82 protein-coding genes and 4 tRNA genes (1 of these 86 running past the window's edge) are annotated in these 82,540 nt (G+C 54.2%); 61 read left to right on the top strand and 25 right to left on the bottom strand.

Annotation, left to right across the window (positions count from 1 at the left end):
• The 3 genes from tcyL to sdiA form a co-directional block, all read left to right on the top strand.
• Positions 1–185: the end of a cystine ABC transporter permease gene (tcyL, locus tag GY169_RS09020; RefSeq protein WP_064544553.1), read on the top strand. Its footprint begins 484 nt before the window's first position; only the last 185 of its 669 coding nucleotides appear in the window; the start codon falls outside the window, past its left edge; the stop codon is at positions 183–185.
• Positions 182–934 (top strand): L-cystine ABC transporter ATP-binding protein TcyN, encoded by a 753-nt coding sequence (gene tcyN, locus GY169_RS09025; protein WP_167575538.1) that lies wholly within the window; start codon positions 182–184, stop codon positions 932–934. Before tcyL ends, tcyN begins: the two co-directional genes overlap by 4 nt.
• A 321-nt stretch (positions 935–1,255) precedes the next feature.
• On the top strand, positions 1,256–1,978 hold the full coding sequence (gene sdiA, locus GY169_RS09030; protein ID WP_167575539.1) for a transcriptional regulator SdiA: 723 nt from the start codon (positions 1,256–1,258) through the stop codon (positions 1,976–1,978).
• 70 nt (positions 1,979–2,048) lie between these two features.
• On the opposite strand, the gene GY169_RS09035 is transcribed toward sdiA, so the two are convergent.
• Entirely contained in the window at positions 2,049–2,273 is a 225-nt protein-coding gene (locus tag GY169_RS09035) for a DUF2594 family protein (protein WP_064544561.1), read from the bottom strand.
• 456 nt (positions 2,274–2,729) lie between these two features.
• Here GY169_RS09035 and uvrY point away from each other — a divergent pair, with 456 nt between their 5' ends.
• From uvrY to arsC, 9 genes are all read left to right on the top strand, one after another.
• Positions 2,730–3,386 carry a UvrY/SirA/GacA family response regulator transcription factor gene (uvrY, locus tag GY169_RS09040; protein ID WP_064544562.1) on the top strand — a complete coding sequence of 219 codons (657 nt, stop codon included), beginning with the start codon at positions 2,730–2,732 and terminating at the stop codon, positions 3,384–3,386.
• Positions 3,383–5,215, top strand: coding sequence for an excinuclease ABC subunit UvrC (uvrC, locus tag GY169_RS09045; RefSeq protein WP_163449001.1), 1,833 nt, complete (start codon positions 3,383–3,385; stop codon positions 5,213–5,215). The genes uvrY and uvrC overlap by 4 nt, the downstream gene beginning before the upstream one ends.
• A gap of 55 nt (positions 5,216–5,270) precedes the next feature.
• Entirely contained in the window at positions 5,271–5,819 is a 549-nt protein-coding gene (gene pgsA / locus GY169_RS09050; RefSeq protein WP_064544567.1) for a CDP-diacylglycerol--glycerol-3-phosphate 3-phosphatidyltransferase, read from the top strand.
• Between the two features lie 151 nt (positions 5,820–5,970).
• Positions 5,971–6,046: transfer RNA gene (locus GY169_RS09055), tRNA-Gly, on the top strand.
• Positions 6,047–6,086: 40 nt separating this feature from the next.
• Positions 6,087–6,160, top strand: a tRNA-Cys gene (locus GY169_RS09060).
• 11 nt (positions 6,161–6,171) lie between these two features.
• Positions 6,172–6,258 (top strand) — tRNA-Leu (locus tag GY169_RS09065).
• A gap of 391 nt (positions 6,259–6,649) precedes the next feature.
• Positions 6,650–6,970: a transcriptional regulator gene (locus GY169_RS09070; protein ID WP_167575540.1), complete on the top strand. Its 321-nt coding sequence runs from the start codon at positions 6,650–6,652 to the stop codon at positions 6,968–6,970.
• A gap of 43 nt (positions 6,971–7,013) precedes the next feature.
• Entirely contained in the window at positions 7,014–8,306 is a 1,293-nt protein-coding gene (locus tag GY169_RS09075; protein WP_167575541.1) for an arsenic transporter, read from the top strand.
• Positions 8,307–8,316: 10 nt separating this feature from the next.
• Positions 8,317–8,742: a glutaredoxin-dependent arsenate reductase gene (arsC, locus tag GY169_RS09080; protein ID WP_167575542.1), complete on the top strand. Its 426-nt coding sequence runs from the start codon at positions 8,317–8,319 to the stop codon at positions 8,740–8,742.
• A gap of 118 nt (positions 8,743–8,860) precedes the next feature.
• On the opposite strand, the gene GY169_RS09085 is transcribed toward arsC, so the two are convergent.
• A complete protein-coding gene (locus tag GY169_RS09085) occupies positions 8,861–9,817 on the bottom strand; it encodes a sensor domain-containing diguanylate cyclase (protein ID WP_163448988.1) in 957 nt (318 codons plus the stop codon).
• A 536-nt stretch (positions 9,818–10,353) separates the two neighbouring features.
• Between GY169_RS09085 and GY169_RS09090 the strand changes: the two genes are divergently transcribed.
• The 6 genes from GY169_RS09090 to GY169_RS09115 all read left to right on the top strand — a co-directional run bounded on the left by GY169_RS09090 (position 10,354) and on the right by GY169_RS09115 (position 16,107).
• Entirely contained in the window at positions 10,354–11,472 is a 1,119-nt protein-coding gene (locus GY169_RS09090) for a branched-chain amino acid ABC transporter substrate-binding protein (RefSeq protein ID WP_064544573.1), read from the top strand.
• Between the two features lie 79 nt (positions 11,473–11,551).
• Positions 11,552–12,466, top strand: coding sequence for an ABC transporter permease subunit (locus tag GY169_RS09095; protein WP_065357839.1), 915 nt, complete (start codon positions 11,552–11,554; stop codon positions 12,464–12,466).
• Positions 12,467–12,475: 9 nt separating this feature from the next.
• On the top strand, positions 12,476–13,765 hold the full coding sequence (gene livM, locus GY169_RS09100) for a high-affinity branched-chain amino acid ABC transporter permease LivM (RefSeq protein WP_167575543.1): 1,290 nt from the start codon (positions 12,476–12,478) through the stop codon (positions 13,763–13,765).
• The gene (locus tag GY169_RS09105) at positions 13,762–14,640 is read left to right on the top strand and encodes an ABC transporter ATP-binding protein (RefSeq protein ID WP_163448986.1); all 879 of its coding nucleotides are present in this window, start codon (positions 13,762–13,764) and stop codon (positions 14,638–14,640) included. Before livM ends, GY169_RS09105 begins: the two co-directional genes overlap by 4 nt.
• On the top strand, positions 14,637–15,353 hold the full coding sequence (locus GY169_RS09110) for an ABC transporter ATP-binding protein (RefSeq protein WP_163448985.1): 717 nt from the start codon (positions 14,637–14,639) through the stop codon (positions 15,351–15,353). The genes GY169_RS09105 and GY169_RS09110 overlap by 4 nt, the downstream gene beginning before the upstream one ends.
• 85 nt (positions 15,354–15,438) lie before the next feature.
• Positions 15,439–16,107: a YecA family protein gene (locus GY169_RS09115; RefSeq protein ID WP_167575544.1), complete on the top strand. Its 669-nt coding sequence runs from the start codon at positions 15,439–15,441 to the stop codon at positions 16,105–16,107.
• A gap of 38 nt (positions 16,108–16,145) precedes the next feature.
• Here GY169_RS09115 and tyrP read toward each other — a convergent pair whose 3' ends face one another.
• Entirely contained in the window at positions 16,146–17,357 is a 1,212-nt protein-coding gene (gene tyrP / locus GY169_RS09120; RefSeq protein ID WP_167575545.1) for a tyrosine transporter TyrP, read from the bottom strand.
• Between the two features lie 196 nt (positions 17,358–17,553).
• Between tyrP and GY169_RS09125 the strand changes: the two genes are divergently transcribed.
• A complete protein-coding gene (locus GY169_RS09125) occupies positions 17,554–17,793 on the top strand; it encodes a YecH family metal-binding protein (protein ID WP_167575546.1) in 240 nt (79 codons plus the stop codon).
• Between the two features lie 34 nt (positions 17,794–17,827).
• Here GY169_RS09125 and ftnA read toward each other — a convergent pair whose 3' ends face one another.
• The 3 genes from ftnA to GY169_RS09140 all read right to left on the bottom strand — a co-directional run bounded on the left by ftnA (position 17,828) and on the right by GY169_RS09140 (position 21,123).
• Positions 17,828–18,325: a non-heme ferritin gene (gene ftnA, locus GY169_RS09130; RefSeq protein ID WP_163448981.1), complete on the bottom strand. Its 498-nt coding sequence runs from the start codon at positions 18,323–18,325 to the stop codon at positions 17,828–17,830.
• A 190-nt stretch (positions 18,326–18,515) separates the two neighbouring features.
• On the bottom strand, positions 18,516–18,851 hold the full coding sequence (yecR, locus tag GY169_RS09135; protein WP_163448980.1) for a YecR family lipoprotein: 336 nt from the start codon (positions 18,849–18,851) through the stop codon (positions 18,516–18,518).
• Between the two features lie 85 nt (positions 18,852–18,936).
• Positions 18,937–21,123 carry an HD domain-containing phosphohydrolase gene (locus tag GY169_RS09140; RefSeq protein WP_167575547.1) on the bottom strand — a complete coding sequence of 729 codons (2,187 nt, stop codon included), beginning with the start codon at positions 21,121–21,123 and terminating at the stop codon, positions 18,937–18,939.
• A 288-nt stretch (positions 21,124–21,411) separates the two neighbouring features.
• On the opposite strand from GY169_RS09140, the gene GY169_RS09145 reads away from it, so the two are divergent.
• Positions 21,412–22,050 carry an RpiB/LacA/LacB family sugar-phosphate isomerase gene (locus tag GY169_RS09145; protein ID WP_065357827.1) on the top strand — a complete coding sequence of 213 codons (639 nt, stop codon included), beginning with the start codon at positions 21,412–21,414 and terminating at the stop codon, positions 22,048–22,050.
• Between the two features lie 63 nt (positions 22,051–22,113).
• Here the strand turns inward: GY169_RS09145 and GY169_RS09150 are convergent, their stop codons facing one another.
• The gene (locus GY169_RS09150) at positions 22,114–23,538 is read right to left on the bottom strand and encodes an MFS transporter (protein ID WP_167575548.1); all 1,425 of its coding nucleotides are present in this window, start codon (positions 23,536–23,538) and stop codon (positions 22,114–22,116) included.
• A 210-nt stretch (positions 23,539–23,748) separates the two neighbouring features.
• Between GY169_RS09150 and azuC the strand changes: the two genes are divergently transcribed.
• Positions 23,749–23,838 (top strand): stress response protein AzuC, encoded by a 90-nt coding sequence (gene azuC, locus GY169_RS09155; protein WP_015963980.1) that lies wholly within the window; start codon positions 23,749–23,751, stop codon positions 23,836–23,838.
• A gap of 81 nt (positions 23,839–23,919) precedes the next feature.
• Positions 23,920–24,171: a DUF2766 family protein gene (locus tag GY169_RS09160; protein ID WP_064544613.1), complete on the top strand. Its 252-nt coding sequence runs from the start codon at positions 23,920–23,922 to the stop codon at positions 24,169–24,171.
• 70 nt (positions 24,172–24,241) lie between these two features.
• Here the strand turns inward: GY169_RS09160 and GY169_RS09165 are convergent, their stop codons facing one another.
• Positions 24,242–24,745: a non-heme ferritin-like protein gene (locus GY169_RS09165; protein ID WP_064544615.1), complete on the bottom strand. Its 504-nt coding sequence runs from the start codon at positions 24,743–24,745 to the stop codon at positions 24,242–24,244.
• A 632-nt stretch (positions 24,746–25,377) separates the two neighbouring features.
• Here GY169_RS09165 and GY169_RS09170 point away from each other — a divergent pair.
• From GY169_RS09170 to araH, 4 genes are all read left to right on the top strand, one after another.
• The gene (locus GY169_RS09170; protein WP_167575549.1) at positions 25,378–25,935 is read left to right on the top strand and encodes a DJ-1/PfpI family protein; all 558 of its coding nucleotides are present in this window, start codon (positions 25,378–25,380) and stop codon (positions 25,933–25,935) included.
• A 303-nt stretch (positions 25,936–26,238) separates the two neighbouring features.
• Positions 26,239–27,219 (top strand): arabinose ABC transporter substrate-binding protein, encoded by a 981-nt coding sequence (locus GY169_RS09175; protein ID WP_163448976.1) that lies wholly within the window; start codon positions 26,239–26,241, stop codon positions 27,217–27,219.
• A gap of 62 nt (positions 27,220–27,281) precedes the next feature.
• A complete protein-coding gene (gene araG / locus GY169_RS09180; protein WP_167575550.1) occupies positions 27,282–28,796 on the top strand; it encodes an L-arabinose ABC transporter ATP-binding protein AraG in 1,515 nt (504 codons plus the stop codon).
• Between the two features lie 14 nt (positions 28,797–28,810).
• On the top strand, positions 28,811–29,791 hold the full coding sequence (araH, locus tag GY169_RS09185) for an L-arabinose ABC transporter permease AraH (RefSeq protein ID WP_163448974.1): 981 nt from the start codon (positions 28,811–28,813) through the stop codon (positions 29,789–29,791).
• An 82-nt stretch (positions 29,792–29,873) separates the two neighbouring features.
• On the opposite strand, the gene uspC is transcribed toward araH, so the two are convergent.
• Complete coding sequence (gene uspC / locus GY169_RS09190; RefSeq protein ID WP_163448973.1) at positions 29,874–30,293, bottom strand: universal stress protein UspC; 420 nt, start codon at positions 30,291–30,293, stop codon at positions 29,874–29,876.
• 791 nt (positions 30,294–31,084) lie between these two features.
• Between uspC and flhD the strand changes: the two genes are divergently transcribed.
• From flhD to cheW, 6 genes are all read left to right on the top strand, one after another.
• Positions 31,085–31,435 (top strand): flagellar transcriptional regulator FlhD, encoded by a 351-nt coding sequence (gene flhD, locus GY169_RS09195; RefSeq protein ID WP_163448972.1) that lies wholly within the window; start codon positions 31,085–31,087, stop codon positions 31,433–31,435.
• A complete protein-coding gene (flhC, locus tag GY169_RS09200; RefSeq protein WP_191091026.1) occupies positions 31,432–32,016 on the top strand; it encodes a flagellar transcriptional regulator FlhC in 585 nt (194 codons plus the stop codon). The genes flhD and flhC overlap by 4 nt, the downstream gene beginning before the upstream one ends.
• 123 nt (positions 32,017–32,139) lie before the next feature.
• A complete protein-coding gene (gene motA / locus GY169_RS09205; protein ID WP_064544632.1) occupies positions 32,140–33,033 on the top strand; it encodes a flagellar motor stator protein MotA in 894 nt (297 codons plus the stop codon).
• A complete protein-coding gene (gene motB / locus GY169_RS09210; protein ID WP_163448970.1) occupies positions 33,030–33,956 on the top strand; it encodes a flagellar motor protein MotB in 927 nt (308 codons plus the stop codon). The genes motA and motB overlap by 4 nt, the downstream gene beginning before the upstream one ends.
• A gap of 4 nt (positions 33,957–33,960) precedes the next feature.
• Entirely contained in the window at positions 33,961–35,991 is a 2,031-nt protein-coding gene (gene cheA, locus GY169_RS09215; protein ID WP_167575552.1) for a chemotaxis protein CheA, read from the top strand.
• A gap of 23 nt (positions 35,992–36,014) precedes the next feature.
• Positions 36,015–36,518: a chemotaxis protein CheW gene (cheW, locus tag GY169_RS09220; RefSeq protein ID WP_064544638.1), complete on the top strand. Its 504-nt coding sequence runs from the start codon at positions 36,015–36,017 to the stop codon at positions 36,516–36,518.
• Positions 36,519–36,558: 40 nt separating this feature from the next.
• Here cheW and GY169_RS09225 read toward each other — a convergent pair whose 3' ends face one another.
• A complete protein-coding gene (locus GY169_RS09225; protein ID WP_167575553.1) occupies positions 36,559–36,738 on the bottom strand; it encodes a hypothetical protein in 180 nt (59 codons plus the stop codon).
• A 451-nt stretch (positions 36,739–37,189) separates the two neighbouring features.
• Between GY169_RS09225 and GY169_RS09230 the strand changes: the two genes are divergently transcribed.
• Positions 37,190–38,476: a porin gene (locus GY169_RS09230; RefSeq protein ID WP_163449520.1), complete on the top strand. Its 1,287-nt coding sequence runs from the start codon at positions 37,190–37,192 to the stop codon at positions 38,474–38,476.
• A 185-nt stretch (positions 38,477–38,661) separates the two neighbouring features.
• On the opposite strand, the gene GY169_RS09235 is transcribed toward GY169_RS09230, so the two are convergent.
• Entirely contained in the window at positions 38,662–39,924 is a 1,263-nt protein-coding gene (locus GY169_RS09235) for a dicarboxylate/amino acid:cation symporter (protein ID WP_163449519.1), read from the bottom strand.
• Between the two features lie 274 nt (positions 39,925–40,198).
• Between GY169_RS09235 and tar the strand changes: the two genes are divergently transcribed.
• The 12 genes from tar to GY169_RS09295 all read left to right on the top strand — a co-directional run bounded on the left by tar (position 40,199) and on the right by GY169_RS09295 (position 55,123).
• On the top strand, positions 40,199–41,857 hold the full coding sequence (tar, locus tag GY169_RS09240) for a methyl-accepting chemotaxis protein II (RefSeq protein ID WP_167575554.1): 1,659 nt from the start codon (positions 40,199–40,201) through the stop codon (positions 41,855–41,857).
• 39 nt (positions 41,858–41,896) lie between these two features.
• Positions 41,897–43,501 carry a methyl-accepting chemotaxis protein gene (locus GY169_RS09245; RefSeq protein ID WP_163449517.1) on the top strand — a complete coding sequence of 535 codons (1,605 nt, stop codon included), beginning with the start codon at positions 41,897–41,899 and terminating at the stop codon, positions 43,499–43,501.
• A 23-nt stretch (positions 43,502–43,524) separates the two neighbouring features.
• Positions 43,525–44,391, top strand: coding sequence for a protein-glutamate O-methyltransferase CheR (cheR, locus tag GY169_RS09250; RefSeq protein ID WP_167575555.1), 867 nt, complete (start codon positions 43,525–43,527; stop codon positions 44,389–44,391).
• The gene (locus GY169_RS09255) at positions 44,388–45,437 is read left to right on the top strand and encodes a chemotaxis response regulator protein-glutamate methylesterase (RefSeq protein WP_064544649.1); all 1,050 of its coding nucleotides are present in this window, start codon (positions 44,388–44,390) and stop codon (positions 45,435–45,437) included. Before cheR ends, GY169_RS09255 begins: the two co-directional genes overlap by 4 nt.
• A gap of 16 nt (positions 45,438–45,453) precedes the next feature.
• Positions 45,454–45,843: a chemotaxis response regulator CheY gene (gene cheY / locus GY169_RS09260; protein WP_024552273.1), complete on the top strand. Its 390-nt coding sequence runs from the start codon at positions 45,454–45,456 to the stop codon at positions 45,841–45,843.
• Between the two features lie 10 nt (positions 45,844–45,853).
• On the top strand, positions 45,854–46,498 hold the full coding sequence (gene cheZ / locus GY169_RS09265; RefSeq protein ID WP_163449515.1) for a protein phosphatase CheZ: 645 nt from the start codon (positions 45,854–45,856) through the stop codon (positions 46,496–46,498).
• A gap of 200 nt (positions 46,499–46,698) precedes the next feature.
• On the top strand, positions 46,699–47,853 hold the full coding sequence (flhB, locus tag GY169_RS09270; RefSeq protein ID WP_163449521.1) for a flagellar biosynthesis protein FlhB: 1,155 nt from the start codon (positions 46,699–46,701) through the stop codon (positions 47,851–47,853).
• Positions 47,846–49,927, top strand: a complete 2,082-nt coding sequence (flhA, locus tag GY169_RS09275; RefSeq protein ID WP_064544660.1) for a flagellar biosynthesis protein FlhA — start codon at positions 47,846–47,848, stop codon at positions 49,925–49,927. The genes flhB and flhA overlap by 8 nt, the downstream gene beginning before the upstream one ends.
• Positions 49,927–50,322: a flagellar protein FlhE gene (locus GY169_RS09280; protein ID WP_167575556.1), complete on the top strand. Its 396-nt coding sequence runs from the start codon at positions 49,927–49,929 to the stop codon at positions 50,320–50,322. Before flhA ends, GY169_RS09280 begins: the two co-directional genes overlap by 1 nt.
• A 269-nt stretch (positions 50,323–50,591) precedes the next feature.
• Positions 50,592–52,178, top strand: a complete 1,587-nt coding sequence (locus GY169_RS09285; protein ID WP_163449513.1) for an MFS transporter — start codon at positions 50,592–50,594, stop codon at positions 52,176–52,178.
• Positions 52,179–52,182: 4 nt separating this feature from the next.
• Complete coding sequence (locus GY169_RS09290; RefSeq protein WP_167575557.1) at positions 52,183–53,322, top strand: glycoside hydrolase family 105 protein; 1,140 nt, start codon at positions 52,183–52,185, stop codon at positions 53,320–53,322.
• Between the two features lie 232 nt (positions 53,323–53,554).
• Positions 53,555–55,123 (top strand): MFS transporter, encoded by a 1,569-nt coding sequence (locus GY169_RS09295; RefSeq protein ID WP_167575558.1) that lies wholly within the window; start codon positions 53,555–53,557, stop codon positions 55,121–55,123.
• A gap of 21 nt (positions 55,124–55,144) precedes the next feature.
• On the opposite strand, the gene mrdA is transcribed toward GY169_RS09295, so the two are convergent.
• The 4 genes from mrdA to GY169_RS09315 form a co-directional block, all read right to left on the bottom strand.
• Positions 55,145–57,016, bottom strand: a complete 1,872-nt coding sequence (gene mrdA / locus GY169_RS09300) for a penicillin-binding protein 2 (protein ID WP_163449510.1) — start codon at positions 57,014–57,016, stop codon at positions 55,145–55,147.
• Positions 57,017–57,628: 612 nt separating this feature from the next.
• Positions 57,629–57,716, bottom strand: a tRNA-Ser gene (locus tag GY169_RS09305).
• A gap of 145 nt (positions 57,717–57,861) precedes the next feature.
• Positions 57,862–58,539, bottom strand: a complete 678-nt coding sequence (locus GY169_RS09310; RefSeq protein WP_163447956.1) for an isochorismatase family protein — start codon at positions 58,537–58,539, stop codon at positions 57,862–57,864.
• Positions 58,540–58,557: 18 nt separating this feature from the next.
• Entirely contained in the window at positions 58,558–59,418 is an 861-nt protein-coding gene (locus tag GY169_RS09315; RefSeq protein ID WP_167575559.1) for a pirin family protein, read from the bottom strand.
• A gap of 114 nt (positions 59,419–59,532) precedes the next feature.
• On the opposite strand from GY169_RS09315, the gene GY169_RS09320 reads away from it, so the two are divergent.
• Positions 59,533–60,438 carry a LysR family transcriptional regulator gene (locus GY169_RS09320; RefSeq protein WP_167575560.1) on the top strand — a complete coding sequence of 302 codons (906 nt, stop codon included), beginning with the start codon at positions 59,533–59,535 and terminating at the stop codon, positions 60,436–60,438.
• Positions 60,439–60,467: 29 nt separating this feature from the next.
• Here the strand turns inward: GY169_RS09320 and GY169_RS09325 are convergent, their stop codons facing one another.
• Positions 60,468–61,199, bottom strand: a complete 732-nt coding sequence (locus tag GY169_RS09325; protein ID WP_167575561.1) for a MerR family transcriptional regulator — start codon at positions 61,197–61,199, stop codon at positions 60,468–60,470.
• A 220-nt stretch (positions 61,200–61,419) separates the two neighbouring features.
• Positions 61,420–62,640: a diguanylate phosphodiesterase gene (locus GY169_RS09330; protein WP_167575562.1), complete on the bottom strand. Its 1,221-nt coding sequence runs from the start codon at positions 62,638–62,640 to the stop codon at positions 61,420–61,422.
• A 327-nt stretch (positions 62,641–62,967) separates the two neighbouring features.
• Between GY169_RS09330 and ycgZ the strand changes: the two genes are divergently transcribed.
• The 4 genes from ycgZ (at position 62,968) to GY169_RS09350 (ending at position 64,536) form a co-directional block, all read left to right on the top strand.
• Positions 62,968–63,207, top strand: coding sequence for a regulatory protein YcgZ (ycgZ, locus tag GY169_RS09335; RefSeq protein WP_163447961.1), 240 nt, complete (start codon positions 62,968–62,970; stop codon positions 63,205–63,207).
• 63 nt (positions 63,208–63,270) lie between these two features.
• Positions 63,271–63,576: a hypothetical protein gene (locus GY169_RS09340; RefSeq protein WP_163447962.1), complete on the top strand. Its 306-nt coding sequence runs from the start codon at positions 63,271–63,273 to the stop codon at positions 63,574–63,576.
• Between the two features lie 28 nt (positions 63,577–63,604).
• Positions 63,605–63,883 carry a biofilm development regulator YmgB/AriR family protein gene (locus tag GY169_RS09345; protein WP_411908111.1) on the top strand — a complete coding sequence of 93 codons (279 nt, stop codon included), beginning with the start codon at positions 63,605–63,607 and terminating at the stop codon, positions 63,881–63,883.
• Positions 63,884–63,975: 92 nt separating this feature from the next.
• Positions 63,976–64,536, top strand: coding sequence for a LuxR C-terminal-related transcriptional regulator (locus tag GY169_RS09350; RefSeq protein ID WP_163447963.1), 561 nt, complete (start codon positions 63,976–63,978; stop codon positions 64,534–64,536).
• Positions 64,537–64,610: 74 nt separating this feature from the next.
• On the opposite strand, the gene argS is transcribed toward GY169_RS09350, so the two are convergent.
• Complete coding sequence (argS, locus tag GY169_RS09355; RefSeq protein ID WP_163447964.1) at positions 64,611–66,344, bottom strand: arginine--tRNA ligase; 1,734 nt, start codon at positions 66,342–66,344, stop codon at positions 64,611–64,613.
• Between the two features lie 211 nt (positions 66,345–66,555).
• Here argS and GY169_RS09360 point away from each other — a divergent pair, with 211 nt between their 5' ends.
• Positions 66,556–67,122 (top strand): VOC family protein, encoded by a 567-nt coding sequence (locus tag GY169_RS09360; protein ID WP_167575563.1) that lies wholly within the window; start codon positions 66,556–66,558, stop codon positions 67,120–67,122.
• Positions 67,123–67,196: 74 nt separating this feature from the next.
• A complete protein-coding gene (cutC, locus tag GY169_RS09365) occupies positions 67,197–67,937 on the top strand; it encodes a copper homeostasis protein CutC (RefSeq protein WP_167575564.1) in 741 nt (246 codons plus the stop codon).
• Between the two features lie 234 nt (positions 67,938–68,171).
• Here the strand turns inward: cutC and cmoB are convergent, their stop codons facing one another.
• The 5 genes from cmoB to GY169_RS09390 are packed head-to-tail and all read right to left on the bottom strand — an operon-like array spanning position 68,172 to position 71,748.
• Positions 68,172–69,140 (bottom strand): tRNA 5-methoxyuridine(34)/uridine 5-oxyacetic acid(34) synthase CmoB, encoded by a 969-nt coding sequence (gene cmoB / locus GY169_RS09370; protein WP_163447967.1) that lies wholly within the window; start codon positions 69,138–69,140, stop codon positions 68,172–68,174.
• A complete protein-coding gene (gene cmoA, locus GY169_RS09375) occupies positions 69,137–69,880 on the bottom strand; it encodes a carboxy-S-adenosyl-L-methionine synthase CmoA (protein WP_167575565.1) in 744 nt (247 codons plus the stop codon). Before cmoA ends, cmoB begins: the two co-directional genes overlap by 4 nt.
• A gap of 39 nt (positions 69,881–69,919) precedes the next feature.
• A complete protein-coding gene (locus tag GY169_RS09380; RefSeq protein ID WP_064544680.1) occupies positions 69,920–70,315 on the bottom strand; it encodes an MAPEG family protein in 396 nt (131 codons plus the stop codon).
• Positions 70,316–70,366: 51 nt separating this feature from the next.
• Positions 70,367–71,185, bottom strand: a complete 819-nt coding sequence (locus tag GY169_RS09385) for a DUF72 domain-containing protein (protein ID WP_167575566.1) — start codon at positions 71,183–71,185, stop codon at positions 70,367–70,369.
• The gene (locus GY169_RS09390) at positions 71,182–71,748 is read right to left on the bottom strand and encodes a hydrolase (protein WP_167575567.1); all 567 of its coding nucleotides are present in this window, start codon (positions 71,746–71,748) and stop codon (positions 71,182–71,184) included. Before GY169_RS09390 ends, GY169_RS09385 begins: the two co-directional genes overlap by 4 nt.
• Before the next feature lie 267 nt (positions 71,749–72,015).
• On the opposite strand from GY169_RS09390, the gene aspS reads away from it, so the two are divergent.
• From aspS to ruvB, 6 genes are all read left to right on the top strand, one after another.
• Positions 72,016–73,803 (top strand): aspartate--tRNA ligase, encoded by a 1,788-nt coding sequence (gene aspS / locus GY169_RS09395; protein WP_163447971.1) that lies wholly within the window; start codon positions 72,016–72,018, stop codon positions 73,801–73,803.
• A gap of 1 nt (position 73,804) precedes the next feature.
• A complete protein-coding gene (gene nudB / locus GY169_RS09400; RefSeq protein ID WP_167575568.1) occupies positions 73,805–74,248 on the top strand; it encodes a dihydroneopterin triphosphate diphosphatase in 444 nt (147 codons plus the stop codon).
• Between the two features lie 28 nt (positions 74,249–74,276).
• The gene (locus GY169_RS09405; RefSeq protein WP_064544690.1) at positions 74,277–75,020 is read left to right on the top strand and encodes a YebC/PmpR family DNA-binding transcriptional regulator; all 744 of its coding nucleotides are present in this window, start codon (positions 74,277–74,279) and stop codon (positions 75,018–75,020) included.
• 34 nt (positions 75,021–75,054) lie between these two features.
• On the top strand, positions 75,055–75,576 hold the full coding sequence (gene ruvC, locus GY169_RS09410; protein WP_064544692.1) for a crossover junction endodeoxyribonuclease RuvC: 522 nt from the start codon (positions 75,055–75,057) through the stop codon (positions 75,574–75,576).
• Positions 75,577–75,657: 81 nt separating this feature from the next.
• Positions 75,658–76,269, top strand: a complete 612-nt coding sequence (gene ruvA, locus GY169_RS09415; protein ID WP_064544698.1) for a Holliday junction branch migration protein RuvA — start codon at positions 75,658–75,660, stop codon at positions 76,267–76,269.
• 8 nt (positions 76,270–76,277) lie between these two features.
• On the top strand, positions 76,278–77,288 hold the full coding sequence (gene ruvB / locus GY169_RS09420) for a Holliday junction branch migration DNA helicase RuvB (protein WP_163447974.1): 1,011 nt from the start codon (positions 76,278–76,280) through the stop codon (positions 77,286–77,288).
• A gap of 72 nt (positions 77,289–77,360) precedes the next feature.
• Here the strand turns inward: ruvB and znuB are convergent, their stop codons facing one another.
• Together znuB and znuC are read right to left on the bottom strand one after the other, a co-directional pair.
• Entirely contained in the window at positions 77,361–78,146 is a 786-nt protein-coding gene (znuB, locus tag GY169_RS09425) for a zinc ABC transporter permease subunit ZnuB (RefSeq protein WP_163447975.1), read from the bottom strand.
• Positions 78,143–78,898, bottom strand: a complete 756-nt coding sequence (znuC, locus tag GY169_RS09430) for a zinc ABC transporter ATP-binding protein ZnuC (protein WP_064544705.1) — start codon at positions 78,896–78,898, stop codon at positions 78,143–78,145. The genes znuB and znuC overlap by 4 nt, the downstream gene beginning before the upstream one ends.
• Before the next feature lie 77 nt (positions 78,899–78,975).
• Between znuC and znuA the strand changes: the two genes are divergently transcribed.
• From znuA to lpxM, 3 genes are all read left to right on the top strand, one after another.
• Positions 78,976–79,935: a zinc ABC transporter substrate-binding protein ZnuA gene (gene znuA / locus GY169_RS09435; RefSeq protein ID WP_167575569.1), complete on the top strand. Its 960-nt coding sequence runs from the start codon at positions 78,976–78,978 to the stop codon at positions 79,933–79,935.
• Between the two features lie 12 nt (positions 79,936–79,947).
• On the top strand, positions 79,948–81,270 hold the full coding sequence (mepM, locus tag GY169_RS09440) for a murein DD-endopeptidase MepM (RefSeq protein ID WP_163447977.1): 1,323 nt from the start codon (positions 79,948–79,950) through the stop codon (positions 81,268–81,270).
• A gap of 131 nt (positions 81,271–81,401) precedes the next feature.
• Positions 81,402–82,379, top strand: a complete 978-nt coding sequence (gene lpxM, locus GY169_RS09445; protein WP_167575570.1) for a lauroyl-Kdo(2)-lipid IV(A) myristoyltransferase — start codon at positions 81,402–81,404, stop codon at positions 82,377–82,379.
• Positions 82,380–82,540 lie beyond the last annotated feature (161 nt).

An 82,540-nucleotide genomic window follows, 5' to 3' on the forward strand; every position in this document is an offset into this window, starting at 1 on the left:
TGGCGGCGACGATTCAGGTGCCGGAACTGTTCCGTCAGGCGCAGCTGATCACCTCGCGTACGCTGGAAGTATTCACCATGTATCTGGCTGCATCCCTGATTTACTGGGTGATGGCGACCGTGCTGTCGGTGCTGCAAAACTATTTTGAAAATCAGCTTAACCGCCAGGAGCGAGACCCGAAATGAGTGCAATTGAAGTCAAAAACCTGGTTAAAAAATTCCACGGACAGACCGTGCTGCACGGTATTGATTTTGAGGTGAAAGAGGGTGAAGTGGTAGCGATTATCGGGCCAAGCGGCTCCGGCAAAACCACGCTGCTGCGCAGTATTAATCTGCTGGAACAGCCGGAGAGCGGCACCATACGCGTCGGCGATATCACCATTGATACCGCACGCCCCATCGGCCAGCAGAAAGGGCTGATTCGCCGCCTGCGCCAGCACGTCGGCTTCGTGTTCCAGAGCTTCAATCTGTTCCCGCACCGTACGGTGCTGGAGAATATTATTGAAGGGCCGGTGATCGTGAAGGGCGAGGATAAAGCCGGGGCGGTTGCTCGGGCTCGCGAGCTATTGGGCAAGGTGGGGCTTTCAGGTAAAGAAGAGAGCTATCCGCGCCGTCTTTCCGGCGGCCAGCAGCAGCGTGTGGCGATTGCCCGAGCGTTGGCGATGCGCCCGGATGTGATCCTGTTTGATGAACCGACGTCGGCACTGGATCCCGAGCTGGTGGGGGAGGTGCTGAACACCATCCGCGCGCTGGCGCAGGAGAAGCGTACGATGGTCATCGTGACTCATGAAATGAGCTTTGCTCGTGATGTCGCTGACCGTGCCATCTTTATGGACCAGGGGCGGATTGTGGAGCAGGGCGAAGCCAAAGCGCTGTTTGCCAACCCACAGCAGGCCCGTACCCGCCAGTTCCTCGAAAAATTCCTGATGCAGTAGTCGCTTTGAGGTACGCCAGCAATACACGCTGGCGTGCCTTCTACGGGACTTAATTCGCATAGCAAATAATGACGCCCCTGTACCATCGCCTTTTTAATGAAAAATTTTACTTAAGCATGCCCAATCAATAGGTAAATATTATTCCGCCTGAAAGGTCCATAAAGCGCCGGAAAGCCGGAATATCGTGCGCTAAGTTACAGAAATGAGGCAAATTAAGATTATTTCAGGCAGGCGTGATATTTTATACATATAAATAAGATTTATGTGTTAGGTTTCTGTATTCATAAAAATGATTATTGATCAGGGGGTTTCTCGTTCGTTATGAGAGACGATGATTTTTTCAGTTGGCGGCGGGAAATGCTGCATCTTTTCCAGGCGGCTTCGGCAAGTGAACAGATATACGCGCTACTTCAAGCGCAAACAGAATATCTGGAATACGATTTCTTCGCCCTGTGCGTCCGACATCCGGTGCCGTTTACCCGGCCGCGTATTTCTGTGTATACCACCTATCCTGATGCCTGGATGTCGCATTATAAGTCTGCGAACTATATGGCTATCGATCCGGTGCTAAAACCTGATAATTTCTCGTTGGGTCACTTACCCTGGGACGATGAGTTGTTCAGCGACGCGCAGGAGTTGTGGCAAGCCGCGCGCGCACATGGTCTGCAAACCGGCGCCACACAATGCCTGATGTTGCCTAACCATGCGCACGGTTTCCTGTCGGTGTCGCGTACCCGTACGCCGGGATCTATTCAGGACCAGGATGAAATCGCTTTGCGTTTACAAATTCTGCTGGAAATGAGTCTGCTGGCGCTATTACGCATAGAAGATGAAATGGTGATGCCGCGGGAGATGAAATTCAGCAAGCGGGAATTAGAAATTCTGAAATGGACGGCGGAAGGGAAAACATCTGCGGAGATCTCGATGATTTTGTCGATTTCCGAGAATACGGTGAATTTCCATCAAAAGAACATGCAGAAAAAATTTAATGCGCCGAATAAAACGCAGATTGCCTGCTATGCAGCGGCGATTGGATTGATCTGACCTGTATTCGCGTTCTGCGTGCCAGACGGCAAACCGGCTGTCAGCAGCGATGCTGACAGCCGGTTTTTTATTACTGGCGGTAAGCTTGTTTAATTTGCTTAACGGTGCTGGAAAATACGGCAGCCTGAGCTTCATCTTCTAACTGCGCAATTTGCTTTTCCATTTTAATAATCACGCGGCCAGCATCAGCCTGGCCCATCGCCTGCAGCATCAGGGTCAGAAGAGACTTCAGGCAGGAAACTTCCTGGGCCAGATTTTGATTATTTTCTGCAGTGGAAAAATCAGGTGTGCTCATTTATTGCCTCGTACAATTTCTGCGCATTATGCGCGATGCGGATTATGAAAGCGGCGCAGTATACCACAAGCCGGGAGAAAAAAAGGAGTGCCTGTTTTTTGCGCGCTGCTCAGATCTGATATTAATTATTATTTCGTCTGCGTAGACAGCAGGTTAGGCGCAAATTGTTTAAATACGGTTTTGTCATCGTTAATTGTTGTTACATATTATAAGGGCTATTTATCAAATATACGACAAAGCGCCTGTTTACGCCGTTAATCCCTGTAAGCATACTGATATCTGCCATCGGCATCTTACTGTTTTTTAGCGTTTTCCAGTCTCTGTACATGATTATTGCCAAAAACGAGATCAAAATCGGAGCCCTGGCATTTTTAGACTTTCACAGATGATATAAAACCCGGTAGTATGGGGGAATTAAGCAGTAGTAGCGTTATCCCTATTCTGGAGATTATTCCTTTGATCAACGTCCTTCTTGTTGATGACCACGAACTGGTGCGCGCAGGGATACGACGCATTCTCGAAGATATAAAAGGTATTAGAGTCACCGGCGAAGCCAACTGCGGGGAAGATGCGGTTAAGTGGTGCCGTGCCAATCCTGTCGATGTTGTATTGATGGACATGAATATGCCTGGCATCGGTGGCCTTGAAGCAACGCGTAAAATTGCGCGTTCAGCGGTGGATACCAAAGTTATCATGCTAACCGTACACACGGAAAACCCACTGCCGGCGAAAGTTATGCAGGCTGGTGCGGCGGGTTATCTGAGCAAAGGCGCCGCGCCGCAAGAGGTGGTTAACGCTATTCGCTCGGTGTTCTCCGGTCAGCGCTATATCGCGTCAGACATTGCTCAGCAAATGGCGTTAAGCCAGATTGAGCCGGAAAAGACGGAATCGCCATTCTCCAGTTTGTCTGAACGTGAATTGCAGATTATGCTGATGATCACTAAAGGTCAGAAGGTGAATGAGATTTCAGAGCAGTTGAATCTGAGTCCCAAGACGGTGAACAGTTACCGCTACCGTATGTTTAGCAAGCTGAACATACACGGTGATGTTGAGCTGACTCACCTGGCAATTCGCCATGGCCTGTGCAATGCGGAGTCGTTAGCAAGTCAGTGAGTGATGTTTTTGATTCAAAAGCCTTTCTGAAAACCGTAACCAGCCAGCCCGGCGTTTATCGTATGTATGATGCCGGCGGCACGGTTATTTATGTTGGCAAAGCCAAAGATCTCAAAAAGCGCCTTGCCAGCTATTTTCGCGCTCAGGTGTCTTCTCGCAAAACGGAAGCGCTGGTGGCGCAAATCGCCCAGATTGATGTCACCGTCACCCACACCGAAACGGAAGCTCTGCTGCTGGAGCACAACTACATCAAGCTCTATCAGCCGCGCTATAACGTGCTGCTGCGTGACGACAAATCGTATCCCTTTATTTTCCTCAGCGCAGATGCCCATCCGCGTCTGGCGACGCATCGCGGCGCCAAGCATGCCAAAGGCGAGTACTTCGGTCCTTTCCCCAACGGTTATGCGGTGCGGGAAACGCTGGCCTTGCTGCAAAAAATCTTCCCTGTTCGCCAGTGCGAAAACAGCGTTTATCGCAACCGCTCGCGTCCTTGCCTGCAATACCAGATTGGTCGCTGTCTGGGGCCATGCGTGAAGGGGCTTGTCAGTGAGGAAGAATACGCGCAGCAGGTGGACTATGTACGTCTGTTCCTCGCGGGGAAGGACGATCAGGTGCTGACGCAGCTGATTGCGCGCATGGAGAAAGCCAGCCAGGCGCTGGCATTTGAGGAAGCCGCGCGCATCCGCGATCAGATTCAGGCCGTACGGCGAGTGACGGAAAAACAGTTTGTCTCGAATAACGGTGACGATCTGGACGTTATTGGCGTGGCGTTCGAGGCTGGAATGGCCTGTGTGCACGTGCTGTTTATCCGCCAGGGCAAAGTCCTCGGTAGCCGCAGCTATTTCCCCAAGGTGCCGAGCGATACCGAACTTGGCGAAGTGGTAGAAACCTTCGTTGGCCAGTTCTATTTCCAGGGCAGCCAGATGCGCACGCTACCGGGCGAGATCCTGCTCGACTTCTCGCTCAAAGATAAAACGCTGCTCGCTGACTCTCTCTCTGAACTCGCCGGGCGACGTATTCAGGTACAGACCAAACCACGCGGTGACCGCGCGCGCTACTTAAAGCTGGCGCGCACCAACGCGGTGACTGCGCTGTCGACTAAACTTTCTCAACAGTCTACCGTACATCAGCGCCTTCAGGCGCTGGCTGCCGAGCTGAAGCTGCCGGCAATTAAACGGATGGAATGTTTCGACATCAGCCACACCATGGGTGAACAGACCGTCGCCTCTTGCGTGGTGTTTGATGCTAACGGCCCGCTGCGTGCCGAGTATCGTCGCTACAACATTACCGGTATTACCCCGGGCGATGACTATGCCGCGATGAATCAGGTGCTGCGCCGTCGCTACGGTAAAGCGATTGATGAAAGCAAAATTCCGGATGTCATTCTTATCGATGGTGGCAAAGGGCAGTTGGGCCAGGCGAAAGCGGTTTTTGCTGAACTCAACGTTCCGTGGGATAAGCATCATCCGCTGTTGCTGGGGGTGGCGAAAGGCAGCGACCGTAAAGCTGGGCTCGAAACGCTGTTCTTTGAGCCGGAAGGCGAGGGCTTTAGTCTGCCACCGGACTCTCCGGCGCTGCATGTGATCCAGCATATCCGCGACGAATCGCACGATCACGCTATCTCCGGGCACCGCAAAAAGCGCGCTAAAGTGAAAAGCACCAGCTCGCTGGAGACCATTGAAGGCGTTGGGCCGAAGCGACGCCAGATGCTTCTCAAGTACATGGGCGGGCTGCAAGGTTTACAGCAGGCCAGCATTGAGGATATCGCTAAAGTGCCGGGAATCTCCCTTGGCTTAGCAGAAAAGATCTTCTACTCGTTGAAACATTAGGGGCTCTGTAGCAACATAGGGCTAATATTTCCTAACAACAGATAGTTACCACGCCATGCAATATAATATCCCTACATTGCTTACGTTGTTCCGCGTCATCCTGATTCCGTTTTTTGTGCTGGCGTTCTACCTTCCGTTCGTCTGGGCGCCGTTTGTCTGCGCGCTAATCTTCTTTGTGGCCGCCGTTACCGACTGGTTTGATGGCTATCTGGCTCGTCGCTGGAACCAGAGCACCCGCTTTGGCGCTTTCCTCGATCCTGTTGCGGATAAAGTGATGGTGGCGATTGCCATGGTGCTGGTGGCGGAGCACTACCACACCTGGTGGGTGACCTTACCGGCTGCCACGATGATCGCTCGCGAAATTATTATCTCTGCGTTACGTGAGTGGATGGCCGAGCTGGGCAAACGCAGCAGCGTTGCCGTTTCGTGGATCGGTAAAGTGAAAACCACCGCGCAGATGACCGCGCTGGTGTGGATGCTGTGGCGTCCGAATATGTGGGTTGAGTGGGCGGGTATTGCGTTATTCCTCGTGGCAGCAGTGCTGACGCTGTGGTCTATGCTGCAATATCTGAACGCCGCGCGCGGTGATTTGCTTCAAGAGTGATCGTTTCGGCGTAATTTTCAGCAAACGATACAAAGTTGCGAAAAATACCGTTGACTCACCGCGTGAGATAAGTAGAATGCAACGCATCGAACGGCAGCACTGATTGCCAGACGATAGCAAAATCAAGTGGTTAATGAGTCAACTTGATAATGCGGGAATAGCTCAGTTGGTAGAGCACGACCTTGCCAAGGTCGGGGTCGCGAGTTCGAGTCTCGTTTCCCGCTCCAAATTAAGAACATCGGCGATAGCGGATGTTTAAGATTTAAAGGCGCGTTAGCAAAGCGGTTATGTAGCGGATTGCAAATCCGTCTAGTCCGGTTCGACTCCGGAACGCGCCTCCACTTTCTTCCCTGGCCGGATGGTGGAATCGGTAGACACAAGGGATTTAAAATCCCTCGGCGTTCGCGCTGTGTGGGTTCAAGTCCCACTCCGGCTACCATGGGAAAGACAAGAATAATCAAAGCAATAAGCAGTGTCGTGAAACCACCTACGGGTGGTTTTTTTGTTTTTGTCTATTCTGCTTACTCTCATTTCGCCACGCGACTTCACCATTGGAAGAGGGCATGACGGCCCCCGATCCCATGGGGATGACCTCTGACCTTTTTCTCTACAACTCTGGTCGCTGGCTTAACCCGTGTGTCCTTTCAGCAGTAAACCATTCCGTACCCGGACCATGGTTTCATTCGCCCGTTCTTCTCAAATTGGTTGATCGAGATAATCCGCGTTCAGTGCAAAAAGTCTTCCGTTTTTTATCTCCGGGATCGTTTGGTGATTCCAATATCAATATATATGATTTAGCATATATGTATGCAAAGGGAAGGGAGTACAAGATGCTACAGCCTGTTCAGCTATTTAAAATCCTGTCGGATGAAACCCGCCTCGCGATTGTCATGTTACTCAGGGAGGCCGGCGAACTGTGCGTATGTGATATCTGCGCTGCGACAGCTGAATCACAGCCTAAAATTTCTCGCCATATGGCTATCCTGCGTGAGGCCGAGCTGGTACTGGATCGCCGGGAAGGGAAATGGGTTCATTATCGACTGTCCCCCCATATCCCGGCATGGGCCAGTGAGACGATAACGACGTCATGGCAGTGCCTACGCGATGATGTGCGTGAATGGCTGGATAAATCGGCATGCACGTCTTGCTGATAGTTTACTCACATATGTATAAGCATATATAAAGAGAGCCGGGATGTTTTTGGCAGGGAGTATTTTTATACTGACGCTGGTGCTGGTTATCTGGCAACCCAGAGGACTCAGTATTGGCTGGAGCGCAAGTATTGGTGCCGTGCTGGCGCTGGGAACAGGGGTCATCCACATTGGGGATATCCCCGTGGTCTGGAATATTGTCTGGAACGCAACAGCGGCATTTATTGCAGTGATTATCATCAGCCTGCTGCTCGATGAGTCCGGTTTCTTTGAATGGGCCGCACTGCATGTTGCCCGGTGGGGGCACGGGCGCGGTCGACTGCTGTTTACATGGATAGTATTGCTTGGCGCTGCTGTCGCTGCTCTGTTTGCTAACGACGGTGCCGCATTGATACTGACGCCTATTGTGATTGCGATGCTGCTGGCGCTGGGATTCAGCCCGAGGACGACACTGGCCTTCGTCATGGCTGCAGGATTTATCGCAGATACCGCCAGTCTGCCGCTGATTGTCTCTAACCTGGTCAATATCGTCTCAGCGGATTTCTTCGGCCTGGGATTTACTCAGTACGCCTCCGTGATGGTCCCTGTAAACCTGGCGGCCATTGCTGCCACCTTGGTTATGCTGCATCTCTTCTTCCGTCGGGATATCCCGGCCAGCTATGACGTTTCACTGCTGAAGATGCCCGCCAGTGCGATTAAGGATCCGGCGACGTTCAGAGCGGGCTGGATAGTCCTGCTGTTCCTGCTGGTTGGTTTCTTTGTCCTGGAACCGTTGGGGATCCCCGTCAGCGCGATAGCCGCCGTTGGCGCCGCAGTGCTGTTTGTGGTCGCAAAACGTGGAAATGCGATAAACACCGGGAAGGTGCTTCGTGGGGCACCCTGGCAGATCGTGGTTTTCTCGTTGGGTATGTATCTGGTCGTCTACGGCTTACGTAATGCCGGACTCACTGAGTATCTGTCTGCCGTACTCAATATGCTGGCTGACAACGGTCTATGGACTGCCACGTTCGGCACCGGTTTCCTGACGGCGTTTCTGTCATCGGTGATGAACAATATGCCGACGGTGTTGATTGGGGCATTATCCATTGATGGTAGTGCGGCGACCGGCATCGTCAGAGAAGCGATGATTTACGCCAATGTGATTGGTTGCGATTTAGGCCCAAAAATTACGCCAATTGGTAGCCTGGCGACTTTGCTGTGGCTGCATGTGCTTGCACAAAAGAATATGAAGATTGGCTGGGGATATTATTTCCGCACCGGAATTGCGATGACCCTGCCTGTCCTGTTTGTCACGCTGGCTGCGCTGGCGCTACGTCTCTCTTTCACTTTGTCATGAGATACTGAAAATGAGCAACATCACCATTTATCACAACCCAGCCTGTGGTACATCGCGTAATACGCTTGAGATGATCCGCAACAGTGGTACCGAACCTACGATTATTTATTATCTTGAGCATCCACCGTCACGCGATGAACTGGTCAAACTGATTGGGGACATGGGTATTACCGTACGGGCTCTGCTGCGGACAAATGTTGAGCCTTATGAAGCGTTAGGACTTGCGGAAGATAAATTTACTGACGATCGGCTAATCGATTTTATGCTGCAATATCCGATCCTGATTAATCGCCCCATTGTGGTGACGCCGCTGGGAACGCGTCTGTGCCGGCCTTCAGAATTGGTGCTGGATATCCTCCCGGACGGGCAAAAAGGCGCATTCACCAAGGAAGATGGTGAGAAGGTCGTTAACGATGCTGGTAAAAAACTGATATAAATATCAAGGGGGCTCATGCCCCCTGGCTTCTACGATGCTCATTTTCCGTGTCAGAATCGCCGCCCTGCAAAACAGCCTTTATCAATGCCTGGTATTCATTCTCTGCCAATGTGAAAGGTTATGCATGCTTCCGGCGTTTTGCTGAGTACATCACCTCATCGCTTTCTTTAAGCATTTCCCGCAGCGACGGGTAACGATCCGGGTCATTACGTAACATCCCATAGGAATAATTGATGTTATAGGGTTTGCCAGAGTTTTCGTTGTACTCATCCACATCGCTGCGCAAACCGTGTAAAAATGCATCCGCATCGGCGTGGTGGGCGAGGAGAACGGCAAATTCATCGCCGCCGAGGCGTCCTGCAATATCTCTGGTACCCAGGCGCTTATATAGCATCGCGGCAAATACTTTTAATACCTCATCACCTTCTGCATGCCCCCAGAGATCGTTGATAGGTTTGAACTTATCGAGATCAAAAAAGATAAGGCTGAATGTTGCATTGGTTTTAGTCAGGGAATGGAATCGCTTTTCGCCTTTACTGTAGAAACCACGACGATTCGGTATGCCCGTTAGGCTATCGGTCATGGCGATACCAATAATTTTAAATTCATCTTCGACAATAAAAGCCAAATCTCTGAGGCAAGCAATATCCTCGTCGCTGAAGCCGCGGGGCGTGGAATGAATCAGACAAAGCGTACCCGCAACCGCGCCATCAGGCAGATGTACGGGATAACCCGCGTAGAATCTGATGTAAGGTTCCCCGGTCACCAGCGGATTATCATGAAAACGTTCATCGTGCGATGCGTCGTTAACAATAAAGGGGCCATCCTCTAAAATGGCGTGGCTACAGAAAGAGATGTTGCGAGGCGTTTCGCGGGTACCCAAACCTTCGCACGCTAGCATCCACTGACGCTCACGGTCGAGCAGACTTATCAGTACCACGGGCACCTGAAAGATTTTTTTGGCCAGACGGGTTAAACGATCGAATCGTTCTTCGGAGCCAGTATCAAGAAGGTCTGCCAGATAAAGGGACCTTAATCGTTCTTCCTCATTATCCGGGATGCCTGGGAATTTCATATCACCTCGAAGAAATAGATATGTTGATGCCAGATACATTCTGGCGTAAAGCCGGATTAAGGCTGACCAATCATTTGAATATAGTTCAAAAAAGTGCTCCGCAGCCTGAATGCCCCGATAACCCTCACAACGGTTATCCGGTGAATCAATATGCCGCTCCCCGGCGGGATTTTTTGTTATGCCCATCGCTTGCACCACCGCGCAGCATAGTTTGCACAACTTGCTACAAAAATGCGCAAAGCGTGACTATTGCAATATTTATGTACTTTATTGTTAACCAGATGTGATCCCTCCCGTAATTTCACTTCGCCGGTGCAGAGGCCCTGTAACGGCGCTCTATACTCAACATTGTCTAAATCCCTGCGCTGGTTGCGAAAAGTTGGCAACCATTTTGCTTAATGATTTGACCTGAAAAGCGTAAGGAAACCTCGCCGTTATCAGCAGGATATTGTCAGGATGTCGTATGTCCGGCGCGTGCGCCGGTGGTTCGGCTTCACACCGTTATGCATAAACCTCTTTTGCTAAGGTAGATAATAATGTCGCTGAAATTAATAAGAAGTCCGCTTTCGATTGTGTTGGCAGGGTGTCTGGTGACGGCGTTTTCCGCCCAGGCCGATATCGTAATTGGTGTCGCCGGGCCATTTACCGGGCCAAACGCCACCTATGGCGATCAATATTGGCACGGCGCGACCCAGGCCGCGGCGGATATTAACGCCGCCGGTGGGATTAACGGCGAGAAAATTAAGCTGGTGCAGGGCGATGATGCCTGCGAGCCGAAGCAGGCCGTGGCGGTGGCGAACCGTCTGGTCGATCAGGACAAAGTGCAGGCTGTCGTCGGCCACTTCTGTTCCTCTTCGACGATGCCCGCCTCCGAGGTTTATAACGACGCGGGCGTGCTGGCCATCACCCCGGGTTCAACAAACCCGCTGATCACCGAGCGCGGAATGAACGATATGTTCCGTATGTGTGGCCGCGATGACCAGCAGGGCGACGTCGCCAGCAACTTCATCATTGATAAGCTGAAGGCCAAACGGGTGGTTATCATTCACGATAAAGATACCTACGGACAGGGCCTGGCGGATGCGACCCGCGCGGCGCTGGCCAAGCGCGGCGTGAAGGATGTGATGTATGAAGGCCTGTCGCGCGGTGAAAAAGATTTCAATGCGTTGGTGACCAAAATTGGCGCTCAGAAGCCGGATGTGGTCTTCTTCGGTGGCTGTCACCCAGAAGCGGGGCCGCTGGTTCGTCAGATGCGTGAGCAGGGCGTACAGGCGAAATTCTTCTCCGGCGACTGTATCGTCAACGAAGAGATGGTTACCGCCGCTGGTGGTCCGCAGTATACCAACGGCATCTATATGACCTTTGGCAAAGATCCGCGTCTGATCCCGGACGGCAAGGCGGTGATCGAAAAATTCCGCGCCAACAAGTTTGAGCCTGAAGGTTATACCCTCTATTCCTATGCCTCTATTCAGGCAATCGCCGCGGCGTTTAAGGCGGCAGGCCCCGACTCGGCGAAAGCCAGCGAATGGCTGAAGGCCAACCCGGTCGAAACCGTCATGGGCAAGAAAGCCTGGGACAGCAAGGGCGACCTGAAAGTCTCGGACTACGTCGTTTATCAGTGGGATGATAAAGGCAAGTATAAGGAAGTTGAGTAACCGGACGGAGTCACGCTCAGCGCCGGTGTGCTCGCATACCGGCGCTCTATAACATGGCCAATAACACGAGCGCGCGATGATGGAGACATTCTTTCTGCAACAGTTAGTCAATGGCTTGACGCTAGGATCGGTCTACGGGCTGATCGCCATTGGTTACACCATGGTTTACGGTATTATCGGCATGATTAACTTCGCTCACGGCGAAGTGTATATGATCTCTGCCTATCTCTGCGCCATCGGTCTGGCGCTGCTGTCCTTCTTTGGCCTGCACTCTTTCCCCTTGCTGATTCTCGGTACGCTGGTCTTTACCATCGTGGTTACCGGCGTGTACGGCTGGACGATTGAGCGTATTGCCTACAAACCGCTGCGCAATTCCACCCGCCTGGCGCCGCTGATTTCCGCCATCGGCATGTCATTAATTCTGCAAAACTATGCGCAAATCAGCCAGGGTCCGCGCCAGCAAGGGGTTCCCACAATGCTGGATGGCGTGCTGCGTCTGCATATCGGCGAAGGTTTTGTACAGATCACCTACACCAAGATCTTTATCCTGCTGGCGTCGTTTGCCGGGATGCTGCTGTTAACGTGGATTATTGGTCACACCCGGCTCGGGCGGATGTGCCGGGCGGTGCAGCAGGATCGCAAAATGGCCTCGATTCTCGGGATCAATACCGATCGTATTATCTCGCTGGTGTTTGTGATCGGCGCGGCGATGGCAGGGCTGGCGGGGGTGTTGATCACCATGAACTACGGCACTTTCGACTTCTATGCCGGGTTTATTATCGGCATCAAGGCGTTCACCGCGGCGGTGCTTGGCGGTATCGGTTCTCTGCCGGGGGCGATGCTGGGTGGGCTGCTGCTTGGCGTGGCCGAAGCGCAGTTCTCCGGGATGGTCAACTCCGACTATAAAGACGTGTTCTCGTTCGGGCTGCTGGTGGTGATCCTGATTTTTCGCCCGCAGGGGCTGCTCGGCCGCCCGATTGTGGCCAAAGTGTAGGAGCTGACAATGACGCATTCAACGGCTTCACACGAGGTCTTTTCCCTCAAACGCTGCATTCTTGACGCGGTTTTTTCCGGCCTGGTGGCGCTGATTATCTTTGGCCCCATTGTCGGGGTAGTGCTCGACGGCTACAGCTTTAACTTTGAAGGCCAACGTCTAATCTGGATTATCGCCGCGGTAATGATAGGGCGTTTTGCGCTTAGCGCAATGGCCACCACCGCCATTGGTCGACGCTTTACCTCTCGTTTTGAAAGCGATAACGCTGGCGTCTATGTCCGCGCCCCGGACTATAAAAGCCGGATGCGCTGGATAATCCCGCTGGTCGTGGCGTTAGCGGTTTGTTTCCCGTTCGTCGCCACCAAATACGTGCTGACCGTGGCGATCCTCGGCCTGATTTACGTGCTGCTGGGGCTGGGGCTGAACATTGTGGTCGGCCTCGCCGGGCTGTTGGATCTGGGCTACGTGGCGTTTTATGCCATTGGCGCCTACGGGTTGGCGTTGGGTTATCAGTATCTGGGGTTAGGATTCTGGTCAATGCTGCCGCTGGCGGCGCTGATGGCCGCGGCGGCGGGCGCGCTGCTCGGCTTTCCGGTGCTGCGCATGCACGGCGACTATCTGGCCATTGTGACCCTTGGTTTTGGTGAAATCATCCGTCTGATTCTCAATAACTGGCTCAGTTTCACCGGTGGCCCGAACGGGATTTCTGCGCCGCCGCCGACCTTCTTCGGCCTCGAATTTGGACGACGAGCGAAAGAGGGCGGTGTGCCATTTCACGAGTTTTTCCATCTCACCTATAACCCTAACCTGAAGTTTATTTTTATCTACGCGGTTCTGGTGCTGGTGGTACTGCTGGTGCTGTATATCAAGCATCGTCTAACGCGTATGCCAATTGGCCGCGCGTGGGAGGCTCTACGTGAAGATGAAATCGCCTGCCGTTCAATGGGCCTGAATCACGTGCTGGTGAAGCTGTCGGCTTTTACGCTCGGCGCGTCGACCGCCGGGATTGCCGGCGTGTTTTTCGCCACCTATCAAGGCTTCGTCAACCCAACGTCATTTACCTTCTTTGAGTCGGCGCTGATCCTCGCCATCGTGGTGCTGGGTGGAATGGGTTCGACCATTGGCGTGGTGCTGGCGGCGTTTGTGCTGACCGTCACCCCCGAACTGCTGCGCAGCTTTGCCGAGTATCGCGTACTGCTGTTTGGCGTATTGATGGTGGTGATGATGATCTGGCGTCCTCGGGGGCTGATTCGCATTAATCGCAGCGGATTTGCGGTGCGTAAAGGAGTGGCGCCATGAGCCAGGATGTGATTTTAAGCGTTGAGCATCTGATGATGCATTTTGGCGGTATTAAGGCGCTGAACGACGTTAATCTGGAGGTACAGCGTGGCTCGATTACCGCGCTGATCGGCCCAAACGGCGCGGGAAAAACCACGGTGTTCAACTGCCTGACCGGTTTCTACAAGGCCTCCGGCGGCAAAATCCTGTTCAACACGCGCGGGAAAACCACTAACGTCATCCAGATCCTTGGGCAGAAGTTTCAGCCGGGTGACTGGGTGAATCCGGCGCACCTCGGGCAGCGGATTTTTTACAAAATGTTTGGCGGGACCCACCTCGTCAACCGGGCTGGGTTGGCGCGGACGTTTCAAAATATCCGTCTTTTCCGTGAGATGTCAGTGGTGGAGAATCTGCTGGTTGCACAGCATATGCAGGTCAACCGCAACCTGGTCGCAGGGATCCTCAATACGCCAGCTTACCGTCGGGCAGAGAGCGCCGCGCTGGATCGCGCTTTTTACTGGCTTGAGGTGGTGGATCTGGTTGACTGCGCTAACCGGCTGGCGGGCGAGATGTCTTACGGCCAGCAGCGCCGCCTGGAGATTGCCCGCGCCATGTGCACCGGCCCGGAGATGATTTGCCTTGATGAACCCGCCGCCGGGCTGAACCCCGTGGAAACCCGGGCGCTGAGCAAAATTATTCGTTTCTTGCGCGAGCATCACGGCATAACCGTGCTGCTGATTGAACATGATATGGGGATGGTGATGGACATTTCGGACGATATTATCGTGCTGGACCACGGCGATGTCATTGCCCAGGGCAAGGCGGAGCAAATTCAGCACGATGAGAAAGTCATTGCCGCCTATCTCGGCACCAGCGAAGACGAGGTCAGCCTATGAGCGAACCGATGCTGGAGTTTCGTGAGGTCGATGTCTTTTACGGCGTTATCCAGGCATTAAAGCAGGTTTCGCTGCAGGTCAATAAAGGCGAAACCGTCTCGCTGATTGGCGCCAACGGCGCGGGGAAATCGACGCTGTTGATGTCCATTTTCGGCCAGCCGCGCGTGCGTAGCGGGCAAATTCTCTTCTGCGGCGACGATATCAGCCATCGCACCACCCATTATGTCGCCTCGGCCGGGATCGCTCAGGCCCCGGAGGGGCGGCGCATTTTCCCTGATATGACCGTGGAAGAAAATTTACTGATGGGCACGATACCAATTGGTAATCAGCATGCCGCTCAGGATCTGCAAAGCATGTTCGATCTGTTCCCTCGTCTTAAAGAGCGGCGCAAGCAGCGGGCGATGACCATGTCCGGCGGTGAGCAGCAGATGCTGGCGATTGCCCGCGCGCTAATGAGCCGACCAAAACTGCTATTGCTTGATGAGCCCAGCCTCGGGCTGGCGCCGATTGTGGTGAAGCAAATTTTCCATACGCTGCGTGAACTGGCCCGCGACGGGATGACGATTTTCCTGGTGGAACAGAACGCCCACCACGCGCTGAAACTGTCTGACCGGGGATACGTGATGGTTAACGGGCAAATTCGTCTTAGCGGCAGCGGCGAGGAACTGTTGGGCAATCAGGAGGTACGTAAAGCCTATCTGGGCGGCGCGTAGCAAAGCATTGCTGGAGTTCAATGCTAAACTCCTGCATCATTGCGCCTGGACTGAATGACCTCATCAACAACGACAGAGATTGAGTATGAAAACGGGACCTTTAACCGAAAGCGAGCTGGAATGGCTGGACGAGACCATTGCGAAGTATGCCTCTGACGCGTCAATTATCGACGTCTCCGAACTGGACGGTATGCTGACCGCCATCCTCTCCTCACCGCTGGAGATTGAACCCGCTGATTGGATGTTTGCCGTATGGGGCGGGGCAGACCATGTGCCGCACTGGGCGACTGACCGCGAGCGTGACCGTTTTGTGAATCTCACGCTGCAACATATGAGTGATATCGCCGATCGCCTGAACGACTACCCGGACCAGTTTGAGCCGCTGTTTGGTACCCGCGAAGAAGAAGGTCAGGAGCTGACCATCGTGGAAGAGTGGTGCTATGGCTATCTGCGCGGCGCGCGCCTGACCGACTGGTCCGGTCTGCCGGCAGAGCAGCAAGCGGCGTTTGACAGCATTGCGCTGCACGGCGATGAAGAGAAAAGCGCGGCGCTGGAAGCTTTCACGGCTGAGCAGTATTTCGATAGCATTGATAACATTCGCCCTGCGGCATTGAGTCTGTTTGATTACTGGATGGACAATCCTAAAGAAGCGCCAGTTAAGCAGCCGATTAAAAACGAACAGAAGGTGGGACGTAACGACCCCTGTCCGTGCGGCAGCGGAAAAAAATACAAGCAGTGCTGTTTAGCGAAATAAAAAAGGGGCCGATTGGCCCCTTTCTTCTACCACGAAACTTACCCCACCGACGGTAACAGCCCGGTAGCGATCCCTGCCTGAATGACAATCACCGCGATCCCGCAGGCGAAAACCAGCCATAGCATCGGTTTTCCTCCGGCGACGCGATAGCCGCCCTGAGGGTGATGTTTGCGGCTTTGCAGCGTCAGCAGAGACGGAATAATCAGCGCCAGTACCGCCAGGGCCACACCCGCGTAACCCAGCGCCATCACGAAACCGCGTGGGTAAAACAGCGCGAAGGCCAGCGGCGGCAGGAAGGTAATACCGCCGGTTTGCAGACGGCCACGGACGGTGTTTTTGCGCTGGAACAGGTCCGCCAGATAGTCGAATAGCCCCAGTGCGACGCCAAGGAAAGAGGTCGCCAGCGCCAGGTCGGCAAACAGGTGAACGGCCAGTTCAACGTGCGGCGAGGCGACCACTTCGCGAATCGCCATTAACAGGCCATTCAGGCCCGCGTGCTGAGACATGAGCGCGTTAAAGACCGGTGAGTCGATGCTGCCAAGGGTCGCCAACTGCCAGAACAGATAGGCGACCAGCGGGATGGCGCTACCAATGATAAAAATACCGCGCAGTTTGCGCACATCGCCGTTCATGTAGCTCACGATACTCGGTACGCTGCCGTGGAAGCCAAACGAAGTAAAGATAACCGGAATGGCCGACAGGGCCAGCCCCTGGGCAAGCGGCAGCGTCATCAGGTTTATTTTGTGAATATGCGGCAGCAGCAGCGCCAGCATGACGATCAGAAAGATGATTTTGGCGCTGAACAGGAAGCGGTTAAACAGATCCACCAGCGAGGTGCCCACGCAGATAACCATGCCGCCAATCGCGGTAAACAGCAGAACGCCCAGCGCAGGCGGCATATCCATGCTAAACCACTGGCTGAGGCTTGACGCCAGTAGTTCGCCCGCGCCGCTGATATAGGCCGCCGTGAGGGCGTACATCAGGAACATCATGCTAAAGCCGGTGACCCATTGCCCACGGCGTCCCAGGTAGCGTAGCGCCAGAGAGCCAAGCCCGGTGTCGGCTGGAACGTGTTGATATACTTCCAGCAACAGCAGGGCGGTGTAGCACATTAATGCCCACAGGCCGACCAGCAGCACCAGCGTGACGCCAAAGCCGACGCCCGCCGAGGCGAGCGGCATTGCCAACATTCCTGCGCCGATGGTGGTGCCGGCGACGATTAAAATACTCCCCAGAGTACGGTTTTTCACGCTTTCCTCTACTTCACAACGTATTCACAACGAAAGATGTCGCGCAGAGTATGTGAATCCGCTGCTCTCGTCAAATCTGAATTACAGTGATTGTATACTTATGTTTACGGTTTTAATAAGGCTACAGAAAGCTGCGCTAGCGCAAAACATGCAATACAAATGCAGTTTATGGTGGCGTTTTTTAAGGGGAGAAATAATGGATTCTATTCACGGTCACGAAGTACTGAATATGATGATTGCATCCGGCGAACAGTACAGTGTTGAAAGCCTGGAGGCGGCTATTCATGCGCGTTTCGGCGAGCAGGCGCGTTTTCATACCTGTTCAGCGGAGAATATGACGGCGGGCGAGTTGGTGGCTTTTCTACGTAATAAAGGGAAATTTATACCGCTGGAATCGGGTTTTACGACCGAGGAAAGTAAGATTTGCCGGCATTAATCGGCAGCGGCGTATTGACGCCGCTGCACGAAGATTAATTCTGGGTATCGAGCGTAGCCAGCTCTTTATCAATAAAGTACAGCCCTTCACCGCTTTTACCCGCCAGCGTTAGTTTATCGATAACGGATTTAAACAATTTCTCTTCTTCGTGCTGTTCAGCGACATACCATTGCAGGAAATTAAAGGTCGGATAATCCTGGTTGGACATGGCGGCGTGCGCCAGTTCATTAATTTTGCTGGTAATCAACTGCTCGTGTTCGTAGGTCACGCGGAACAGTTCGTCCAGTGAGGCGTACTCGGCAAAAGGTGAAGAGACGGTGTTGATGCGCGGCAGGCTGCCAGTGTCGGTCAGATAATCGAACAGGCGCTGCATATGCGTCATCTCTTCCTGCGCGTGGCGGCGTAAAAAGGCGGCGGCGCCTTCAAAGCTGTTGTAGCTGCACCAGGCGCTCATTTGTTGATACAGCAGCGAAGAATAAAGTTCGAGATTCATCTGTTCATTTAATTTCTCGATCATTGGCGCTTTCAGCATGGTGTAGCTCCTGAAAAAATACGTTAATAGTTAATTACATCGGAACTATAAATTGTTATTTATTTATTTGCAAAAGGTAAATATAAAATGATTTATATAATAATGCGAATGTGAATAAAACTCATTGGCAGAAATATAACAATAGATATCAAGAGAGAAATAATAACGCCGGAATTCACCGGCGAGTGAACTAATACCAGGCGCTGGTAGCAGGAATATTGGCGACACCCCGGCACTGGTATTGCAGGGTGATATATTCGTTGAGGCACAGTGAGCCGCTAATGGTGGAGCAGGTGGAAATGGGCTGACCATAGGAAAATGCGGTGGCGTAGCCCATTTGCTGGCAGGCCTTATTGGCCTCGGACTGGGCCAGGTAACTGTCGGTGCGGGCGTTTTGCAGTACCGCCTGCCCGTAGGTCAGGCGAACGATACCGCTGGTCGCATCAACTTCGCTGACGCTTGCCGTGCGGGGAACCGAGCACGCGGAAAGTGCCAGCAGGGCAGGGATAAGTAGGAGGCTTTTCATCAAGTCGCTCTGCGCAATCTGTCGTAATCTTATTGTAGCCGCCCCCTCGGTGGCCAATCCCTTGAATAGTCGCCAGATTCAGGGGTTAATCCGCTTGTGACTCATAAATGGCCTGAAACTGCAGATGCAACTGGCAAAACAGTTTGACCAGCGTCGGATCAAAATGGCTGCCGGAACTGCTGACGATAATTTCGTAGGCACGTTCATGGGAGAAGCTGGGTTTGTAGACTCGTTTTTGCCGCAGCGCATCGTAAACATCGGCGATTGCCAGAATGCGTGCCTCCAGCGGGATGGCTTCACCGGCTAACCCATCCGGATAGCCGCTGCCGTCCCATTTTTCATGGTGATAATGGATCAGGTTTTCCGCCACAGAGCCGAGCACCAGCCCCTGGACGATACGCCAGCCTTTCACTGAGTGCTGCTGAATTTGCTTAAACTCGTCCTCGGTGAGTTTGCCCTGCTTACGCAGAATCATCTCGGGAACGGCAATTTTGCCAATATCATGCAGCGAAGCGAAATTTTCAATGTCACGAATCTGGCGCTGGGGCAGCTTCATCGCGCGGGCCAACAGGCTGCAATAAGCTGAAACGCGACGGATATGGCAACCGGTCTCATCATCGTGGACGTGATTAATCTTTTCCATTGCCTCGACAATGCTGCGGTTAATCGCGCGGTTCTGGTTCATATGCCGCCACATCATCAGCATCATACTCAGGATAAAGATCAGCGCGGCCAGCAGCCCGGCGCTAATAATTTGTAATGTATTTTTACTTAGCGACGTGGAGGCCGCGACGCTGGTGGGAGGCGTGAGCTGGTGACGGTAGCTGGAGATGAGATGAACCTGAGCCAGCAGCGCATGCAGAGGGTGATCGATGTTCACCCAGGTCCCTATCTGATAGCTGGAATGGGTCAGCCCGGCAACTTTCAGCGCGCCGCGGAACAGATCGCTGCCGCGAAGCGCTTGCTCCAGCGAGCTTAAATCACCAAGAATAAAGTCGATTTGGTTGTTATCGATGGTATCCAGCAGTTCGTCGATGGTGGCGCGGGCGACCAACGTCACGTCGGTACCAAACCGCTGGCGCAAATAGTATGCGGCAAACGAACCGCGTATCACGCCAATCCGCTGATAGCGCACCTGTTCTTCATCAAGAATAAACGGCTGACCGACCTTATTGTAATAGGCGTTGTACCAGTTCAGCAGCGGGCCAACCAGGCCTTCCAGCTGTGCGCCGTCGCGGACATCAATAATATCGGCAAGCCGCAGTGGCCACTCTTCGTTCTTCATGCGAATCAAATAATTATCAACGAATTGAACGTCAACGTTGATATTAAGCAGATCGCGAAGATCGTTAACCATGCTGATGGCGCTGCCGTGATATCCCTGATTGTCTTTCCAGATAATGGGAGAGAAGTTCTCATTCTTCGGCAGCCACAGCGTCAGACGATTTTCCTGTAACCAGTTGCGCTCTTCGGGGGTGATGATGAGGTTATGGCGGAGAAACTCTATCTGGCTTTGCTCTTCCAGCGCCTGAAGCTTGCCGTTTTGCTGCCACTCGTTAATCAACTGATTGATGTTGTTGCGTAGTGAAATGAGTTCCGGGCTTATCCCGAATGAGGCGGTGATACGCAGTGAATCAAATGGACGAGAAATGGTGTAGTAGTACTGTGGGCTGCCGATTTCTCTGTCTTCATTGATATAGAAATCGGCACCGCCGCTGCGCAGAATTTGCAAGGCCTCTTTACTGCTGTCGACCTCGATGATCTGTTGAAATGTCAGGGAGGGATAAGCTTGCTTGACGATCGTCTGGGTCGGATCGTGCCGGCGGAAAATGACTCTTGTGTCGTTTAGGTCTCGTACGGTCTTGGCTTGTCGAGTGATGCTGGCGGTAACGATGGTGTTTTCGAGCAGGCGTAAGGAAAGGATTGTATTCTTCAGATGTTCACGGGTTTGCAGCACGCTGGCGTAGAGCCCGTAGTCATGATGGCTGAAGCGCTGTTCGAACGTGGTGCCGTCAATGGGCTGCAGGGTCAGATTATAGCCGTAGCGTGAATTGATGGCGTGCAGCAGTTCGGGATAGAACCCGCGAAACTGTCCGTGGTCGTCGCGCCAGAATTCAAAATTATCGGCATCGAGTATCCAGACAGGGACGGTGGAAGCCGTTTTGACTTTTTGTGGCGGTACGGCAAGAGCGCGAGTCGTGCAAACGAGCAACAGGGTCAGTAGAACAAGGAGACCCAGCCCGCGTCGAAGAGATCGGCAGTTCTGTGTCACAAGTCAGTTCCTTTGCGAAGACTATTTTATCCATTTAATAGCGTATATTTTGTGGGCCCATTATTGCCCTTAAGTCAGTTTAGACCACCGTGTGGCCTGGTAACAGTAAAAAAATAATGGTTTATGTAATGATTTATCTATCCGGCATAGGCCAAAAGTGTGACCGCCTCAGTAAAAAGTAAAACCATTTTTCATAAAATTTGAAAGTGCGTTTGTCTGGTAGTAAGGTTACTGTAACGTAATCGAACGACTGCGGGAAATCCCGCGTAGCTTTCAGGAGAGGAAAGAATGAAAATTGCACTGATGATGGAAAACAGCCAGGCCAGCAAGAACGCGACTATTCATCATGAGTTAAAAGCCGTTGCCGATGAAAAAGGCTTCCCGGTCTACAACGTGGGCATGAGCGATGAAAACGATCATCACCTGACCTACATTCACCTGGGTATCATGGCCAGCATCCTGCTGAACTCTAAAGCGGTAGATTTCGTCGTCACTGGCTGTGGTACCGGTCAGGGTGCGCTGATGTCCCTGAACATCCACCCGGGCGTTGTTTGTGGCTACTGCCTGGACCCAGCAGACGCCTTCCTGTTTGCCCAGATCAACAACGGTAACGCGCTGTCTCTGGCCTTCGCCAAAGGTTTTGGCTGGGGTGCGGAACTGAACGTTCGCTATATGTTTGAAAAAGCGTTCACCGGCCGTAATGGCGAAGGCTACCCGCCAGAGCGTAAAGAACCTCAGGTTCGTAACGCCGGTATCCTGAACCAGGTTAAAGCGGCGGTGGTGAAAGAGAACTATCTGGATACTCTGCGCGCTATCGACCCGGCGCTGGTGAAAACTGCCGTCTCCGGTCAGCGTTTCCAGGAATGCTTCTTTGAAAACTGCCAGAACAAAGAAATCGAAGCCTTTGTTCGCGAGATCCTGGCGTAAGTCAGACGTTCTCCTTTCTAATAAAAACCCACGCTCTGGCGTGGGTTTTTTTATGCCGTGAACTCAGGCTTTGGCTTTCTTCGACACCGCGCTGCCCGCGTCTCGCGTCAGATGCAGGGTATCTATCATCCCCACCAGGCAAATCAGCGCGATAAAGACAAAGGCCAGACGGAAGCTGATACCGGGTACCGCGCTGAGATCCAGTACGGCGCTGAGTTTCTCACCGATACGAATCCCAATCGCCCCGAGTGTGATACCCAGGCCAATCGCCAGCTGGCTGGCGGTACTGAACAGCGTGTTGGCATAGCTCATTTGCGGTGAGGGTACGTCGGCAAACGCCAGCGTGCTGACGCCGGTAAATTGAATCGAGCGGAACACGCCGCCGAGGTACAGTACCAGCATAATCACCCATACCGGCGTCTGCGGTGTCAGGAAGGCGCAGGCGACCAGCGCCAGCACGTTCAGCGCACCGTTAATCAACAGCAGGCGGCGGAAGCCCAGCCAGCGAATGAGCGGAGTGGTGGCCGGCTTAATCGTCAGGTTGCCCACGAACACCGCCAGCACCAACAGGCCGGAGTGGAACGGATCCATACCAAAACCGACCTGAAAGAGTAGGGGAAGCAGGAACGGTACGGCACTGATGGAAGCGCGGAACAATGAACCGCCGTACATCGTGACGCGGAAAGTGGGCACCTTGAGTGCATCCATTCGGATCATCGGCGCCGGGCTGCGGCGGAAATGGGACAGCGCATAGTAAAAAGTGGCGCTGCCAAGCAGCAGTAGCGTGATGATTAAGCCGCCCTGCATCTTCTCTGCGCCCAGCAGTTCCATCGCGTAGACCAGGCTCACCATTGACACCGAGGTGGCGAGAAAACCCGGTAGATCGAATGGCCGCCGCTCATCGTCGCGGATGTTGGGGATAATCCGCAACGCCAGCAGGATGGCGATAATGCCCAACGGGACATTAATGAAGAATATCCAGCGCCAGTCGGCCACTTTGGTAATAAATCCACCCAGCGGAGGCCCGATAATCGGCGCAATCAGCGCGGGCCAGGTGAGCGTGGCAATGGCGGTGATGAGCAGGTGTTTTGGCGTGGTACGAAGGACGGCTAACCGCCCGACAGGAACCATCAGCGCGCCGCCTACGCCTTGTAGAATACGCATGGCCACGAAACCGTGAGCGCTGGTGGCGAGGCCGCAAAATACGGAAGAGACGGTGAAAATGGCGAGCGCGAGGCTGAATATGGTGCGCGCGCCGAAGCGGTCCGCTATCCAGCCGCTGGCCGGTATGAGTACGGCCAGCGTGATCAGGTAGGCGCTAATGCCGATATTAAGATCGACGGCTTCCACGCCAAAGGTTTTCGCCATATCTGGCAGGGCGGTGGCAATCACCGTCCCATCGAGGAACTCCATAAAGAATGCACCGGCCACAAGCAGCGCTGCAGGGGATACCCCACGGCTCGCCTGGGCCTGGAGAGGCTCATTCATCGTTGCGTTACCCTATCAAATTAATACGTAAAATTTATAGATTTTGTAGATGCTGCAAGTGACAGATTTTCATAACAATTTCTTTATAAATTTAACATGTATGATAATTATTATGTGATTTAACTCTCAAAATGGTTGATTTTTGTGATGGTGCTCATATTATGTACCTAAAGACAATAACACCTGCATAACAAAAACCGGAGCATCAACATGAAACAGCGCATGCGTAAAATCCTCAAAAGCATGTTCGAGAACTATTGCAAGACTTTCAAAGACGTACCGCCAGGCGCTATGTTCTGATAAAAAAACCTGCTGCGGCAGGTTTTTTTTATCTTCAGCAAAAGTAGGTTACTATTACGCTCCGCAAAACAGGAGCAAAAAATGTCTCAGAACCTCACCCCGAACGATGAACTGGTTTCCGACGTTGTCGCCTGCCAACTCGTTATCAAACAGATCCTCGACGTTATCGATGTTATCGCGCCAGTTGAAGTTCGTGAAAAGATGGCTACCCAGCTGAAAGCGATTGACTTTACCACTCATCCGGCGGGGGCCGATCCGGTAACGTTGCGGGCGATTCAGAAAGCGATTGCGCTGATTGAGCTGAAGTTTACGCCACAGGATGCGACGCACTGATCCGGAATTGACGTCCTCAGGACTAAGTACAGAAAGAACAAGGGCGGCCATGGCCGCCCTTGTTGCGTAATTAATGCTGCTGTTGGTTAACGATGTTCAGCAGATGCTGGTCCGTTTGCTGGATGCAGAGGCCCGCTTTACGCGCGCTGCGCACTTCATCCAGAATGGTCTTCAGCAAGATACCATCCTGTTCCTGCTCTTCTTCCAGTGCGTTGAGGAAACTCAGGGTGTTATCGTCATGAAGCACTTTTGCCTGTTCAGTCAACTCAGACAGCGTAGAGCTGCGCTGCGCGTGATCTTCAATGGTTTTCAGGAAAAGATCTTCGAGGGTTGCGCACTTATCTTCTTGGGTTTCAAAAGCTTTCACGACCGGATAAGCGCCAGATTTTTTCATATAATCGAACACACGCATCATTTGCGTTACGCTGGATTGTGCCCGAGAACGTAAAAACGTCGCGGTACCATTCAGTCGATGTTCTGAGCACCACTCGCTCAAACGCAAATAATGATTAGATGCATAAAATTCGAGATTCATCTGAGCATTAAGCTTTTGAACCATTCCTGGAACTGCCATACAAATATCCTTATTACTGGTAGGAACGATACGCGTGATACCGCATAGTATCTTAATAGCCGCTAACCATGCGCTATTTACGCGTTGGAGTGTAACTACATATTACTCGTAGTCTTCAACCATGAACAAAAGATATAATTCCTCTTGTGTTCAGAAAAAAGAATACTCTTAGTTTTGGTATAAGAAAACTCTCATGAGCCGCTTTTTACGTTTCGTTACAACCTATATTGCTAATATCTTAATTCGCAAAATATTATTTTCGTAACCCTATGAATTATAGAGAATGTAACTTTCCAGCATACTCTGCGTAAGGCTTTGTTAACATACGAATTCTATGTTGCATTACGTACATCGGGAAGTGTGATCTAACTCTGATTTTTAACCGGATAACGATGGCTCAGATAGGCGCGTTACGTATTATTTGCTATCAATAGTGCATCGCGAATAATAATTCTTATTTATATATCATGATATATGTCGGCTCCCCAAAATTAGAATGATGGCAAATTTGTTTTAGATCATTTTTGATAATGGCCGGCAAGAGGATTATGTTCGCGTCATGACGAGTACGCCAAATCCTTCCCCATTCGTCACCAGGAGGGATTCGTTTATATGAATTTACAGGAGTTAAAATGAAACAGGTTGCTGTACTGCTGGCCCCGGGTTTTGAAGAAGGGGAAGCGATTGTCACTATCGATATCCTGCGCCGTCTGCATATTGGTGTTGAGCTGGTGTCGTGCGCTGAGTCACGCGCGGTGGTGAGTTATCACGATATCCCGATGGTGGCTGACGCCACGCTGGCAGAACGTCTTGATACCCTGTACGACGCTGTCGTCCTGCCGGGTGGCCCGCAGGGGAGCGTGAATCTGGCGGCGAATAAAGACGTGATTAATTTTGTGGCCGCGCATGATGCCGCGGGCAAACTGATCTGCCCAATCTGCTCAGCCGCTGCGCGCGTGCTGGCCGGCAATGATCTGCTGAAAGGCCGTCGCTATGTCTGCTCCGGGGATCTGTGGCAGGACGTGAAAAACGGGGAATACGTTGATGCGCCGGTGGTTGAAGACGGCAATCTGATTAGCGGTAAAGGATTCGGTCATGTCTTTGACTTTGCCTTTACCGTCGCGGCACGTCTGCTGGGCGATGAAGCGCCGGTGCGCGACCACGCCGATCATATCTATTACCGCTGGTAATTAATCGGCCACCTCAGAGAAAGGTATATCTTCGCTGAGGATATAGATAAATAAGCTATTCTCTCTGCGCGAATTGTCTGACAATTCGCGTTTTTTATATGTACTTATCTGCTGAATCTATGCATCACCTTACTGTAATTCAGGGGTGTGATGGCGCTCTCTTCTGAATGGTTAATTCCTGGCTATTAATGTTTCAACATAGTTAACGCTGTTAATTGTGCAGCTAATACTTTGTTTTATGTCCGATTTAAATGGTTTGTCTGATTTTCCCTACATAAAAGAACATTAAGGCTGGAGTTAACCATGCACAAATTTACGAAAGCGCTGGCGGCCATCGGGCTGGCGGCGGTTATGTCACAATCGGCTATGGCCGAGAATTTAAAGCTTGGTTTTTTAGTAAAACAACCGGAAGAACCCTGGTTCCAGACGGAATGGAAATTTGCCGATAAAGCCGGCAAAGACCTTGGTTTTGATGTGATTAAAATTGCCGTTCCGGACGGTGAGAAAACCCTCAATGCTATTGATAGCCTGGCGGCCAGTGGTGCCAAAGGTTTTGTTATTTGTACGCCAGATCCAAAATTAGGGCCCGCTATCGTGGCGAAAGCGCGCGGCTACGACATGAAGGTCATCACCGTCGATGATCAGTTCGTCAATGCCAAAGGCAAACCGATGGAAGATGTGCCGCTGGTGATGATGGCGGCGAGCGAAATTGGCGCGCGCCAGGGGCAGGAGCTGTATAAGGAGATGCAAAAACGCGGCTGGGACGTGAAAACCACCGGAGTGATGGCCATTACCGCCAACGAACTGGATACCGCGCGCCGCCGTACGTCGGGTTCTATGGACGCGCTGAAGGCTGCCGGTTTCCCGGAAAAGCAGATTTATCAGGTGCCCACCAAATCGAATGATATCCCCGGCGCGTTCGATGCCGGTAACTCGCTGTTAGTACAGCATCCGGAAGTGAAGCAGTGGCTGGTTGTTGGCATGAACGACAACACCGTGCTCGGCGGCGTACGCGCAACGGAAGGTCAGGGGTTCAAAGCGGCTAACGTCATCGGTATCGGCATTAACGGCGTGGATGCGGTGAACGAACTGTCAAAAGCGCAGGCTACCGGCTTCTTTGGCTCGCTGCTGCCGAGCCCAGACATTCACGGCTACAAAACCAGCGAGCTGCTCTACAACTGGGTGGAGAAAGGCGCTGAGCCACCGAAATTTACTGCGGTGACGGATGTCGTGCTGATTACCCGCGACAACTTCAAAGAAGAGCTGGCGAAAAAAGGCCTCTGAGTCCTGTTGGTTCTCCTCCCGCCAGGCGGGAGGAGAAGGATCGTGTCATTGTGGAGGTTGCGATGCAACAGTCTACCCCTTATCTCTCTTTCCGCGGTATCAGCAAAACTTTCCCCGGCGTAAAGGCGCTGTCCGATATTAGCTTTGATTGCTATAGCGGCCAGGTACATGCGCTGATGGGCGAGAACGGTGCGGGCAAGTCGACGCTGCTGAAAATTCTTAGCGGTAACTATGCCCCAACGTCCGGCACGCTGGCGCTGCGCGGAGAAGAGATTTCTTTTGCGGATACCACTGCGGCGCTGAACGCGGGTATCGCGATTATTTACCAGGAACTGCATCTCGTCCCGGAAATGACCGTGGCGGAAAATATCTATCTTGGCCAATTGCCGAGTCGCAGCGGTATTGTTAACCGCAAACTGCTGAACTATGAAGCGCGTATCCAGCTTGAACATCTGGGGTTGGACATCGATCCCGATACGCCGCTGAAGTATCTGTCGATTGGCCAATGGCAGATGGTCGAAATTGCCAAGGCGCTGGCGCGTAACGCCAAGGTCATCGCTTTTGATGAACCAACCAGTTCACTTTCCGCGCGCGAGATAGACAACCTGTTCCGGGTCATCCGTGAGCTGCGCAAAGAGGGGCGAGTGATCATCTATGTGTCTCACCGCATGGAAGAGATCTTCGCGCTGAGCGATGCCATCACCGTGTTTAAAGACGGCCGCTATGTCTGCACCTTTGCCGACATGATGGAGGTGAGCCACGATCGCCTGGTGCAGGCGATGGTGGGGCGTGACATTGGCGATATCTATGGCTGGCAGCCGCGTCAGTACGGTGAAGAGCGTCTGCGTCTATCGCAGGTGAAAGCGCCGGGCGTGCGCACGCCGATTTCGCTGACCGTTCGCAGCGGTGAAATCGTGGGGCTGTTTGGCCTGGTGGGTGCCGGACGTAGCGAGCTAATGAAGGGGATCTTCGGCGGGACGAAAATAACCGGCGGTGAGATTTTCATCGACGGTGAGCGAGTCACTATCGACAAACCGGCGCAGGCGATTCGCGCGGGGATGATGCTGTGCCCCGAAGATCGTAAAGCTGAGGGGATCATCCCGGTCCATTCCGTGCGTGACAATATCAATATTAGCGCCCGCCGCAAGCATATCCATGCGGGGTGTCTCATCAACAACGATTGGGAGGCCACTAACGCCGACCATCACATTCAGGCTCTCAACATCAAAACGCCGGGCGCTCAGCAATTGATCATGAACCTCTCCGGGGGAAATCAACAAAAGGCGATTCTCGGGCGTTGGCTGTCAGAAGACATGAAGGTGATTCTGCTTGATGAGCCCACCCGGGGTATCGACGTAGGGGCAAAGCATGAAATCTACAACGTGATTTATGCGCTGGCGTCGTCCGGCGTCGCGGTGCTGTTTGCCTCCAGCGACCTACCGGAAGTGCTGGGCGTTGCCGACCGTATTGTGGTGATGCGTGAAGGGGAGATCTCCGGCGAGTTGCTGCACGAGAGCGCCAATGAACAACAGGCGTTAAGCCTGGCGATGCCAAAAGTCAGTCAGGCCGTTGCCTGAGTTAGGAGGTTATGATGTCAACTGTTACTACGCCTGGCGCCCGCCGCTCGTCGCTGAGCTTTAGCCGTATCTGGGATCAGTACGGAATGCTGGTGGTCTTCGCCGCGCTGTTTATCTGCTGTGCGATCTTTGTTCCGAACTTTGCCACCTTTATCAATATGAAGGGGCTTGGGCTGGCCATTTCGATGTCGGGGATGGTGGCTTGCGGGATGCTGTTCTGCCTGGCGTCCGGTGATTTTGATCTGTCGGTTGCCTCGGTGATTGCCTGTGCGGGCGTCACTACCGCGGTGGTGATAAACGTCACTGAAAATCTATGGATTGGCGTATTTGCCGGACTATTGCTCGGGGCGGTAAGCGGACTGGTTAACGGCTTTGTGATTGCCCGTCTTAAGATAAACGCGCTGATCACCACGCTTGCCACTATGCAGATCGTGCGCGGGTTGGCCTATATCATCTCTGATGGTAAGGCGGTAGGGATTGAGGACGAGCGTTTCTTCACCCTGGGCTACGCCAACTGGCTGGGCCTGCCGGCACCTATCTGGCTGACGGTGGGTTGCCTGATTATTTTCGGCCTGCTGCTCAACAAAACCACCTTTGGCCGTAACACGCTGGCGATTGGCGGCAACGAAGAGGCCGCTCGGCTGGCGGGGGTTCCGGTGGTACGCACCAAGATTATTATCTTTGTGCTCTCCGGCCTGGTGTCCGCTGCTGCGGGGATCATTCTTGCCTCGCGTATGACCAGCGGACAGCCAATGACGTCGATTGGTTATGAGCTGATCGTTATCTCCGCCTGCGTGTTGGGCGGCGTCTCGCTGAAAGGCGGGATTGGTAAGATCTCGTACGTGGTCGCCGGGATTCTGATTTTAGGCACCGTGGAGAATGCGATGAACCTGCTCAATATCTCTCCGTTCTCGCAGTATGTGGTGCGCGGGTTGATTCTGCTGGCGGCGGTGATCTTCGACCGTTACAAACAGAAAGCTAAACGCAGCGTGTAGCGCTGTCTGCTCGCCGAAGTCATTCAACATTACCCGGGGGAATGGACGTTCTCCCGGTTTTTGGCTTTTCTCAACGGCATTGTTACAACGTCACAAGCAAAACATCCACACCGCTGTTTCCCACAATGCTTTTTGCCGAGCAGGTCGCACGGGAAAAGAAACTTTGGTTATGGTTACCGCAAATCACCAGGTCGACCGCGTATTTTTTACTGAATGCTTTGATATGTTCGCCCAGTTCACCGCAGGCGATTTGGCTTTTCCAGATGGGATAGTCGGTGGTATCAGCCAGCGTTTGCAGAAACTGTAGGGTTTCTTCTTGCATCAGCTCTCGCAGGTTTTCCATCATCGGGGCTGCGAGGTGATTGTACATTTCCGGGTCGGTCGACAGGGTGATAAGGCTGATACGCGCGTTGAGGGGCCGCGCGATGGCGACAGCTTTCCGTAGCAGGGCCTGGCTTTCCGGGGTGGGCGCGACGGCCACCAAGAGATGTGAGTAAGACATCAGACCTCCTTGCTCCAATAATACGTACTCTCTTTTTATTCTCTTACTCTTTTTGCCTCAACCCTGCAAGGGGAACACAGAATAAATCTGTCTATAACTTAACCTGATACATAAGTTTTTTTTATGCGAATAATTGCGTAATTATTGTACAGATTGCATAAGCAATGCTGAATATATCATGTAATCAATATGGCGAATAAACATTTAATTTTTGCTGAATTAATGTTAATGGAAAGTAAATAATATGCAAATGAATATACTGCAAATGATTCGATGTTTCAATTTATTGAATTTACGATGAATTTTATATATTAGATGAAACTATGATCTGTGATAATTTTTTCGCACTTGTCTCAAGTAAAGTTGCCCACCGTCGATCGTTATTGGATAGTTTCGGTGAATGAATATCCGCCAGACAGGAATAAAACAACGTTTTAAATGGTTATTTATTGCTCAAAATACAACTATGACTGATGGATACAGTGTAAAAATACGGTTTGATTTTGTGATGGAGATCACATAAATTTCAAATTAACAGTGAAGTAACATTGTATGTGTCACATCTGGCGAGTAAAGTTGCGTCGAATTAGGAAAAATCTTAGTAAATTGTAAGAAATGTTTAGATTTGTCGGGCCGTGCGTTCAAAACGTTGCCCGGCGATGGGGCATGAGATTCACCTAATCGGCTATGCATTTTGACCGATTCTTTTTTATCGGGCCTTGCCCGACGACATCACGGGGTATGCGGATTTTCCGCATAAAAGTACAAATTGGTTATTCGGGATGGGGAAAATGCATACATCCGAGTTGCTAAAGCACATCTATGACATCAACTTGTCTTACTTGCTTCTTGCACAGCGTTTGATCGGTCAGGATAAGGCTTCAGCCATGTTCCGCCTCGGTATCAACGAGGATATGGCGAAAGTCCTCGGGGAACTGACGCTCCCGCAGATGGTTAAACTGGCCGAAACCAATCAGTTGGTTTGTCAGTTCCGTTTTGATGACTCCCAAACCATCACCCGTCTGACGCAGGAGTCACGCGTTGACGATTTACAGCAAATTCACACCGGTATTCTGCTCTCCACACGACTGCTGAATCAGGCCAGTCATACAGGCGAACCTGCCCGTAAGAAAAGGGCCTGATCATGAGCGAAAAAAGCATTGTTCAGGAAGCGCGCGATATTCAGCTTGCTATGGAGCTGATTACCCTGGGCGCGCGTTTGCAAATGCTGGAAAGCGAAACACAGCTGAGTCGTGGTCGCCTGATTAAGCTCTACAAAGAACTTCGCGGCAGCCCGCCGCCGAAGGGGATGCTACCGTTCTCCACGGACTGGTTTATGACCTGGGAGCAGAATATTCACTCTTCCATGTTCTGTAATGCCTGGCAGTTCTTACTCAAAAGTGGGCAATGTTCCGGCGTTGATGCGGTGATCAAGGCTTATCGTCTTTACCTTGAGCAGTGTCCGCAGCAGGATGCCGGGCCGCTGTTGGCCCTGACGCGCGCGTGGACGTTAGTCCGTTTCGTCGAAAGCGGCATGCTTGAACTCTCCAGTTGCAACGCCTGTGGCGGTAACTTTGTGACTCACGCTCACCAGCCCGTTGGTAGCTTTGTATGCAGCTTATGCCAACCGCCATCACGAGCCGTAAAAAGACGTAAACTTTCTGAGGATCTTGCCGATAGTAATCCACAACTGCTGGATGAACAGATAGAGCAAGCTGTTTAACCCCACACGGTGTGACGAAAACACTCCAGCAGCGGCCATTATGGCCGCTGCTTTTTTTTACCTGCGTGTGGGTGAAATTGCTCATCTGTCTCCTCTCTTAGTCAACAGTGGAAGGATGATAGCGTGCTGATCTTAATAGGTTACCTGGTTGTTTTGGGGACAGTTTTCGGCGGTTATATGATGACTGGCGGACACCTTGGAGCACTGTATCAACCGGCCGAGCTGGTTATTATCGGCGGGGCGGGGGTTGGCGCTTTCATCGTGGGAAACAACGGCAAGGCGATTAAGGGCACCCTGAAAGCATTGCCTTTACTGTTCCGGCGTTCAAAGTACACCAAAACGATGTATATGGATTTGCTGGCGCTGCTCTATCGCCTGATGGCCAAGTCACGTCAGCAGGGGATGTTTTCGCTCGAGCGCGATATCGAGAATCCGAAAGAGAGCGAAATTTTCGCCAGCTATCCGCGCATTCTCGCGGATACCGTGATGCTGGAATTTATCGTCGATTACCTGCGCCTGATCATCAGCGGCAACATGAACACCTTCGAAATTGAAGCGTTGATGGATGAAGAGATCGAAACCCACGAAAGTGAAAGCGAAGTGCCAGCCAACAGTCTGGCGCTGGTGGGCGACTCACTGCCGGCGTTTGGTATTGTTGCGGCGGTCATGGGCGTGGTGCACGCCTTAGGATCAGCCGACCGTCCGGCGGCAGAACTGGGCGCGCTGATTGCCCACGCGATGGTCGGTACCTTCCTCGGGATCCTGCTGGCCTATGGTTTCGTCTCACCGCTCGCGAGCGTGCTGCGTCAAAAGAGCGCGGAAACGACCAAGATGATGCAGTGCGTCAAAATTACGCTGCTGTCTAACCTCAACGGCTACGCGCCGCCTATCGCCGTCGAATTTGGCCGTAAAACGCTTTACACCAGCGAACGCCCGTCGTTTATCGAGCTGGAAGAGCACGTCCGCGCGGTGCGTAACCCGGCGGGGCAACAGCAAACGACCACCGAGGACGCATGAAGAACCAAGCGCATCCTATTGTCGTCGTTAAGCGGCGCAAACATAAATCTCACGGCAGCGCCCATGGCTCGTGGAAGATTGCCTATGCCGACTTTATGACGGCAATGATGGCGTTCTTCCTGGTGATGTGGCTGATCTCCATCTCCAGCCCGAAAGAGCTGATTCAGATAGCGGAGTACTTCCGTACGCCGCTGGCCACCGCGATCACCGGAGGCCAGCGGATGGCGAACAGCGAGAGTCCGATTCCCGGCGGCGGGGATGATGTCACCCAGCAGCAGGGCGAAGTACACAAGCAGCCAAATATTGACGACCTGAAAAAACGGATGGAAACCAACCGCCTGAAACGTATTCGTGGCGAACTGGACCAGCTGATTGAGGCTGACCCAAAGCTGCGCGCGCTGCGTCCGCACCTGAAGATTGACCTCGTACAGGAAGGGCTGCGCATTCAGATTATCGACAGCCAGAACCGACCGATGTTTAAAACTGGCAGCGCGGAAGTGGAACCCTACATGCGCGATATCCTGCGCGCCATCGCGCCAGTACTGAATGAAATTCCCAATAAGGTCAGTCTGGCCGGCCACACTGACGACTACCCATATGCCACCGGTGAGCGTGGCTACAGTAACTGGGAGCTGTCGGCGGATCGCGCCAACGCCTCGCGCCGCGAACTGGTGGCCGGCGGGCTGGACGATGGCAAAGTTTTACGCGTAATTGGGATGTCAAACTCGATGCGCTTATCAGAGCACGGCGGCAATGATGCGATTAACCGTCGCATCAGCCTGCTGGTGCTGAATAACCAGGCTGAGCAGGCCATTCTCCATGAGAATGCCGAGAGCCAGAATGAACCTTTAAGCGTATTACCGTCGCCGACGACCTCACCGTCTGCATCAGGTACTACGGCGCCACAACCCGACTCGAGGTGATTGCGTGAGCATGGATATCAGCGATTTTTATCAAACATTTTTTGATGAGGCCGACGAGCTGTTGGCCGATATGGAACAGCATCTGCTGGATCTGGCGGTGGATGACCCTGACGCTGAACAGCTGAACGCGATCTTCCGCGCGGCACACTCGATCAAGGGCGGGGCGGGCACCTTCGGCTTCTCCGTGCTGCAGGAAACGACGCATCTGATGGAGAACCTGCTGGATGAGGCACGCCGTGGGGAGATGAAGCTCAACACCGATATTATCAACCTGTTTTTGGAAACCAAAGATATTATGCAGGAACAGCTCGACGCCTATAAAAGCTCCAGCGAACCGGATGCTGCCAGCTTCGAATATATCTGCAACGCCCTGCGGCAACTGGCGCTGGAGGCGAAAGGCGAAAGCGTCCCACCGGTGGCCGCAAGCGCCCGCCTGAGCGTGGTCGACAACAGTATGCAGACCGAGACGGTTGGGATCGATACCGCCGCCGCCGGCAAAACCCAGATCACGCTGTCGCGGCTGAAGGCCGGTGAACCCGATATGCTGGAAGAGGAGCTGGGCAATCTGGCGACGCTGAGCCAGGTCAACAAAACGGCCGATAGTCTCACCGCGGTGCTCGACGGTAGCGTGGATCAGGACGATATCGTCGCCGTGCTGTGTTTCGTGATCGAGGCCGACCAGATAGCGTTCACCACCGTTGCCGCGGCCACTGAGCCTGCGCTGGTGGAAATAGCCGAAGCCGAAGAGATCGTCGAACTGCCGGTTGTCGCCCCGGCGGCGCCGGCCGTTGCAGCAAGCCAGACGGCACCCCGCGTAGAGCGTGAAAAACCGGCAGCGCGCAGCAATGAATCTACCAGTATCCGCGTGGCGGTTGAGAAGGTCGACCAGTTGATTAACCTGGTTGGCGAGCTGGTCATTACTCAGTCGATGCTGGCCCAGCGTTCCAACGCGCTGGACCCGGTCTCGCATGGCGATCTGATCACCAGCATGGGCCAGCTTCAGCGCAATGCGCGTGACCTGCAGGAATCGGTGATGTCCATCCGTATGATGCCGATGGAATATGTCTTTAGCCGCTTCCCGCGTCTGGTACGCGATCTGGCGGGTAAGCTTGGCAAGCAGGTGGAGCTGACGCTGATGGGCAGCTCCACTGAACTGGACAAGAGCCTGATTGAACGCATTATTGACCCGCTGACTCACCTGGTGCGCAATAGCCTGGATCATGGTATTGAGCTACCGGAAACGCGTCTGGCGGCCGGGAAATCCGCCGTGGGCAACCTGATTCTCTCTGCGGAACATCAGGGGGGCAATATCTGTATCGAAGTCACTGACGATGGCGCGGGGCTGAACCGCGAACGTATTCTGGCGAAAGCCGTGTCGCAGGGGATGGCCGTGAATGAAAGCATGACGGATGAAGAGGTCGGCATGCTGATCTTTGCGCCAGGCTTCTCCACCGCCGAGCAGGTGACCGACGTTTCCGGGCGTGGCGTGGGTATGGACGTGGTCAAACGAAATATTCAGGAGATGGGCGGCCACGTTGAAATTCAATCGAAGCAGGGGGCCGGGACGACGATCCGCATTCTGCTGCCGCTGACGCTGGCGATTCTTGATGGCATGTCGGTGAAGGTTAGCGAAGAGGTCTTTATCCTGCCGCTCAACGCGGTGATGGAGTCTTTGCAGCCGCGTGAAGAAGATCTGCATCCGCTGGCGGGCGGCGAACGTGTACTGGAAGTACGCGGCGAATATTTGCCGCTGGTGGAGCTGTGGAAAGCTTTCGATGTACAGGGCGCGAAAACCGAGGCCACGCAGGGCATTGTGGTCATCCTGCAAAGCGCGGGTCGTCGCTATGCGCTGTTGGTCGATCAACTGATTGGTCAGCACCAGGTGGTGGTGAAAAACCTGGAAAGCAACTATCGCAAAGTGCCGGGCATCTCGGCGGCGACCATTCTTGGCGACGGTAGCGTCGCGCTGATTGTTGACGTCTCCGCCCTGCAGGGACTGAATCGTGATAAACGTCTGGCGAACACAGCCGCCTGAAACGCAGAAAAAAGGTAGAAAACATGACCGGTATGACGAATGTAACAAAGCTGGCGGGAGAACCGACAGGTCAGGAATTTCTGGTATTTACCCTGGGCAACGAAGAGTACGGTATCGATATCCTGAAGGTGCAGGAGATTCGGGGTTACGACCAGGTCACACGCATTGCCAACACGCCAGCCTTTATTAAAGGTGTCACCAATCTGCGCGGCGTGATCGTGCCGATTGTCGATCTGCGGGTGAAGTTCAGCCAGCAGGACGTTGAGTACAACGACAACACCGTGGTGATCGTACTGAACCTCGGTCAGCGCGTCGTCGGGATCGTGGTTGACGGCGTTTCCGATGTGCTGTCGCTGGCGGCGGAGCAGATTCGTCCGGCACCCGAGTTTGCCGTAACGCTGTCTACGGAATATCTCACCGGGCTTGGCGCGTTGGGCGACCGGATGCTGATTCTGGTCAATATCGAAAAGCTGCTGAATAGCGAAGAGATGGCCCTGCTGGATAGCGCAGCTAACCACGCGGCATGATGAACGTCGGCCCGGCGGCGTACGACGTCGGGCCTGTATTTCAAATAGCCGCTAACGCAAATTCTTTTTTATTAAAATAAGAAAATGAAAGAAATGTGCGATAACTGCGTGCACAGATAACATTTTTCACGTCTTTCTTTTTTCCTTTCGCATCCTCTTTTTCTGTTATTTTGAAAATTACATCACTAAAATCAATATAATTATTGGAACGATTTTTCATGCGTATATTCTAATGAGAAAAAGAGAATATGCCTTTATTTTAAATAAAGGTAGTTAATGTTTAATCTGCCAGCTTATCCGATAAATTAGCCTGCTATGATAAAATTGTGTTAAAAACAGGATTGATAAATGCTGTTTTTAACATTCATTAATGTTTCTTAGTTAAATCTTAATGGTTTAATTTAAATATTAAGAAACACTTTATTTCAAAAAATAAGTAAATCGCTAATAATTTGAATTAAACAATGATTGTTTTTGTTGTTTTTAAAACATCTTGTGAAAGGATGAAAGAAAATAATTCTTAGTGATCGCTCTCTTATTTTTTATTTTTACGCATAGAAAATAAAATCGTTCTGTCATTAATATCTGCTCGTGGAAATAATTTGTTTTCCCGACTTACTAAATTAAAGCAGTCAAAAAAACGAACTTAAATATTAGGTTAAGGGATTTCTATGCGCGTAAAAAAAGTAATGATTAAACCCTCTATTATCGCTCTGGCTATTACTGCGGCGGTAGGTGCACCAGCTTGTGCTCTGGCAAGCAGCGGCGACTTTGCCTCTCCGGCGTATACGGCGACGCAAACCAAAGGGGAAATGGTCTATAAAAGCGATGATACGGCGGTCTCCATTATGGGTTCCGTACGTTTGTATGCGAAGGACGATTCCGCGCATAGCGTAGAACATAATATTCAGAATAATGACTCGCGTCTGGGCGTCGCATTACGGCAGAAAATTAATGACAAAGGTTATTATGCGGTAGGTTATTACGAAACCGGTATTCACGGTCTGGATTCCGCCACTGACGATCAGGGCAATGATGTCTATACCCGTCAGGCGTACGCCGGGCTGGGCAATGATGAATATGGTGTAATCACATTTGGTAAACAGTATGCGCCAACAGACTGGGGGCTGGGTATTGATACCACTTATGCTTACGGCGGTAAGGCCAAACACGATACCGCCGGGATGTCGACGGATATTATTAACTCAGCGGCTATCTATTACTACAACACCAAAGAATTTACCGTCGGCGTAATGGGCCAGGGTAATGATGATGTAGATAAAATTGGCTTCGGTAGCGGTTATGGCGACGGCCCGGATATGCACGATGCTTACCATGACGGTTCTGCCACCGTTCACGGCGGTGCGGCGCTGGCGGCGCAGTATCGCTTTGACAATGGCTTCTCTGTTTCCGGTGCGGCAGCGTACAACAATTATACGGTTAACCAGGGGACAACGACGACCAATATGACCTATTACGACCAGAATGGTAACCCAATGGGTACCGTACCGGTCACCAACGTCACCGGCCCGTCATACGATGGTAACACCTACTCGATGGGCTTAAATGCCAAGTACACAGCTAATTTTGACGGCTTCACCTGGTATAACGCCGCGCAGGCGACTTACTACATCAACAAAGTTGACGATGTTCACGCGGCGGTCAGCGGCACCAGCAACGCCACCGACGATCAGGAAACTATCCTGGGCCTGGAATATGCTTCTCAGTTCAAAATTACGCCGGAGTGGAGCGTTTACGCTAACTTTGACTGGACCGAAGGCGGCGATGCGATGGACGGACAGCACTTCCAGTCCACCACGCTGGGTACTGACTACTGGTTGGGTAAAAACGCCGTCACCTATATCGAATACGGCTATGAGAAAGCCAGCGGGAATACCGATGATTCTTATAACGTCTCCGATCACCTGGCTGCGGTAGGCCTGCGTATCTTTATCTAAATGCTGTAAACCCCCATCTTATGCCAGTGGGGTGGGGGCCGTACTTTTCATTTGCTCTTGTTACTATTGTGTTGATGTCGCTGTGGGGAGGGGGAGTGCTTCGCGGCGATAATGGCAGGTTTATTTCCTATTTAGCCAGACCCGGAGGTCTGGCTTTTCTTTTATTTTTTATGTCGCCCTGTCGTTTACATATTCTGCTGTACGACTTCGGGAGCTTCCTGCGCCAGCTCGCCCTCGTTCTGCGACAGCATCGCCGTCGCGACGCCGTTACCCAGAACGTTAATCGCCGAACGGCCCATATCGAGGAAGTGGTCAATGCCCATCAGCAGCAGGATACCCGCAACCGGAATATTAAAGCTCGGAATGGTCGCTGCCAGCACCACCAGCGCTGAACGCGGCACCCCGGCAATCCCTTTGGATGCCAGCATCAGCGTCAGCATCAGGACCGCAATCTCAGAGAAGCCAAGGTGGATATTGTAGGCCTGTGCAATAAACATGGATGCAAAGGAGCAGTACACCATCGAACCCACCAGATTAAAGGAGTAACCAATCGGCAACACGAAGGAGACGATGTTGCGCGAGCAACCAAATTGGGTCAGCTGTTCAAGGGTTTTCGGATAGGCCGCTTCGGAGCTGCTGGTGGTAAACGCCACCAGCACCGGGTCTTTGAGCATGCTGAGCAGACGGAAGACTTCTTTCTTCAGCACCATATAGCCAATGGCCACCAGCACGCAGCAGGTCAACAGAATTGCCACGTAATAGCCGCCAATAAATGAAGCGTAGTTCAGCAGGATCCCCAGCCCTTCGGTGGCGATAACCGAGGAGATGGCGGCAAAAATAGCCAGCGGCGCAACGTACATCACGTAGCCGGTGACTTTCAGCATGATATGCGAGACCACATCCAGCGCGGCCACTAACGGCGCGTTGAATTTCTGTCCCAGCGAAGCCCCGCCGATGCCGAAGAACATTGAGAAGACCACAATCTGCAGAATTTCGTTATTCGCCATCGCGCCGACGATACTGGTCGGGATGGTATGTGAAAGGAAGCCCTTCAGACTCATGCCGCTGACCGCCAGACCGGTATCGACCGCGTCTTTTGGCACGGTCAGATTCAGACCCGCCCCCGGCTGTTGCAGGGTGACGATAAACAGGCCCACCAGAATCGACAGCACCGAAGAGCTGATAAACCACACCATCGCTTTACCGCCAACACGGCCAATCGTCGAGGTTTCACCCAGCTTCATGATCCCCACCGTTAAGGTGCTGAACACCAACGGCGCGATGACCATTTTGATTAGCCGGAGGAATATATCGGTGAGAAGAGTGATGTTACCAGACCATACTTCGATGGTGGTTGCTGATGCATAGGAATGGATCATTGCGCCGGTGAGAATCCCCGCCAGCATGAAAATCACGATAAAAATCGTGAGCTTATTTGCGTTTGCCACAAAAATACCCCGTCAGATTACGAAAAAGCCCTGCGATGAAGAAAATGATTTTTTAGTTATTAAATACCATCAATTTATTCACCACATAAATTGTATGAAAGTGAGGGGATTTACAACTTTTTTTATATTTTATAAAAAGCGTTGTGATTCAGTGGGTCACACGCACCGTCGTTTTGCTGCCTGAGAACGCTCACGATTTTTACCCTGCGTGCACATAAAGTTTCTTTTTGGGATGCCGATAACAGCGAATAACACGTTATTGAGAAGGTGCTGTATGTTAAACCGTATCCGCGTTGTCACGCTGCTGATGTTGGTGCTGGTCGTCTTCGCACTTTTGCAGTTGGTCTCCGGGGGCTTTTTGTTCTCCTCGCTGCATCAAAACCAACAGAGTTTTGCGCAATCTAACACGCTTCGTACGCAACAAGCCGAACTCACCAAAGCGTGGGATCTGCTGCTGCAAACCCGCATCAACCTCAGCCGCTCTTCGGCGCGGATGATGATGGACACCGCTAACCAGCAAAGCAGCGCCAAAACGGAATTGCTGAAAAATGCACGCACCACGCTAACCCAGGCGGCAGAACACTTTGCGCGCTTTAGCGAACTTCCCTCGCAGCCGGCGATGAATGATGCCAGCGCCCAGGTGACGAAGACCTATCAAAACTATTCCGCGGCGTTACAGGAGCTGGTGGGGTTCCTGGAAGGCGGCAATATGGACGCCTATTTTGCCCAACCGACGCAAGGCATGCAGAACGCCATGGGCGAGGCGATGAATCAATACGCCACGCAAAGTGAAGCGCTCTATCAGCGCGCCTTTACCACCAGCAGCAGCGACTACCAGATTGCCCGCTGGCAGCTGGCGATTCTGGCGGTGGTGCTGGTGATCGTGGTCGTCGGCGCCTGGTTTGGCATCCGCGCGATTCTGCTTAAGCCGCTGGCCTCCGTGATGGCGCACATTCGCCAGATTGCCGCCGGTGATTTAACTCAACGCCTGACGCTGCGCGGACGAAACGAAATTACCGAACTGGCCGATACGGTCACCCATATGCAAAGCGCGCTGATTGATACCGTCACTCATGTACGTGAAGGGGCAGAGGCTATCTATCACGGCACCAGCGAAATCGCCGCCGGCAATAACGACCTTTCCGCGCGTACCGAGCAGCAGTCGGCGTCGCTGGAAGAGACGGCGGCCAGCATGGAGCAACTGACTGCCACGGTGAAGCAGAATGCCGAAAACGCACGTCAGGCGTCACAGCTGGCGCAGCGCGCATCCGACACCGCGCAACATGGCGGCAGCGTGGTGAATGGCGTGGTGAATACCATGCACGAGATTGCCGCCAGCTCGCAGAAAATTTCCGATATTACCGGCGTTATTGATGGCATTGCTTTCCAGACCAATATTCTGGCGCTGAACGCCGCCGTGGAAGCCGCACGCGCCGGGGAACAGGGGCGTGGGTTCGCGGTGGTGGCCGGCGAAGTGCGTAATCTGGCAAGCCGCAGCGCTCAGGCGGCGAAAGAGATTAAAGCGCTGATTGAAGACTCCGTGGCGCGCGTTGAAACCGGCTCCGTGCAGGTTGAAACCGCGGGGGAAACGATGACCGATATCGTCAATGCTGTGACCCGCGTCACCGACATTATGGGGGAAATCGCTTCGGCTTCTGACGAACAGAGCCGCGGGATCGATCAGGTCGCCATCGCCGTTGCGGAGATGGACAGCGTCACCCAACAAAACGCCTCGCTGGTGGAAGAGTCTGCCTCTGCCGCCGCCGCGCTGGAAGAACAAGCCGAACGCCTGAACCAGGCCGTCGCGGCATTCCGATTGAACGTCGCCTCAGGAAATAGAGCGACGACATCTGTACCGGCAGCAACGCTGGCGAGACCTCGCCAGGCGCCCGCCGCCAATCGAACCTCTGATTCTAACTGGGAAACCTTCTAATTTTATCTGCGGTCCAGGGCCGCCTCCAGGAGTGTGGTGATGCTTTATCGTATTCGAATCTCTACCACGTTGTTTCTGATTTTGATTCTCTGCGGCATTTTGCAGATTGGCAGTAACGGACTCTCTTTTTGGGCGTTTCGCGACGGACAAAACAATATTTATCAGGTGGATCAGAGCAGCCAGCAGCTAAGCACGCTCACGGAATCGCGAGCGGCCATGCTCCAGGCCAGCACCATGCTCAACAAAGCCGGTACGCTGGCGGCGCTGAGCTATCCGCCTAATGAAGTGCGGGCCATGGTTGACGACGTGAAGCAGAACCTTTCGCAAGGCGAGGCGCTGTTTCAGGGCTTTATGGCGCTGCAACTGATGAGCGAGAGCGATAAGGCGCTGCAAGAACAGACGGCGAAAAGTTTTACCACCTGGCACGAGATGCTGGCGCATCAGGTCGCCTGGCTGGAAAACAATCAGCTGTCTGAATATGTCGCGGCACCCGTGCAGAAAACGCAGGACCAGTTCGATGCCAACTATGAAAGCTGGCGCAAGAATATTGAGCACTATGTGGCGGCGGCGAAAAGCGAAAGCCAGAGCGACTATGCGCGTTCCACGATGATGTTTATCGCGATGGTGATTATCTCCGTGGCGATTACCCTCGTGGCATTGTGGTGGGTGCGCCATATGGTGGTCAAACCGCTGGCCATTATCAGCAGCCATTTTGACAGCATTGCCAAAGGCAATCTGGCGCGGCCAATTGCGGTGTACGGTAAAAATGAAATCAGCGCCATTTTCGCCGGGCTGAAGTCGATGCAGCAATCTCTGCGTAAAACGGTAGGCGAAGTGCGCCAGGGCAGTTTTGCGATGCACACCGGGATTTCGGAAATTGCCGCTGGCAACAACGACCTTTCTTCCCGTACGGAACAGCAGGCGGCGTCGCTGGCGCAAACCGCGGCGAGCATGGAGCAGTTAACCGCAACCGTCAGTCAGAACGCCGACAACGCGCGTCAGGCTTCTAACCTGGCCCACGGCGCGGCGGACACCGCTAAACGTGGGGGCGAACAGGCCAACCACGTGGCGCAGACGATGCAGAATATCGCCACCAGTTCGAAGAAAATCAGCGACATTATCAGCGTCATCGACGGCATTGCCTTCCAGACCAATATCCTGGCGCTCAACGCCGCCGTGGAAGCAGCGCGTGCGGGCGAGCAGGGGCGCGGGTTTGCGGTAGTGGCCGGTGAAGTGCGTAACCTCGCCAGCCGCAGCGCCCAGGCGGCAAAAGAGATCAAAGTGCTGATCGAAGAGTCGGTGGCCCGCGTACAGGAAGGATCGGCGCTGGTCGAAACCTCCGCCAGCACCATGAGCGAGATTGTCCAGTCGGTTACCCGGGTGAACGACATCATGGGGGAAATCGCCTCCGCCTCTGATGAGCAGCGCCGGGGCATTGAACAGGTCGCGCTGGCCGTCAGCCAGATGGACCAGGTGACACAACAGAACGCCGCGCTGGTGGAAGAAGGGGCTGCCGCCACTGAACAGTTGGCAGGCCAGGCCGATCGCTTAACCTCTGTGGTCTCTGTGTTTGAACTCGAAGAAGTGAAGGTGGCCGCCGGGCGTGAAAACGTCTCGCTGGCCGCAGTACCTGCTGTTTCCTGAATGATGTGATGTAAGAAGGCGCTATGACTGTATCTCTGCCAAATGGGCAATCGCAATTACTGAGCCAGCTGACGCAGCGCCTGACGCTCACCGACGCGCAGTTTCGTCGGATCTGCCAACTGATCTACCAGCGCGCCGGAATCGTGCTGGCAGATCACAAACGTGACATGGTTTACAACCGACTGGTTCGGCGCCTGCGGGCGCTGAATATTGATGATTTTGGCCATTATCTCAGCCAACTGGAGGCCAACGGCGACAGCGCGGAGTGGCAGGCGTTTATCAATTCGCTGACCACCAACCTGACGGCGTTCTTCCGCGAGGCGCACCATTTTCCGACGCTGGCGGAGCATGCTGCGCGCCGGCAGGGTGAGTACCGGGTCTGGAGCGCCGCGGCGTCGACGGGGGAAGAGCCGTATTCCATCGCCATTACCCTGGCCGATACCCTGGGCACTGCGCCGGGTCGCTGGAAGGTGTTTGCCAGCGATATTGATACCGAAGTACTGGAAAAGGCGCAAAACGGCATTTATCGCATGGAAGAGTTGAAAACGCTCTCCCAGCAGCAGTTGCAGCGCTATTTCATGCGCGGAACCGGCCCGCACGAGGGGCTGGTGCGGGTGCGTAACGAGCTGGCGAACTATGTGGATTTCACCACGCTGAACCTGCTGAATGCGCACTACAACGTTCCCGGGCCATTTGACGCTATCTTTTGCCGTAACGTAATGATCTATTTCGATAAAACCACACAGCAGGAGATCCTCAAGCGCTTTGTGCCCCTGCTGAAACCCGACGGGCTGCTGTTTGCCGGGCATTCGGAAAACTTTAGCCATCTTGCCCGTGAGTTCAGCCTGCGCGGCCAGACGGTCTATGCGCTAAGTAAGGGAAGAGCATGAGTAAAATCAGAGTCTTGTCGGTAGATGATTCGGCGCTGATGCGCCAGATCATGACGGAGATTATTAATAGCCACGATGACATGGAGATGGTGGCGACTGCGCCGGATCCGCTGGTGGCTCGCGACCTGATTAAAAAATTCAATCCAGATGTGCTGACGCTGGACGTGGAAATGCCGCGCATGGACGGCCTCGATTTTCTCGAGAAGCTGATGCGCCTGCGGCCGATGCCGGTGGTGATGGTCTCCTCGCTGACCGGCAAAGGGTCGGAGGTGACGTTGCGCGCGCTGGAGCTGGGCGCGGTGGACTTTGTCACCAAGCCGCAGCTGGGCATTCGTGAAGGGATGCTGGCCTACAGCGAAACCATTGCCGATAAAGTGCGCGCCGCCTCCCGCGCGCGCATTAGCGCCCATAAGCCATTAGCCGCGCCGGTGACGCTAAAAGCCGGCCCGCTGCTCAGCTCTGAGAAGCTGATTGCTATCGGCGCCTCTACCGGCGGCACGGAGGCGATTCGCCACGTGCTGCAGCCGCTGCCGCTCTCCAGCCCCGCGCTGCTGATAACCCAGCATATGCCGCCGGGCTTTACCCGTTCGTTTGCCGAGCGCCTCAACAAGCTGTGCCAGATTACGGTGAAAGAGGCGGAAGACGGCGAGCGTGTGCTGCCGGGCCATGCCTACATCGCGCCAGGCGACAAGCATATGGAGCTGGCGCGTAGCGGCGCGAACTATCAAATCAAGATTCACGACGGGCCGCCGGTTAATCGCCATCGCCCGTCGGTTGATGTGCTGTTTCATTCGGTCGCGAAGCACGCGGGGCGCAATGCCGTGGGGGTGATCCTCACCGGCATGGGCAACGACGGTGCGGCCGGGATGCACGCGATGTACCAGGCCGGTGCCTGGACCATCGCGCAGAATGAAGCCAGTTGTGTGGTGTTCGGCATGCCGCGCGAGGCCATCAATACCGGTGGCGTCAGCGAAGTGGTCGATCTTAGCCAGGTAAGCCAGCAGATGCTGGCGAAAATCAGTGCCGGACAGGCAATACGTATTTGATCAGGAGAATTATTTTATGGCGGATAAAGAGCTTAAGTTTTTGGTTGTGGATGACTTTTCCACCATGCGTCGCATCGTACGCAACCTGTTAAAGGAACTGGGATTTAACAACGTTGAAGAAGCGGAAGACGGCGTTGACGCGTTAAACAAATTGCAGGCAGGCGGGTTTGGCTTCGTGATTTCTGACTGGAACATGCCAAACATGGACGGTCTGGAACTGCTGAAAACCATCCGCGCTGACGGCGCGATGGCGGCCATGCCGGTGTTAATGGTGACTGCGGAAGCGAAGAAAGAGAACATCATTGCTGCTGCGCAGGCCGGTGCCAGCGGGTACGTGGTGAAACCGTTCACCGCCGCGACGCTGGAAGAGAAGCTGAATAAAATCTTCGAGAAACTGGGCATGTGAGGTGACAGTCATGATGCATTCTTCTATTAAGCCCGGCGATGAACACTCCGCCGCGGACATTATTAGCCGCATCGGCAATCTGACCCGCATGCTGCGCGATAGCCTGCGCGAACTGGGGTTGGATCAAGCCATTGCGGAAGCGGCGGAGGCGATTCCCGATGCGCGCGACCGTCTCGACTACGTGGTGCAAATGACCGCGCAGGCCGCTGAGCGTGCGCTCAACAGTGTTGAAGCCTCTCAGCCGCATCAGGATGAAATGGAAAAAGGCGCGAAAGCGCTGACACAACGCTGGGATGCGTGGTTTGAAAATCCGATCGAGCTGGCCGACGCCCGCGAACTGGTGAGCGATACGCGTAAATACCTTGGCGACGTGCCGGGGCATACCAGTTTCACCAATGCGCAGCTGCTTGAAATCATGATGGCGCAGGATTTCCAGGACCTCACCGGTCAGGTTATCAAGCGCATGATGGATGTGATTCAGGAGATTGAACGCCAGCTGCTGATGGTGCTTCTGGAGAATATTCCGGATCAGGGATCGCGGCCAAAACGTGAAAATGACAGCCTGCTCAACGGGCCGCAGGTCGATACCTCCAAAGCGGGCGTCGTCGCCAGCCAGGATCAGGTGGACGATCTGCTCGATAGCCTGGGCTTCTGATCCCTCTGCGCAGATTTTGCCGGGCTGCACTGCGTTTTCCCGACTAACCTCTGGCACATGGCTGTTCCCTCATGGGGCGGCCATCGCCATTCTCTCCCCGGTTAACGGTCGAATTCCTTCCTTTTCATTCCTTTATTCTGCGCATTGGCAAACGCGCTTCTCGCGATAATACTCGCGACCGTATTTGCGAGAGTGAAGCCGTGGCAGAAGAAAGCGACGACGACGACAAAACAGAAGACCCCACACCCCAACGGCTTGAAAAAGCGCGCGAAGAGGGGCAAATTCCGCGTTCCCGCGAACTGACATCGCTGCTGATGCTGCTGGTGGGCGTTTGCGTGCTCTGGCTGGGCGGGGAGTCTCTCGCCCGTCGATTGGCCAATCTTCTTTCTGGCGGGCTGCGCTTTGACCACAGCATCGTCAGCGATCCTAATCTGATCCTTGGGCAAATTATTCTGCTGCTCAAAGAGGCCATGCTGGCGCTGCTGCCGCTGATTGTCGGCGTGGTGACGGTGGCGCTGGTGGCGCCGATGATGCTCGGCGGGCTGGTATTCAGTACTAAATCGCTCGCTTTCAAGCTCGACAAACTTAACCCATTGCCCGGTATTAAACGTATGTTCTCCGCGCAAACCGCGGCAGAGCTCACCAAAGCCATTATGAAAGCGGTGCTGATGGGCTCCGTGGCGGGTTTTTTCCTGTGGATGCACTGGCCGCAGATGATGCGGCTGGTCAGCGAGTCGCCGCTGTCGGCGATGGGTAACGCGCTGAACATGGTCGGACTGTGCGCGCTGCTGGTGGCGCTGGGCATTATTCCGATGGTCGGGTTCGACGTCTTCTGGCAAATCCACAGCCATCTGAAAAAGCTGCGCATGTCGCGCCAGGACATCCGCGATGAATTCAAACAGAGCGAAGGCGACCCGCACGTGAAAGGGCGTATTCGCCAGATGCAGCGTGCGGCGGCGCGGCGTCGCATGATGGCGGACGTGCCGAAGGCCGACGTTATCGTGAATAACCCGACTCACTACTCGGTGGCGTTGCAGTATGACGAAAACAAAATGAGCGCACCGAAAGTGGTGGCAAAAGGCGCGGGCCTGGTGGCGCTGCGCATTCGCGAAATTGGCGAAGAGAACCGAATTCCGATGCTGGAAGCACCCCCGCTGGCGCGTGCGCTGTATCGCCATGCCGATATCGGCCAGCAGATCCCCGGCCAGCTGTACGCGGCGGTCGCGGAAGTGCTGGCGTGGGTATGGCAACTGAAGCGTTGGCGACTGGCCGGCGGCGTGCCGCCGAAAAAACCGGATAACATACCGGTGCCTGAGGCACTGGATTTTTTGAACGAGAAGGACTCTGATGGCTAATCTTGTCGCAATGCTGCGTCTCCCCGGCAACCTGAAATCTACCCAGTGGCAGGTGCTTGCCGGGCCGGTGCTGATCCTGCTGATTCTGTCGATGATGGTGCTGCCGTTGCCGGCTTTCGTCCTCGATCTGCTGTTCACCTTTAATATCGCACTTTCCATCATGGTGTTGTTGGTGGCAATGTTCACCCAGCGCACGCTGGAATTTGCCGCTTTCCCAACCATTCTGCTGTTCACCACGTTACTGCGCCTGGCGTTGAACGTCGCCTCCACCCGTATCATTCTGATGGAAGGGCATACCGGCGGCGCGGCGGCGGGGAAGGTGGTGGAAGCCTTCGGCCACTTCCTCGTGGGCGGTAACTTCGCCATCGGTATCGTGGTGTTTATCATCCTCGTGATCATCAACTTTATGGTTATCACCAAAGGTGCGGGTCGTATCGCCGAAGTGGGCGCGCGCTTCGTGCTGGACGGGATGCCGGGTAAACAGATGGCGATTGACGCCGATCTCAACGCCGGAATTATTGGCGAAGACGAGGCCAAGAAGCGTCGCGCCGAAGTGACTCAGGAAGCCGACTTCTACGGTTCAATGGACGGCGCCAGTAAGTTCGTGCGCGGCGATGCGATCGCCGGGATCCTGATTATGGTGATTAACGTCATCGGCGGTCTGCTGGTGGGCGTATTGCAGCACGGGCTGGATCTCGGCAAAGCGGCGGAATCCTATACGCTGCTGACCATCGGTGATGGCCTGGTAGCCCAGATTCCGGCGCTGGTTATCTCAACCGCCGCGGGTGTTATTGTGACGCGCGTCAGCACTGAGCAGGATGTCGGCGAGCAGATGGTGGGGCAGCTGTTCAGCAACCCGCGCGTGATGCTGCTCAGCGCCGGGGTACTCGGGCTGCTGGGGCTGGTGCCGGGAATGCCGAACCTGGTATTCCTGCTGTTTACCGCGGCGCTGCTGGGGCTGGCATGGTGGATTCGCGGACGCGAAATGAAAGCGCCGGAGCAACCACAGCCGGTGAACGTGCCGGAGAGCAGTTCACAGGCCGTTGAAGCCACCTGGAGCGACGTGCAGCTGGAAGATACGTTGGGGATGGAGGTGGGTTACCGTCTGATCCCGATGGTCGATTTTCAGCAGGACGGCGAGCTGCTGGGGCGTATTCGCAGCATCCGTAAGAAATTTGCCCAGGAGATGGGCTTCCTGCCGCCGGTGGTACATATCCGCGACAATATGGATCTTTCGCCGGCGCTGTACCGTATTCTGCTCAAAGGCGTGGAAATTGGCAGCGGCGAAGCCTATCCGGGGCGCTGGCTGGCGATTAACCCCGGCACTGCCGCGGGAAGTTTGCCGGGTGAGGTGACCACCGATCCGGCGTTTGGCCTGGAGGCTATCTGGATTGAGAGCGCGTTAAAAGAGCAGGCGCAGATCCAGGGCTTTACGGTGGTGGAAGCCAGTACGGTGGTGGCGACACACCTGAACCATTTAATCAGCCTGCATGCCTCGGAGCTGTTTGGCCGTCAGGAAGCACAGCAGCTGCTGGATCGCGTGACCCAGGAAATGCCAAAACTGACCGAAGATTTAGTGCCGGGCGTAGTCACGCTGACGACGCTGCACAAAGTGCTACAAAATCTGCTCGATGAGAAAGTACCGATTCGCGATATGCGCACCATTCTCGAGACGCTGGCGGAGCATGCGCCGATCCAGACCGACCCGGGCGAACTGACCTCGGTGGTGCGTGTGGCGCTGGGCCGGGCCATTACCCAGCGCTGGTTCCCGGGCAACGACGAGGTGCAGGTGATTGGGCTGGATACGCCGCTGGAGCGCCTGTTGCTGCAGGCGTTGCAGGGCGGCGGCGGGCTGGAGCCAGGGCTGGCAGACAGATTGCTGGCGCAGACGCAGGAGGCGCTGGCGCGTCAGGAGATGCTGGGCGCGCCGCCGGTGCTGCTGGTCAATCACGCGCTGCGTCCTCTGCTGTCGCGCTTCCTGCGCCGTAGCCTACCGCAGCTGGTGGTGCTGTCGAATATGGAACTCTCCGACAACCGTAATATCCGCATGACCGCGACAATTGGAGGTAAATAATGCCGCGATTTCTTCCGCTGCTTTGCCTCCTGCCGTGTCTGGCGCAGGCGGCGGGTGAGGGGGCCTGGCAGGCCAGCAATATTGGCATTACGCTCAGCCATCGTGGTGTGGCGGCCTCGTCACGCCCGCTGTCACCATCGCAACCGGTGCAGGGCGCAACCACGCTGGTTGCCTGGCGCTATGAACTCAACGGGCCGATTCCTGCCGGACTGCGTACGCGTCTGTGTTCGCTTTCGCGCTGTACGGAGCTGGATGCCCTCAGCGGCACCACGATGGCGTTCAATCAGGTTTCCGCCGCTGAGCCGTTTCGTTTTATTTGGGAAATTCCTGGTGGCGGGCGATTAATTCCCGCTCTACAGGTTAAAAGCATTCAAATCATCGTTAACTACCGCTAAGCGCCACACATTCCTCCACTCGCTGCCAGATTCTGGTGGCGAGCTCGCATTTCTGGCCCCTGCTTTTGATTGTAAAGAAACGTTGTTTTATAAATCAGTGATGCATATGCCACGACTCTTTGCATTTTTGCCAACCCTACGCCCGCACTGGCAGAAATAGGAAGGTATCCCTTGATGCATACTTTTACTGTAGCCGTGTCAGTACTCCTTTTGTCTCAGCCTTAGCGAGGGAAGGAGATTCATAATAAAAAGCACAGGATTGACGGCTAATGAATAGAACGCGAAAAATAGGACTGGTGAATTACTTCGCCTACGGGTCGGGAGATTTTCTCGGCGCGGGTACGACAGCGTTGACCGCTGCATGGCTTCTCTATTTCTATACCACTTTCTGCGGGTTAAGCCCCATTGAGGCGACCTTTATCTTCGCCACCGCCAGGGTTCTGGATGCGGTGGTCAGTCCGTTAATGGGCTTCCTGACCGACAACTTCGGCTCCACGTGGTTGGGTAAACGCTTCGGTCGCCGTAAGTTCTTTATTCTGTTGGGTATTCCTTGCGTGTTCAGCTATTCCTTTATGTGGATAGGGGACATGGGCTTCTGGTATTACCTCCTGACCTATCTGATTTTTGACGTGGTCTACACCATGATTCTGGTGCCGTACGAAACGCTGGTACCGGAAATGACCGACGACTTCAAACAGAAAACCAAGTTCTCCGGCGCGCGTATCGGTATGGCGCAGATGTCCGCCATTCTGGCCTCTTTCCTGCCGGGTATCCTGCTGACTCACTTTGGTAAAGACAACGCTATCTCTTTCTTCTATGCCAGCCTGGTGTTCTCCGTACTGTGCGCGCTGATGCTGACCTTCGTCTGGTTCTTCACCTGGGAACGCCCGCGTGAAGAGTGGACAGCGGCAGCCCTGAAGGCGGAAGAAGAGAAAAAGCACCTGACCTTTGGTCAGAGCATGAACCGCCTGTTTGTCGAACTGAGCTCCACGCTGCGCATTAAGATTTTCCGCCAGCATTTGGGCATGTACCTCGGCGGCTATATTGCCCAGGACGTGTTCAACGCCGTCTTTACCTACTACGTGGTGTTTGTGCTGATGCAGGAAGCTTCCGTGGCTTCTAACCTGCTGGGCACGATGGCGATTTTCCAGTTCATTGCCGTTATCGCCATGATCCCGCTGTGCATCCGCTTCGGACCGGCGCCGTCCTACCGTATGGTTGTCGTCCTGTTTGGGTTGGGGTCTTTCTCCTATGCCGCGCTGTACTATGCAGGCATGAGCGACATCTACTCGCTGCTGCTGCTGATCTCCGCTATCGCAGGTCTGGGGCGCGGGGGCATCAACTATGTCCCGTGGAACACCTACACCTATATTTCTGACGTCGATGAAGTGATCACCGGTCAGCGTCGCGAAGGGATCTTCGCCGGCATCATGACCCTGACCCGCAAAGCCTCTCAGGCCGGTGCGGTCATGCTGGTGGGGATCATCATGCAGCTGTCTGGCTTTGTGTCCGGCCAGAAAACGCAGCCGCCTGAAGTCAGCCATACCATCCTGATGATCCTCAGCATGGGTACCATCATCGTATTGGCGTTAGGCTTCCTCGTTTCCCTGCGCTTTAAGCTGAACCTGAAAACTCACAGCGTGCTGCGTGAAGAGACCGCGAAAATGCGGGCGTCTGGCCACGTGGTGCCGGAGACCGTCACGCCGCAAGCGCGCGCTACGGTCGAGATGCTGGCGGGGATGCCTTATGAATCCCTGTGGGGCAACAACAACATTGGCTACCTGAATCGTAACAAACCTGCTGCACCTTCACTGAAGCAGGCTGCAACATTGAATTCGACTTACAACAGAGGTTAAGAATATGAAAGTTTGGCCCGTCAAACATAGCCCATTATTACGACAGCCGGAGCGCTTTATCTCCCGGGAAGAGCTGAAAGCCTTGATTCAGACGGTGACGAACAATCTGGTGAATATCAAGGATGAAACCGGCCAATTTCTGCTGCGCCTGGACGATGGCCGTATCATTGATACCAAAGGATGGGCGGGCTGGGAATGGACGCATGGCGTAGGTCTGTACGGTATTTATCAGTACTACCAGCAGACCGGCGATGTGGCGATGCGCGATATTATCGACAACTGGTTTGCTGACCGTTTTGCCGAGGGCGCGACCACCAAAAACGTCAACACCATGGCGCCGTTCCTGACGCTGGCCTATCGCTATGAAGAGACGGGTAATCCGGCGTACCTGCCGTGGCTCGATAGCTGGGCGGAATGGGCAATGAACGAGATGCCGCGCACCGAACACGGCGGCATGCAGCACATTACCCTGGCGGAGGAAAACCATCAGCAGATGTGGGATGACACGCTGATGATGACCGTGCTGCCGCTGGCGAAAATCGGTAAGCTGCTGAATCGCCCGGAATACGTGGAAGAGGCGGTGTATCAGTTCCTGCTGCACGTGCAGAATCTGATGGACCGGGAAACCGGCCTGTGGTTCCACGGCTGGAGCTACGAAGGCAACCACAACTTTGCCAACGCCCGCTGGGCGCGCGGCAACAGCTGGCTGACCATCGTGATCCCAGACTTCCTTGAGCTGGTCGATCTGCCGGAAAACAACGCGACGCGTCGTTACCTGGTGCAGGTGCTGAACGCACAGATTGCCGCGCTGGCGAAATGTCAGGATGAGAGTGGCCTGTGGCACACGTTGCTGGACGATCCGAACTCCTATCTGGAAGCGTCGGCGACTGCCGGTTTTGCCTACGGTATTCTGAAAGCGGTGCGCAAGCGCTACGTCGGCCAGGAGTATGCGAGCGTTGCGGAAAAAGCGATCAAAGGCATTGTGAAGCACGTATCTCCGGAAGGCGAACTGCTGCAAACCTCCTTCGGTACCGGGATGGGGTCTAACCTCGATTTCTACCGCGAAATCCCGCTGACCTCTATGCCGTACGGGCAGGCGATGGCGATCCTGTGCCTGACCGAGTATTTACGTAAGTTCTTCTAAGTTCTCATTCTTCAGCCACCCGGCAGCGTCAGTTGCCGGGTTTTTTATTACCCGCCTAATCAAAATTTTTTGAAATTTTCACTTTTGGTTATAAAAAATTTTTAAGTGGATCGCATTCCTGTGTGATGGGTAATAGCCGTAATGACATTAGTGATATAGCTCACATTTAACCCGCCGCCATAAGAATATAAAAACAGTGTTTCAAAATAATAAAACACGAGGTTTATTTTTCATGGCAAGAAATACGGCTTCAGCCCCCCACGGGCTGCAGGGAAGACCTGTCAATCTGCGCCATCAATTGGCATACGGAGGCGGAAACCTCTTAGGTAGCGGCGCGCTGGCGATCAGCGGCGCGTGGCTGTTGTACTTCTACACCACCTTCTGCGGACTGACGTTAATCGAAGCCGCGTTTATTTTCTCCGTCGCCAGCGTCATTGACGCCATCAGTAACCCACTGATGGGTTACCTCACCGATAACTTCGGCAAAACGCGCCTCGGTAAGCGCTTTGGCCGCCGCCGCTTCTTCCTGCTGATCGGCATTCCGCTGATGATGTTCTACCCGTTGCTGTGGGTGGAAGGGCTGAGTTTCTGGTACTACCTGTGCACCTATGTGATGTTCGAGATTATTTATACCTCCGTCATGGTGCCGTATGAAACATTAGCCACCGAAATGACCGACGACTTCGCGCTGCGCTCGAAGCTGACAGGCTATAAAGCGATTTTCGGCAAACTGGCCAACTTCCTCGCCGCCTTTATTCCGGGGCAGTTCATTCTGCTGTACGGCAAAGATTCAGCGACCCCGTTCTTCCTGACTGGCTTAACCTACGGCGTTATCCTGATCGCGGCGGTGGCCTGCCTGTGGTACAACAGCTGGGAACGTCCGCGCGAAGAAGAGACGGAAGTGCAGGCGAAAACCGGTTTGCTGAATACGCTGCTGTCGCTGGCGAAAGATATGCGCTCAACCTTCTATCTGCGCGTATTCCGTAAGCATCTGGGCATGTACCTGTGCGGCTTTGGCGCCGAGTGGCTGTTTGCCTCCATTTTTACCTACTTTGTTATTTTCGTTCTCCAGCACGATCCGGCGATGGTTGCCGGGCTGAACAGCCTTAACTCTATTCTGCAGCTGATCTCCACGGCGCTGTTTATCGGCCTGTGCGTGAAAAAAGGCTTCAGCAAGCCGTACATTATTGCGTTGAGCATCGTTATCTTCGCCGTGTTGCTCTATACCTCGCTGTGGTTCTTCCATCTGCCGGTGCATCTGGCGACCATTCTGATGTTCGGCATCACGATCATTTTCGGCCTGGGGACCGGCGGCGTGTACTACATTCCGTGGACCGTTTACACCTTCCTCGCCGACGTTGATGAAGTCTATACCGGCCGTCGCCGTGAGGGCATCTATGCCGGCGCGATGACCTTCTCCGGCAAGATTCTGCGTTCGATTATCGTGTTTGTGATGGGGGCCATCCTCAGTTACTACGGCTTCCAGTCAAAAGCCCACGTACAGCCGGAAAGTGCAGTTAACGCGATTGCGGTGGTGTTCTGCGGCGGTGTAGCGTTGCTGGCGCTGATGGCGATTGTCTTCAGTAAACAGATGAAGCTGGATCGCGAAACGCACAAAGTGGTGTTGCAGGAAGTCGCGCGTATTAAAGCAGGCGGCAAGCTTGAGGATATTACCCCGGAAGTCCGTGCGGTGGTGGAAGACCTGGTAGGGCACCGCTACGAAGAGTGCTGGGGCAATAGTCCGCTGTTTAAAAACGACGACGCCCCTGTTGTTGTGGAAGCAGTTTCCGCCGGGCGCTAAGGCACCCGACGTTCACGCCTCTTACCCCTGGGACGGCGGCTGCGGCTGACCGTTCTGGGGGGCAAAAAGATGGTCGAGGATTTGGCGCATTACCGGCGCCGCGACCACGCCGTCACTCCCCCCATTTTCCAGCACCAGCGCCACGGCCACCTGTGGATTTTTATACGGCGCAAAGGCGGTATAAAAAATATGGTCGCGCAGGCGCGTTGGAATCATCTTCGCGTTATAGGTCTGGTTCTCCTTCAGGCTAAATACCTGAGAGGTGCCGCTTTTAGCCGCAATACCGTACGGCGCGGTGTGGAAGAATTTGTAGCCGGTGCCGTTGGGTGCATTCGCCATGCCGAACATCGCCTGGCGTACCAGATTCCAGTAAGGTGAAGAGGCGCTGGCAATCTGCGTTTCATTTTTGGGTTCCCGATAGGGTGTCACCGTGTTGCCGGACTCCTCGTCCTTCAGCAGGTGAGGGGGAATGACGCGACCATTATTGAGCAGCGCCACCATCGCTTTCACCATTTGAATTGGCGTGGCTATCCAGTAGCCTTGCCCGATGCCGACCGAGATCGTATCCCCCTGATACCACGCTTTTTTATGCACCCGCTCTTTCCAGCTGCGGCTAGGCAACAGACCGTTGTACTCTTCATCAAGATCGATGCCGGTTGGCTTGCCGTAGCCGAACTGGCTGAGCATATTATGAATGCGGTCGATACCCATCATATACGCCACCTGATAAAAGAAGGTGTCGGCAGACTCTTCAATCGCTTTGGTCACGTCGAGCATACCGTGACCGGTTTTCTTCCAGTCGCGGTAATGGCGCTGAGTCCCCGGCAGGGTCCAGGTCGGCGCGCCGAAGAAGCTGGTTTGTGGGCTAATTACGCCGTCGAGCAGCGCCGACATCGCCATATAAGGTTTGACGGTTGAGGCGGGCGGGTACAACCCTTGGGTCACGCGGTTAATCAGCGGCAGATCCTTATCCTGCAACAGCGTGTTGTAGTCCTGATAGCTGATACCTTTGACGAAGGGGTTGGGGTCATAGCTTGGGTTAGAGACCATCGCCAACACGGAACCGTCGTGCGGATCCTCCACCAGTACGGCGGCGCGTTGGCCAACCAGCAGGCTCTCAATATACTCTTGTAGATGCAGATCCAGCGTGAGGTGAATATCTTTACCCGCCACCGGCGGCACGTCTTTTAACAGACGAACGATGCGCCCGTGGTTATCCACTTCCACTTCCTGATAGCCGGTTTTTCCGTGCAGCTCGTTTTCGTAATAACGCTCGATACCCTGCTTACCAATGTTGTGGTCGGCGGCATAGTTCTCGGCAATCCCTTCTTTATCCAGCGTTTTGAGATCGGTATCGTTGATTTTCGACACGTACCCCAGTACGTGCGCCAATTCGGCACCATACGGATACTGACGGTCCTCATAACTGTCTATGGTCACGCCGCTGAAACGGAACTGATTCACGGAGAAACGGGCAATTTCGACGTCGGTCAGCGCGTTTTTCAGCACTACCGGGCGATAGCGGCTGCTCGATTTTAATGCCTTGTGGAATTGCTCGATATCATCTGGCGTCAGGTCGACAAGGGGCGTCAACTGGCGCAGCAGGGCATCCATATTACTGACTTTATAGGGCGTAACAGAAATATCGTACCAGGTCACGTTTTTGACCAGTGGAATGCCGTTGCGATCGTAGATGATGCCGCGCGTCGGCGCGACCGGCAGCATTTTGATGTCGTTGGCGTCCGAACGGGTGGTGTAGTAGTCGTGTTCATCAACCTGGAGATGATACAGGTTGAAAATCAATATGCTAAAGCAGATGACGACCAGGCCAAAGGCCACTAGCGCGCGACGCAGAAAGAGTTTTCTCTCCGCTTCATAATCTCGAAATGTCATGAACGGTACCCAGTGTATAAGCCGCCTAATGATACGGAGAGGTTACTGGCATGACAGGCAAAAAATGTACCATCCCTCCTGGAAATGTGTCATTCCTTGTGTTTTGTAACAAATTGCGCGGGAGAAGGGGAATAAGGCCAAAAAACCGGTCATTGTAGATGAATGCTTCTTTAGATATGGAGTGGGAAGGCGTGCAACATGCGAAAAAAAAGCCCGTACTTGCGTACGAGCTCTTTCTCAAAGATGGCGGTGAGGGGGGATTGACTCGCTTCGCTCGCCCCTTCGGGGCAGCCCGCTCACTGCGTTCGCGGTCTGTCCAACTGGCTTTCGCCAGTTGTCGAACCCCGGTCGGGGGTTCTCATCCCCCCGCAGGCGTGCAACATGCGAAAAAAAAGCCCGTACTTTCGTACGAGCTCTCTCTCGAATATGGCGGTGAGGGGGGGATTGACTCGCTTCGCTCGCCCCTTCGGGGCAGCCCGTTCGCTGCGCGCCCGGTCTGTCCAACTGGCTTTCGCCAGTTGTCGAACCCCGGTCGGGGATTCTCATCCCCCCGCAGACGTGCAACATGCGAAAAAAAAAGCCCGTACTTGCGTACGAGCTCTTCTTAAAATATGGCGGTGAGGGGGGGATTCGAACCCCCGATACGTTGCCGTATACACACTTTCCAGGCGTGCTCCTTCAGCCACTCGGACACCTCACCATATTGTTTCGCTGCTCACCGTAGGTGGTCAACGGGGCGCTACTATAGGGAGTTGACCTGAAACGGTCAAGCATAATTTATGCATTCTTTTCCGTTCGGTTAAGCATTGAGCACTCCCCCGCGAAAAACAGCGGGGGAGTGGCGATTAGCGCTGGGAATCAAGCTGTTCGCTATTCTTCACCACATCCTGCGCTTTCGTGTAGCTTTCGATAAGCAGCTGATAGGCCGGGAAGACTTTGGTGTAAATCTCGGCCCATTCGGCGGCGTCCGGACGGTTCCAGGTCCGCTGTAGCTCGGAAGCGACGGCTGCGGTATCCATCGGTACGACACCGGCCTGCACTACACGGGCGAGCGTGATTTCCTGCGCCATTTTGCTGTAGGTGCCGGAGGCATCGATCACCGCAAACACCTTATAACCGTCAGCGACGGCGGCAATCGCCGGGAACGCCATGCAGACGCTGGTGATGGTGCCGGCGATAATCAACGTTTTACGGCCGGTCGCTTTCACCGCGGCGACGAACTCCGGGTTATCCCAGGCGTTGATTTCGCCTTTACGCGCGATGTATTGCGCATGCGGCGCGTTTTCATGAATTTCCGGAATCAAGGGGCCATTTGGCCCTTGTGGTACGGAAGCGGTGGTGATCACCGGCAGCCCGGCAAGCGTCGCCATCTTCGCCAGCGCCGCGGCGCGTGCGCGCAGCTCAGGCATTGGCATATCGCCAACCGTCTGGAACAGACCGCTTTGATGGTCAATTAACAGCATTGCGGTATCATTCACATCAATAACCGGACGTGCACCGTTGAAATTAGCGGGAGTAGACATTCCTTTCACCTCTGTTGTTTATATTTGACCAAAGCGGCCGGAGTTAAAATCGCGTACAGCTTCAGCGATTTCGGTTTGACTGTTCATCACGAAAGGGCCGTAACCAACAATCGGTTCATTAATAGGTTCGCCAGCCAGTACCAGCACTTTCGCATCGCTGTTGGCGTGCAGATGCACACGTTCACCCTGATGGCTGAATACCACCAGTTGCGCTTCCTGCACGGTGCTTTCACCGTTGACCGTGACGCTGCCTTCCAGTACGACCAGCGCGGTGCTCCAGCCATCGGGCTGCGTGAAGGTGGTCTCTTTATTCTGTTTAAGCTGCATATCCCAGACGTTAAGCGCTGAGAAGGTGCGGGCCGGACCCGTGGCGTCGGCGTAACGTCCGGCGATTGCCCGCAGCGATCCGCTGTCGTCTGGCAAATCGACCACAGGAATGGCTGCGGCTTCAATGCTCTGATAGCCCGGCGCAGTCATTTTGTCTTTTGCCGGCAGGTTGACCCACAGCTGAATCATCTTCAGTTCGCCACCGCGATTGGCAAACGCCGCCGAGTGAAACTCCTGATGCAGAATTCCCGCGCCTGCCGTCATCCACTGTACGTCGCCTGGGCCAATAACCCCGCCTTTACCGGTGGAGTCACGGTGTTCCACTTCGCCGGCGTAGACGATAGTGACCGTCTCAAAACCACGGTGCGGATGCTCGCCGACGCCGCGCTTTGCGCCATCTGCCGGGAAGCTGTGCGGCCCGGCGTAGTCGAGCAGTAAAAATGGGCTCAGGCTTTCGCCGTGCGACTGATACGAAAAGAGCGAACGTACCGGGAAGCCATCGCCCACCCAGTGCGGACGTGGCGCGGTATAAACACCTGTAATCTTTTTCATCTGTTTCTCCTGGGGAGTGAGCGTTGATGTGGATTAGCTTATATTCAGGATTAAATTCCCGGTAGATGGCAAAAATGGCCTACACTGTTGCAAAAATAGAACAATGGAGTGGATATGCAGGATCTCAATGATTTCGCGTGGTTTGTCCGCGTGGTCGATCACGGCGGTTTCGCGGCGGCGGGTAGGGCGCTGGATATCCCCAAATCGAAACTCAGTCGCCGTATTGCCCAGCTGGAAGAACAGCTCGGCGTACGTTTGATTCATCGCACGACCCGGCAGTTTACGGTGACCGAGGTCGGCCAGACCTTTTATCAGCACTGTAAAGCGATGCTGATTGAAGCAGAGGCGGCACAGGAGGCAATTGCGGTGCTACAGGCTGAACCGCGCGGCAGCGTCAGGTTGACCTGTCCGGTTACACTGCTGCATGTTCACGTCGGTCCGATGCTGGCGCGCTTTATGATGCGCTATCCCGGCATACAGATTCAGCTTGAAGCCACCAATCGGCGGGTTGATCTCGTGGCGGAGGGCATCGATGTGGCGATTCGCGTTCGACCCAGGCCTTTTGACGATAGCGATCTGGTCATGCGTGTGCTGGCCGATCGCGGACACTGCCTGGTGGCTAGCCCGTCGCTGGTGGCGTCCTTGGGTAAACCCCGCTCGCCGGATGAGCTCAGCCGCTGGCCGGGGCTGAGTATGGCGGCCGGAAAGCATGTTCATAAGTGGTTACTCGGTGGGCCGGAAGGAGCAAAAGCAGAGGTCCATTTCACGCCGCGCCTGATTACTGGCGATATGCTGGCGCTGCGCGAAGCCGCTGTTGCGGGGGTTGGCGTAGTGCAACTGCCGATCCTGATGGCCCGAGAGCAGTTGGCAAATGGCACGCTGGTTCGTGTACTGGACGACTGGGAGCCGAAACGCGAGGTGATTCACGCGGTATTTCCTTCACGCAGAGGGCTATTGCCAGCCGTGCGGGCGCTGGTGGATTTTCTCAGTGACGAGTATGCGCAGATGACTGAGGAGTAAATTACCGTCGGCAGTCTGCCACCGGTAAATCATACATGGTGAAAAATCAGGGAATAACCTTGCTCGCGCCAGTGCTGTAATAGCTCCTGTTGCCGACGGGTTGGCGTGATGCCGGTCCAGACAATCAGCTGCTGTCCGGGAAACAGCTCCGGGCGAGGAGATTCCTGGGGTTCAGCGAGCACGGCAATATGCCAGCCTTGCTGAGACAGACGCCAGGCTTCAAGCCACAGACGGGTGCGGTCTTCGGTATCCCAGCCGATAAGCAGTGCATCTTTCCCTGCTTTTTTACGCGCTTCGGCGAGGCAGGAACAGACAAACTCAATCAGAACACCGTCAAGGAGGCTACACATGATGCGCGCGGTATTTTGATCGAGGCTGATGCGCTGGCGGACGGGGATAAAAACGTGGTCGATCAGGTCGCCAGAAGCGTGTTCGCGGCTCAGGGCGCGGATTTTAGCCCGCAGTTTGGCGGGATGCGCAAAGCGAAGCGCCGCCATCATTTCTTCCTGCAGCGTCAACCAGTCGTCGTGGGCCGTGACCTTACTTTGTTCCAGCAGGGCTTTCACTTTGCCCACCGGTACGCCGTTCTTAATCCAGCGTTTTATCTCTTCGATACGCTGGATGTCCTCCTCGTCAAACTGGCGATGCCCACCTTCACTTCTTTGGGGTTTCAACAACCCATAGCGACGTTGCCAGGCTCGTAGGGTGACAGGGTTGATACCACATCGTTCGGCGACATCGCCTATGCTGTAAAATCCCATTCAGCCCTCATCTCTAAGCTTGTACGTCTCGTGAAATAATTACGTATCGGTACCAATTGTACAATTTATAATTTATTGTACAGCTGGTTTTTAATCAAGCGAAGAGAGAAAAGCCCTAATATGGTCGGGATGTGAAGAGGAACAAATTATCTCGTTGATATAAAGGAGAAAATGATAGCCTTACGCCTGCCACCTGGCGGTGACAGGGGAACATATGCGGTTACAATTCAGTTTTTTTCTCAGGCCATGCCACGGCGGGGAAGCCGTGAAAACAGGGGGATGCAAACAAATGGCCCTGGAATTCCGTGATGCCAGCTGACTCCAGCCACATCCACTCTTCTGCCTTTTCCACGCCCACTGCGGATACCCCAATTTCAAGCGAAGTACAGCATTTAATAATGGCATGAATAATGGCCTGACGTGGCCCGCTTTTGTGTACATCCTGAATAAGGTCGCGGTTGATCTTAATTCTGTCGGGTTGAAATTGCGCGAGCAGCTGCAGGCCTGCGAATCCCGCGCCAAAGTGATCGATAGCGACACTTATCCCCGCGCCTTTCAACGCGCGTACCGCGCGGCTAAAGCCATCGAACTGGGAAATGGCTTCGCTTTCAGTGAATTCCACGATGATCTGCTCAGGAACGAGATGATTCTCGGCGATGGCCTGAAGCAATATTTCGACCGCATCCGGCACGTTGACCAGCGTCATCGGCAAAATATTGACGGACAGAGTGCAGTCGCCCAGATCCAACGCCGCGGCCAGCGCAAAAGCCGTCTTTTTGCTATGTAAATCTGCCAGATAGATCTCATCGCTGCTCAGGCCAGCGAAATAGACCTGCGGTGAGTCGCCAGAGGTGGTGCGTAGCAGCCCTTCAAGGGAGATAACTTCACGAGCGAGAGGGTCGATGATCGGCTGAAAGGCAAAACCGCAGCTGGCCTCGGGGTTTAACTGTTGAGGAGAAAGGCGTCGAGTGCGTTCAGTCGCAATAAAATCCCAACTATCGGCAGAGGGGATTTCGAAGTAATTCTCTTTTTCGATGGCTTCCACGAAAGTCCGGAAAAACTGCAACGCACGATCGCGATAGGTCAGTTGATAGCGTGAGGTTCCCTTATCAAGAATAACTTGTAATACCTCATCCCTTCCGTGTTCGCGCAGATCGAAAAGCTCCATTCCCCTCATACCAAAGCGCCTTGAGGGGCTGTAATCGCAGAGAAGTTCAACCACATTGTAGTGACGGTTATCTGCACAGATAGCGTGATAAATCGCTTTTACGTTCTCTTCAGGGCCTTCAAGTAGCTGGAAAAAGTGGGTGCCGTTGAATAACAGGATCCCCGTTACATCTGCACGATTATTCTTGATATTGGCGTCGGCGACCATACTTTCGAGCGCTTTTACCGGAACATCATCACGAAGATGACTGCGGTAGATAATAGTGGTGAGCATGATTTTCCGGCATAGGAGGGGAATGTCCTCTAACCCTACCAGATTACGCTGCGCTTAACACATTAAATTAACATGGTTTTTACCTTTTAAGCATCTTATGTCTTTCTGGAAATAACTGAGCCCACTGGCGTCAAACTATCCTCGTGATTTGGTGTACACATATTACGATTTATCTGATGCATTAAATGTCATTAAATATATGAAAATAAAAGATTAGCATTTTTTGTTAAATATGATTTGTTCGGTTGTACAGATTTTGTGTACAATTTTTTGTATCGTTTAATCACACTCTGTTTATCTTTTACTTATCTCGTACAGGAGAAACACATGCAGCAAAATGGTTACATTTTTGATACGGCTGGTGCCATTGCACAGTATTTCAATAAGGCCAGCTTGCCAACGCAGCAGGAAACGCTGGGTCAGATTGTGGTCGAGATACTGCACGATGGTCGTCACCTTAACCGTAAAGCGCTTTGTACGAAGTTACTGAGTCGGCTGGAGAAAACCTCGTGCGAGAAGGAGAAAGGCCACTACAACGCGTTGATCGGTCTGCTTTTTGAGCGCTGAATGGCGTACTCAACCCTCGATCGCGGCTGCGAACGAGGGACAATCGAAAGAGAGAGCGTAGTAATGAAGCGAAGTGACATTGAGAAACTGACTGACGAACTTATTGGGCAGGCAGTGTTGTTATTACTCAAGCGTAAGGCGCCGGTAAACTCGATGGCTCTACTTACCGAACTGCGTTCTCTGCAGGCGATCGAAACCGACGCGAGTCGACGCCGTGTCTATACATCGGTCATTGCTGATATTGAGGCGGTACTGATGGATAAAAACCAGGAAACGAAGCAGCAAATCACGCGTGGACAGATGGAAGTGGTCCAATCGTTATCGGGTAAAAGCGCAAGCTTAAACTCAGGAAAGGGAAAAGTGCACTGAGACCTTACTTTTATTAATGGTGAAAAAAATGAACGCAGCAATGACTCAACAACCCGATATTTACAGCGCGTTACGCGATCATTCTCTGTCAGACCATTTTCGTCACTCTGGTGAAGTGCTGGCTGAAGAAGCGGTTGTTTTAGGTTCCATCATTCGCCATATTCTGATGCGGGGAGAATGCATTAATAATAAAAATATCATTTTATCCCTTGTACAGCGTTTGGAGGTTACCGAAGACATTGTTCAGGCCGACGTGATTAGAAATACGCTGGAGATTGTTGTGGGTCATACCATGGATGATATTTGAATATAAGGTTCGATAATCGTTAAATATTAAACGGTTGGTCAATAATTTATTATCGACCTTTCCCTGTTTCGCCTTCACTGGATAACTTCATCATGCGTAGAGACGACTATGTACGGACAAAGCATGCCGATTTTTGGCTTTCGGATAATTATCTCAGGCAGGGGCTCGAGAGCATCTTTACCCAGTTCTCATTGGCGGATGACACAATTCGCTATGTGTTCTTAACCGAGCAGAGATACAGTGAAGTTCGCGAATATAATTATGATCTACAAACAACGAAAATAGTGTTACTGACCGATAGCTCATTCTTTCAATTTCTGAATAACGGATCTATTTATCAATTTCCAATGCGGTCAAGCATTGAGGAATTGCAGCGGTTTGTTATTTCAATTGCTGATAAAACAGAAGAGCCGCGAATGTATAAATCGTCGGTTTCCTTAAGCCAACGTGAACGGCTGTTAATTGATTTAATTAAGCAAGGCAAACGGATCGCCGATATGAGTGAGCTGATGGATCTGCATATCAAAACGGTTTACCAGGCACGCCAGTCGCTGATGAAAAAAATAGGCTGTAGTGGAGCCGTGGATTTGATGCACAAACTGCACAGTGACATCTTCAAAAATTGGCTGGCGGAGAGTCACCGGTTGCATTGAGTTTGTTGCTGGCAGGCCGATGAATAAAAAAAGCCCGCGTACTGACGCGGGCTTTTTTTCATATCTGCATCGAATTACATACGTTCTACGGTTTCAATACCCAGGGTATCGAGGCCGAGCTTCAGCGTTTTCGCCGTCAGCAGCGCCAGCTTCAGGCGGCTATTACGCACCGCTTCGCTCTCGGCAGAGAGGATTGGGCAGTGCTCATAGAAGCCAGAGAACAGACCGGCCAGATCGTACAGGTAGGCACACATCACGTGCGGCGTACCGTCGCGAGCAACCACGTTCAGCGTCTCTTCGAACTGCAGCAGGCGTGCGGCCAGTTGGGCCTCACGTTCTTCGGTAATGGTAACCGCAGCGTTAACGATCTCGCTTTCTTCCAGCTCCGCTTTACGGAATACGGACAGCACGCGAGTATAGGCGTATTGCATATACGGCGCGGTGTTGCCTTCAAAGGCCAGCATATTGTCCCAGTCGAACACGTAGTCGGTGGTGCGGTTTTTGGAGAGATCCGCATATTTCACCGCGCCGATACCGACGGCGTTAGCCAGTTTTTCCAGCTCGTCTGCCGGCATATCCGGGTTCTTCTCTGCCACCAGACGACGCGCGCGCTCCAGCGCTTCATCCAGCAGATCTGCCAGCTTCACGGTACCGCCGGCGCGGGTTTTGAACGGCTTGCCGTCTTTACCCAGCATCATGCCGAACATGTGGTGCTCCAGCGGCACGGAATCCGGAACGTAGCCCGCTTTACGCACGATGGTCCACGCCTGCATCAGGTGCTGGTGCTGACGGGAATCGATGTAATACAGTACGCGGTCGGCGTGCAGCGTTTCGTAGCGATATTTCGCACAGGCGATATCGGTGGTGGTGTACAGGTATCCGCCATCCTTTTTCTGGATGATGACCCCCATCGGCTCGCCTTCTTTGTTCTTGAATTCGTCAAGGAACACCACGGTTGCACCTTCGCTCTCTACCGCCAGACCTTTGGCTTTGAGATCGGCTACGATACCCGGCAGCATCGGGTTGTACAGGCTTTCACCCATCACGTCGTCACGGGTTAGCGTCACGTTCAGGCGATCGTAGGTCAGCTGATTCTGGGACATGGTAATGTCGACCAGCTGACGCCACATTTTACGGAAGTATTCGTCGCCGCCCTGCAGCTTCACCACGTAGCTACGCGCGCGCTCGGCGAACGCTTCGTCTTCGTCGTAATGTTTTTTCGCATCGCGGTAGAAACCTTCAAGGTCCGCCAGCGCCATTTCACCGGCGTTGTCCTGCTGCTGCTTTTCCAGCCACGCAATCAGCATACCGAACTGGGTGCCCCAGTCGCCGACATGGTTGGCGCGGATAACTTTATGGCCCATCAGCTCAAGGGTACGTACCGCGGCGTCGCCGATGATGGTGGAGCGCAGGTGGCCCACGTGCATCTCTTTGGCGACGTTTGGCGCGGAGTAGTCGACCACGATGGTCTGCGCTTCCGGCTGCGCGATGCCCAGACGATCGCTTTTCAGCGCCTGAGTGACATGCTCGGCCAGGAAGGCGGGATCGAGGAAGATATTGATAAAGCCCGGCCCGGCGATTTCCACTTTATTGGCGATGCCATCAAGCTGGAGATGAGACAGTACCTGCTCTGCCAGTTGTCGCGGCGCCATGCCCAGCTTCTTAGCAACCGCCATCACGCCGTTAGCCTGATAGTCGCCGAACTGTACTTTTGCTGACTGACGAACCTGTGGTTCGCAATCGGCAGGTGCGCCTGCCGCAATCATGGCCTGACTGACTTTTTCTGAGAGAAGAGCCTGAATATTCACCGGAATACCTTACGTTTTAGACGCCGTCACCATGCTGGCTCAGCGCCGGGTGTGGATAAATTAAGGCGGGAGTATACTGCATTTGCCGGATGCCGTCAGCATTGGCCCAACGCCGCCTGAACAGGGATTAATCGCTTGTCCGCCTCATAGGTTGGTTCAGCGCCAACAACAGGGTAGATTAGCCTTTTCATTGATTAAGAGTAGGGCTGAAATGGCAAACTGGCAGACGATGGCACAGCTACAGGATATTTCTGCGGATCTCCCGCGCTTCACCGAGGCGCTCAGCGCGCTTGCCCGGCGATTGGGGCTGGATATTGCGCCGCTCAACGCTGACCACATTTCGTTACGCTGCCATCAGAATGCCACTGCCGAACGCTGGCGAGCCGGTTTCGAGCAGTGCGGTACGCTGCTGTCGGAAAACATTATCAATGGTCGTCCCATCTGCCTGTTCAAACTTGATGAGCCGGTCTGCGTCGCGCACTGGCAGTTTACGGTCGTTGAACTGCCGTGGCCGGGGGAGAAGCGTTATCCCCATGAAGGTTGGGAGCATATTGAAATCGTCCTGCCGGGCGAACCGGCGCAACTTAACGCCCGCGCGCTGGCGTTGCTGTCCGATGACGGCCTGAGCCAGCCGGGTATTTCGGTGAAAACCAGCTCGCCGAAAGGGGAACGCGAACGCTTGCCCAACCCCACCATGGCGGTGACTGACGGCAAGGTAACGGTAAAATTTCATCCGTGGACGATTGAAGAGATCGTCGCCAGTGAGCAGGCAGTGTAACAATGTGAGCTAACGCGGGGTCTGTCGCACGGAACAGTGGCATGATCGGACGCTGGAGAAAAAGGGAGAGAAACATGGCATTGCTGGAGATCTGCTGTTACAGCACGGAATGCGCGGTTATCGCGCAGCAGAACGGGGCCGACCGCATTGAACTGTGCGCCGCGCCGTTGGAAGGTGGTCTGACGCCGTCGTACGGCGTGTTGAGAGCCACGCGCCAACGGGTGACGATACCCATCCATCCCATTATTCGCCCGCGAGGCGGTGATTTTTGTTATACCGACGGTGAGTTTGCCGCCATGCTGGAAGATGTTCGCCAGGTTCGTTCGTTGGGGTATCCCGGCGTTGTGATTGGCGTGCTCAACCCGGAAGGGCAGGTCGATATCCCACGGATGCGACAAATTATGGTAGCCGCGGGGCCGCTGGCGGTGACATTCCACCGGGCGTTTGATATGTGTGCGAATCCGCTGCAAGCTGCTGATGCACTGGCGGAATTAGGTGTCGCCCGCATACTGACTTCGGGGCAACAGCCATCGGCGGAAAAAGGTATTTCATTAATTCGGGAACTAATCGCCCGTAACGATACTCCAACCATTATGGCGGGTGCAGGAGTAAGAGCGAGCAACCTTTCGCTCTTCCTGGAAGCAGGCGTCAAAGAAGTGCACAGTTCAGCGGGGCAATGGCTGCCCTCCGACATGCGTTATCGCAACCCCGGATTGTCAATGTCAACGGATCCTGAAGCTGATGAGTATTCGCGTTATGCCGTCGACGGCGCGGCAGTGGCCGCAATGAAAGCGATCATCACGCAGCATGAGTAGCTAACGTTTTTTACCGCGCGTCATATCGCCCAATATGATGCTTGCTTGTACCAGGCCCCTGCCCATTAAACAGGGGCCTTTTTTTCTCCGTCATATTTCAACCCGCCATTGCGTTGGCTTTCCTCGCTCGCCCCAGTCACGTACTGATGTACGCTCCAGGGGACTCGCTGCGTCGCCGCCTTGTTGCAGGCTGAAATATTTAGGAGAAAATGTGCCTGAGAACGGAAAATAGGGTTATGGCTTCCGGGCAATCAGCACCGCGCGAAGCGGGGCGGGATAGCCCTCCACCGTTTTGCTCGGGTCGTTCGGGTCAAGGAAGTCAGCCAGCGACTCGGTCACCATCCACTCGGTGCGGCGCTGCTCTTCGGTGGTGGTCACGCTCATATCAGCGATGCGTACGTCGACAAAGCCGCACTTCTCGAGCCAGTTTTTCAGCGCCAGCGCGGACGGAATAAAATAGACGTTGCGCATTTGCGCGTAGCGATCGCCCGGCACCAGCACCGTATTCTCGTCGCCTTCCACCACCAGCGTTTCCAGTACCAGCTCACCCTCGCTGACCAGCTGATCTTTCAACTGCCAGATATGCTCCAGCGGCGAGCGGCGGTGGTACAACACCCCCATTGAAAAGACGGTATCAAACGCTTTCAGCGCCGGAAGCTGCTCGATACCCAGCGGCAGCAGGTGCGCGCGTTGATCGTTACCCAGCAATTTACGCACCGCTTCAAACTGGCACAGGAACAGTTGGGTCGGGTCGATACCGACTGCCAGATGCGCTCCTGCGCCAATCATGCGCCACAGGTGATAACCGCTGCCGCAACCGACGTCGAGAATGGTACGTCCGCTCAGGTCAGACAGATGCGGTAATACGCGCTCCCATTTCCAGTCGGAGCGCCATTCGGTGTCGATGTTAACGCCATACAGTGAAAATGGCCCTTTACGCCACGGCATCAGATTACGCATCAAGGTATCAATGCGTTTACGCTGGCCTTCACTCAGCGGCGTTTCGCTTTCCGCGGTGACACTGTGCAGCAGGTCGAGCTTCCACGGCTGAATTTCTGGCAGAAATTCAACGGCATTGGCCCATTGCTTAAACAGACCGTGCTGATCGCGCTGCCAGGCGCCAATCTGCGCGGGCAGCGTTTCCAGCCAGTGGGAGAGCGGGCTTTTGGCGATTAACTGATAAAAATTGCCGAACTCGATCATGCCGGGGTTCCTGCTTTCAGTGCCACCAGGGAGCCAAAGTTAAAGCACTGGAACCACAGCTCGCTGTGTTCGAAACCGGCTTCGCGCAGACGCGCTTTGTGCACTTCAACGGAGTCGGTCAGCATGACGTTTTCCAGCATGCTGCGCTTCTGGCTGATTTCCAGCTCGCTATAGCCGTTGGCGCGCTTAAAGTCATGGTGCATGTTAAACAGCAATTCGCCGACGGTCGCGTCTTCGAAGCTGAACTTCTCTGACAGCACCAACGCGCCGCCAGGGTTGAGCCCCTGATAAATTTTGTTCAATAACGCCTGACGTTCAGCGGGTTCAAGGAACTGCACGGTAAAGTTCAGCACCACCATGGAGGCGTTGTGAATTTCAATATCGCGAATGTCACCTTCAATCACCTCGACCGGGGTCGGCGCTTTGTAGGCGTCGATATGGCGGCGGCAGCGTTCAATCATCGCGGGAGAGTTGTCGACGGCGATAATACGGCAGTCGTTATAGGCGATGTTACGGCGTACGGAGAGGGTGGCCGCACCCAGCGAGCATCCCAGATCGTAGACCTGCGTGCCGGGCTGCACAAAGCGCTCGGCAAGCATGCCAATCATCGAGATAATATTCGAGTAGCCCGGTACGGAACGTTGGATCATATCCGGGAAGACTTCGGCTACCCGTTCGTCGAAAGTCCAGTCGCCAAGATGGGCGATCGGGGCAGAAAATAGCGTGTCGCGGTCAGACATAAGGTGAAATCCGGAAAAATAAAAACGGCGTATTGTGCGCTAATGAAGGGAGAAAACCAACTCCCACGGCATATACCAGAGGTTCGCCAGCACCATTAGCAACAGCGAAATGTAGGTTGCGCTCATGCCGGAGCGCCGCCAACGGAAGAGGCGATGATGGAATCCATAATAGTGCATCAGCCGCCCGGCCAGCAGCAACAGGCCGCAAATGTGCACCATCCAGGTCTCAGCGCCGTTCATTTCCATAAACAGCAGCAGTACCACGCCAATGGGGATGTATTCCACCGCGTTGCCGTGAATGCGGATGGCGCTCTGCAGCTCGCTAAAGCCGCCGTCACCGTAGGCAACGCGGTACAGCATACGCAGGCGAACGACATCAAAGGAAAACTTTATCAGCAACAATGCCGCCAGCACGGCATACAACGCGCTAACCATACAAACTCCCTTTCTGTTGGCAGATGGCACTCATTATCATAGGTAGGAACGTCAGAAAAGAGAAGATTGTTGTGGTATTGCCGGCGCCTCGCCGAGGTCGGGAAGGGCGGCGCGCAGCGTATTCCACAAAGCGTCCACCAGCTCAGGCGCCTGGGCGATATCCGGCGTATGCAGGAACAAATAGGGCGTGGCGGTTTGCTGCCATAGCGGCAATTTTTCCAGCCACGGTGTAAACATCGCCAGATTTTGCGCCATATTATCGCTGCCGATAAAGCGCACCATCGGCTGCCCGGCGGTGACCACGGCGTGCACCGGCACCTTAGGCTTTTTACGCTGTGCCTCGATGATAGCTTCATTGTGCGGGATCGCGGCATGCACCGGGCGGCTGTCGAGGATTACGCGATTCACCCCGCGTTCGTGCAGGCCACGATTAAGCTGCCGTTCTTCATCCCCTTTACTGAAAAAGCCAGGATGACGAACTTCCACGCCGTAATGGAAATCTTTCGGCAGGCCGTCGAGGAAAGCCCATAGTGCGGGGAGGTCGCGCGGCCCAAAGGTCGCGGGAAGCTGTAACCAGTACTGACCAATCCGCCCGGCGAGCGGCGATAGCCGCTGGAAAAATTCCTGCGTGAGATCGTCACACTGGCGCAGCGCTGCCTGATGCGAAATGGTCGCCGGAAACTTAAAGCAGAAACGGAAGTTATCGTCCGTCTGCGCCTGCCAGCGGGCGACGATCTCGGCTTTTGGCAGCGCGTACAGCGTCGTGTTGCCCTCTACGCAATTGAAGAAGCGAGCATACTGTTCAAGGCTGGTAATACCCAGTCGCCCCCATTTCGGGTGCGACCATTGGGGAAGCCCTAGATAAATCATAAGGCGGCCAGGATCTCCTCGGTGCTGCGAACCCGGGCGATGCGCGGGAAAATATGCGTCATGCTGCCCTGATGCTGTTCAGCGGAAGCGGCGCTGCACGCGTCTTCGGCGATGATCAGATTAAAGCCCAGTTCCCAGGCGTTACGTGCGGTCGACTCGACGCCGATGTTGGTCGAAATGCCGCACAGAATAATGGTGTCGATGCCGCGACGACGCAGCTGCATCTCAAGATCGGTGCCGTAGAAGGCGCCCCACTGGCGTTTGGTCACTTCAATATCGCTGTCCTGTTTACTCAGTTCCGCCGGGTAGGTCCACCAGTTGTCCGGCAGCGCTTTTGCCGGGGCCTGTGCGTCAACCGGTTGTTTTAACGCTTCGGCAAAGTCGGCGGACCAGCCCACGCGAACCATCACCACCGGCGCAGAGGCGGCGCGGCATTTTTCGGCTAAACGCGCGGCGCGTGCCACGACGTCGCTCGCGGTATGCGGGCCGCCGGCGAACGGCAGAATACCTTCCTGCAAGTCAATGACGACAAGAGCGGTTTTGTTTGCGACTAAATTCAGCATGGTTTTTCCTCTGTAAGCGGGCTGTCGGGGGCATACCTTACAATCGTCGCCAGGTGATCGAATGGATAATTATTGTTAATTTTTGTGAGCGTAAGCAATAAGCGTTCAGCAAACAGGCGTATAAACCGCACTGGGCTTATCGTCAGCGAGAATTTCCAGTATAATAGCCCCCTTTTTTCATCCAGTAGTGACATTCAGCTAAAGCTGCGACAGTAACGCCTGCAGGGCAGGCGACAATCCGCCGACGGCTAAGTTAAGGGATATCTCATGCGTACAGAATATTGCGGACAGCTTCGACAGTCCCACGTTGGGCAGCAGGTGACTCTGTGTGGTTGGGTCAACCGCCGTCGTGATCTCGGTAGCCTCATTTTTATCGATATGCGCGACCGTGAAGGCATCGTACAGGTGTTCTTCGATCCGGACCGTGCGGATGCGTTGAAGTTAGCCTCTGAACTGCGTAATGAGTTCTGCATTCAGGTAACCGGCACCGTTCGTGCGCGCGACGAAAAGAACATCAACGCGGATATGGCAACCGGCGCTATCGAAGTTCTGGCTTCCGATCTGGTTATCATCAACCGTTCAGAATCACTGCCGCTGGACTCTAACCACGTCAACACCGAAGAAGCGCGTCTGAAGTACCGCTACCTCGACCTGCGTCGTCCGGAAATGGCTCAGCGCCTGAAAACTCGCGCTAAAATCACCAGCTTCGTGCGCCGCTTTATGGACGATCACGGTTTCCTCGATATCGAAACCCCGATGCTGACCAAAGCGACCCCGGAAGGCGCGCGCGATTACCTGGTACCGTCTCGCGTTCACAAAGGTAAATTCTACGCGCTGCCGCAGTCGCCTCAGCTGTTCAAACAGCTGCTGATGATGTCCGGTTTCGACCGCTATTATCAGATTGTAAAATGCTTCCGTGACGAAGATCTGCGTGCTGACCGTCAGCCTGAATTTACCCAGATCGACGTGGAAACTTCCTTCATGACAGCCCCGCAGGTGCGTGAAGTGATGGAAGCGATGGTGCGTCAGCTGTGGCTGGAAATTAAAGGCGTGGATCTGGGCGACTTCCCAATCATGACCTTCGCCGAAGCTGAACGCCGTTACGGTTCCGACAAACCGGACCTGCGTAACCCGATGGAGCTGGTGGACGTTGCTGACCTGCTGAAAGACGTGGAATTCGCCGTCTTCTCCGGCCCGGCAAACGATCCGAAAGGCCGCGTAGCTGCGCTGCGCGTACCGGGCGGTGCTGCGCTGACCCGTAAGCTGATCGACGAATACGGCAACTTTGTGAAGATCTACGGTGCGAAAGGCCTGGCATACATCAAAGTCACCGAACGCGCCAAAGGTCTGGAAGGTATCACCAGCCCGGTCGCTAAATTCCTGACCGCCGACATCATTGAAGCTATCCTTGAGCGCACTGGCGCGCAGGACGGCGACATGATCTTCTTCGGCGCGGATAACAAGAAAGTGGTTGCCGACGCGATGGGCGCGCTGCGCCTCAAGCTGGGTAAAGACCTGAATCTGACCGACGAAACGATGTGGGCGCCGCTGTGGGTTATCGACTTCCCGATGTTTGAAGACGACGGTGAAGGCGGCCTGACCGCGATGCACCACCCGTTCACCTCGCCGAAAGACATGACCGCCGAAGAACTGAAAGCGGCACCGGAAGACGCAGTCGCCAACGCCTACGATATGGTGATCAACGGTTACGAAGTGGGCGGTGGTTCCGTACGTATTCACCGTGGCGACATGCAGCAGACCGTGTTCGGTATTCTCGGCATCAACGAACAAGAGCAGCGCGAGAAGTTTGGCTTCCTGCTGGACGCGCTGAAGTACGGTACGCCGCCGCACGCGGGTCTGGCATTCGGTCTCGACCGTCTGACCATGCTGCTGACCGGCACCGACAACATCCGTGACGTTATCGCTTTCCCGAAAACGACCGCGGCTGCCTGCCTGATGACCGAAGCGCCAAGCTTCGCCAATCCGGCCTCTCTGGGCGAGCTGGGTATCCAGGTTGTAGCGAAAGAGCCGAAAGCGTCGGCGGAGAACGAGTAACATGCTATTCAAGCAGCCCGTCTCTATTCTGGTGGTCATTTATGCCCAGGACAGTAAACGGGTGCTGATGCTGCAGCGACGCGATGACCCCGAGTTCTGGCAGTCGGTTACCGGCAGCCTGGAAGCGGGGGAAACCGCGTCGCAGGCCGCCATGCGCGAAGTAAAGGAAGAGGTCACCATTGACGTTGTTTCTGAGCAACTGACCTTGATGGACTGTCAGCGCACGGTGGAGTTTGAAATTTTTCAACATTTACGACATCGCTATGCGCCGGGCGTGGTGCGCAATACGGAATCCTGGTTCTGCCTTGCGCTGCCCCACGAGCGGGAGATTGTGTTCACTGAACACCTGGCCTACCAATGGCTCGATGCGCCCGTTGCGGCGGCGCTGACCAAGTCGTGGAGTAACCGGCAGGCGATTGAAGAATTTGTCATTAACGCTGCCTGATAGGGCAAAGTTTTTTGGAGATATTTTTATGGCAGGTCATAGTAAATGGGCCAACACCAGACATCGTAAAGCGGCGCAGGATGCAAAGCGCGGCAAAATTTTCACCAAGATCATTCGTGAGCTGGTGACGGCGGCCAAACTGGGCGGCGGCGATCCGGATGCTAACCCGCGTCTGCGTGCGGCGGTGGATAAAGCACTGTCCAACAACATGACCCGTGACACCCTGAACCGTGCCATTGCGCGCGGTGTGGGCGGTGATGAAGACTCGAATATGGAGACCATCATCTATGAAGGTTACGGTCCTGGCGGCACGGCGGTGATGATTGAATGTCTGTCCGATAACCGTAACCGTACCGTTGCGGAAGTGCGTCACGCGTTCAGCAAAACCGGTGGCAACCTGGGAACTGACGGTTCGGTTGCTTACCTGTTCAGCAAAAAAGGCGTGATCTCTTTTGAGAAAGGCGACGAAGACGTCATCATGGAAGCGGCGCTGGAAGCCGGTGCAGAAGACGTGGTGACCTTCGATGACGGCGCGATTGACGTTTACACCGCGTGGGAAGAGATGGGAAAAGTGCGCGACGCGCTGGAAGCCGCAGGTCTGAAAGCTGACGCCGCTGAAGTCTCAATGATTCCGTCGACCAAAGCGGACATGGATGCGGAAACCGCGCCGAAGCTGCTGCGTCTTATCGACATGCTGGAAGACTGTGACGATGTTCAGGAAGTCTACCACAACGGTGAAATCTCTGACGAGGTTGCTGCTACCTTAGAATGAGGTGGCTGAACCCTAACATAACAGGAGATGCGTGATGGCTATTATTCTCGGCATTGACCCGGGGTCGCGCATCACCGGTTATGGTGTGATTCGCCAGGTGGGTCGTCAGTTGACCTACCTTGGCAGCGGTTGCATTCGCACCAAAGTCGAGGATCTCCCGTCGCGCCTGAAGTTGATTTACGCGGGCGTGACGGAGATTATCACCCAGTTCCAGCCGGACTATTTCGCGATAGAACAGGTCTTTATGGCGAAAAACGCCGACTCGGCGCTTAAGTTGGGGCAGGCGCGCGGGGTGGCGATTGTCGCCGCCACTAACCAGGAACTGCCGGTCTTTGAGTACGCCGCCCGTCAGGTCAAACAGACCGTGGTGGGTATCGGTAGCGCGGAAAAAAGCCAGGTTCAGCATATGGTGCGCACGTTGCTCAAACTGCCCGCCAACCCACAGGCCGATGCCGCGGATGCGCTGGCTATCGCCATTACCCACTGCCACGTCAGCCAGAACGCCATGCAGGTGAGTGACGCCAGGTTGAATTTAGCGCGTGGGCGGTTACGATAATCACAAATGAGGCTGGATAAACATCCAGCCTTTTTTTATGATAGTACATTACCTTTTCAGCCCTTAACGCAGGAGCGTCACGTGATAGGCAGACTCAGAGGCATCATTCTCGAAAAACAACCCCCGTTGGTCCTTCTGGAAACCGGCGGCGTCGGCTATGAAGTGCATATGCCCATGACCTGTTTTTACGAGCTGCCGGAAGCCGGGCAGGAAGCGATTGTCTTTACCCACTTCGTGGTGCGTGAAGACGCGCAGTTGCTGTACGGTTTCAACAACAAACAGGAACGTACCCTGTTTAAAGAGCTGATTAAAACCAACGGCGTCGGCCCGAAGCTGGCGTTGGCTATTCTCTCCGGCATGTCGGCGCAGCAGTTTGTCAACGCGGTTGAACGCGAAGAGCTGGGCGCACTGGTCAAGCTGCCGGGGATTGGCAAGAAAACCGCCGAGCGTCTTATCGTTGAGATGAAAGACCGCTTCAAAGGCCTGCACGGCGACCTCTTTACGCCAGCCGCCGATTTGGTACTGACCTCACCGGCTGGCCCGGAGAGCGACGACGCCGAGCAGGAAGCGGTTGCCGCACTGGTGGCGCTGGGCTATAAACCTCAGGAAGCCAGCCGGATGGTGAGCAAAATTGCCCGTCCGGACGCCAGCAGCGAAACATTGATCCGCGAAGCGCTCCGCGCAGCGCTATGAGGTAAAGGATGATTGAAGCAGACCGCCTGATCTCAGCAGGTAGTACGATAGCCGAAGAGGTGGCCGATCGCGCCATCCGCCCCAAATTACTGGAAGAGTACATCGGCCAGCCGCAGGTGCGCTCGCAGATGGAGATCTTTATTCAGGCGGCGAAACTGCGCGGCGACGCGCTGGACCATCTGCTCATTTTCGGCCCGCCTGGATTAGGGAAAACCACGCTGGCGAATATCGTGGCCAATGAAATGGGCGTTAACCTTCGCACCACCTCAGGCCCCGTGCTGGAGAAAGCGGGCGACCTGGCGGCCATGCTCACGAACCTTGAACCTCATGACGTGCTGTTTATCGATGAAATCCACCGCCTGTCTCCGGTCGTCGAGGAGGTGCTGTATCCGGCGATGGAAGACTATCAGTTAGACATTATGATTGGTGAAGGCCCGGCTGCCCGGTCGATTAAAATCGATCTGCCGCCCTTTACCCTGATTGGCGCCACCACCCGCGCGGGCTCGCTGACCTCGCCGCTGCGCGATCGCTTCGGTATCGTACAGCGGCTGGAATTTTATCAAGTGCCGGATCTCCAGCACATCGTGGGCCGCAGCGCCCGCTATATGGGGCTGGAGATGAGCGATGAAGGCGCGCTGGAAGTGGCGCGTCGCGCACGCGGTACGCCGCGTATTGCCAACCGCCTGCTCAGGCGTGTGCGCGATTATGCGGAAGTGAAGCACGACGGCACCATTTCCGCAGAGATTGCTGCGCAGGCGCTGGATATGCTGAACGTTGACGCGGAAGGCTTTGACTATATGGACCGCAAGCTGCTGCTGGCGGTGATTGATAAGTTCTTTGGCGGCCCGGTCGGGTTGGATAACCTGGCGGCGGCAATTGGCGAAGAGCGAGAAACCATTGAGGACGTGCTGGAGCCCTATCTGATTCAACAAGGGTTCTTGCAGCGCACGCCACGTGGCCGTATGGCAACCTCACGCGCGTGGACGCACTTCGGCATCCAGCCGCCTGAGATGCCTTAGTGCCTGATGGCGCTTCGCTTATGAGGCCTACGGAATTGTGTAGGCCCGTTATGCGAAGCGCCGCCGGAAAAATCAGGCAGCCGCTTTCTTTGTCATACTCAGAATAAACAGCAGCGCCGCGCACAGCACCACGGAAGGGCCGGCTGGCGTATCGTAAAACGCCGAGAAGGTTAGCCCACCGGTTACCGCAATCATCCCAACACCCACCGCAATCCCCGCCATCTGCTCTGGCGTGCGGGCGAAGCGACGTGCCGTCGCGGCCGGAATAATCAGCAGCGAGGTGATAATCAGTGCCCCGACAAACTTCATCGCCACGCCGATGGTCAGCGCTGTCACCAGCATCAGCAGCAGCTTAACCCGCTGTAGCTTCACGCCGTCGACAAACGCCAGATCCGGGCTGATGGTCATCGACAGCAGATTACGCCACTGCCAGAACAGAATTGCCAGCACCACAATCACGCCGAGCGCGATCGAGATAAGATCCTGCGGGGTGACCGCCAGCAGGTCGCCGAACAGGTAGGCCATCAGGTCGACGCGGATGTTCGACATCAGACTGACTACCACCAGGCCAAGCGACAGCGCGCTGTGCGCCATAATGCCGAGCAGGGTATCCACCGCCAGGTGAGGGCGCTTTTCCAGCCACACCAGCCCCGCCGCCAGCAGCAGCGTCACGGCGATGACCGCATAAAAGGGATTTACGTCTAACAATAAACCGAATGCCACACCCAGCAGGGAAGCATGCGCAAGGGTGTCGCCAAAATAGGACATACGACGCCAGACCACAAATGAGCCTAACGGGCCGGCAGCACACGCCAGCATCATTCCGGCAAGCCAACCGGGAAGTAAAATTTCAATCATGACTGCCCATTTCCCCGACGTAAAACAATACGGCCCTGTAAATCGTGGCGGTGGTTATGTTGATGACGATAAATTCCGAGCTGCTCGGCGCCGCGCGGCCCAAACATTGAGATAAATTCCGGGTGCATTGAGACCACATCCGGCGTGCCGGAACAGCAAATATGATGGTTGAGGCACAGCACTTCGTCGGTTTTCGCCATAACCAGATGCAGGTCGTGCGACACCATCAGCACCGCGCAGTCCAGCTCCTGGCGCAGCTGGTTGATCAGATCGTACAGCGCCACCTGGCCATTAACGTCAACGCCTTGAGTCGGCTCATCCAGCACCAGCAATTGCGGTTTGTTCAGCAGCGCACGAGCCAGCAGTACGCGCTGGGTTTCGCCACCGGAAAGCTTCTGCATTGGCGCATCCTGCAGGTGTCCTGCCTGCACGCGCTTGAGTGCCGGGAGAATATCTTCTTTACGTGTAGCAGGGTGCAGACGCAAAAAACGCTTGACGGTCAGCGGCAATGTCGCATCAAGGTAAACCTTCTGTGGCACATAGCCGATACGCAGCTGTTTTTCGCGCACCACGACGCCTTCGCTGGGCGCAACAAGCCCAAGCACTACGCGTACCAGCGTAGATTTACCCGCGCCGTTAGGGCCAAGCAGCGTCAGAATGCGGCCTGGCTTGAGATTCAGTGAGATGTCGGAGAGCACCCGGCGCTGGCCGAAGCTGACGGAGACATTTTCCAGCGATACAAGATTCGTCATAGCAATTAGGGGTTGCACAAGAGAGTGAATGTTATAATATCACACTTCTTTCATTCATTTCGATTATTAGACGCATTATGTTACAGAAAAATACGCTTCTTTTCGCAGCTTTATCCATGGCCCTTTGGGGTAGCGCCGCACAGCGTGCCGATGCCGCCGTTGTCGCCTCACTGAAACCGTTAGGATTCATCGCTTCAGCGATTGCCGATGGCGTCACTGAGACCCAGGTTTTACTGCCTGACGGTGCGTCTGAGCATGACTATTCACTGCGCCCATCTGATGCAAAACGCTTACAGAACGCGGACTTAGTGGTCTGGATTGGTCCGGAGATGGAAGCCTTCATGGACAAGTCAACGCAAAGCATTTCCACCGCAAAAAAAGTGACGATCTCGCAGCTGGACGGCGTGAAACCGTTGCTCATGAAAGGGGCTGACGACGACGGTGACGAAGGTGCGGAAGAGGGCGATCATGACCACGCTCACGGCGAAAAAGGTGACGCACATCACCATCATGGCGAATACAACATGCATCTGTGGCTATCCCCAGAGATAGCGCGGCTTTCGGCGGTTGCAATCCATGACAAATTAGTGGAACTTATGCCCCAGAGTCGAGCCCGGCTTGACGCCAACCTGAAAGATTTTGAAGCCAATCTGGCTGCAACCGACAAGCAGGTGGCGAATGAGCTGGCGCCGGTGAAAGGAAAGGGGTATTTCGTTTTTCATGATGCCTATGGCTACTACGAAAAACACTACGGTTTGACGCCGCTTGGGCACTTCACCGTCAACCCTGAGATTCAACCCGGTGCGCAGCGTTTACATCAAATAAGAACACAGTTGGTTGAGCAAAAAGCAACCTGCGTTTTTGCTGAGCCACAATTCAGGCCCGCTGTCGTTGAATCTGTCGCGCGGGGTACCAACGTTCGCATGGGAACGCTGGACCCACTTGGCACGAATATACAGCTGAGCAAAGAAAGCTATCCGGCGTTTCTGACTCAACTGGCGACCCAGTATGCGAGTTGCCTGAAAGGAGATAAGTAAGGAAGTGAATACGTGCAGCAGATAGCCCGCTCTGTCGCTCTGGCATTTAACAATTTGCCGCGGCCCCACCGCGTTATGCTGGGGTCACTCACCGTTCTCACGTTGGCCGTCGCCGTATGGCGGCCATACGTTTACCATCCAACCTCTTCATCACCCGTTACCCGGACGATTGAGCTGGAGAAAAAAGAAATTCGTTCTCTGTTGCCGGAGGCCAGTGAACCGATTGACCAGGCCGCGCAGGAAGATGAAGCCATCCCGCAGGACGAACTGGACGACAAAGTCGATAACGAAACGGGCGTGCATGAATATGTGGTATCCACGGGCGATACCCTGAGCAGCATCCTGAATCAGTACGGTATTGATATGGGAAATATCAGCCAGCTTGCCGCTTCTGATAAAGACCTGAAAAACATGAAGGTGGGCCAGCAGCTCTCCTGGACATTGAACGATGATGGCGATCTCCAGCGTTTAACCTGGGAGATGTCGCGTCGTGAAACCCGTACCTACGATCGCGTTGCAAACGGTTTCAAAATGAGCAGCGAGATGCAGCAGGGCGACTGGGTTAACAGCCTGATTAAAGGTACCGTTGGCGGCAGCTTTGTCTCCAGCGCAACCAGCGCCGGGTTAACCAGCGCGGAAGTTAGCGCGGTAATTAAAGCGATGCAGTGGCAGATGGACTTCCGTAAGCTGAAAAAAGGCGATGAGTTCTCGGTGCTGATGTCGCGCGAAATGCTCGACGGCAAGCGTGAGCAGAGCCAACTGCTTGGCGTACGTTTACGTTCTGATGGTAAAGATTACTACGCGATCCGCGCGGAAGACGGTAAGTTCTACGACCGTAACGGCACCGGGCTGGCGAAGGGCTTTCTGCGCTTCCCAACCTCGCGTCAGTTCCGCGTATCGTCTAACTTTAATCCACGTCGCCTGAATCCGGTGACCGGGCGTGTCGCGCCGCACCGTGGCGTTGACTTCGCGATGCCGCAAGGGACGCCGGTTCTCGCGGTGGGCGACGGTGAAGTTGTTGTCGCCAAGCGTAGCGGCGCTGCCGGGTATTACGTTGCACTGCGTCATGGCCGTACCTACACCACGCGCTATATGCACCTGCGTAAGCTGTTGGTGAAACCGGGTCAGAAGGTGAAACGTGGCGATCGTATTGCGTTGTCGGGCAATACAGGGCGTTCAACCGGCCCGCACCTGCACTATGAAGTGTGGATTAACCAGCAGGCGGTGAACCCGCTGACGGCGAAACTGCCGCGTACCGAAGGGTTGACCGGTTCTGACCGCACCGATTATCTGGCGCAGGTGAAACAGGTTCTGCCGCAGCTGCGTTTTGACTAGTTTCGTCTAAGAAGTAAACGTTCAGAGCCGACGCCCACAGGGTGTCGGCTTTTTCTTTTGTGCGAAGCACCTCACCTCGCTAAACTATCTGATTATCCACACCGACCTGATGATGCGACCCTGGAACAGGCATGGAAACGAAAAAAAATAACAGTGAATATATTCCCGAGTTTGAGAAATCTTTCCGTCACCCGCAGTACTGGGGGGCATGGTTAGGCGTGCTGGCATTTGCAGGGATTGCCTACGTTCCCGCAAAAATCCGCGACCCTATCCTGGGAAAACTGGGTCGTCTGGCGGGGCGATTTGGCCGCAGCGCTCGGCGTCGCGCGCAAATCAATCTTCTGTACTGCTTCCCGGAAAAAAGCGAAGACGAGCGCGAAGCGATTATCGATGAGATGTTCGCTACCGCGCCGCAGGCGATGGTAATGATGGCCGAGCTGGCGTTGAAGGGGCCGGAAAAAATTCTGCCGCGTCTCGACTGGCAGGGGCAAGAGATTATTGACGAAATGCGCCGCAACGGTGAAAACGTTATCTTCCTGGTCCCGCACGGTTGGGGGGTCGATATCCCGGCGATGGTGATGGCTTCTCAGGGCCAGAAAATGGCTGCGATGTTCCACAACCAGGGCAACAAGGTGTTCGACTATGTGTGGAATACCGTGCGTCGTCGCTTTGGCGGCCGCCTGCATGCGCGTAATGATGGCATTAAACCTTTTATTCAATCAGTGCGTCAGGGGTATTGGGGCTACTATCTGCCCGATCAGGATCACGGCCCGGAGCACAGCGAGTTTGTCGATTTCTTTGCAACCTACAAAGCCACGCTGCCGGCGATAGGGCGATTAATGAAAGTGTGCCGTGCGCGCGTGGTGCCGTTGTTCCCGGTTTATAACGGTGAAACGCATCGTTTGACGATTCTGGTACGCCCGCCGATGGACGACCTGCTCGAAGCGGATGACAACACCATCGCCCGCCGCATGAATGAAGAAGTGGAGATCTTTGTGGGTCCGCACGCCGAGCAGTATACGTGGATTCTGAAGTTGCTGAAGACGCGCAAGCCTGGTGAGATCGAGCCGTATCAGCGAAAAGAACTCTACCCAAAGAAAAAGAAATAGCTTAAACCCTGGGCGAGCAAAGCGACGTCGGGATGACTCCAGATCGTTCACGCCCTGCTCCGAGTGCAAAAAAAACCGGACATCTGAACTGCACCCAAAAAGTTGGACACCCAACGAAGTAAGGTGCAGTTTTTTATGAGCAAGTATTCTCTCAGCTTTAA

This window comes from Kluyvera genomosp. 3 (genome assembly GCF_011765685.1).
Lineage (GTDB): Bacteria > Pseudomonadota > Gammaproteobacteria > Enterobacterales > Enterobacteriaceae > Kluyvera > Kluyvera georgiana_A.

Excerpts from the sequence above, each read along its gene's own strand:
- tcyN (WP_167575538.1), top strand. The coding sequence starts at position 182 with ATGAGTGCAATTGAAGTCAAAAACCTGGTTAAAAAATTCCACGGACAG.
- sdiA (WP_167575539.1), top strand. The coding sequence starts at position 1,256 with ATGAGAGACGATGATTTTTTCAGTTGGCGGCGGGAAATGCTGCATCTT.
- GY169_RS09035 (WP_064544561.1), bottom strand. The coding sequence starts at position 2,273 with ATGAGCACACCTGATTTTTCCACTGCAGAAAATAATCAAAATCTGGCC.
- pgsA (WP_064544567.1), top strand. The coding sequence starts at position 5,271 with ATGCAATATAATATCCCTACATTGCTTACGTTGTTCCGCGTCATCCTG.
- GY169_RS09070 (WP_167575540.1), top strand. The coding sequence starts at position 6,650 with ATGCTACAGCCTGTTCAGCTATTTAAAATCCTGTCGGATGAAACCCGC.
- GY169_RS09075 (WP_167575541.1), top strand. The coding sequence starts at position 7,014 with ATGTTTTTGGCAGGGAGTATTTTTATACTGACGCTGGTGCTGGTTATC.
- arsC (WP_167575542.1), top strand. The coding sequence starts at position 8,317 with ATGAGCAACATCACCATTTATCACAACCCAGCCTGTGGTACATCGCGT.
- GY169_RS09085 (WP_163448988.1), bottom strand. The coding sequence starts at position 9,817 with ATGAAATTCCCAGGCATCCCGGATAATGAGGAAGAACGATTAAGGTCC.
- GY169_RS09090 (WP_064544573.1), top strand. The coding sequence starts at position 10,354 with ATGTCGCTGAAATTAATAAGAAGTCCGCTTTCGATTGTGTTGGCAGGG.
- GY169_RS09095 (WP_065357839.1), top strand. The coding sequence starts at position 11,552 with ATGGAGACATTCTTTCTGCAACAGTTAGTCAATGGCTTGACGCTAGGA.
- livM (WP_167575543.1), top strand. The coding sequence starts at position 12,476 with ATGACGCATTCAACGGCTTCACACGAGGTCTTTTCCCTCAAACGCTGC.
- GY169_RS09105 (WP_163448986.1), top strand. The coding sequence starts at position 13,762 with ATGAGCCAGGATGTGATTTTAAGCGTTGAGCATCTGATGATGCATTTT.
- GY169_RS09110 (WP_163448985.1), top strand. The coding sequence starts at position 14,637 with ATGAGCGAACCGATGCTGGAGTTTCGTGAGGTCGATGTCTTTTACGGC.
- GY169_RS09115 (WP_167575544.1), top strand. The coding sequence starts at position 15,439 with ATGAAAACGGGACCTTTAACCGAAAGCGAGCTGGAATGGCTGGACGAG.
- GY169_RS09125 (WP_167575546.1), top strand. The coding sequence starts at position 17,554 with ATGGATTCTATTCACGGTCACGAAGTACTGAATATGATGATTGCATCC.
- ftnA (WP_163448981.1), bottom strand. The coding sequence starts at position 18,325 with ATGCTGAAAGCGCCAATGATCGAGAAATTAAATGAACAGATGAATCTC.
- yecR (WP_163448980.1), bottom strand. The coding sequence starts at position 18,851 with ATGAAAAGCCTCCTACTTATCCCTGCCCTGCTGGCACTTTCCGCGTGC.
- GY169_RS09145 (WP_065357827.1), top strand. The coding sequence starts at position 21,412 with ATGAAAATTGCACTGATGATGGAAAACAGCCAGGCCAGCAAGAACGCG.
- GY169_RS09150 (WP_167575548.1), bottom strand. The coding sequence starts at position 23,538 with ATGAATGAGCCTCTCCAGGCCCAGGCGAGCCGTGGGGTATCCCCTGCA.
- azuC (WP_015963980.1), top strand. The coding sequence starts at position 23,749 with ATGAAACAGCGCATGCGTAAAATCCTCAAAAGCATGTTCGAGAACTAT.
- GY169_RS09160 (WP_064544613.1), top strand. The coding sequence starts at position 23,920 with ATGTCTCAGAACCTCACCCCGAACGATGAACTGGTTTCCGACGTTGTC.
- GY169_RS09165 (WP_064544615.1), bottom strand. The coding sequence starts at position 24,745 with ATGGCAGTTCCAGGAATGGTTCAAAAGCTTAATGCTCAGATGAATCTC.
- GY169_RS09170 (WP_167575549.1), top strand. The coding sequence starts at position 25,378 with ATGAAACAGGTTGCTGTACTGCTGGCCCCGGGTTTTGAAGAAGGGGAA.
- GY169_RS09175 (WP_163448976.1), top strand. The coding sequence starts at position 26,239 with ATGCACAAATTTACGAAAGCGCTGGCGGCCATCGGGCTGGCGGCGGTT.
- araG (WP_167575550.1), top strand. The coding sequence starts at position 27,282 with ATGCAACAGTCTACCCCTTATCTCTCTTTCCGCGGTATCAGCAAAACT.
- araH (WP_163448974.1), top strand. The coding sequence starts at position 28,811 with ATGTCAACTGTTACTACGCCTGGCGCCCGCCGCTCGTCGCTGAGCTTT.
- uspC (WP_163448973.1), bottom strand. The coding sequence starts at position 30,293 with ATGTCTTACTCACATCTCTTGGTGGCCGTCGCGCCCACCCCGGAAAGC.
- flhD (WP_163448972.1), top strand. The coding sequence starts at position 31,085 with ATGCATACATCCGAGTTGCTAAAGCACATCTATGACATCAACTTGTCT.
- motB (WP_163448970.1), top strand. The coding sequence starts at position 33,030 with ATGAAGAACCAAGCGCATCCTATTGTCGTCGTTAAGCGGCGCAAACAT.
- cheW (WP_064544638.1), top strand. The coding sequence starts at position 36,015 with ATGACCGGTATGACGAATGTAACAAAGCTGGCGGGAGAACCGACAGGT.
- GY169_RS09225 (WP_167575553.1), bottom strand. The coding sequence starts at position 36,738 with ATGAAAAATCGTTCCAATAATTATATTGATTTTAGTGATGTAATTTTC.
- GY169_RS09230 (WP_163449520.1), top strand. The coding sequence starts at position 37,190 with ATGCGCGTAAAAAAAGTAATGATTAAACCCTCTATTATCGCTCTGGCT.
- tar (WP_167575554.1), top strand. The coding sequence starts at position 40,199 with ATGTTAAACCGTATCCGCGTTGTCACGCTGCTGATGTTGGTGCTGGTC.
- GY169_RS09245 (WP_163449517.1), top strand. The coding sequence starts at position 41,897 with ATGCTTTATCGTATTCGAATCTCTACCACGTTGTTTCTGATTTTGATT.
- cheR (WP_167575555.1), top strand. The coding sequence starts at position 43,525 with ATGACTGTATCTCTGCCAAATGGGCAATCGCAATTACTGAGCCAGCTG.
- GY169_RS09255 (WP_064544649.1), top strand. The coding sequence starts at position 44,388 with ATGAGTAAAATCAGAGTCTTGTCGGTAGATGATTCGGCGCTGATGCGC.
- cheY (WP_024552273.1), top strand. The coding sequence starts at position 45,454 with ATGGCGGATAAAGAGCTTAAGTTTTTGGTTGTGGATGACTTTTCCACC.
- cheZ (WP_163449515.1), top strand. The coding sequence starts at position 45,854 with ATGATGCATTCTTCTATTAAGCCCGGCGATGAACACTCCGCCGCGGAC.
- flhA (WP_064544660.1), top strand. The coding sequence starts at position 47,846 with ATGGCTAATCTTGTCGCAATGCTGCGTCTCCCCGGCAACCTGAAATCT.
- GY169_RS09280 (WP_167575556.1), top strand. The coding sequence starts at position 49,927 with ATGCCGCGATTTCTTCCGCTGCTTTGCCTCCTGCCGTGTCTGGCGCAG.
- GY169_RS09285 (WP_163449513.1), top strand. The coding sequence starts at position 50,592 with ATGAATAGAACGCGAAAAATAGGACTGGTGAATTACTTCGCCTACGGG.
- GY169_RS09290 (WP_167575557.1), top strand. The coding sequence starts at position 52,183 with ATGAAAGTTTGGCCCGTCAAACATAGCCCATTATTACGACAGCCGGAG.
- GY169_RS09295 (WP_167575558.1), top strand. The coding sequence starts at position 53,555 with ATGGCAAGAAATACGGCTTCAGCCCCCCACGGGCTGCAGGGAAGACCT.
- mrdA (WP_163449510.1), bottom strand. The coding sequence starts at position 57,016 with ATGACATTTCGAGATTATGAAGCGGAGAGAAAACTCTTTCTGCGTCGC.
- GY169_RS09310 (WP_163447956.1), bottom strand. The coding sequence starts at position 58,539 with ATGTCTACTCCCGCTAATTTCAACGGTGCACGTCCGGTTATTGATGTG.
- GY169_RS09315 (WP_167575559.1), bottom strand. The coding sequence starts at position 59,418 with ATGAAAAAGATTACAGGTGTTTATACCGCGCCACGTCCGCACTGGGTG.
- GY169_RS09320 (WP_167575560.1), top strand. The coding sequence starts at position 59,533 with ATGCAGGATCTCAATGATTTCGCGTGGTTTGTCCGCGTGGTCGATCAC.
- GY169_RS09325 (WP_167575561.1), bottom strand. The coding sequence starts at position 61,199 with ATGGGATTTTACAGCATAGGCGATGTCGCCGAACGATGTGGTATCAAC.
- GY169_RS09330 (WP_167575562.1), bottom strand. The coding sequence starts at position 62,640 with ATGCTCACCACTATTATCTACCGCAGTCATCTTCGTGATGATGTTCCG.
- ycgZ (WP_163447961.1), top strand. The coding sequence starts at position 62,968 with ATGCAGCAAAATGGTTACATTTTTGATACGGCTGGTGCCATTGCACAG.
- GY169_RS09340 (WP_163447962.1), top strand. The coding sequence starts at position 63,271 with ATGAAGCGAAGTGACATTGAGAAACTGACTGACGAACTTATTGGGCAG.
- GY169_RS09345 (WP_411908111.1), top strand. The coding sequence starts at position 63,605 with ATGAACGCAGCAATGACTCAACAACCCGATATTTACAGCGCGTTACGC.
- GY169_RS09350 (WP_163447963.1), top strand. The coding sequence starts at position 63,976 with ATGCGTAGAGACGACTATGTACGGACAAAGCATGCCGATTTTTGGCTT.
- GY169_RS09360 (WP_167575563.1), top strand. The coding sequence starts at position 66,556 with ATGGCAAACTGGCAGACGATGGCACAGCTACAGGATATTTCTGCGGAT.
- cutC (WP_167575564.1), top strand. The coding sequence starts at position 67,197 with ATGGCATTGCTGGAGATCTGCTGTTACAGCACGGAATGCGCGGTTATC.
- cmoB (WP_163447967.1), bottom strand. The coding sequence starts at position 69,140 with ATGATCGAGTTCGGCAATTTTTATCAGTTAATCGCCAAAAGCCCGCTC.
- cmoA (WP_167575565.1), bottom strand. The coding sequence starts at position 69,880 with ATGTCTGACCGCGACACGCTATTTTCTGCCCCGATCGCCCATCTTGGC.
- GY169_RS09380 (WP_064544680.1), bottom strand. The coding sequence starts at position 70,315 with ATGGTTAGCGCGTTGTATGCCGTGCTGGCGGCATTGTTGCTGATAAAG.
- GY169_RS09385 (WP_167575566.1), bottom strand. The coding sequence starts at position 71,185 with ATGATTTATCTAGGGCTTCCCCAATGGTCGCACCCGAAATGGGGGCGA.
- GY169_RS09390 (WP_167575567.1), bottom strand. The coding sequence starts at position 71,748 with ATGCTGAATTTAGTCGCAAACAAAACCGCTCTTGTCGTCATTGACTTG.
- aspS (WP_163447971.1), top strand. The coding sequence starts at position 72,016 with ATGCGTACAGAATATTGCGGACAGCTTCGACAGTCCCACGTTGGGCAG.
- nudB (WP_167575568.1), top strand. The coding sequence starts at position 73,805 with ATGCTATTCAAGCAGCCCGTCTCTATTCTGGTGGTCATTTATGCCCAG.
- GY169_RS09405 (WP_064544690.1), top strand. The coding sequence starts at position 74,277 with ATGGCAGGTCATAGTAAATGGGCCAACACCAGACATCGTAAAGCGGCG.
- ruvC (WP_064544692.1), top strand. The coding sequence starts at position 75,055 with ATGGCTATTATTCTCGGCATTGACCCGGGGTCGCGCATCACCGGTTAT.
- ruvB (WP_163447974.1), top strand. The coding sequence starts at position 76,278 with ATGATTGAAGCAGACCGCCTGATCTCAGCAGGTAGTACGATAGCCGAA.
- znuB (WP_163447975.1), bottom strand. The coding sequence starts at position 78,146 with ATGATTGAAATTTTACTTCCCGGTTGGCTTGCCGGAATGATGCTGGCG.
- znuC (WP_064544705.1), bottom strand. The coding sequence starts at position 78,898 with ATGACGAATCTTGTATCGCTGGAAAATGTCTCCGTCAGCTTCGGCCAG.
- znuA (WP_167575569.1), top strand. The coding sequence starts at position 78,976 with ATGTTACAGAAAAATACGCTTCTTTTCGCAGCTTTATCCATGGCCCTT.
- lpxM (WP_167575570.1), top strand. The coding sequence starts at position 81,402 with ATGGAAACGAAAAAAAATAACAGTGAATATATTCCCGAGTTTGAGAAA.